This is a genomic window from Noviherbaspirillum agri (assembly GCF_054780595.1).
Genome location: NZ_BAAGWA010000007.1, coordinates 1 through 115,343, shown reverse-complemented (window position 1 = coordinate 115,343; position 115,343 = coordinate 1). Strand labels below are relative to the sequence as shown.

Annotated in this window: 101 protein-coding genes, 2 tRNA genes and 1 pseudogene (1 of these 104 running past the window's edge); 53 read left to right on the top strand and 51 right to left on the bottom strand. The window is 60.1% G+C overall.

Going from position 1 to position 115,343, the window contains the following annotated elements; translation table 11 throughout:
• Positions 1-523: the beginning of an adenylosuccinate lyase gene (purB, locus tag ACYVIA_RS14000; RefSeq protein WP_460841762.1), read on the bottom strand. The gene continues 845 nt to the left of window position 1, outside the view; only the first 523 of its 1,368 coding nucleotides appear in the window; its start codon is at positions 521-523; its stop codon lies beyond the left edge, outside the window.
• 195 nt (positions 524-718) lie between these two features.
• Between purB and ACYVIA_RS13995 the strand changes: the two genes are divergently transcribed.
• Positions 719-1,327: a glutathione S-transferase family protein gene (locus tag ACYVIA_RS13995; RefSeq protein WP_460841760.1), complete on the top strand. Its 609-nt coding sequence runs from the start codon at positions 719-721 to the stop codon at positions 1,325-1,327.
• 152 nt (positions 1,328-1,479) lie between these two features.
• Here ACYVIA_RS13995 and ACYVIA_RS13990 read toward each other — a convergent pair whose 3' ends face one another.
• From ACYVIA_RS13990 to ACYVIA_RS13970, 5 genes are all read right to left on the bottom strand, one after another.
• Positions 1,480-1,698 (bottom strand): (2Fe-2S)-binding protein, encoded by a 219-nt coding sequence (locus ACYVIA_RS13990; protein ID WP_460841758.1) that lies wholly within the window; start codon positions 1,696-1,698, stop codon positions 1,480-1,482.
• A gap of 35 nt (positions 1,699-1,733) precedes the next feature.
• Positions 1,734-2,048 carry a hypothetical protein gene (locus ACYVIA_RS13985; protein WP_460841756.1) on the bottom strand — a complete coding sequence of 105 codons (315 nt, stop codon included), beginning with the start codon at positions 2,046-2,048 and terminating at the stop codon, positions 1,734-1,736.
• A 103-nt stretch (positions 2,049-2,151) separates the two neighbouring features.
• Positions 2,152-2,349 (bottom strand): hemin uptake protein HemP, encoded by a 198-nt coding sequence (gene hemP / locus ACYVIA_RS13980; RefSeq protein WP_460841754.1) that lies wholly within the window; start codon positions 2,347-2,349, stop codon positions 2,152-2,154.
• 270 nt (positions 2,350-2,619) lie between these two features.
• On the bottom strand, positions 2,620-3,750 hold the full coding sequence (mnmA, locus tag ACYVIA_RS13975; protein WP_460841752.1) for a tRNA 2-thiouridine(34) synthase MnmA: 1,131 nt from the start codon (positions 3,748-3,750) through the stop codon (positions 2,620-2,622).
• Positions 3,743-4,228: an NUDIX hydrolase gene (locus ACYVIA_RS13970; RefSeq protein WP_460841751.1), complete on the bottom strand. Its 486-nt coding sequence runs from the start codon at positions 4,226-4,228 to the stop codon at positions 3,743-3,745. Before ACYVIA_RS13970 ends, mnmA begins: the two co-directional genes overlap by 8 nt.
• Positions 4,229-4,705: 477 nt before the next feature.
• On the opposite strand from ACYVIA_RS13970, the gene panD reads away from it, so the two are divergent.
• From panD to pntB, 3 genes are all read left to right on the top strand, one after another.
• Complete coding sequence (gene panD / locus ACYVIA_RS13965; protein ID WP_460841748.1) at positions 4,706-5,065, top strand: aspartate 1-decarboxylase; 360 nt, start codon at positions 4,706-4,708, stop codon at positions 5,063-5,065.
• A gap of 109 nt (positions 5,066-5,174) precedes the next feature.
• A complete protein-coding gene (locus ACYVIA_RS13960; protein ID WP_460841746.1) occupies positions 5,175-6,767 on the top strand; it encodes a Re/Si-specific NAD(P)(+) transhydrogenase subunit alpha in 1,593 nt (530 codons plus the stop codon).
• 14 nt (positions 6,768-6,781) lie between these two features.
• On the top strand, positions 6,782-8,206 hold the full coding sequence (gene pntB / locus ACYVIA_RS13955; protein ID WP_460841744.1) for a Re/Si-specific NAD(P)(+) transhydrogenase subunit beta: 1,425 nt from the start codon (positions 6,782-6,784) through the stop codon (positions 8,204-8,206).
• A 53-nt stretch (positions 8,207-8,259) separates the two neighbouring features.
• Here pntB and ACYVIA_RS13950 read toward each other — a convergent pair whose 3' ends face one another.
• The 4 genes from ACYVIA_RS13950 to ACYVIA_RS13935 are packed head-to-tail and all read right to left on the bottom strand — an operon-like array spanning position 8,260 to position 12,517.
• Positions 8,260-9,402: an FAD-dependent monooxygenase gene (locus tag ACYVIA_RS13950; RefSeq protein ID WP_460841742.1), complete on the bottom strand. Its 1,143-nt coding sequence runs from the start codon at positions 9,400-9,402 to the stop codon at positions 8,260-8,262.
• A 10-nt stretch (positions 9,403-9,412) separates the two neighbouring features.
• On the bottom strand, positions 9,413-10,744 hold the full coding sequence (gene pepP / locus ACYVIA_RS13945) for a Xaa-Pro aminopeptidase (protein WP_460841740.1): 1,332 nt from the start codon (positions 10,742-10,744) through the stop codon (positions 9,413-9,415).
• Positions 10,745-10,756: 12 nt separating this feature from the next.
• On the bottom strand, positions 10,757-11,455 hold the full coding sequence (gene murU, locus ACYVIA_RS13940) for an N-acetylmuramate alpha-1-phosphate uridylyltransferase MurU (RefSeq protein ID WP_460841738.1): 699 nt from the start codon (positions 11,453-11,455) through the stop codon (positions 10,757-10,759).
• Positions 11,456-11,491: 36 nt separating this feature from the next.
• A complete protein-coding gene (locus ACYVIA_RS13935; protein ID WP_460841736.1) occupies positions 11,492-12,517 on the bottom strand; it encodes an aminoglycoside phosphotransferase family protein in 1,026 nt (341 codons plus the stop codon).
• 89 nt (positions 12,518-12,606) lie between these two features.
• Between ACYVIA_RS13935 and ACYVIA_RS13930 the strand changes: the two genes are divergently transcribed.
• From ACYVIA_RS13930 to rsmA, 4 genes are read left to right on the top strand one after another with little or no spacing between them, the layout of a single operon-like run.
• On the top strand, positions 12,607-14,859 hold the full coding sequence (locus tag ACYVIA_RS13930) for an LPS-assembly protein LptD (RefSeq protein ID WP_460841735.1): 2,253 nt from the start codon (positions 12,607-12,609) through the stop codon (positions 14,857-14,859).
• A gap of 15 nt (positions 14,860-14,874) precedes the next feature.
• Positions 14,875-16,278 carry a peptidylprolyl isomerase gene (locus tag ACYVIA_RS13925; RefSeq protein ID WP_460841733.1) on the top strand — a complete coding sequence of 468 codons (1,404 nt, stop codon included), beginning with the start codon at positions 14,875-14,877 and terminating at the stop codon, positions 16,276-16,278.
• Positions 16,268-17,293: a 4-hydroxythreonine-4-phosphate dehydrogenase PdxA gene (gene pdxA, locus ACYVIA_RS13920; protein WP_460841731.1), complete on the top strand. Its 1,026-nt coding sequence runs from the start codon at positions 16,268-16,270 to the stop codon at positions 17,291-17,293. The genes ACYVIA_RS13925 and pdxA overlap by 11 nt, the downstream gene beginning before the upstream one ends.
• A gap of 4 nt (positions 17,294-17,297) precedes the next feature.
• Positions 17,298-18,065, top strand: a complete 768-nt coding sequence (rsmA, locus tag ACYVIA_RS13915; protein WP_460841729.1) for a 16S rRNA (adenine(1518)-N(6)/adenine(1519)-N(6))-dimethyltransferase RsmA — start codon at positions 17,298-17,300, stop codon at positions 18,063-18,065.
• Positions 18,066-18,074: 9 nt separating this feature from the next.
• Here rsmA and ACYVIA_RS13910 read toward each other — a convergent pair whose 3' ends face one another.
• The 17 genes from ACYVIA_RS13910 to mutL all read right to left on the bottom strand — a co-directional run bounded on the left by ACYVIA_RS13910 (position 18,075) and on the right by mutL (position 34,242).
• Positions 18,075-18,659 (bottom strand): chromate transporter, encoded by a 585-nt coding sequence (locus tag ACYVIA_RS13910; protein WP_460841726.1) that lies wholly within the window; start codon positions 18,657-18,659, stop codon positions 18,075-18,077.
• Complete coding sequence (locus ACYVIA_RS13905) at positions 18,656-19,231, bottom strand: chromate transporter (protein WP_460841724.1); 576 nt, start codon at positions 19,229-19,231, stop codon at positions 18,656-18,658. The genes ACYVIA_RS13910 and ACYVIA_RS13905 overlap by 4 nt, the downstream gene beginning before the upstream one ends.
• Positions 19,232-19,278: 47 nt before the next feature.
• Positions 19,279-19,668, bottom strand: a complete 390-nt coding sequence (gene gloA / locus ACYVIA_RS13900; RefSeq protein ID WP_460841722.1) for a lactoylglutathione lyase — start codon at positions 19,666-19,668, stop codon at positions 19,279-19,281.
• A gap of 19 nt (positions 19,669-19,687) precedes the next feature.
• A complete protein-coding gene (locus tag ACYVIA_RS13895) occupies positions 19,688-20,605 on the bottom strand; it encodes a M48 family metallopeptidase (RefSeq protein WP_460841720.1) in 918 nt (305 codons plus the stop codon).
• Complete coding sequence (locus ACYVIA_RS13890; RefSeq protein ID WP_460841718.1) at positions 20,577-21,362, bottom strand: lysophospholipid acyltransferase family protein; 786 nt, start codon at positions 21,360-21,362, stop codon at positions 20,577-20,579. Before ACYVIA_RS13890 ends, ACYVIA_RS13895 begins: the two co-directional genes overlap by 29 nt.
• 34 nt (positions 21,363-21,396) lie before the next feature.
• Positions 21,397-21,957 carry a D-glycero-beta-D-manno-heptose 1,7-bisphosphate 7-phosphatase gene (gene gmhB, locus ACYVIA_RS13885; RefSeq protein WP_460841716.1) on the bottom strand — a complete coding sequence of 187 codons (561 nt, stop codon included), beginning with the start codon at positions 21,955-21,957 and terminating at the stop codon, positions 21,397-21,399.
• A gap of 37 nt (positions 21,958-21,994) precedes the next feature.
• Complete coding sequence (gene glyS / locus ACYVIA_RS13880; protein ID WP_460841714.1) at positions 21,995-24,079, bottom strand: glycine--tRNA ligase subunit beta; 2,085 nt, start codon at positions 24,077-24,079, stop codon at positions 21,995-21,997.
• Between the two features lie 68 nt (positions 24,080-24,147).
• Complete coding sequence (gene glyQ, locus ACYVIA_RS13875) at positions 24,148-25,059, bottom strand: glycine--tRNA ligase subunit alpha (RefSeq protein ID WP_460841712.1); 912 nt, start codon at positions 25,057-25,059, stop codon at positions 24,148-24,150.
• Positions 25,060-25,128: 69 nt separating this feature from the next.
• Positions 25,129-26,667: an apolipoprotein N-acyltransferase gene (gene lnt / locus ACYVIA_RS13870; RefSeq protein WP_460841710.1), complete on the bottom strand. Its 1,539-nt coding sequence runs from the start codon at positions 26,665-26,667 to the stop codon at positions 25,129-25,131.
• 105 nt (positions 26,668-26,772) lie between these two features.
• Positions 26,773-27,657: an HlyC/CorC family transporter gene (locus ACYVIA_RS13865; RefSeq protein WP_460841708.1), complete on the bottom strand. Its 885-nt coding sequence runs from the start codon at positions 27,655-27,657 to the stop codon at positions 26,773-26,775.
• An 87-nt stretch (positions 27,658-27,744) separates the two neighbouring features.
• Positions 27,745-28,203, bottom strand: coding sequence for an rRNA maturation RNase YbeY (gene ybeY, locus ACYVIA_RS13860; protein WP_460841707.1), 459 nt, complete (start codon positions 28,201-28,203; stop codon positions 27,745-27,747).
• Positions 28,187-29,230, bottom strand: a complete 1,044-nt coding sequence (locus tag ACYVIA_RS13855) for a PhoH family protein (RefSeq protein WP_460841705.1) — start codon at positions 29,228-29,230, stop codon at positions 28,187-28,189. Before ACYVIA_RS13855 ends, ybeY begins: the two co-directional genes overlap by 17 nt.
• A gap of 27 nt (positions 29,231-29,257) precedes the next feature.
• A complete protein-coding gene (gene miaB, locus ACYVIA_RS13850; protein ID WP_460841703.1) occupies positions 29,258-30,598 on the bottom strand; it encodes a tRNA (N6-isopentenyl adenosine(37)-C2)-methylthiotransferase MiaB in 1,341 nt (446 codons plus the stop codon).
• Between the two features lie 10 nt (positions 30,599-30,608).
• Entirely contained in the window at positions 30,609-30,947 is a 339-nt protein-coding gene (locus ACYVIA_RS13845) for a hypothetical protein (RefSeq protein ID WP_460841700.1), read from the bottom strand.
• A 306-nt stretch (positions 30,948-31,253) separates the two neighbouring features.
• A tRNA-Met gene (locus ACYVIA_RS13840) sits at positions 31,254-31,330 on the bottom strand.
• A 98-nt stretch (positions 31,331-31,428) separates the two neighbouring features.
• The gene (gene miaA / locus ACYVIA_RS13835; protein WP_460841924.1) at positions 31,429-32,343 is read right to left on the bottom strand and encodes a tRNA (adenosine(37)-N6)-dimethylallyltransferase MiaA; all 915 of its coding nucleotides are present in this window, start codon (positions 32,341-32,343) and stop codon (positions 31,429-31,431) included.
• Positions 32,344-32,394: 51 nt separating this feature from the next.
• The gene (gene mutL, locus ACYVIA_RS13830; RefSeq protein ID WP_460841699.1) at positions 32,395-34,242 is read right to left on the bottom strand and encodes a DNA mismatch repair endonuclease MutL; all 1,848 of its coding nucleotides are present in this window, start codon (positions 34,240-34,242) and stop codon (positions 32,395-32,397) included.
• A 193-nt stretch (positions 34,243-34,435) separates the two neighbouring features.
• Here mutL and ACYVIA_RS13825 point away from each other — a divergent pair, with 193 nt between their 5' ends.
• On the top strand, positions 34,436-35,086 hold the full coding sequence (locus tag ACYVIA_RS13825; RefSeq protein ID WP_460841697.1) for a VTT domain-containing protein: 651 nt from the start codon (positions 34,436-34,438) through the stop codon (positions 35,084-35,086).
• Between the two features lie 60 nt (positions 35,087-35,146).
• Here the strand turns inward: ACYVIA_RS13825 and ACYVIA_RS13820 are convergent, their stop codons facing one another.
• The 4 genes from ACYVIA_RS13820 to tsaE form a co-directional block, all read right to left on the bottom strand.
• Positions 35,147-35,650: a chemotaxis protein CheW gene (locus ACYVIA_RS13820; RefSeq protein ID WP_460841922.1), complete on the bottom strand. Its 504-nt coding sequence runs from the start codon at positions 35,648-35,650 to the stop codon at positions 35,147-35,149.
• A gap of 315 nt (positions 35,651-35,965) precedes the next feature.
• Positions 35,966-37,714, bottom strand: a complete 1,749-nt coding sequence (locus ACYVIA_RS13815) for a methyl-accepting chemotaxis protein (protein ID WP_460841695.1) — start codon at positions 37,712-37,714, stop codon at positions 35,966-35,968.
• 247 nt (positions 37,715-37,961) lie between these two features.
• Positions 37,962-39,338 carry an N-acetylmuramoyl-L-alanine amidase gene (locus tag ACYVIA_RS13810; RefSeq protein ID WP_460841694.1) on the bottom strand — a complete coding sequence of 459 codons (1,377 nt, stop codon included), beginning with the start codon at positions 39,336-39,338 and terminating at the stop codon, positions 37,962-37,964.
• Positions 39,302-39,787: a tRNA (adenosine(37)-N6)-threonylcarbamoyltransferase complex ATPase subunit type 1 TsaE gene (gene tsaE, locus ACYVIA_RS13805; RefSeq protein WP_460841692.1), complete on the bottom strand. Its 486-nt coding sequence runs from the start codon at positions 39,785-39,787 to the stop codon at positions 39,302-39,304. Before tsaE ends, ACYVIA_RS13810 begins: the two co-directional genes overlap by 37 nt.
• 34 nt (positions 39,788-39,821) lie before the next feature.
• Between tsaE and queG the strand changes: the two genes are divergently transcribed.
• On the top strand, positions 39,822-40,958 hold the full coding sequence (gene queG / locus ACYVIA_RS13800) for a tRNA epoxyqueuosine(34) reductase QueG (RefSeq protein WP_460841691.1): 1,137 nt from the start codon (positions 39,822-39,824) through the stop codon (positions 40,956-40,958).
• Here queG and ACYVIA_RS13795 read toward each other — a convergent pair.
• The 3 genes from ACYVIA_RS13795 to ACYVIA_RS13785 all read right to left on the bottom strand — a co-directional run bounded on the left by ACYVIA_RS13795 (position 40,935) and on the right by ACYVIA_RS13785 (position 44,608).
• Positions 40,935-41,825 carry an AEC family transporter gene (locus ACYVIA_RS13795; RefSeq protein ID WP_460841689.1) on the bottom strand — a complete coding sequence of 297 codons (891 nt, stop codon included), beginning with the start codon at positions 41,823-41,825 and terminating at the stop codon, positions 40,935-40,937. The genes queG and ACYVIA_RS13795 overlap by 24 nt on opposite strands.
• Before the next feature lie 80 nt (positions 41,826-41,905).
• Complete coding sequence (locus ACYVIA_RS13790; protein WP_460841687.1) at positions 41,906-42,496, bottom strand: response regulator transcription factor; 591 nt, start codon at positions 42,494-42,496, stop codon at positions 41,906-41,908.
• 66 nt (positions 42,497-42,562) lie between these two features.
• Complete coding sequence (locus ACYVIA_RS13785; protein ID WP_460841686.1) at positions 42,563-44,608, bottom strand: PAS domain S-box protein; 2,046 nt, start codon at positions 44,606-44,608, stop codon at positions 42,563-42,565.
• 223 nt (positions 44,609-44,831) lie between these two features.
• Between ACYVIA_RS13785 and ACYVIA_RS13780 the strand changes: the two genes are divergently transcribed.
• From ACYVIA_RS13780 to ACYVIA_RS13730, 11 genes are all read left to right on the top strand, one after another.
• Complete coding sequence (locus tag ACYVIA_RS13780) at positions 44,832-45,833, top strand: TRAP transporter substrate-binding protein (RefSeq protein ID WP_460841684.1); 1,002 nt, start codon at positions 44,832-44,834, stop codon at positions 45,831-45,833.
• A 247-nt stretch (positions 45,834-46,080) separates the two neighbouring features.
• Positions 46,081-47,055, top strand: a complete 975-nt coding sequence (locus tag ACYVIA_RS13775; protein ID WP_460841683.1) for a tripartite tricarboxylate transporter substrate binding protein BugE — start codon at positions 46,081-46,083, stop codon at positions 47,053-47,055.
• Between the two features lie 369 nt (positions 47,056-47,424).
• Complete coding sequence (locus ACYVIA_RS13770) at positions 47,425-48,162, top strand: TerC family protein (protein ID WP_460841920.1); 738 nt, start codon at positions 47,425-47,427, stop codon at positions 48,160-48,162.
• A gap of 48 nt (positions 48,163-48,210) precedes the next feature.
• Positions 48,211-48,636 carry a universal stress protein gene (locus ACYVIA_RS13765; RefSeq protein WP_460841681.1) on the top strand — a complete coding sequence of 142 codons (426 nt, stop codon included), beginning with the start codon at positions 48,211-48,213 and terminating at the stop codon, positions 48,634-48,636.
• 311 nt (positions 48,637-48,947) lie between these two features.
• The gene (locus tag ACYVIA_RS13760) at positions 48,948-49,922 is read left to right on the top strand and encodes a tripartite tricarboxylate transporter substrate binding protein BugD (RefSeq protein WP_460841679.1); all 975 of its coding nucleotides are present in this window, start codon (positions 48,948-48,950) and stop codon (positions 49,920-49,922) included.
• 192 nt (positions 49,923-50,114) lie between these two features.
• Positions 50,115-50,576, top strand: a complete 462-nt coding sequence (locus ACYVIA_RS13755) for a tripartite tricarboxylate transporter TctB family protein (RefSeq protein WP_460841677.1) — start codon at positions 50,115-50,117, stop codon at positions 50,574-50,576.
• Between the two features lie 12 nt (positions 50,577-50,588).
• Positions 50,589-52,088, top strand: a complete 1,500-nt coding sequence (locus tag ACYVIA_RS13750; protein ID WP_460841675.1) for a tripartite tricarboxylate transporter permease — start codon at positions 50,589-50,591, stop codon at positions 52,086-52,088.
• 356 nt (positions 52,089-52,444) lie between these two features.
• Entirely contained in the window at positions 52,445-52,942 is a 498-nt protein-coding gene (locus tag ACYVIA_RS13745) for a methylated-DNA--[protein]-cysteine S-methyltransferase (RefSeq protein ID WP_460841673.1), read from the top strand.
• On the top strand, positions 52,942-53,871 hold the full coding sequence (gene xerD, locus ACYVIA_RS13740) for a site-specific tyrosine recombinase XerD (RefSeq protein ID WP_460841671.1): 930 nt from the start codon (positions 52,942-52,944) through the stop codon (positions 53,869-53,871). Before ACYVIA_RS13745 ends, xerD begins: the two co-directional genes overlap by 1 nt.
• A gap of 60 nt (positions 53,872-53,931) precedes the next feature.
• Positions 53,932-54,327, top strand: a complete 396-nt coding sequence (locus ACYVIA_RS13735; protein WP_460841669.1) for a YbaN family protein — start codon at positions 53,932-53,934, stop codon at positions 54,325-54,327.
• 65 nt (positions 54,328-54,392) lie between these two features.
• Positions 54,393-54,728, top strand: a complete 336-nt coding sequence (locus ACYVIA_RS13730; RefSeq protein ID WP_460841668.1) for a hypothetical protein — start codon at positions 54,393-54,395, stop codon at positions 54,726-54,728.
• A 418-nt stretch (positions 54,729-55,146) separates the two neighbouring features.
• Here ACYVIA_RS13730 and phaP read toward each other — a convergent pair whose 3' ends face one another.
• Entirely contained in the window at positions 55,147-55,710 is a 564-nt protein-coding gene (phaP, locus tag ACYVIA_RS13725; RefSeq protein ID WP_460841666.1) for a TIGR01841 family phasin, read from the bottom strand.
• Between the two features lie 503 nt (positions 55,711-56,213).
• Between phaP and ACYVIA_RS13720 the strand changes: the two genes are divergently transcribed.
• The 3 genes from ACYVIA_RS13720 (at position 56,214) to plsY (ending at position 64,035) form a co-directional block, all read left to right on the top strand.
• Complete coding sequence (locus ACYVIA_RS13720; protein WP_460841664.1) at positions 56,214-62,807, top strand: EAL domain-containing protein; 6,594 nt, start codon at positions 56,214-56,216, stop codon at positions 62,805-62,807.
• Positions 62,808-62,903: 96 nt separating this feature from the next.
• On the top strand, positions 62,904-63,395 hold the full coding sequence (gene ybaK / locus ACYVIA_RS13715; protein WP_460841662.1) for a Cys-tRNA(Pro) deacylase: 492 nt from the start codon (positions 62,904-62,906) through the stop codon (positions 63,393-63,395).
• Positions 63,396-63,429: 34 nt separating this feature from the next.
• Complete coding sequence (plsY, locus tag ACYVIA_RS13710; protein WP_460841661.1) at positions 63,430-64,035, top strand: glycerol-3-phosphate 1-O-acyltransferase PlsY; 606 nt, start codon at positions 63,430-63,432, stop codon at positions 64,033-64,035.
• A 229-nt stretch (positions 64,036-64,264) separates the two neighbouring features.
• Here plsY and ACYVIA_RS13705 read toward each other — a convergent pair.
• Positions 64,265-64,573, bottom strand: a pseudogene (locus ACYVIA_RS13705) (efflux RND transporter permease subunit); the annotation flags it as partial.
• A gap of 248 nt (positions 64,574-64,821) precedes the next feature.
• Positions 64,822-65,448, bottom strand: a complete 627-nt coding sequence (locus ACYVIA_RS13700) for a cation transporter (RefSeq protein WP_460841659.1) — start codon at positions 65,446-65,448, stop codon at positions 64,822-64,824.
• 579 nt (positions 65,449-66,027) lie between these two features.
• Between ACYVIA_RS13700 and ACYVIA_RS13695 the strand changes: the two genes are divergently transcribed.
• Positions 66,028-66,951, top strand: a complete 924-nt coding sequence (locus tag ACYVIA_RS13695) for a DUF389 domain-containing protein (RefSeq protein ID WP_460841657.1) — start codon at positions 66,028-66,030, stop codon at positions 66,949-66,951.
• A 206-nt stretch (positions 66,952-67,157) separates the two neighbouring features.
• Here ACYVIA_RS13695 and tsaD read toward each other — a convergent pair whose 3' ends face one another.
• The 3 genes from tsaD to ACYVIA_RS13680 all read right to left on the bottom strand — a co-directional run bounded on the left by tsaD (position 67,158) and on the right by ACYVIA_RS13680 (position 71,387).
• Entirely contained in the window at positions 67,158-68,186 is a 1,029-nt protein-coding gene (tsaD, locus tag ACYVIA_RS13690) for a tRNA (adenosine(37)-N6)-threonylcarbamoyltransferase complex transferase subunit TsaD (RefSeq protein ID WP_460841918.1), read from the bottom strand.
• A 185-nt stretch (positions 68,187-68,371) separates the two neighbouring features.
• Positions 68,372-70,075, bottom strand: coding sequence for a protein kinase domain-containing protein (locus tag ACYVIA_RS13685; RefSeq protein WP_460841655.1), 1,704 nt, complete (start codon positions 70,073-70,075; stop codon positions 68,372-68,374).
• A gap of 97 nt (positions 70,076-70,172) precedes the next feature.
• On the bottom strand, positions 70,173-71,387 hold the full coding sequence (locus ACYVIA_RS13680; RefSeq protein WP_460841653.1) for a nitrate/nitrite transporter: 1,215 nt from the start codon (positions 71,385-71,387) through the stop codon (positions 70,173-70,175).
• A gap of 383 nt (positions 71,388-71,770) precedes the next feature.
• On the opposite strand from ACYVIA_RS13680, the gene nirB reads away from it, so the two are divergent.
• From nirB to ACYVIA_RS13665, 3 genes are all read left to right on the top strand, one after another.
• Positions 71,771-74,209, top strand: coding sequence for a nitrite reductase large subunit NirB (gene nirB / locus ACYVIA_RS13675; protein WP_460841651.1), 2,439 nt, complete (start codon positions 71,771-71,773; stop codon positions 74,207-74,209).
• 306 nt (positions 74,210-74,515) lie between these two features.
• A complete protein-coding gene (gene nirD, locus ACYVIA_RS13670) occupies positions 74,516-74,875 on the top strand; it encodes a nitrite reductase small subunit NirD (RefSeq protein ID WP_460841649.1) in 360 nt (119 codons plus the stop codon).
• Entirely contained in the window at positions 74,872-77,652 is a 2,781-nt protein-coding gene (locus tag ACYVIA_RS13665; RefSeq protein WP_460841647.1) for a nitrate reductase, read from the top strand. Before nirD ends, ACYVIA_RS13665 begins: the two co-directional genes overlap by 4 nt.
• Positions 77,653-77,809: 157 nt before the next feature.
• Here the strand turns inward: ACYVIA_RS13665 and ACYVIA_RS13660 are convergent, their stop codons facing one another.
• Positions 77,810-79,000 (bottom strand): acetyl-CoA C-acyltransferase family protein, encoded by a 1,191-nt coding sequence (locus ACYVIA_RS13660; RefSeq protein ID WP_460841645.1) that lies wholly within the window; start codon positions 78,998-79,000, stop codon positions 77,810-77,812.
• Between the two features lie 383 nt (positions 79,001-79,383).
• On the opposite strand from ACYVIA_RS13660, the gene ACYVIA_RS13655 reads away from it, so the two are divergent.
• From ACYVIA_RS13655 to sorU, 3 genes are all read left to right on the top strand, one after another.
• Positions 79,384-80,199: a HoxN/HupN/NixA family nickel/cobalt transporter gene (locus ACYVIA_RS13655; RefSeq protein WP_460841643.1), complete on the top strand. Its 816-nt coding sequence runs from the start codon at positions 79,384-79,386 to the stop codon at positions 80,197-80,199.
• Between the two features lie 428 nt (positions 80,200-80,627).
• Positions 80,628-81,878, top strand: a complete 1,251-nt coding sequence (gene sorT / locus ACYVIA_RS13650; protein ID WP_460841641.1) for a SorT family sulfite dehydrogenase catalytic subunit — start codon at positions 80,628-80,630, stop codon at positions 81,876-81,878.
• 14 nt (positions 81,879-81,892) lie between these two features.
• Positions 81,893-82,213 carry a SorU family sulfite dehydrogenase c-type cytochrome subunit gene (gene sorU, locus ACYVIA_RS13645; protein ID WP_460841639.1) on the top strand — a complete coding sequence of 107 codons (321 nt, stop codon included), beginning with the start codon at positions 81,893-81,895 and terminating at the stop codon, positions 82,211-82,213.
• Positions 82,214-82,268: 55 nt separating this feature from the next.
• On the opposite strand, the gene ACYVIA_RS13640 is transcribed toward sorU, so the two are convergent.
• Positions 82,269-82,736: a hypothetical protein gene (locus ACYVIA_RS13640; RefSeq protein WP_460841636.1), complete on the bottom strand. Its 468-nt coding sequence runs from the start codon at positions 82,734-82,736 to the stop codon at positions 82,269-82,271.
• 85 nt (positions 82,737-82,821) lie between these two features.
• Between ACYVIA_RS13640 and ACYVIA_RS13635 the strand changes: the two genes are divergently transcribed.
• From ACYVIA_RS13635 to ACYVIA_RS13620, 4 genes are all read left to right on the top strand, one after another.
• Positions 82,822-83,175: a MerR family transcriptional regulator gene (locus tag ACYVIA_RS13635; RefSeq protein WP_460841635.1), complete on the top strand. Its 354-nt coding sequence runs from the start codon at positions 82,822-82,824 to the stop codon at positions 83,173-83,175.
• A gap of 305 nt (positions 83,176-83,480) precedes the next feature.
• Positions 83,481-84,017 carry an REP-associated tyrosine transposase gene (locus tag ACYVIA_RS13630; protein ID WP_460841633.1) on the top strand — a complete coding sequence of 179 codons (537 nt, stop codon included), beginning with the start codon at positions 83,481-83,483 and terminating at the stop codon, positions 84,015-84,017.
• Between the two features lie 131 nt (positions 84,018-84,148).
• Positions 84,149-84,763, top strand: a complete 615-nt coding sequence (locus tag ACYVIA_RS13625) for a 3'-5' exonuclease (protein WP_460841631.1) — start codon at positions 84,149-84,151, stop codon at positions 84,761-84,763.
• Between the two features lie 196 nt (positions 84,764-84,959).
• Positions 84,960-85,610, top strand: coding sequence for a hypothetical protein (locus ACYVIA_RS13620; protein WP_460841629.1), 651 nt, complete (start codon positions 84,960-84,962; stop codon positions 85,608-85,610).
• Between the two features lie 43 nt (positions 85,611-85,653).
• Here ACYVIA_RS13620 and hypA read toward each other — a convergent pair whose 3' ends face one another.
• The 8 genes from hypA to ACYVIA_RS13580 are packed head-to-tail and all read right to left on the bottom strand — an operon-like array spanning position 85,654 to position 92,926.
• The gene (gene hypA, locus ACYVIA_RS13615) at positions 85,654-85,995 is read right to left on the bottom strand and encodes a hydrogenase maturation nickel metallochaperone HypA (RefSeq protein ID WP_460841627.1); all 342 of its coding nucleotides are present in this window, start codon (positions 85,993-85,995) and stop codon (positions 85,654-85,656) included.
• Positions 85,988-87,118: a nickel-dependent hydrogenase large subunit gene (locus tag ACYVIA_RS13610; protein WP_460841626.1), complete on the bottom strand. Its 1,131-nt coding sequence runs from the start codon at positions 87,116-87,118 to the stop codon at positions 85,988-85,990. The genes hypA and ACYVIA_RS13610 overlap by 8 nt, the downstream gene beginning before the upstream one ends.
• 27 nt (positions 87,119-87,145) lie before the next feature.
• Positions 87,146-87,370 (bottom strand): HypC/HybG/HupF family hydrogenase formation chaperone, encoded by a 225-nt coding sequence (locus tag ACYVIA_RS13605; RefSeq protein WP_460841624.1) that lies wholly within the window; start codon positions 87,368-87,370, stop codon positions 87,146-87,148.
• A gap of 5 nt (positions 87,371-87,375) precedes the next feature.
• On the bottom strand, positions 87,376-87,867 hold the full coding sequence (locus ACYVIA_RS13600; protein WP_460841623.1) for a HyaD/HybD family hydrogenase maturation endopeptidase: 492 nt from the start codon (positions 87,865-87,867) through the stop codon (positions 87,376-87,378).
• Complete coding sequence (locus ACYVIA_RS13595) at positions 87,867-89,570, bottom strand: nickel-dependent hydrogenase large subunit (protein WP_460841621.1); 1,704 nt, start codon at positions 89,568-89,570, stop codon at positions 87,867-87,869. Before ACYVIA_RS13595 ends, ACYVIA_RS13600 begins: the two co-directional genes overlap by 1 nt.
• Positions 89,571-89,587: 17 nt before the next feature.
• The gene (gene hybB, locus ACYVIA_RS13590) at positions 89,588-90,736 is read right to left on the bottom strand and encodes a Ni/Fe-hydrogenase cytochrome b subunit (RefSeq protein WP_460841619.1); all 1,149 of its coding nucleotides are present in this window, start codon (positions 90,734-90,736) and stop codon (positions 89,588-89,590) included.
• Positions 90,729-91,739: a hydrogenase 2 operon protein HybA gene (gene hybA, locus ACYVIA_RS13585; RefSeq protein WP_460841617.1), complete on the bottom strand. Its 1,011-nt coding sequence runs from the start codon at positions 91,737-91,739 to the stop codon at positions 90,729-90,731. The genes hybB and hybA overlap by 8 nt, the downstream gene beginning before the upstream one ends.
• Positions 91,736-92,926: a hydrogenase small subunit gene (locus tag ACYVIA_RS13580; protein WP_460841614.1), complete on the bottom strand. Its 1,191-nt coding sequence runs from the start codon at positions 92,924-92,926 to the stop codon at positions 91,736-91,738. Before ACYVIA_RS13580 ends, hybA begins: the two co-directional genes overlap by 4 nt.
• Positions 92,927-93,325: 399 nt before the next feature.
• On the opposite strand from ACYVIA_RS13580, the gene hypB reads away from it, so the two are divergent.
• The 14 genes from hypB (at position 93,326) to dnaG (ending at position 109,377) form a co-directional block, all read left to right on the top strand.
• Positions 93,326-94,393 (top strand): hydrogenase nickel incorporation protein HypB, encoded by a 1,068-nt coding sequence (hypB, locus tag ACYVIA_RS13575; RefSeq protein WP_460841612.1) that lies wholly within the window; start codon positions 93,326-93,328, stop codon positions 94,391-94,393.
• Between the two features lie 67 nt (positions 94,394-94,460).
• On the top strand, positions 94,461-94,718 hold the full coding sequence (locus ACYVIA_RS13570; RefSeq protein WP_460841610.1) for a HypC/HybG/HupF family hydrogenase formation chaperone: 258 nt from the start codon (positions 94,461-94,463) through the stop codon (positions 94,716-94,718).
• Positions 94,719-94,748: 30 nt separating this feature from the next.
• Positions 94,749-95,888 carry a hydrogenase formation protein HypD gene (gene hypD / locus ACYVIA_RS13565; protein WP_460841607.1) on the top strand — a complete coding sequence of 380 codons (1,140 nt, stop codon included), beginning with the start codon at positions 94,749-94,751 and terminating at the stop codon, positions 95,886-95,888.
• Complete coding sequence (gene hypE / locus ACYVIA_RS13560) at positions 95,885-96,937, top strand: hydrogenase expression/formation protein HypE (protein WP_460841606.1); 1,053 nt, start codon at positions 95,885-95,887, stop codon at positions 96,935-96,937. The genes hypD and hypE overlap by 4 nt, the downstream gene beginning before the upstream one ends.
• Before the next feature lie 106 nt (positions 96,938-97,043).
• Positions 97,044-98,795, top strand: a complete 1,752-nt coding sequence (locus ACYVIA_RS13555) for an enoyl-CoA hydratase-related protein (RefSeq protein ID WP_460841604.1) — start codon at positions 97,044-97,046, stop codon at positions 98,793-98,795.
• 6 nt (positions 98,796-98,801) lie between these two features.
• Positions 98,802-100,274: a sigma-54-dependent transcriptional regulator gene (locus tag ACYVIA_RS13550; protein ID WP_460841602.1), complete on the top strand. Its 1,473-nt coding sequence runs from the start codon at positions 98,802-98,804 to the stop codon at positions 100,272-100,274.
• The gene (locus tag ACYVIA_RS13545; protein ID WP_460841601.1) at positions 100,271-101,278 is read left to right on the top strand and encodes an NADH-quinone oxidoreductase subunit B family protein; all 1,008 of its coding nucleotides are present in this window, start codon (positions 100,271-100,273) and stop codon (positions 101,276-101,278) included. Before ACYVIA_RS13550 ends, ACYVIA_RS13545 begins: the two co-directional genes overlap by 4 nt.
• A gap of 7 nt (positions 101,279-101,285) precedes the next feature.
• Entirely contained in the window at positions 101,286-102,743 is a 1,458-nt protein-coding gene (locus tag ACYVIA_RS13540; RefSeq protein ID WP_460841599.1) for a nickel-dependent hydrogenase large subunit, read from the top strand.
• Positions 102,744-102,772: 29 nt separating this feature from the next.
• A complete protein-coding gene (locus ACYVIA_RS13535) occupies positions 102,773-104,149 on the top strand; it encodes a sensor histidine kinase (protein ID WP_460841598.1) in 1,377 nt (458 codons plus the stop codon).
• Positions 104,150-104,201: 52 nt separating this feature from the next.
• Complete coding sequence (gene ybiB / locus ACYVIA_RS13530) at positions 104,202-105,182, top strand: DNA-binding protein YbiB (protein WP_460841596.1); 981 nt, start codon at positions 104,202-104,204, stop codon at positions 105,180-105,182.
• A gap of 116 nt (positions 105,183-105,298) precedes the next feature.
• Entirely contained in the window at positions 105,299-106,495 is a 1,197-nt protein-coding gene (locus tag ACYVIA_RS13525; RefSeq protein ID WP_460841594.1) for a BaiN/RdsA family NAD(P)/FAD-dependent oxidoreductase, read from the top strand.
• A gap of 104 nt (positions 106,496-106,599) precedes the next feature.
• Positions 106,600-106,812, top strand: a complete 213-nt coding sequence (rpsU, locus tag ACYVIA_RS13520) for a 30S ribosomal protein S21 (protein WP_005665410.1) — start codon at positions 106,600-106,602, stop codon at positions 106,810-106,812.
• Between the two features lie 165 nt (positions 106,813-106,977).
• Positions 106,978-107,427, top strand: coding sequence for a GatB/YqeY domain-containing protein (locus ACYVIA_RS13515; RefSeq protein WP_460841591.1), 450 nt, complete (start codon positions 106,978-106,980; stop codon positions 107,425-107,427).
• 156 nt (positions 107,428-107,583) lie between these two features.
• Positions 107,584-109,377 (top strand): DNA primase, encoded by a 1,794-nt coding sequence (gene dnaG, locus ACYVIA_RS13510; RefSeq protein ID WP_460841589.1) that lies wholly within the window; start codon positions 107,584-107,586, stop codon positions 109,375-109,377.
• A 184-nt stretch (positions 109,378-109,561) separates the two neighbouring features.
• On the opposite strand, the gene ACYVIA_RS13505 is transcribed toward dnaG, so the two are convergent.
• Positions 109,562-110,014 (bottom strand): hypothetical protein, encoded by a 453-nt coding sequence (locus ACYVIA_RS13505; RefSeq protein ID WP_460841587.1) that lies wholly within the window; start codon positions 110,012-110,014, stop codon positions 109,562-109,564.
• On the opposite strand from ACYVIA_RS13505, the gene rpoD reads away from it, so the two are divergent.
• The 4 genes from rpoD to ACYVIA_RS13485 all read left to right on the top strand — a co-directional run bounded on the left by rpoD (position 109,971) and on the right by ACYVIA_RS13485 (position 114,810).
• Positions 109,971-112,103 (top strand): RNA polymerase sigma factor RpoD, encoded by a 2,133-nt coding sequence (gene rpoD, locus ACYVIA_RS13500; protein ID WP_460841585.1) that lies wholly within the window; start codon positions 109,971-109,973, stop codon positions 112,101-112,103. The two genes, ACYVIA_RS13505 and rpoD, sit on opposite strands and share 44 nt — an antisense overlap.
• Before the next feature lie 64 nt (positions 112,104-112,167).
• Positions 112,168-112,246, top strand: a tRNA-Ile gene (locus tag ACYVIA_RS13495).
• Between the two features lie 101 nt (positions 112,247-112,347).
• Positions 112,348-113,313 (top strand): tyrosine-type recombinase/integrase, encoded by a 966-nt coding sequence (locus tag ACYVIA_RS13490; protein WP_460841583.1) that lies wholly within the window; start codon positions 112,348-112,350, stop codon positions 113,311-113,313.
• Positions 113,314-113,493: 180 nt separating this feature from the next.
• Positions 113,494-114,810: a hypothetical protein gene (locus ACYVIA_RS13485; protein WP_460841581.1), complete on the top strand. Its 1,317-nt coding sequence runs from the start codon at positions 113,494-113,496 to the stop codon at positions 114,808-114,810.
• The last annotated feature ends 533 nt before the right edge of the window (positions 114,811-115,343 follow it).

The following is a 115,343-nucleotide window of genomic DNA, read 5'->3' as shown; positions in this document are numbered from 1 at the left end:
TCGCCGGTTGACCATGCGTGCGCGACAGCATTGGCAGTGTGGCATTTTCATGCGCGATCTCGGTCAGCCGGCTGATCACGGTCTTCAGCGCCGGCAGCAGGACGCTGTCGCGCGCGGCCTTGAGCATCATCCCATGGGACGTGTTGTTGATGTCCTCCGAGGTACAGGCAAAGTGGATGAACTCGGAAGCGGCGACGAGCTCCGGGATATCCTTGACCTTTTCCTTCAGCCAGTATTCGACTGCTTTCACGTCATGATTCGTGACGGCTTCGATTTCCTTGATGCGCTGTGCGTCGGCTTCGCTGAATTCCGCCGCCAGCTTGTCCAGGAGCGCGTTGGCAGCAGCGGAGAATGGCTTGATCTCGGCGAAACCGGCATTCGAGAGTGCCTGCAACCAGGCGATTTCCACTTTCACGCGGTGATGCATGAAGCCGGCTTCAGAGAGGATGGGGCGCAGCTTGTCAGTCTTGGCAGCGTAGCGGCCATCCAACGGAGAGAGAGCGGAGAGGGCGGAAAGCGACATGGTGTTTAGAGCGATGAAGTGATTGAAAAATGCGAAGCGACCTGCAAAATCGCGTAATAACGTGGAATCCGGCATTTTACCATTGGCGATTTCGCCTAAATTCCGGACTGTTGAAGCCCCCTGCATCAGCGCTGTCATTCATTGGAAGGTGTGCCCCAATGTTATAATCGCGGCCAGTTCTTACCATACGCAACTATGAAACTCATCGGTTCCCTTACCAGTCCTTATGTCCGTAAAGTCCGCGTAGTCATGGCGGAAAAGAAGCTCGACTACGAGCTGGTTCTGGAAAACGTGTGGGCACCCGACACCACGATCCTGGAGTCCAATCCGCTGGGCAAGGTGCCCTGCCTGGTGATGGAAGATGGTGGCGCAATGTTTGATTCGCGCGTCATCGTCGAATACCTCGACACGCTGACTCCGGTCGGAAAACTGATCCCGCCGAACGGCCGCGAACGTGCAGAAGTCAAGTGCTGGGAAGCCTTGGCGGATGGTGTGCTGGATGCCGGAGTGCTGGTTCGCCTGGAGCGTACGCTGCGTCCCGAGTCACAGCAAAGCCCGGAATGGATCACGCGCCAGTTGGCGAAGGTCGATGCAGGCCTTAAGGCAATGGCAACCGGATTGAAAGATACCCCCTTCTGCACCGGCACGTATTACACGCTCGCAGACGTCTCAGTTGGCTGCGCACTCGGCTGGCTGTCGTTCCGCTTTCCCGAAATTGATTGGCGTGAACGGCATCCGAATCTTGCGAAGCTGTTCGATAAGCTGTCGGAACGGCAGTCGTTCAAGGACACCGTGCCGCAGTAAGCATCACGCCGAGCGGGACACTTAGCGGTGCTGGCGGCACCGGCAAAGGAAAAAGGCAGTCGAGTGATCGACTGCCTTTTTCCTTTGTGGGTCAGCAACGCTGCGGGAACTGTCCAGCGATCACTGCTTCCGGTCGAGGGCGAAGATGTGCGTCAAGCCGCAATGGCAGCCGCCGGGAACATCAAGGGTTGCGGTTCGCGCGAGCCTTCTTCGAGGCATTCGCGCAGAACGGTCTTCGCACAGGAATTGCACTTCCCGCAGCATGTGCCGACACTCAGTTTGTCGCGCAGCTCGGGCATTGAGCGTACACCCGATTCCACGGCTTGGCGTATTTTTCTCTCGGAGACGTTGTGGCAGACGCAGACGATCATCGATGGAACTCTTTTAGTAAACAAATACGATGTAATTAGCGCGCGCCGGTCACGAATCGGCGCAGGCGGCTTTGTTTGGTTGTGGACTTGATCGCGTGCTCGACAACACCGGCCCACTGCTCCGACAGATGTCGACACGTCGCCCGCAATACGGGCGCCAACTCCGGCTGCTCGGCCAATGCCTTGAGATGGCGCTCAATGACAGAAGCGAGTTTCGTGCAACCGGCCCCTTCCTGATTGTTGGCCGTGTAATGCGACATCAAGTGCAGCACTGCGGAAACCAGTAATTCAGGCTGGGCTGTGGTGTTCGTGGGTTCGAAAAATGCTGCGTTCATTGTCTCGGTTGCCATGTCGGACTCCTTTTGCGATTCCTATTCGCTGGCTGTCATCGATTCCGATGCTGGCTGGCACACGTAATTAAATAATGTGTATCTATAGCAGGACGTGGAAGGCTCAGGCGGTCAGGATCAGCTTGTTCAGCTGCGTCAGGCGCAGCCGGTAGATCCGGCCCTGATGGTCGATCTCGACTTCACGTTGCTGCTGGAACAACTCTTCACTCTTGATCCGGATCGCCTGCGCAGCAGGTGATTCAGGTCGCCGTGCGACTTGGTGCTCTGCCGCATCAGTCGCCGGAGGTAAGAGTTGCGCCATAATCTAGTCCTTTTATAAATACGAACAATTCTCATTTAGATTATTGTCGATCCCAGTGAGGATTGCAAGGCTTTTTAGGATGGAGCTGGCAAGGAAGAGATTTGTGGGAAATTTGTGAAGAGTAACCGCTGCTTTTTTGCGAAAGCAGATGCCTTTCTTCACGGAGGGTATGTCGCGGCAAGCACTTTTACTGCAATCGCTTGGTCGGACGGCGACCGCCTCACTGCGCGAAGCAGTGAGGCGGCAATCGAAGAGCGGGGAAGGGGAACGCTACGTAAAAGATTGCAAGGCTGCAGCGGCATCGATGATGCCACCACCCAGGCAGACGTCGCCGTCATAAAGAACAGCGGATTGGCCGGGCGTGACAGCCCATTGCGGCGTGTTGAAAGAAAGGGAAAATCGGTCCGCGGCCACACTCGAAAGCGTGCATGGCACATCCGCTTGCCGGTAGCGCGTTTTTGCTGTGAACTGGCCGGAAACCGGAGCCTCACCGGCAATCCAGCTCGACTGGCCGGCGTCAAGCGTTGCCGCAAGCAACCAGGGATGATCGTGCCCCTGAACTACATAGAGTGTGTTGTTCTCGACATCCTTTTTCGCCACGTACCAGGCATCACTGTTTCCCGCCGCATTCTGATAAGATCTGATGCTGCCCAGACCGATACCCTTGCGCTGGCCGAGAGTGTAGAAGCTCAACCCGACATGCTCACCCACAAGTTTTCCGTCTGGTGTCTTCATCGGACCTGGCTTGTAGGACAGATAACGGTTCAAAAATTCGCGGAACGGACGCTCACCGATGAAGCAGATTCCGGTCGAGTCCTTCTTTTTCGCGTTTGGCAGGCCGATCTTCTCGGCAATCTGCCTGACCTCCGTCTTCGGAATTTCGCCGAGCGGGAAGAGTGTCTTTGACAGCTGCGCCTGATTAAGCCGGTGCAGAAAGTAGCTTTGATCCTTGCTGGCATCGAGCGCCTTGAGCAATTCATACCGTCCTGCACTCGGCCCGCTGTCGACCCGGCGGACCCGCGCGTAATGGCCGGTCGCAATCAGGTCGGCACCAAGCTTCATTGCATGGTCGAGGAATGCCTTGAACTTGATCTCCGCATTGCACAGCACATCGGGATTGGGCGTGCGACCTGCCTGATATTCACGCAGGAATTCCGCGAAGACCCGGTCCTTGTACTCGGCAGCAAAATTCACCGCTTCGATATCGACGCCCACCACATCCGCGACGCTCGCAGCGTCAATCCAATCCTGGCGCGTCGAGCAGTATTCCGAATCGTCATCGTCTTCCCAGTTTTTCATGAACAGGCCGATGACCTCGTAACCTTGTTCCTTAAGCAGCCACGCGGAAACGGAGGAGTCGACGCCGCCCGACATGCCGATGACGACACGCTTTTTAGCCATTGAAAACCCCGATGGCGCTTGGGTGGGTATAAATCAGTGATAACGGAGCACCCTTGCCGGCCAGATAGTCGTCCACGCAGCGCAGGACAAGCGGACTGCGGTGCTTTTCCTCGCACTTCAGCATTTCCTCGCGTGTCATCCAGACGGTGCGCAGGATGCCGTGGTCGAGCGCGCGGTCGTGCGCGCGGCCGAGCTTACCCGCAAAGGCAAAACGCAGGTAAGTCACCTCGAGACCGGTGCGCGACGAAATGTAGCGCGACATATACATGCCGACGAGTGAAGTCGGCGAGAAATCATAAGCAGCCTCTTCCAGTGTTTCGCGGGCGACGGCTTCGATCAGGGATTCATTCGGGTCGAGATGGCCGGCCGGTTGATTGAACCGGATACCATCGCTGGTCTCTTCTTCGACCAATAGGAAACGGCCTTCCCGCTCGATGACGGCGGCGACAGTGACAGAAGGTTTCCAAACGTCAGACATAGTATTCCTCAGAGAGGGCGCCATTGTACCTCGCAGGCTTGGCTCACGCCGTTGTTGTGCGGATGGCGGCCCGGTAGATGCAGTAAAAGAATTGGAAGAGGAATAATGTGCCGTAGGGCAGCACTGACATTGATAACAAACAATTTTTATTGTTACGGCAATTAATCGAAGGACAAACGCAGCTATATTCCTTCTCGGTCACTTTTTCCTTTATTCTCCTTCTATCGGCGGACCAGCAAATAGGCCGATTTTAGAGGGCCGTATCGGCAAAACTTAAAAAAGAACGGTTGTGCTAATTTTTGATTTGCGTGTAAGATCGGCGTAAGAATTTCTTGCAAAAGAACTTCTTTCGCGCGGAAAGTCACCTGAAATTCGGTGTTCCTGCTGGGAAAGAGATGATCCGCCGATATGATCATCAATATTTCGTCGCAATGTCATTTGCAACGGAAACCACGTGTAGGGCAATTGGGAGAAAAAATGCAACGCATCATGCTTCGGTCGAAGATCCATCGAGTAACGGTTACACAGGCCGATTTGCATTACGAGGGTTCATGCGGGATCGATGAGAACTTGCTGGAAGCCGCAGACATCAAGGAGTTCGAGAAAATCGAACTCTACAACATCAACAACGGGGAGCGTTTTTCGACCTACGCCATCAAGGGCAAGCGCGGCAGCGGGGAGATTTCGCTCAACGGTGCCGCGGCACGGCGCGCGCATTTGGGGGACCTGCTCATTATCTGCACTTATGCGCCGATGAATGAAACCGAGGTGGAAACCTACGTTCCGAAGATTGTCTTTGTCGACGACAAGAACCAGATGACCGGTCTCAAGAAGTAATTGCAGCAAAGGGCGGGGCCACGCCTCGCCTTACTATAAAAGGTAGTCCCGAAACGGTCCTCAGTTCCATCCAATAAAACAACTTATATAACAACCAAGGGGAAAGCGTATGCCTCTATTAATTGGAGTACCGCGAGAAGTCTTTCCGGGTGAAAAACGCGTGGCGACAGTGCCAGACGTCGTCGAAAAGCTCATCAAGCTGGGTTTTTCGGTCCAGGTCGAAACCGGCGCAGGCGACGCGGCCAATTTCAGTGATGAGACCTATCGCGTGGCCGGTGCTGGCATCGTCGACAGTGCAGCCACGCTGTGGGCCACGTCCGACATCGTCTTCAAGGTGCGCCCGCCGAGCCCCGAAGAAGTCGGCATGATGCGCGAAGAGGGCACGCTGATTTCCTTCATCTGGCCAGCGCAGAACCCTGAATTGATGGAACAACTGGCAGCGAAGAAGGCGACTGTGCTCGCCATTGACGCGCTGCCGCGTACACTGAGCCGTGCCCAAAAGATGGACGCGTTGACCTCTCAGGCTGGCGTTGCCGGCTATCGCGCCGTCATCGAGGCTGCCAACGCATTCGGACGATTCTTCAACGGCCAAGTGACGGCCGCCGGCAAGATTCCGCCGGCCAAGGTCTTCGTCGCCGGTGCCGGCGTTGCCGGTCTTGCCGCAATTGGCACCGCCGCGGGTCTGGGTGCAATCGTGCGCGCCAATGACACCCGTGCCGAAGTGGCTGACCAGGTCGTGTCGCTGGGCGGGGAATTCGTCAAGGTCGATTACGAGGAAGAAGGCTCCGGCGGCGGTGGCTATGCCAAGGTGATGAGCGAAGGATTCCAGCAAGCCCAGCGCGAGATGTATGCCAAGCAGGCGAGGGAGGTCGACGTCATCATTACGACCGCTTTGATCCCAGGAAAACCGGCACCCAAGCTGATCACCGCCGATATGGTGAAGAGCATGAAGCCGGGCAGTGTCATTGTCGACATGGCTGCCGAACAGGGCGGCAACTGCGAACTGACCGAACCCGGCCAGGCGGTGGTGAAGCATGGCGTGACCATCGTTGGCTACACTGACCTCGTCAGCCGTCTGTCAAAGCAATCGTCCACGCTGTATTCGACCAACCTGTTGCGCTTGACCGAAGAGCTGTGCAAGACCAAGGACGGCATCATCAACGTCAATATGGACGATGATGCCATTCGCGGCCTGACCGTGATCAAGGACGGTGAGGTCACATGGCCACCACCTGCACCGAAGCAGCCCGCCGCGCCCGCCAAACCGGCTGCGGCCAAGCCGGCCGCAGCGCCTGCGTCAAAGGGACATGGCCACGGACCGAGCGGCGAAGCCATGTCCGGCACCAAGATGGCAATCCTGTTCGGCGTCGTCGCCGCACTGTTCTGGTTCATCGGCGCCTACGCTCCGGCAGCCTTCCTCGGCCACTTCACGGTGTTCGTGCTGGCCTGCTTCGTCGGGTACATGGTGGTATGGAACGTCACGCCGTCGCTGCATACGCCGCTCATGAGCGTGACGAACGCGATCTCGAGCATTATCGCCATTGGCGCACTGGTGCAGATTGCTCCGCCCCTGACTGAAGGCATTGAGCGTCCGGGCGACTGGATCCGCTGGCTGGCAGTGATCGGCATCGTGCTTACAACGATCAACATGTTCGGCGGCTTCGCCGTGACGCGCCGCATGCTGGCGATGTTCCGCAAATAAGGGAGGCGATAATAATGTCAGAAAGTCTCACAACGGTTGCCTACATCGGCGCAACCATCCTCTTCATCCTCAGTTTGGGTGGACTATCCCACCCTGAAACGGCTCGGCGAGGGAATCTGTACGGCATGATCGGTATGGCCATCGCCGTGCTCGCTACGATCTTCGGTCCGCATGTCACTTCGGTTGGTCTGCCCTGGATCATTGGCGCGATGGTCGTCGGTGGTGCAATCGGCCTGTACGCTGCACGCGTCGTGCAGATGACGCAGATGCCGGAGCTGGTCGCATTGATGCACAGCCTGGTCGGCCTGGCTGCAACGCTGGTCGGCTATGCGAGCTACATTGACCCGGCGGCATCGGCCAACTTCACCGGCGCTGAAAAGGTGATCCATGAGGTTGAAATCTACATCGGCATCCTGATCGGTGCGGTGACCTTCTCCGGTTCGATTATCGCTTTCGGCAAGCTGTCAGGACGCATCGGCGGCAAGCCGCTGCTGCTGCCGGCACGCCACTGGCTGAACCTGGCCGGGCTCCTGATCGTCATCTACTTCGGTGCGCAATTCCTCAAGGCCGAATCGATCAACGAAGGCATGACGCCGCTCATCGTGATGACCGTGATCGCACTGCTGTTCGGTATTCACATGGTGATGGCAATCGGCGGTGCCGACATGCCGGTGGTGGTGTCGATGCTGAACAGCTATTCCGGTTGGGCAGCGGCGGCAACGGGCTTCATGTTGTCGAACGACTTGCTGATCGTGACCGGTGCGCTGGTCGGCTCCAGCGGTGCAATTCTGTCTTACATCATGTGCCGCGCGATGAACCGCAATTTCATCAGCGTGATCGCCGGCGGCTTCGGCTCCGAGGGCGGGAAGCCTGCTCCTGCCGGTGGAGGTGCAGCGCAACCTGCAGGCGAAGTAGTGCCAGTGTCGGCTGTTGAAACGGGTGAACTGCTGCGTGAAGCAAAGAACGTGATCATCGTTCCTGGATATGGCATGGCAGTCGCGCAAGCTCAGCACACGGTGTACGAGATCACCAAGCACCTCCGTGAGAAAGGCGTGAATGTCCGGTTCGGCATCCATCCGGTTGCAGGTCGGATGCCTGGCCACATGAACGTACTGCTCGCCGAAGCGAAGGTCCCGTACGACATCGTGATGGAGATGGATGAAATCAACGAGGACTTCGCGGATACGGATGTTGCGATGGTGATCGGCGCTAACGACATCGTGAATCCGGCAGCGATGGAGGACCCGAGCAGCCCGATCGCCGGCATGCCGGTGCTTGAAGTCTGGAAGGCGAAGACATCGATCGTGATGAAGCGCAGCATGGCTTCCGGCTACGCCGGAGTGGACAATCCTCTGTTCTACAAGGAAAACAACCGCATGTTGTTCGGCGATGCAAAGAAGATGCTGGACGAGGTGCTGGTAGCCTTGAAGGCAGCCTGATTCCTCATCAACGAAGAAAAAGCCGCGCGTGCGCGGCTTTTTTATTGAGGGTTCTATTGACGCGAGCCGAACATCATTTGCTCTGCAAGCATCCTTCTCGCTGGCGGTAGCGTGTCGAGCAGCGCCAGCGAGAAGCCGAGAAGCGATTGTGATGGCGCACCGTCCGGTGCACTGGTAAAGATACGTGCCATGGTGTCCGTCAGCCGTATTGTAATGTTACGATCGTTTTCCCGTTCCTGCGCAAAGCGGCCGAGCATGTCAGGCGTCGCGGCTTTCGCCAGCAATCGTGAAAGTACCGCAACATCCCGCAGGCCGAGATTCAGCCCCTGCCCCGCGACCGGATGCAGGGTTTGTGCGGCATTGCCGACAGCGACGGTTCGCGCCGAGTAGGCAGCATGGGCGTTGAGGCCAAGAGGATAGGTGACCCGCGGCGTCGCGCTCACAAAATGCCCAAGGCGCGAGCCAAATGCACGTTCGAGCGCTCCAAGGAATTCCCTGTCCGGCAGGGATTGCAACCGGGAGGCGGTTGCGGGGCGCACGCACCAGACAAGGGCGTAACCGTCGTCTTGCGGGAGCAAGGCAAGAGGGCCTTCCTCCGTGAAGCGCTCGAACGCACGATGCGCTATGGGAGCACTTGCGACAACATGGGAGATGATTCCCGACTGTCCATAGTCGCGCCGAACGGACTTGGCCGCCTGATCCGAAAAGACGCCGCCTTCGGCCTGCACCATCAGATTCACGGTCCGGATATTGCCGTCAGCAAATCGCAGCTCGACATGGTCCTGGTACTCTGAGAAAGAAGTGACGTGCGCGGGACGCAACACTGTCACACCTGACTGCGCCACACGCGCCGACATTGCCGCCACCAGCGCGCCATAACGTGTGACGTATCCGAGCGCAGGTACACCGAACTCATTGCGGTCGATGAAGGTCCGTCCGAAATGCCCACGACGGGAGATATGGATCTGGTGGATGGCGTCCGTAGGGACTGGCCAGATGCCGATTTCTTCGAGAATCTGTTTGCTGCCGTAGGAGAGCGCCAGGGACCGTGGATCCTTGCATGCGGCGTCCAGTGGTTTGGCATCAATCAGTGCGATTCGACCGGCCGGCATGCCGCGTTTAACAAGCAGCAGCGCCAGTGCCAGCCCGACCGGGCCGGCGCCGCAGATCGCAATGTCAAATTCCGTCGTAACCATCGCCGGGTGGTCAGCCTTTCATGACCGCTTCGATATCGGCAACCGATTTTGGCGCATCAGCGGTAATGATGTCGCAACCGTCTTCGGTCACCACTGCGTCGTCTTCAATGCGGATGCCGATGTTCCAGAAATGCTCCGGTACACCGGGTTCCGGGCGGACGTAAATGCCGGGTTCGATGGTGAGCACCATACCGGGTTGCAGGATGCGCCAGTCGCGCTCGCTGCCTGCGGCAGATTGTTCGCGATAGTCGCCGACATCATGCACATCCATTCCGAGCCAGTGGCCTGTGCGGTGCATGTAAAACTGCCGATAGGCGCCTTTCTCGATGACGTCCTCAAGCGAGCCGACCTTGTTCTTATCCAGCAGACCGGTATCGAGCATCCCCTGCGCCAGAACACGCACCGCCGCATCATGGCCGTCAATAAAGCGCTTGCCGGGCCTGGTATCGGCGATCGCTGCTGCCTGGGAGGCGAGCACGATTTCATAAAGCTCTTTTTGCGGTCCGCTGAACTTGCCATTCGCAGGGAAGGTGCGCGTGATGTCCGAGGCATAGCTGTCGAGCTCAGCGCCGGCATCGATCAGGATCAGGTCGCCATCCCTGATTTCTGTATCGCTGGCCCGGTAATGCAAAACGCAGGCATTGGCGCCTGTCGCGACAATCGATCCATAGGCGGGGAATTGCGAACCGTGGCGCCGGAATTCATGCAGCAATTCTGCCTCGAGATGATACTCACGCAGGCCGGGACGCGCGGTTTGCATTGCGCGTCGATGGGCACCTGCGGAAATCACGGCTGCACGTTTCATGATCGCGATTTCTGCTGCGTCCTTCACGAGGCGCATTTCGTCCAGGATCACGTGTACATCATGTGCGACGGACGGTGCGGCAACGCCAGCGCGCGCCTGCAGGCGGACCGTGCGCAGCCAGGCGTGTACCTGGCTGTCCAGTCTGCTGTCGCTGCCAAGCGCATAGAACAAGGCTGGTGCATCTGCCATCAGTTTCGGCATTTCGCCATCGAGCGCGCTGATCGGGAACGCGGCATCAAAACCGAACGCTTCGCGTGCCGCTTCAGGGCCGTAGCGATAGCCGTCCCAGATCTCGCGCTCGACGTTTTTCTCGCGGCAGAACAGGATCGACTGCCTCTCCTTGCCGGCGACCAGGACGATGATTGCTTCCGGTTCGGTAAAACCGGACAGATAATGGAAATAGCTGTCGTGTCGATAGGGATAGTCGGCGTCGCGGTTACGCATGACTTCGGGCGCGGTTGGGATGATCGCCACGCCGCCGCCTTTTGCCTGCATCTCGTCCATCAACGCGGCACGTCGTGCTGCATATGATTTCATGTTGCGGATCCTTTATTCGCCGTTCAGTTGTGCCAGCCTTTGGGGCGTTCCGACGTCGGTCCAGTCGCCGCGATATATCTCACCGCCGACTTGTCCGCGTGCCGCATATTCCCGCAGGATGGGGGCAAGTTGCGCCGATTGGCCCGGCTTGACGGAGTCGAACATTCCGATGCGATAGACGCCGATGCCGGAGAAGGTATAGCGCGGTTCGCCTTCGTTAGCGACCGAGAAGCTGTTGAGTGCGAAATCGCCTTTGGGGTGGTGTGCCGGATTTTTGACCAGATACAGCCATGCCACATCGCGCTTGTCGACCGGATGGGGATTGCCCCACATGTCGTTATCCTGCAGTGCTTCCTTGACCTGCTCGAAATCAAAATGCGGGCAGTAGATATCTGCCGCAATTGCCACGAAGGGATCTTCACCCAGCAGATGCCTTGCCTTTGCGATGCCGCCGGCGGTTTCCAGCGCGGTGCCTTCTGCCGAATAGGCAATGTTGGCGCCGAACCTGGAACCGTCGCCCAGCGCTTCCTCGATCATGTGGCCGAGGTGGGCATGGTTGATCACGATATCTTTGATGCCGGCGCGCACGAGATTCAAGATGTGCCAGACGATGAGCGGCCGGCCGCGCACTTTCAGCAGTGGCTTGGGGCAGCTGTCAGTCAGGGGGCGCATTCGCTCGCCACGTCCCGCAGCGAAAATCATGGCTTTCATTGTGCTGATCTTCCAGTGTGCGGTTTTCTCGCCTCGTCAGAAAGTAAACCCGACCTGGGGCCCTTTTTCTTCCAGTTCGTCGAGCAGGCGAATCAGGGGGGAGAGCAGCTTGTAGCGGCCGGCCGCCTTGCGGGTATATTCCATCACCAGCGGCATGTCTTTCAGATAGGCGTCTTTGCCGTCGCGGTGGTACAGCCGGGCGAAAATGCCAAGCACTTTCAGGTGCCGCTGCAGGCCCATGAACTCGAAATCGCGATAGAAGGCGTCGATGTCCGGGTTCACCGGCAGGCCGGCACGCTTGGCGCGCTCCCAGTAGCGAATCGCCCAGTCGAGAACCATTTCTTCGTCCCACTGGATATACGCGTCGCGCAGCAGCGAGACGAGGTCATACGTGATCGGCCCGTAAACCGCATCCTGGAAATCGAGAATCCCTGGATTTCCGTTGGGCAGGACCATCAGATTGCGCGAATGGTAATCACGATGCACGTAGACTTGCGGTTGCGCCAGGTTATTTGCCAGGAGGACTTCGAAAACCTTGTTCAGTTCTTCTGTTTGCTTGTCTGACAATGTCAGTCCGAGATGTTTGCCGACATACCAATCCGGGAACAGCATCAGCTCGCGATGCAGCAGCGCGCGGTCATACTCCGGCAGTACATCCGGCTTGCTTTGTGCCTGAATCAGAACCAGCGCGTCAATCGCATCGAGGTAGAGCTTGTGCGCGCTGTCATTGTTCAGATGATGCAGATACGTGGTCGATCCCAGGTCAGTCAGCAGCAGGAAGCCGCGCTCGACGTCTTGCGCCAGGATCTTTGGTACCGAAACGCCCGTCTGCCCGAACACATCGGCGACATGAAGAAAAGGTCGGACGTCTTCATTCGGTGGCGGCGCGTCCATCGCAATGTAGGTGCCGCCATCGGGAGAGTCAACACGGAAATAGCGACGGAAGCTTGCATCCGATGATGCTGGCCGAATCGACTCCGGCAAAACGGGGTTGGCGGGCACATTGGCAAGCCATTCTTGCAACTGGATTAAACGAAGATCTTGGGATGCGGGTGACGACATGAAACTACCTGGACAATCCGGTTAACGGGAGATGAGTTCCCATATAATAAGGGATTCAACTCAAAAAAGCGCCAGCGACCCTTCTTTTCATGAGCCGCTTTTCCGGATTTCCCCCATCGCAACGTTTACTGCGCACCCTTACCGCTCTCCTGACGGCGGCGTCTTTGCCCACGATGGTTTCGGCGCAGGCAAACACAGAGGACAAGCGTGCCAAGGAGGATGAGAAGAGTGCTCCTGCGACAGCCAGTGCGGAGCAAATGACAGGCCGGCCCGACCGGGAGCTGAACCTTGAGCGCGATGTCGAGATCACGCGTGGTCCGATGACGATCAATGCCGACAAGGCAACCTATCGCATCGTGGACGACGAGGTGGAGGCTGTCGGCAATGTGCGAATCCGCCGCTCCGGCGATACCTATACCGGCGATGAGCTGAAACTCAAGGTTGAAGCGCAGGAGGGATATGTTTTGCATCCCACCTATCATCTGGAAACCAATAACGCGCAAGGAAGCGCAGACCGGATTGTCTTCGAAGGGGAAGACCGTGCCACCGTATACGAGGGGTCTTACAGCACCTGTGAAGGACCGGACCCGGACTGGTACCTGAAGTCGAGCAAGCTGAACCTGGATGCGGCCCGCGAGGAGGGCTTTGCCCAAAAGACGCTGGTGTATTTCAAGGACGTGCCGATTCTGGCGACGCCGGCGATGTCGTTCCCGTTGTCGGAGGCGCGCAAGAGCGGTTTTCTTCCACCGACCATCGGCACTACCAACAAGAACGGGCTTGAAGTTACTGTTCCTTATTACTGGAATATCGCGCCCAACCGGGATTTGACGCTTTTCCCCAAACTGTATGCCCGAAGGGGCGTGCAGCTCGGTGCTGAGGGGCGGTATCTGGGTGAAACTTATACCGGTCAGACCAGCGTCGAGGCACTGTTCGACGACCAGCAGACGCACACCGACCGGTATGCGATTTCCTCCATACATACGCAGACGCTCGCGCCGGGCTGGACCTATGCATGGAATCTGAATAGCGCATCGGATGATGATTACCCGAGCGACTTTGCGCGGACCATCACGACTGCGTCGCAAAGGTTGTTGTTGCGCGATATGTCGCTGTCATACGGCAGCAGTTTTTGGGGAGCGACTCTGCGCGCGTCCAATTACCAGGTGTTGCAGGATCCGAATCCGGCATACCAGATTGGCAGACCCCATGACCGCCTGCCACAGCTGGCTTTTTACGCAGCACGACAGGATGTTTATGGTTTCGACTGGAACGTCGATTCCGATCTCACGCGCTTTTGGCATCCGAATGCAGTACTTCCCCGTGGCGAGCGCTTTGTTGTCAATCCGAGGATCGCCTATCCGATCATTCGCCCCGGCTATTTCGTGACGCCCAAGATTGCGTTCCATGCCAGCACGTATAGCCTCGAGAACCGACCGACAGGTGAGTCCACGAGCTTGACGCGCACTGTTCCGACATTCTCGGTGGACAGCGGCATGGTCTTCGAGCGGGACGCGCAGTTCTTCGGCAATGCAATGACGCAGACCCTCGAGCCACGTCTCTTTTATGTGTACACGCCGTACCGCGATCAGTCGGAATTTCCCATCTTCGATACAGGCCTCGCGGACCTGAACTTCGCACAGCTCTTCAGCGAGAATCGCTTTGTCGGCCACGACCGTATCAGCGACGCAAACCAGGTCACTGCGGCATTGATTTCCCGTTATATCGAACCCAGTGGCGAGGAGCGCATGCGTTTTGCCATCGGGCAGCGCTTCGACTTTACCGGGTCAGGCAGGGAACGTGTGGCGGCAACCAATGAAAGCCGCTCTGACATATTGATGTCGGCCTATGGGCGAATCACGCGCGCATTCAGCGTGGACTCCAACTTGCAATACAGTCAGACATTGAACTCGATGCGTCGCTCCAATTTTGGCGTCCGCTGGCAACCTGCGCCTATGCGCGTACTGAACGTGCAATACAGGCGCGATACCAACGTGCTTCAGCTGGATCAGAGAACGGGCGTAATCCGGCCTGAAGACCTGAGGCAGTTTGACGTATCGGCGCAATGGCCCTTCGCACGGCGCTGGTATGGCGTCGGCCGCGTGAATTACTCGCTTCGTGACAGCAAGGTTGCGGAAGGTCTGCTCGGCGTCGAATACAAGGCGGACTGCTGGGTATTCCGCGTTGTCGGCCAACGTACGCCGACAGCTGCCGGCGAGGCAACAACATCGCTCTTCTTCCAGCTGGAGCTGAACGGGCTCACCCGTCTTGGTTCAAATCCGCTTGATGCGCTGCGTGCCAACATTCCCGGCTACCAGCTGATCAACCAACCCAGTAATCCTTAACGAAGCACGTTATCCATGACTATTTCCCAGACTACGCGTATCGCGAGGACTTCCGTTCGGAGCATCCGGCTTGCAGTGCTACTGGTATGCGCAGGTGTGAGTACAGTGCAGCAGGTCCATGCGCAAGGGACGAATGCCGCAGCTCCCGCCGCACAGCAGGCACCGCGTATCTATCTCGCCGACGCGATCATCGCGGTGGTGAACAATGAAGTAATTACTCGCCAGGAACTTGTGGATCGCCTGCGGATGGTGGAGCGGCGCATGCGGAACCAGGGGATTGCATTGCCGCCGCAGGCCGAGTTCCAGCGTCAGCTGCTCGAGCGCATGATCGTCGATCGCGCGCAAATGCAGCTGGCAAGAGAATATGGCATCCGCGTTGACGATACCATGCTAGACCGTGCGATCGCGCGCATCGCGGAACAGAACAAGATGTCGATGCAGCAGTTCCGTGCCGAACTGGAGCGGGAGGGAACGTCATTTGCGCAGTTTCGCGAGGAGATTCGCGAAGAGATCACCATGCAGCGTCTGCGCGAGCGGGAAGTCGACAACAAGATCCAGATCACCGAATCCGAAGTCGACAATTACCTCGCGGCCGAAAAGAACTCGGCACAGGCCCAGCAGGAATTCAATGTCTCGCACATCCTGGTGCGCATTCCTGAGAATGCCACGGCAGAACAGATTGCCGAGCGGCGCAAGCGTGCAGAGGCGGCGTATCAGGAATTGCAGGCTGGCGGGGACTTCGCCAAGCTGGCCGCGACCTATTCGGATGCAACCGATGCGCTTCGCGGCGGCGACCTCGGATGGCGTGGTCAGGATCGCCTGCCGCAGCTGTTTCTAGACACGATCGCCAACATGAAACAGGGCGACATCTCACCGATCGTCAAAAGCGCGAACGGCTTCCACATCCTGAAGCTGGCAGGCAAGCGCAGCGCCAGTGTGCTCAAGACCGGGGCGCCGACATCGGTGCAGCAGACACATGTGCGTCATATCCTGATCAAGACTAACCAGTTCGTGACACCGGCGGACGCGAAGCGCAAGCTGACCGAATTGAAGCAGCGCCTGGATAACAATGCGGCAAAGTTCGAGGAGCTGGCGAAGTTGTTCTCCAATGACATGTCCGCCTCAAAGGGTGGCGATCTTGGATGGATTTACCCAGGCGATACGGTGCCGGAATTCGAGCGTGCAATGGATGCCTTGCAGCCGGGGCAGGTCAGCGAACCTATCGAGTCGCCCTTCGGATTCCACCTGATTCAGGTGCTGGAACGCAAGCAGGATGATGTTTCACAGGAGCGCCAGCGAATGATTGCGCGCCAGGCGATTCGCGAACGCAAGCTGGAAGAGGCGACACAGGACTGGTTGCGCCAGCTGCGGGATCGTGCCTATGTCGAGTACCGTTTTGATATCGGCGATGCGCGCTAGACCTACCATTGCCATTACCTGTGGCGAGCCGGCCGGAATTGGCCCGGAGATTTCGATCGAGGCGGCATGGGAGTTGCGAAGCAGCGTCAACAGCGTGTTGATTGGCGACGCAGCATTGCTGTCAGTAACAGCATCAGAAATTGACCCTGCCATCCGGCTCGTCGCCATTTCCACTCTCGCGCTGCGCAACAGCGGCCTGCCGCAGCTTCCGATTGGTCAAGTCCCGGTTATCGATTGTCCGCTGGCCGAGCCTGCGATTCCCGGCAAGCTCGATACCCGTAACGGGCGTGCCGTGTTGCAGACGCTGGACGTTGCCATCCGCGGAGCGGTGGAAAAGAAGTTTGATGCCATCGTGACTGCGCCTCTGCAAAAGAGCACGATCAATGACGCCGGAGTGCACTTTACCGGGCACACCGAATACCTGGCCGAAAAGACCGGAACCGCACAGGTCGTGATGATGCTCGCCGGCGGCGATCCCTTGCTGCGTGTCGCGCTGGCGACTACCCATTTGCCCTTGAAGGATGTGCCGGCCGCGATTACCGTTGATGGGCTCATGCGCACGATCGAGATCGTGCATCAGGATCTGCGGCAGAAGTTCGGACTGTCCGAGCCGCGCATACTGGTCACCGGCCTGAATCCGCACGCAGGGGAGGGCGGATATCTCGGGCGTGAAGAGATCGACGTCATCACGCCTGTGCTGCAAGCAGCTCAGGCGAAAGGCATTGATGCCACGGGGCCCTATCCCGCCGACACACTGTTCCAGCCCAAGTACCTGAAGCATGCCGATTGCGTACTGGCGATGTACCACGACCAGGGGCTGCCGGTATTGAAGCATGCAAGCTTTGGACGTGGCGTCAATATTACGCTCGGCTTGCCGATCATCCGCACCTCCGTCGATCATGGCACTGCACTCGACCTTGCCGCTGCGGGTCTCGGACGTGCCGATCATGGCAGCATGATCGAGGCGATCCGCGTTGCAGCACAGATGGCTGCGGCGTCTTCACAAGCGAACTGACTCAATGAAACACATTCCCCGCAAACGCTTCGGCCAGAACTTCCTGACCGATCAGTCGGTGCTGTACGACATCATCCGCGCCATTGATCCGCAGCCGGATGATGTGATGGTCGAGATCGGCCCCGGCCTTGCCGCGATGACGCGCCTGTTGCTGGATTCGCTCAAGCAGCTCCACGTGGTGGAACTCGACCGGGACCTGGTTGCGCGGCTCAAGAAGAATTTCGACCCGGCTCGCCTGATCATTCATGAAGGTGACGCGCTGCAATTCGATTTCGCATCAATTCCGGTGCCGCCGGAACGCAAGCTGCGAGTCGTTGGCAACTTGCCGTATAACATTTCCAGTCCGCTGCTGTTTCATCTGGCACAGATCGCTCCGCAAGTGCATGACCAGCATTTCATGCTGCAAAAGGAAGTGGTCGAGCGCATGGTGGCGGAACCAGGCGGCAAAGCATACGGCCGTCTGTCTGTCATGCTGCAATGGCGCTATCACATGGATTTACTCTTCATCGTGCCGCCCACAGCATTCGACCCGCCGCCACAAGTCGATTCCGCCATTGTCCGCATGATCCCGATTGCGCAGCCGCTGCCATGCGATGCAGGAAAGCTGGAAAAGGTCGTGACAAAGGCCTTCTCGCAGCGACGCAAGGTAATCCGGAATTGCGTTGCCGGCATGTTCAGTGAGAGCGACCTGCTCGATGCCGGTATTGATCCGCAAGCGCGACCGGAAGCCGTGCCGGTGGAGCAGTTCGTTGCGCTCGCGAATCGGCTTTGATCCGGCCAACTAAACCAGTCCGAACCACCCCAGCAGCGCACCTGCACCGAGTAGCCACAGCAGATGCAGTCTGGTGCGCCAGACAATGATCGCGGAAACCAAAGTCAGCAGCCACAGGCGCCAGTCGCTGTGGAGGTCGTTGTTGGCACTGGTCAGGATCCAGCCGGTAGAGATCAGCAAACCGATCACGATCGGCGACATGCCCAGTTTGAATGCGCGCACCGCACGCAGGCTGCGATTGCGGTGCCCCCATTGTGCCGCGATGAACGTCAATGTCGTGCTGGGCAACAGGATGCCGAACATCGTAACCAGCACGCCGAACATTGCCATCGTGATGCTGCCGCTGTTAAGGCCAACTTGCCACCCCATCAATGCGACAAACAAGATGTTCGGACCGGGAGCCGCCTGCGCAATCGCAATCGATGCATTGAATTGTGGATCCGTCAGCCAGCGCTGCTCATCGACAAGATAGCGGTGCATCTCCGGTGCTGTCGAGATCGCGCCGCCAACGGAGAGCAGTGACAGCGAAAGATACTGCGTGAACAGATGCAGCCAGTCGCCCCACTCCATGTTGATGCCAAGTTCCGGATTCATGCTTTGAGCTTGCGATAGGCAAGTAAGCAAGCCACACCGCCGAGTACCGGAAGAACGTAGAGGAGCGGCAAGCGAAACAGCGCGATTGCTGCGAAACTGGCGATGCAGAATGCGATGCAGGCAGGCAAGCCAAGCGGGTTGGCCTTGAGCGTGCTCAGCGACCTCAGCCCCGCAGCGGTAATCAGGCCAGCCGCCACGGCGCCCATGCCCCGCAAGGCACCGGCGAGCCCGGGAAGATCGGCGTACTGCGCATACACCAAGGTCAACAGCAACACGATCACCAGCGGCAGGGTCAGCATGCCGGCCAGTGCAGCAAGTGCGCCGGGCAGGCCAAAATAACGACCGCCGATCATTAATGACAAATTGACGACATTCGGCCCCGGCATGATTTGCGCGACTGCCCATTCCTCCACAAACTCTTCGCGCGTCATCCAGCGCTTCTTCTCGACCAGCTCGTGCTGCACGATGGCCAGCACGCCACCGAAGCCTTGCAGGGCCAGCAACGTGAAGGACAGGAACAGGTCGGTGAGGGATTGCGGCCGCGGCCGGTTTTGCGGAACGGGGGAAGTCATGAAGCAGTCTGCATGGATAAATCAGGCCCTCAGGCGGGCAGCGTCGGTCAAGCGGATGCGCGCTCGATCAGCTCGATCTTGTAGCCGTCAGGATCCTGCACGAAGGCGATCACGGTGCTGCCACCTTTGACGGGGCCGGCTTCACGTGTAACAACGCCGCCCTCTGCCTTGACCTGTTCGCAGGTTTTGTACGCATCTTCCACCGCAATGGCGATATGGCCGTAGGCCGTGCCGAGTTCGTACTTGTCGACGCCGTAGTTGTAGGTCAGTTCAAGCTCCGCATGGTCCGGATTCGTACCGTAGCCGACAAACGCGAGTGTGTATTGTTGCTCGGGGCGGTCGGTGGTGCGGAGCAGTTTCATGCCGAGCACCTTGGTGTAAAAGTCGATGGAGCGTTGCAGGTCGCCGACCCGCAGCATGGTGTGAAGAATACGCATGATTGTTTCCTTTTCTGGTTCAGAAGAGTGGGAGCAATTCCGGTCCGTTCTCGCGCAGGACCTTTCTGGCCGCCTGGAATTCAGGGAACACCGATTGCACCGTTGCCCAGAAGCGCGGGCTGTGATTCATTTCACGCAGATGCGACAGCTCGTGCGCAACGACATAGTCGATCATCGGTAACGCAAAGTGGATCAGCCGCCAGTTCAGTCGGATCTTGCCTTCAACCGTGCAAGATCCCCATTGCGTGCTGGCTGAGGACAATGCGAAGGAGCGGTAGCTGACGCCAAGTTTTTCGGCATACACCGGCAGGCGTTCAGCGAAGATGCGTTTCGCTTCGAGCTGCAGCCATCCTTGCACCCGGTCCTTCAGTTGTTGTTCCGCTGCGTCGGGCGGGAGGCTGACCCTCAGTTCACGCAGATCGGCGTCATACATGATGCCGATCGACTGCGCAGCAAGAATGCGCAGCGTGATATCAGTGCCGAGATACGGGAGTGTCGCCCCGTCGCGCCATTGCATATGCGGCTGCAGGCGGCGCGCCGAACGCTCGCGGCGTTCGTTCAGCTTGGTCAGGATCCAGCGCTGCTTCTCCCGGATCGCATTTTCAATTTCGGCAATCGGAACCCATCTTGGTGCGGTAATGCGCAGGCCGTCTTCATCGATGAGGAATCCGATCGAGCGGCGCTTGGAGCGCAACAGGCGGTAATCCAGGATCAGGTCACGCAGATGGACGCGGCGGCGTCCGGGGTGTGCTTCACTGGGGTTGGGAGGGGACGGCTGCAAATACAGCGGTTCGCTGTGTCCTGCTGGATTTGTTCCCGGCACGTGACGCGGTGCCGGGAGGTCGCCTGCAGGCTGCGCAGAGGTTTCAGGCGCGAAGAAATCCAGCTGCAATGCAAGCTGTTGCGGATCAGGCGGAGTCTGGCGAAGCAGCTTCAATGGCGTCGGGGATGTGTTCTTTGGAGTAGATGCCGGGTGATGAAATCACGCGCATTTCCGATTCTATCCAATTTTCAACCTTCTGAAGCAGCTCGGCCGAAGTCAGGCCTTCCGGCGAGATCGGCTTGCCGATCGAGACCGTAATCAGCCCCGGTTTCTTGATGAAGGAATTCTTGGGCCAGCACTCACCAGCATTGACCGCCATGGGAACCACGAGGGTATTGGTTTCAATCGCGAGGCGTGTACCGCCGCCCTTGTACTTGCCTTTTTTCCCAACAAGCGAACGCGTCCCTTCCGGGAACATGATGATCCACTGGCCACCGGCGAGACGTCTTCTGCCTTGTTCAACCACATGCGCAAAGGCGTCCCTGCTCTTGCTGCGGTCGATCGGGATCATGCGCAGCAGGGCGAGGCCCCATCCGAAGAACGGGATATACAGAAGCTCTTTCTTGAACACATAGACCAGCGGGCGCGGCATCGCGTACAGGTAGAAGATGGTTTCCCACGCAGACTGATGCTTCGACAGCAGAATTACCGGCGCATCCGGCAGGTTTTCCCAACCCTTGATTTCGTAGCGTACGCCGCAGATAACCTTGCAGGCCCAGATGACGAACCGGTTCCAGCAGGAGGTGAAGCGATAGCGTTGATTGTAGGGCAGTGGCGCCACCAGGAAGCACAGCGGCACCCAAATCAGTGTTGCGATGATTGTCAGCGAGACAAACAGCAGTGAACGCAGGAACAAGGTGATGCTAGACATCGAATCTCCAGAAATAAATAAGGGGGGCGCGGATTCACGCTGCTGCGGGCACGTCTGCGTCCGCTTTCAAGAGATGGTCCACGACGGCGGCCAGGTCCTTGTGCACCGTCGTGCCGGGAGGAAGGCCGCCTTTGGTGCGGGTCTTTTCGCCTTTGCCGGTCAAGACCAGATAGGGAGTGCATCCCGTAACAAAGCCGGCCTGCAGGTCGCGCAGGGAGTCGCCGACGGTCGGCACACCTTTGAGGCTGATGTCGAAACGCTTTGCAATCTCCTGCAGCATGCCGGGTTTAGGTTTGCGGCAATCGCAATTGTCATCCGCCGCATGGGGACAGAAGAAGATGGCATCGATATCGGCGCCAACACGCTGCGCCGCCGTATGCATCTTCTGGTGGATGGCATTGAGCGTGACGATATTGAACAGGCCGCGTGCAATGCCTGACTGGTTGGTTGACACGATCACGCGGTAACCAGCCTGGTTGAGGCGGGCAATGGCCTCAAGCGAGCCAGGGATCGGCACCCATTCGTCCGGGGACTTGATGAATTGGTCGGAGTCGTGATTGATGACGCCGTCCCGGTCCAGGATGATCAGCTTCATGGTCGAATCCATCTTCAGGTTCATGCCAGTCCAAAACTTAAACAGCGAGCTTCGAAATATCGGCCACCCGGTTCATCATGCCGTGCAGGTCAGATAACAATGCAATGCGGTTATTGCGCAACTGTTCGTCCTCGGCCATCACCATCACGTCATTGAAGAAGGCGTCGACGTTGTCGCGCAGATGCGCCAGCGTTTTCAGGGTGCCGGTAAAGTCGCCTTTTGCGAAGGCGGCATCGACTTGCGGCTTCAGCTGGGTCATCGCGGAATACAGGCCTTCTTCAGCCGATTCTTTCAGCAGGCCTTGTTGCACTGCCACACCCGCGGCTTCGGCCTTCTTCAGGATATTGGTGATGCGCTTGTTGGCGGCAGCAAGCGATTCGGATTCGGGCAGCGCGGCGAATGCCTTGACTGCATCGAGCCGCTCGATGATGTTGTCCAGGCGGTCCGGATTCTGCGCGACGACGGCTTCGATCTCGTTCGGTGCAAAACCGCGCTCACGCAGCAGGCCGCGCAGGCGGTCCAGCATGAAGTTCGTGACTTCGGCGGTAGAGTCCTTGAAGTTCGCATTGCCGGAAAACAGTGTTGCTGCATCCTGCAGCAAGGCATTCAGCGACAGCGGCAGGCGCTTTTCCACCAGCATGCGCAGCACGCCGAGTGCATGGCGGCGCAGCGCAAAAGGATCCTTGTCTCCGGTCGGCTGCAAGCCGATGCCCCAGATGCCGACCAGTGTTTCGAGTTTGTCTGCCAGAGCAACGACAGTGCCGGTCTGCGTGGACGGCAACGCATCACCGGCGAAGCGCGGTTGGTAATGCTCGGATGCAGCCAATGCAACTTCTTCGTGCTCGCCGTCATGGCGCGCATAGTAAGTGCCCATGATGCCCTGCAACTCCGGGAACTCGCCGACCATGTCGGTCAGCAGGTCGGCTTTGGCCAGCAATGCGCCACGTTCGGCCAACTTCACGTCGGCATTCAGGCTCGCTGCAATCTTGCCAGCCAAGGCTTGGACGCGCTCGGTGCGCGCAGCCTGCGTGCCGAGCTTGTTGTGGTAGACGACGTTTGCCAATCCCGGCAGGCGGTCTGCAAGCTTCTTTTTCTTGTCCTGCTCGAAGAAGAATTTTGCGTCGGACAGGCGCGGGCGTACCACGCGCTCGTTGCCGCCGATGATGTGCTGCGGATCTGCAGTCTCCAGGTTCGACACGATCAAAAAGCGCGAACGCAGGCGGCCATGGGTATCGGTCAGGGCGAAGTACTTCTGGTTTGTCTGCATCGTCAGGATCAGGCATTCCTGCGGCACCGACAGGAAAGTCTCCTCGAACTTGCATTCGTAGACGACCGGCCATTCAACCAGCGCGGTGACTTCGTCGAGCAGGGATTCCGGCATCAGTACCTTGTCATGGCCGGCTTTTTCCAGCAACGAGGCACGGATGCGCTCCTTGCGTGCAATGACCGAAGGAATGACCTTGCCTTGCACTTCCAGCGTTGATGCATACGAATCGGCATTGGCAATAGCGATGTCCTGTTGCGACAGGAAGCGATGGCCGAGGGTCGCACGTCCAGCCGACAGGCCGAGGACTGCCACCGGCACCACGTCGCTGCCATGCAGTGCAATCAGCTTGTGCGCAGGTCGCACGAACTGCACAGTCGATCCATCCGGGCGCTGGTAGCTCATCACCTTCGGAATCGGTAGCTTCGGCAAGGTGTCTTCCAATGCAGCCTGCAAACCGCCGTGCAGCGCAGAGCCCGGTGCGGTGTAAGTGTAGAAGAAGCTCTCCGCCTTGCCGTCGGAGGCACGTTCGAGGTCCGTCAGTTTCAGGTGGGGGAAGCCGAGTGCGGCAAGCTTTTTCGCCAGCGGCGGCGTCGGATTGCCTTCCTTGTCGAGCGCGACGGAGACCGGCAGCACTTTTTCACGGATGGACTTGTCCGGCGATACGTCGCGCACCTTGGTGATCGAGACGGCCAGGCGGCGCGGCGTTGCATAAGCGGTTGCAACGGAATCGGCTTCGACGAAATCGCGCGATTTCAGGCCGTTGAAAATACCGGTAGCAAATGCTTCGCCCAGCTTGGCAAGCGCTTTCGGCGGCAGTTCTTCGGTGAGCAGTTCGACTAACAGTGTCTGGTTCATATTTTTGTCGTCGTTCCCTTGCAGGTGGGAATTCTGGGACTGTAGAGGTGTTAAACGTTGCCCGGTTATCAGGCGGCCTTGCGCGCATCCCCGCACATCGGGAAGCCCAGCTTCTCGCGCGAGTCGAAATACGCCTGCGCCACGGAGCGCGACAGGTTGCGGATGCGGCCGATGTAAGCAGCGCGCTCGGTCACGGAAATCGCGCCGCGTGCATCGAGCAGGTTGAAGGTGTGCGCTGCCTTCAGGATCATTTCGTAGGCGGGCAAGGCCAGCGGCACTTCCATCAGGCGCTTGGCTTCGGCTTCGTAGTTGCCAAATAGCGAGAACAGGAATTCGGTGTTCGAATGCTCGAAGTTGAAGGTCGATTGCTCGACTTCATTCTGGTGGAACACGTCGCCGTATGTCAGGCGTTTGGTCACACCATGCTCTTCCCATTCGGTCCAGACAAGGTCATACACATTCTCCACGCCTTGCAGGTACATTGCGAGGCGTTCGATGCCATACGTAATCTCACCGAGCACCGGCTTGCAGTCGAGGCCGCCGACTTGCTGGAAGTATGTAAACTGCGTGACTTCCATGCCGTTCAGCCACACTTCCCAGCCCAAGCCCCAAGCGCCCAGCGTCGGGTTTTCCCAGTCGTCCTCGACGAAGCGCACGTCGTTCTGCTTCAGGTTCAGCCCGAGTGCTTCCAGCGAGCCGAGATACAGGTCGAGGATGTTTTCCGGCGCAGGCTTCAGCACGACCTGGTACTGATAGTAATGCTGCATGCGGTTCGGGTTCTCGCCGTAGCGGCCGTCCTTCGGGCGGCGTGACGGCTGCACATACGCGGCACGCCACGGCTCGGGACCGATTGCGCGCAGGAAGGTGGCGGTGTGCGAGGTGCCGGCGCCGACTTCCATGTCGTAGGGTTGGAGCAGGGCGCAACCTTGCGCGTCCCAATACTCTTGCAGCTTCAGGATTACTTGTTGAAATGTCAGCATCGTGGCTTGCCTTCCCGCTGTGTGAGCAGGCGGAGGATGAATGATGGAAATTCGCTAAAGCCCTAGATTTTAGCGGTTTTTCATGGGCTTATGCGGATTGCGGCGGCTATAAAACCAAGCGGCGCCGAGCGTCAGAAAGGCCAGGCCAACCACCACTGCGTTGCCGTACTGGCCATAGGGTGTCAGCCCCGAGAAGCCTTGGACCGTGGTCGATATCTCGCCGAACTCGAAGGGACGCAGCTGTGCAAGGATTTCGCCCTTCGGCCCGACGACTGCAGTGGCGCCGGTATTCGTGGCGCGCAGCATCGGGCGACCGGTTTCAATGGCGCGCATCTGAGAGATTTGCAGGTGTTGCGGTACCGCCACCGAATCACCGAACCACGCGATATTGGACATGTTCAGCAGGATGGTTGCCTGCGGGCGGCCGGCAGCACGGCCGCCGGCGAGTTGCGCAGCGATTTCTTCCCCGAACAGATCCTCATAGCAGATGTTCGGCAGAACCCATTGATCGCGCACGGCAAACGGTTCTTGCAACAGATTGCCACGGGTGAAGTCGCCCAGCGGGATTTTCATCATGTCAACGAACCAGCGTGCGCCGAGGGGAATGAATTCGCCAAAAGGCACCAGGTGGTGCTTGTCGTAGCGGTAGGTTTTTGTTTCGGGGGATGGGGAGATGCCGATTGCGCTGTTCGCATACTGCCTCGGGCCGTCACTGATCGGGATGCCAAGCATCAGGTGGCTCTTTGACTTCTGCGCAAAGTTCGACAACAGGCCCATATAGTCCGGTGGAAGCTGGCTGGACAGGAGCGGTATGGCGGTTTCCGGCGTGGCGATCAGGTCCGCCGGTTTGGCCTTGATCATGTCGTGGTACAGGCCGAGCGTCGTCTGGATCTGCTCCGGCTCGAACTTCAGATCCTGCGGAACATTGCCCTGCAGGAGGCGTACCGAGATCGGCGCGCCGCTGGGCTGTGTCCAGTGAATCGTATTCAGCCCTGCTCCTGAGGCAAGCAGTACGACGGCGATACTCACGGGAATTTTTCGAGCCGGAAGCAGGGCGATGCAGCCCGCAATCAGCGCAGCCACCCACGCGACGCCATAAACGCCGATGACCGGTGCAAATCCGGCAAGCGGTCCCTCGGTATGGGCGTAGCCCGAGCTCACCCATGGGAAGCCGGTCAGGAACCATCCGCGCGACCATTCTGCGAGCGTCCACATTGCGGGGAGAATCAGCAATGCTGCCACGGTTGCCGAGGCGGACCAGCGTTGTCTGAGCCAGGTGCTTCCTCCCATTGCAAGCGCGGCGAACCCGCCCAATACGGATGCCAGAAGAGCGACAGCGACGATCGCCATCCAGCTTGGCAAGCCACCATAGCGGTGCATGCTGATGTACAGCCAGTGCACGCCTGCAGCAAGCCAGCCGAAACCATAGGCCCAGCCGACGAATGCGCTGTAACGGACCGAATCCTGACGCAATACGAGCCAGAAAAGCAGGGCCAGCAGTGCAATCTGCAGCGGCCATGCGCCGAAGGGGGCAAATGCCAGCACGTTTGCCGCACCGGCGGCAAGGGCGAACAGAATGGAGCGGGATAGGGAAAGGCGAATAGTCACGCAGTCGGTCTTTTTCTGGTTTTTGTTCTAGCCTGAATATTCCGGCTGCGCAGCGTGTCGGAAACGTTGCCGGCGGAGGAGGGCTGCCGGCCCGTATTCACCACATTACGATGCAACCTGGAGGCTTTGCTCGGAGAGCTTTTCTACCATCAGCACATGGACTTGCCGTGCGTCGGCGCGCAGCACTTCAAAGCGCATGTTGCCGATGTCGAACACGTCTCCCTTGTGCGGCACACGCCCGAGGTGATTGGCGACCAGGCCACCGATCGTATCGACATCGTCATCCGAAAAATCGGTGCCGAGGATCTCATTGAACTGTTCGATTTCAGTCAGTGCCTTGACGCGCCAGCGCAGCCTGTTTCCGCTGTCGCGGATCGGCAGGATATTATCCGCGTCGTCGTCGAGGTCGTACTCGTCTTCGATATCGCCGACGATCTGCTCGAGGACATCCTCGATCGTGACCAGTCCGGATACCCCGCCGTATTCATCGACAACGATCGCCATGTGGTTGCGGTTGGCGCGGAAGTCGCGCAGCAGCACGTTGAGATGCTTCGATTCCGGGATGAAGATCGCCGGGCGCAGCATGGCGTGTACGTCGAACGCCTCATCTGCGTAGTGACGCAGCAGGTCCTTTGCCAGCAGGATGCCGACGACCTTGTCGCGGTCGCCTTCCACCGCTGGGAAACGCGAGTGCGCTGTCTTCAGCACAAGCGGCATCCACTCCTCGATCGGCTTGGTCAGGTCGATCACATCCATTTGTGAGCGAGGGACCATGATGTCGCGGGCGGAGAGATCGGAGACCTGGAATACGCCTTCGATCATCGACAGCGCATCGGCGTCGATCAGGTTGCGCTCATGCGCTTCGTGCAGGATTTCCAGCAGTTCGGCGCGGTTTTCAGGTTCCGGGGAAATCAGTGCGGTCAGGCGTTCAAACAGGGACCGCTGGGGTTTGGTGTCAGAGTATTTGGCACCACTAGGGTGATCTTGCATATGGCGGGATGCCGTTGTTGGAGTCGGGTATAGCATACAACAAATGGGCGCCGAACCTCAAAGCTGGCGCCGCAAATTGCTCAAAATCTAACTTTCCGCGTAGGGATTCGGTTCGCCAAGGTCAGCCAGAATCTCGATCTCGAGCTGTTCCATTTCGGTGGCATCCTCATCGCTCTCGTGGTCATAGCCTTGCGCATGCAGCACGCCATGCACGATCAGGTGCGCGGCATGCGATTCAAGCGTCTTCTTCTGTTCCGCCGCTTCGCGCTGCAGGACATCGGTGCAGAGGATGATGTCCGCCTGTGTCACCGGGCTGTCCTCATCCTCGGTATAGGCGAAGGTCAGCACATTGGTCGCGTAGTCCTTGCCGCGATAGTCCCGGTTGAGCGTTTGGCCTTCTTCCGCGTTGACGAAGCGAATCGTCAGTTCGGCGGGGGCAAACAAGGCAGCCTGCACCCAGCGACGCAACTTGTCGCGGGTAATGGTTTCTTTCAGGCGAGGATCCGGATACTGAACAGCGAGGGATAACTTATTTTTTTGCGGCATTTCTGGCTGCGGTGCTGGAAGCGGAAGTGGCTGCATCATAGGCATCGACGATGCGGGCAACCAAGGGATGGCGCACCACGTCTGCGCTGGTGAAGTGGGTGAACGCGATACCGCGTACCTTCTTCAAGATGTGGATGGCGTCGACCAGGCCGCTCTTCTGGGTGCGTTGCAAATCGATCTGCGTCACGTCGCCGGTGACGACGGCCTTGCTGCCAAAACCGATGCGGGTAAGGAACATCTTCATCTGTTCCGGCGTGGTGTTCTGCGCTTCGTCAAGGATGATGAAGGCATGGTTCAGCGTGCGGCCGCGCATGTAGGCCAGCGGGGCGATTTCGATGACTTGCTTCTCGAACATCTTCTGCGTGCGGTCAAAGCCGAGCAGATCGTACAGCGCATCGTACAAGGGGCGAAGGTAAGGATCGACTTTCTGTGTCAGGTCGCCGGGCAGGAAGCCGAGGCGTTCACCCGCTTCGACAGCCGGCCGCGTCAGGACAATGCGTTTGACCGCATCGCGCTCCAGTGCGTCGACAGCGCAGGCAACGGCGAGATAGGTCTTGCCGGTACCGGCGGGGCCCACGCCAAACGTGACGTCGTGCTCGAGAATTGCCTTGAGATATTGATTCTGATGCGGCGTCCGTCCCCGCAAGTCGCTGCGGCGGGTCTTCAGCGCAGGTGCAGTATTGTCGTCCTCGGCATCTTCGTTGACCACTTCCGGCAGCGCTGCAGCATCTTTCTTTGTAGAACCTTTCTTCGGTTGCGCCCGCTTTTCAACGACCGCCAGTTGTACATCTTCTACCGCAATCGGCTTGTCCGCAATGTCATAAAACGTCTCCAGCAACTCCACCGCTTGCGGTGCATTGCTGCCGCTGACGACGAACTTCTCGCCGCGGCGAAAGATGGTCACGTCGAGCGCTGCGGATATTTGCCTGAGGTTTTCATCCATCGGACCGCAAAGGTGCGCAAGGCGCGTGTTGTCCACCGGGTCAGGGATGAAATGATGTGGTTGAGCGGGAATTTTTGTTTTCAAAATGAAGTGGGTTGTATCGCTTGAGATTCACTCTTTGATGACAAGTTCGCCACGCAGCGAATAGTGGTAGTCATCCACAATCTTCACGTCGATCATCTGCCCGATCAGGCGCGCCGCATGCGGGCCGCCGGGGAAATTGACGACACGATTGTTTTCTGTGCGGCCTTGCAGTTCCTGCGGGTCCTTTTTCGACGGGCCTTCCACCAGGATGCGTTGCGTGGAGCCGACCATCGCCTGGCTGATTTTTCGCGCATTCGCTTCGATCGCCGCCTGCAGATGTTGCAAGCGCTTGAGCTTCAGCTCCTGCGGAGTATCGTCTTCCAGATTGGCGGCCGGCGTGCCGGGGCGCGGGCTGAACACGAAGCTGAAACTGGCGTCAAAGCCGATGTCGTCAATCAGCTTCATCATTGCATTGAAATCCGCTTCGGTCTCGCCGGGGAAGCCGACGATGAAATCGCTCGCAATCGAGATGTCAGGACGCACTTCGCGCAGCCGCCGGATCACGGATTTGTATTCCAGCACGGTATAGCCGCGCTTCATTGTCATCAGGATACGGTCAGAGCCGTGCTGCACCGGCAAATGCAGGTGGTTGACCAGCTTCGGCACCTTGGCGTAGGCGTCGATGAGGCGCTGCGTGAATTCCTTCGGATGGCTGGTCGTGAAGCGGATACGCTCAATACCCGGGATGTCGGCGACGTATTCAATCAGAAGCGCGAAGTCGGCAATTTCGCCGTCAGCCATCGCACCGCGATAGGCATTGACGTTCTGGCCGAGCAGCGTCACTTCCTTCACGCCTTGCGCCGCGAGGCCGGCGACTTCGGTCAGTACGTCATCGAAGCGGCGCGACACTTCTTCGCCACGGGTATAAGGTACGACGCAGTAGCTGCAGTATTTGCTGCAACCCTCCATGATCGATACGAATGCCGTCGCGCCTTCGACGCGGGCCGGCGGCAGGTGATCGAATTTTTCGATTTCCGGGAAGCTGATGTCGACTTGCGCGCGGCCTGTTGTGCGGCGCTGGCTGATCAATTCCGGCAGGCGGTGCAGGGTTTGCGGACCGAACACGACGTCGACATACGGCGCGCGCTTGACGATCGCCTCGCCTTCCTGCGACGCGACGCAGCCGCCGACACCGATTACCAGGTCCGGTTTGGTGCGCTTGAGTTCACGCAGGCGGCCGAGATCGGAAAATACCTTCTCCTGGGCTTTTTCACGCACGGAACAGGTGTTGAGCAGAATGACGTCGGCATCTTCCGGCGTCTCCGCCTTGACAACGCCTTCGGCCGCATTGAGCACGTCTGCCATTTTGTCCGAGTCGTACTCGTTCATCTGGCAGCCGAAGGTCTTGATAAATACTTTTTTGGGCATCTACTTCTACTTACTGGGAAAGGCTGTTCGTTTGTTTCTTGAGGGGCTTGCTCGCCTCTTCGGCCGTCAGGATCCACACGCGATCGATTTTCCCCTGCGCATCCTCGGTGTAATTCACGACGAGGTTAGTGCCGCGTATCGCGGCCGGCATTTCAATCAGGTTCCTCTGGTTCCAGATGCGTGCGCCGGGAGAGAGATGGCGCACCTTGCCCTCGATCACGACTTCCGGATGTGCCGCTGGCGACATCTTGCCGCGCTTGGCACTGGGCGGGAATGGGCGTTCGAATGCCGATGCGGGCAGTGCAACTGCCGCAGACAAAAACGCCATCAGGAAGAATCGACGCCACATCTTGCACCTCATATCGTCGCAAAAGTGCCGCGATCTGCGGCCAGATAAAGGGAAATTATGGGCGTTCAGCGGCAGGATCAAGCCTACGACACGGCATCGATGCAGCTTTGCTGCGCCTTGCTTGCTTGGTCACGTCAAGTGACGGATGAGCCGGAAAATTATACCATCCGGCCCCAATGCGACATTTGAAGTTGCAAACCTGCAATAACCTCGCCAATAGTAATCGTACTGAAGTGGCATGGATGGATGAAATCCGGCCAACAAAAACAAAATGGGTTACGAGATTCCCCGTAACCCATCGATGTCTGGTGGTGATAGGTGGACTTGAACCACCGACCCCAGCATTATGAGTGCTGTGCTCTAACCAGCTGAGCTATATCACCAAAATAGCCCTCAATTATGGTGCGATTAGTTACGGCTGTCAAGAGATGTTGGGTCGAGAGTAATGCCCACAACTGTTTTAGGATGTCACGCGACCCGGTTATGTCGCCGCCCGATTGACCTGTTCGAGGACAAGTGCAGTGGCATTGCGGTCCAGGCAATCGATCACGATGCGCTCGGGCATGGAGCGCAGCCAGGTTAGTTGTCTTTTTGCTAGTTGTCTTGTCGCCGCGATGCCCTTCTCGCGCAAGGTCGCGAAGTCGTACGCGCCGTCCAGGAATTCCCACGCCTGCCGGTAGCCGACGCAGCGTATCGATGGCAGCCCGGGATGCAGGTCGCCGCGGGCGCGGAGCATCTCCACTTCTTGCAACAAGCCGCCGCCGGCCTGATCGAGCATGGCGTCAAAGCGAACGGCAATGCGCTCATGCAGCACGCCACGGTCGGAAGGCTCGAGCGAGAGCGGGAGCAGGTCGAACGGCAGTTCCGGTCTCGGCGCTTTTGCCAGCAGTTGCGACATCGGCTGGCCGGTCAGCGCATAAATCTCCAGTGCGCGTTGAATACGCTGGGAGTCATTGGGTTTCAGGCGTGCCGCGGTCGCAGGATCGATGTCAGCGAGTCTGGCGTGCATGGCAGGCATGCCGATTTCAGCCGCCTCCTTGTCCAGGCGGGCACGGACTTCTGCATCTGCCTGAGGCAAGTCGTCCAGCCCGTCGCGCAGCCCTTTGAAGTACAGCATGGTGCCGCCGACCAGCAGCGGCAGTTTGCCGCGTTGTGCGATCTCGGCGATCAGTCGCAGCGCGTCTTCGCGGAACTGCATCACGGAGTAGGCGTCGAGCGGATCGATGATGTCGATCAGGTGATGCGGCACGCTGGCACGTTCTTCTGCGGTCGGCTTGGCGGTACCGATATCCATGCCACGATACACGAGGGCTGAGTCGACCGAGATGATCTCCGACGGGATATGACGAGCCACTTCCAGTGCGGCGGCGGTTTTTCCTGAGGCGGTCGGTCCCATGATGGTGACCGCCAGCGGCAATTGAGGCTTTCGGGCGGAAACGATCACAGGTTACTGTCCGCGCAGGAAGAGTTTGTCGAGATCGGACAGGGCGAGCTGCACCCAGGTCGGTCGGCCGTGGTTGCACTGGTCGGCGCGTTCGGTCGCTTCCATCTGGCGCAGCAACGCGTTCATTTCCGGCAACGTCAGCGCGCGGTTCGCGCGCACGGCAGTGTGGCATGCCATGGTCGCGAGCATTTCATTGCGGCGCTCTACCAGGACACGCGAGCCGCCGAACTCGCGGACATCGCGCAGCACATCACGTGCGAGAGCCTGGACATCGGCATTCTTTAACAAGGCAGGAACGGCGCGCACGGCGAGCGTGGTCGGGGAAAGAGCGCTGATGTCAAAGCCCAGCGCCAGCAGTGCATCCCGGTTCTCGACGGCGGTACCAACCTCGACTGCGTCGGCGTAGAACGTGACCGGTATCAGCAAGGGCTGCACCTGCATTGCATTGTCGTCCAGCGCATTCTTCAGCTGTTCGTACAGGATGCGCTCATGCGCAGCATGCATATCGACCAGTACCAGCCCCTTCTTGTTTTGGGCGAGGATGTAGATGCCATGGAGTTGTCCGAGGGCGAAACCAAACGGGAATTCCTCCTCGGGGAGTACTGCGGCCGCGTTTGCGCTTGCACCGGATACTTCCGGTGGAATGCCGGACCAGGTGTTCGTTGCGGATGCGGACGCCACATCGGAAAACAATGCGCCGTACGCCGCCGTTGTCTGCTCGACTCCAAAGCCGCCGGCAAATTGTGACGCGAATGAGGTCTGCTGCTGTGGCTCGCGAATCCACGGCAGTGGACCGGACGATGCAGGCGTGACGGGAGATGCGGGTGCCGAAGCGTCGATCGACACGGCAGCGGTTTGTGCGAGCGCTCGGCTGACGGCATGAAAGACGAACTGGTGCACGGCACGGCTGTCACGAAAACGCACTTCGATCTTCGAGGGGTGCACATTCACGTCGACAAGCGCCGGGTCGAGATCGAGCGCCAGCACATACGAGGGGTAGCGGTCGCCATGCAGGACATCCTGGTAGGCGGAGCGCACCGCATGCGTGAGCAGCTTGTCGCGCACAAAGCGCCCGTTGACATAAAAGTACTGTGCATCGCCACGTGCCTTGGATGCCGTCGGCAAGCCGACAAAGCCATGCAGCCGCAACGGTCCTGCGGTTTCGTCCAGCGGCAGACGTGCGCCCGCGAACTCCGTGCCTAGGATGTGTGCGCTGCGCTTGTCGACTGCGCTGGCATTCCAGTGGTCGATCGTCTTGCCGTTATGTGACAGCGAAAAGGCGACGTCCGGGCGGGACAGCGCAACGCGGCGCACCACCTCGGCACAGTGGCCGAACTCGGTTTGCTCGGATTTCAGGAACTTGCGTCGGGCCGGCGTATTGAAGTACAGGTCGCGCACATCGACTGTCGTGCCGGGCGCGCCGGAAGATGGCACGACCGGGCGGCTCTGATCACCCGAAATCTCCCAGGCATGCGCAGCGTCATGCGTGCGGGAGGTCAGCGTGAGCTGGGCGACGGATGCGATGGAGGCCAGCGCCTCGCCGCGGAAGCCGAGGGTGCCGACGTTTTCCAGGTCGACCAGCGACGCAATCTTGGAAGTGGCATGGCGCGCCAGCGCGAGCGGCATTTGCTCGGGCGGGATGCCGCGGCCGTTATCGGTAATCGCGATGCGTTTTACCCCGCCTTCCTCGATGCGCACGGTGATGTGCGTTGAGCCGGCGTCGAGCGCGTTCTCGAGCAGCTCCTTGACGACGGCGGACGGCCGGTCGACAACCTCGCCGGCGGCAATCTGGGAAATGAGCTGGTCGGAAAGCGCCTGGATCGGGCGGGCGGGAAATTGCGGCATATTCATGCGCGGATTATACCGCCGCGGGCTTGTTCGACCTTGTGCGTCAAGAAGGCTGGACGCGGGCGTTTCTCTCGTGCGCAAGCCGAGGAAACCCTTAAACAAGGTTCTGTTTCAGAGGTGTTAACGAGATTGTTCCATCTCGCAATGCAGCGCAGAACGCAGTGTATGATGGCGCCCGAAACTTACTGGAGAACGAATGGACTTCACGGAATTCGTCGGCATGGTTTTGCATGTCGACAAATATCTCGGCCCCTTCATCGCGGAATACGGCACGCTGGTGTATGTGCTCCTGTTCGCAATCGTTTTCTGCGAGACTGGATTGGTGATCCTGCCATTCCTGCCGGGTGATTCGCTGCTGTTCATTGCTGGCGCCTACTGCGCCACGGGCGCGATGAACATCTGGCTGTTGATGGGATTGCTGCTGGTGGCGGCGATAAGTGGCAACACGGTCAACTATTGGATCGGCCGCATGATCGGCTATAAGGTCTTCACGCATGACTACAAGTGGCTCGACAAGAACGCGCTGCGCAAGACGCACGCGTTCTATGAACACCACGGCGGCAAGACCATCGTCCTTGCCCGTTTCGTTCCTGTGGTGCGTACCTTCGCACCATTCGTGGCAGGCGTGTCGGAGATGACGCTTGCCAAGTTCCAGTTCTATAACATGATCGGCGCGCTCGCCTGGGTAGTTGGGTTGGTGGTCGCCGGCTATTTCTTTGGCAATATCCCGCTCATCCGCAACCACTTGAACACGATCGTCCTCATCGGAGTCGGGGCGGCGGTAGTGCCCGTGGCGCTGGGTGCAATGTGGAAGCTTTCCAGCAGGGTCTTGAAGCGGAAAGCGTAGGGGAACAGGTGGGCCGGACCGATTCCGGTCCAGCCGTGCAGGAAGTGCCGAAGTCGCCGCTTATGCGGCGATTTTTGCAATGAGCCCCATGTCGGCGCCCGACATGAGCTTGTCGATGTCGACCAGGATCAGCATGCGCTGGTCGACCGTACCCAAACCGATCAGGTAATCCGTGTTCAGCGCAGTGCCCATTTCCGGCGCCGGCTTGATTTGCTCGGGCGACAGCGTAATGACATCCGATACGCTGTCGACCACCATGCCGATCACACGGCCGGCGACGTTGAGGATGATGACGACCGTGAACTGGTCGTAGGTCGGCGTGCCGAGATTGAGCTTGATGCGCATGTCGACGATCGGCACGATGATGCCGCGCAGGTTGACCACGCCCTTGATGAAGTCGGGCGCGTTGGCGATCTGTGTCGGCGTTTCGTATCCACGCAGCTCCTGCACCTTGAGGATATGGATCCCGTATTCTTCCTTGCCTAATGTGAAAGCGAGGAATTCGGTCGACGCGAGGTCGTGCTCGGCAGTGCCTGCAGATGGATTGACGGCGGTCGCTTGCATCATGGTGTGTCTCCTTTTGTCCGGACGCTGTCTTGCGGCGAGGTGCGCGCCTTACAGGGTTCGCACGGGATAGGTTATTTCTGCTGTGCAACAAAAGAGTAGCAGACTCTTCTTTGAAATGCGACAAGGCGCGTGGCAAACCCGCTCCAGCGCGTCTTTCTTCATTCCGGAAACTTGCGTGCGCGCGACAGGCTGTGAACAACGTGGCAAGCGAGCCGGACGCGGTATCGGGCAGCGCACGCCTGCGATCGGTACGCGGCGCACCGCAGGCCGCAATGTCGGCCTGCTCAGTAGGCGTTCAACAGCCTGCCACAACTAAAACTCTTCCCATTCCGCCTGGTCGGTCCCCGCCTTCATGGCCGGCGGCAGGGCGGCCTTTCCCATGCTTGTCCGACGCGCCGGCAAAGTCGGCGCAGTTGGTGTAGCTGGTGCAGCCGGTGTGGTGCGCGCAACAACAGGCTGAGACCGCGCAAGCGGCAGTCGAGAGGTGTTGGCACCGGGCAGCGGACTGCCCGATGCCAGTTTGAACACGTTGACCGCGCTCGACAGTTTGTGTGCCTGGTCCTGGAGTGAAGACGCGGCGGCTGCGGCCTGTTCCACGAGTGCGGCATTCTGCTGCGTCGCATTGTCCATCTGCACGATCGCCTGGTTGATCTGTTCAATGCCGGCTGTCTGTTCGTGGCTGGCGGCGGCGATTTCGCTGATGATGTCGGACACATGGCGGACGCTGGTCACGACTTCATCCATCGTGGCGCCCGCCTGGTCCACCAGTTTGGCGCCGACTTCCACCTTTTCCACGGAATCGTTGATCAAGCCTTTGATTTCCTTGGCGGCCGCAGCGGAGCGTTGCGCAAGACTGCGCACTTCCGTGGCCACCACAGCGAAGCCGCGCCCCTGTTCGCCGGCGCGTGCCGCTTCCACGGCGGCGTTCAGCGCAAGGATGTTGGTCTGGAACGCGATGCCATCGATAACGCCGATGATGTCGACGACCTTGCGTGAGGATTCATTGATCGAACCCATTGTCTCAACGACCTGCGACACGACGGAGCCGCCCCTGAGCGCGACTTCGGACGCCGTCGCAGCCAGCTTGTTGGCCTGCAGTGCGTTGTCGGCGTTGTGCTTGACTGTCGAGGTCAGTTCCTCCATCGAGGAGGCTGTCACCTGCAGCGTACTTGCCTGATCTTCGGTGCGTGAGGACAAGTCCATGTTGCCCGAAGCGATTTCATTGGAAGCTGTCGCCATGGTATCCGTGCCGGCACGGACTTCACTGACGATGCGTACGAGGCTCTCGTTCATGTCACGCAACGCCGATAGCAGCTGCCCGGTTTCATCGCGGGACTTGATCTCCACGGCCGTGCTCAGATCGCCTGCCGCCACACGGCGTGCTACGTCAACTGCGCCGAGCAAAGGCGTGGTAATGCTGCGAGTGACAAACCAGGCAATGAAGGCACCGCCCAGCAGCGCCGCTGCAGCCAGCGCCAGGGTCAGCATGAGTGCATTGGTGTAGGCGGCACCTGCTTCGGCAGCTGTCTGCTTGGCCAGTTTTTCCTGATGACGGATCATCTCGTCCATCGCCTCCAGCCAGGTGCGCTGGTGGGGGACGACGCTCGCAAGCAGCACCGGAATGACATCGCCCTGCCTGAGTGCCAGAGTGATGGCTTTGTTCACCCCGGTTGTGGTTGCCGTCTGGCCTGCAGCGATCCTGGCGAGCAGCTCCTTGCCCGTTGCATCCTTGATCATGCTGGTGAGCGTCGCATTGCTCTCCTTGTAAGCGGCGTTCGCTTCCTCTATTTGTTTGACTTCGGCATTGACTTCGTCCTCCTCCGTCATCACCGAGACATTGCGCACCCCGACCGCCACGCGCATGACGGCTTGGCGCATGTCATTGAGTTCCTTGATGACGACGTTGTTCTCATTGATGACCTTGTCCAGGCTCGCATGGATATTAGCCATTCGCGACAGGCTGACGGCCGCGAGCATGACGAGCAAGAGCAGCACGAGCCCGAAACCGAGGCCCAGGCGCGTGCCAATGCGCACATGGCGCAGGTTGGAAAGAAATTTCATGCTTATCCTTGTTGAGGGGCGCGTTCGGCAGCCCTTCAGCGTTGCGAATGTGCCAGCGGCACTAACCCGCGGGAAGAAAGAGCTCCGCCGTCAGGTTTGGAAGTGTCTGGCAATCAAAATGTTTCCTACAGGATACATTTTGCCGCATGCTCCTCTATGCTCACACTGGTATTTCTACGTAGTCATCTTGACAAGGAGCAGGCAATCAGTGGGGGAAGCGGCATGAGCAGGGCATGCAGCGTCTGCATCAGGTCATGCGGTTCTTGGCGAGGGGCGGGTTTTTCGCAAAGTACTTCCTGATGCCCTTCAGGACAGCTTCTGCCATGCGGTCCTGGTAATCATCGTCGGTCAGCTTGGCTTCTTCTTCAGGATTGGAAATGAACGCGGTTTCGATCAGGATGCTCGGGATGTCCGGTGCCTTGAGCACGGCAAAGCCGGCCTGCTCGACGGCGGCTTTGTGCAGCCGGTTGATGCCGCCGAGTTCGCGCAGCACGGCGCTGCCCACCTTCAGGCTGTCATTGATCTGCGCCGTGGTGGTCAGGTCCAGCAGCACACGGGCGAGCTGCCGGTCGTGCGTCTTGATGTTGACGCCGCCAATCAGGTCGGCGGCATTCTCCTTGTTGGCCAGCCAACGTGCCGCGGTGGAGGAGGCTCCTTTCTCGGACAGGACGAACACGGACGAGCCGCGTGCGGTAGCCTCGATCCAGGCATCGGCGTGAATCGAGATGAACAGGTCTGCCTGTACCTTGCGCGCTTTCTGTACCCTGACGTGCAGCGGCACGAAATAGTCGCCGTCGCGCGTGAGCATCACGCGCATGTTCGGCTGCTTCTCGATGCGTGCCTTCAGGCGCTTGGCAATCGCCAGCACCACATCCTTCTCGCGGCTGCCACGACGCCCGATGGCGCCGGGGTCTTCGCCGCCATGGCCGGGGTCGAGTGCGATGGTGATCATGCGTGTCAGGGCCGGACCCTTGCCATCCATCCTTGCGATCTGTTTGTCGGTCTCGTCTTCGTCGTCAGGAGCAGCGTCTGAATGGGCTGGGATCGGCGCCGCCCCAGCGTTGGCCAGCGGCGGCATGACGTCCCCCGGGGAATCGGTCGGCCACTCGCCGCTTTCGATCAGTGCAGCCAGCGGGTCACTCGGAAACTGGGGATACAGGTCGAAAATCAGGCGATGTCGATATTCGCCGACCGGCGCCAGCGTAAACACCTGCGGGTTGACTTCTTCCTTCAGGTCGAACACCAGGCGCACCACGTTCGGCCGGTTCTGGCCGACGCGCACCTGCTTGATGTACGGGTCATTCGGCGTGATCTTCGCCACCAGGTCCTTGAGGGTCGGGCTGAGTTCCAGGCCTTCGATATCGACGACCAGTCGCTCGGGATCCTTGACGATGAAGTGGCTGGTCTTGAGATCGCTGTCGTTCTCCAGCGTCACGCGGGTATAGTCGGCCGCCGGCCAGACGCGCACGGCGAGAATCTGGGCCGCGCGGGCCGGGACTGGTGCGAAGACGGAGAGAAGTAGGGTGCCGCCGGCTTTCAATATCGTGCGGCGTGATTTCGATCCGGATGTGGATCCCGCGATGGCGGTCACAAGTTCGGTGCGAATTTCAGACGATCGAGACATTGACTACCCTGGACGGACGATGCTTGTAATTCTATATCACGCCCATCGCCGGCAAGGCTTAGACGAACCTCAATGTCTGGCGCAGGCAACACCGGAACGGCCTTTTCCGGCCATTCGATGATGCAGATCGTGGCGCTGTTGAAGTATTCACGAAATCCGGCGTCGAGGAATTCTTCCGGACTGGCGAGGCGGTACAGGTCGAAGTGCATGATCTCGACCGGGTTGCCGGCGATGGTCACGGTGTACGGCTCGACCAGCGTATAGGTTGGACTTTTGACATGGCCTTCATGGCCGGCGGCATGCAGCAGGGAGCGGGTGAGCGTCGTCTTGCCGGCGCCGAGGTCGCCATGCAGGTAGATGGTCAGGCCGGGCGCGAGCGCGTGCGCCAGCGACGCGCCGAGCGCGGCGGTGCCGGCTTCATCATGGAGGTGTGTCTGAAAGTGCAGCATCTCTTAAAATGGCTTCTTTATTGGTGCATTGGCGATGACAGTTACCGCTGACAAATTATCCGCGCTGGCGCTGGCCATCAAGGCGTGGGGGCGCGAGCTCGGCTTTGATGAAATCGGCATCACCGGCATCGACCTGTCGCAAGAGGAAGCGGGGCTGCAGGCATGGCTCGACGCGGGCCACCACGGCGACATGGATTATATGGCAGCGCACGGCATGAAGCGCGCCCGCCCGGCGGAATTGGTGCCGGGTACGATCCGCGTCATCACCGCCCGCATGAACTATCTGCCGCGCCAGGCTGCACAGGATAGCGAGGGCGCGGGCGAGGACGACTGGCGGGTTCGTGAAGAGCATCGCGCTGCCGACCCGCAGGCGGCAGTCGTCTCCATCTATGCGCGCGGTCGCGACTATCACAAGGTATTGCGCGCACGGCTGCAGCAGCTGGCAGACCGCATTCGAGGCGAGATCGGCGAGTTCGGGCATCGCGTATTCACCGATTCCGCGCCGGTGATGGAAGTCGCGCTGAACGCAAAATCCGGCATCGGCTGGCGCGGCAAGCACACGCTGCTGCTGAGCCGCCATGCGGGGTCGATGTTCTTCCTCGGGGAGCTGTATACCGACCTGCCGCTGCCGGTGGATGAGCCAGCCTCATCCCATTGCGGGCAATGCAGTGCGTGCATCGATGTCTGTCCGACGCAGGCGATTCTGGCGCCGTACAAGCTGGATGCGCGGCGCTGCATTTCCTATCTGACCATCGAGCTCAAGGGCAGCATTCCTGTCGAACTACGGCCGCTGATCGGCAACCGCGTGTACGGATGTGACGATTGCCAGCTGGTCTGCCCCTGGAACAAGTTCGCGCAGCGCGCGGTGCTGCCGGACTTCGATGTGCGCAACGATCTGGACAGTGCAACGATGTTGGATCTGTTCGCATGGAGCGAGGAAGAGTTCAACCGTCGGCTCGAAGGCAGCCCCATCCGGCGCATCGGCCACGAGCGCTGGCTGCGCAACATCGCGGTAGGCTTGGGGAATGCTGCAGCGCAGATGCCGGGCGCGCTGCACATTGTCACTGCGTTGCAGGCGCGCGCCGACCATCCGTCAGAACTGGTGCGCGAACATGTCGCATGGGCGCTCGCCCGGCATGGAAGCAGTTCAGCGGGCGAGCGCCAGCCATAGCGGGATCGTGAATACCGACAGCACGGTGCCCGCAGAAATGATGAAAGCGACAAATGGCCCGTTGCCGCCCATGCGCGCCGCAAGCACATACGCGCTGGATGCTGTGGGCAGTGCACAGAAAGTCACGGCGATCTGCAATTGCAATTCCGGCAAGTCGACCCAGCGTCCCAGCCCATAACCGATCGCCGGCAGGGCAAGCAGCTTCACGGCGAGGAAGTACGACGCCATGCCTTTCGATTCATGCAAGCCTGATAGGCGCAGGCCCGCACCGACAGTAATCAGGCCGAGCGCAATCGATGCATTCGACATGCGCGACAGCGTCGCGCCGACAATGTCCGGCAAAGACAAGCCGAGCAGGTTGAAGGCCATGCCCGATGCCGTTGCTACTAGCAGCGGATTCTTCGCCAGCTCCAGCAGCAGGCCGCCGCTCTTGTGCACGAGTGCATGCACCGCGGCCATGTTGCAGAGGGGGACGGCAAAGCCCATGATCAGCGCCATGAGCGACGTGCCTTGTTCCCCGCCCAGGCGGGAGGCAATGGCCAGTGCGATGTAGGAATTGAAACGGAAGGCGGTTTGCACGCCGGACTCGAACACCATCGGCCCGGCGCGGAATAACGGCTTGGCGAGCCAGCCCAGTGCGATACCGCTCGCTACTCCTGCTAGTGCAACCTGCAGCATTTTCCCGGTGCTGCCGAAATCGAAGGGCGTGCGGGCGGTGGAATAGAACAGCAGGGCAGGGAAGAGGAAGTAGTAGATCAGCTTTTCCATCCCGCTCCAGAACTGGGCGCCCCAGTCGGTGAAGCGCATCAGCAGGAAGCCAAGCAGGATGAGCGCGAAATCGGGGAAAAGGATGGTGGCGATGGACATCGAAGGGTGATGGTGCGAGGTGTGCAAACAAGCAGACCGGAATGGTACCGGTGTTTATGCTTTCCTGCTGGCTGCGCCGGCTACTTGAGCAAACGCGCCAGCTCCACCGCCGTCTTCACATTCATCTTGTCGAAGATGTGCGCGCGGTGCACTTCCACCGTACGCATGCTGATACCGAGCTCGTCGGCGATCACCTTGTTCATCTTGCCAGCGAGGATCAGGTCGAGCACCTCGCGCTCGCGGATCGACAGACTCGCAAGGCGCGTGTGCACTTCATCATCGGCCCCGGCAGCCCGCGATGCGGCGAGCGCCTCTTCCACGCGATCCATCAGCTTGTTGTCGTTGAACGGTTTTTCGAAGAAATCGAAGGCGCCGCGCTTGAGGGTGTCGACAGCCATCGGCACGTCGCCGTGGCCCGTCAGGAAGATCACCGGAAGGCGCCGCGTCAGTCCGCGCGCCGTCAGCATGTCGAACAGCGCGGCGCCGCTGATGTCGGGCATGCGCACATCCAGCAGCAGGCAGTCGCCCGCCGGGTCGAAACTGTTCGTGTCGTCCAGGGCCGCCAGGAATGCTGCGCCGCTCTCATAGGCCGTGGCCGCGATCGAGCGCGACTGTGCGAGCCAGCTCAGCGAGTCGCGGATCACTTCTTCATCGTCGACAATGTGCAGCATTCTTTCCCCTCATGTCCCGGCGTTATTGTTCTTTTGGCCACTGTGTCGCCCGGACAAATAAAAGCGCTATTTTGCTTCGATTATGTCTGCTTCCGCTACTGTTTCGGAAAGCACTGGCAAAGAAAACCGGAAAATCGTCCCGCCTGGGGGATTTTTCGCATGGACCAGCGTGCCGCCGTGGAACTCGACCGTGGTGCGGCAGATCTTGAGGCCCATGCCCATGCCTTCTGCCTTGGTCGAGAAGAATGGCGAGAACAGGCGTTCGGCGACGTCGTCGGGAATGCCATGGCCTTGGTCGATCACAGACACCACCACGCTCTGTCCGGTTGATGAATCGTCGTCGAGTTCGGCGACGATGCGCAGGATGCGCCGCTCGGGCGAGACGTCCTGCATTGACTCAATTGCATTGCGGGTGAGGTTGAGCAGCACCTGCTCCAGCATCACGCGGTCGGCCAGCACGCTTGGCAGATTGGGCGCGACATGCAGTTGCGTGGCGACGAAGAACTGCCGCGCCTGCAGCTCGACCAGCGGTGTGACATTTTCGATCAATGCCGGGATCGAAACCTGTTCGCGGCTTGGTTCGCGCCGCTTTACGAAAGTGTGCACGCTGCGAATGATGTGCCCTGCGCGCTGCGCCTGTACAGTGGTTTTCTCGAGTGCGGGACGCAGCAGGGTCAGGTCAATGGTCTTTCCCTGAGTGGCACCGTTCTCGATCATGTTGAGTGCGCCGGTCGTGTAGCTGGAGATCGCCGCAAGCGGCTGGTTCAGCTCATGCGCGAGCGTCGAGGCGATTTCGCCCATCGTCGCAAGGCGGGCGCCGGCCTGCAGTTTTTCCTGCTGCTGCTGGTTCAGATCCTCGACCCTCTTGCGATCGGAGATGTCGAGGATGGATCCCATCCAGCCGGTTTGCCGTCCGCTGTCATCGACCAGCGGCGACTCGAAGATCAGCACCGGAAAACGTTCTCCATTGGCGCGCTGGAAGGTGGTCTCGTATTGCGGCGTCACCGTGCCGGCGAGCACCTGCGTGAAGCGCTGCTGGTATTCGTCCATTGCTTCCGGCGCCCAGTAAGGCATCGGCGGTGTCTTGCCGATCAGTTCTTCGGCGGGAATGCCAACCATTTCGCAAAAGGCCGGGTTCACATATGTAATACGTCCTTCCAGGTCGCGTGCGCGCAAGCCGGTCATCAGCGAGTTTTCCATCGCGGTGCGGAAGGACACCTGCTGGCGCAGTGCGCCTTCTGCCGCGAGTCGCCGGTTGATGTCGCGCCACAGCGCAACCAGGCTCACCAACAGGCCGATCGACAGCGCAATCACCGAACCGACCAGCAGGTTGGGCAGGAGCTTCGGCGCGCTCTTGACGCTATTGGTACGCAGGATGACGGTCGCGTAGGGGAGCTCCAGCGCGCGTCCATGGGTGTACACGTTGCGGCCGGGCCCGCCTGCCGCGCGTTTGGCGATCACGTTGTCGTCGTTGTCGGTCAGCGTGATTTCGTTATCCTGCGCGAACCACCATGGCACCATTTCATCGAGGATGCTGGCCACCGAATAGCTGGCGACGAGACTGCCCAGGTATTGCTCGCCCGAGAACAGGGGAACGTAGTACTCCATCAGCATCGGCCCGCTCAGGCCTGGCGGAGGAGCGGGCTGGCTGTATTGGGGCGTCTTGGTGGCGCGGGCGCGCTCGGCAGTCAGCCGCGATGGCACCGAGAAATCGGTGAGGAACAGGGAGGAGTCGTCCGTCGCGGTGACCGTCTTGCCCTCGGCATCGAGCCAGATGATGCGCTCAAGCTCGCGGTTGTTGCGGATCAGTACCGCCATGCGGTCCTGCAGGCGTTTGCCGGAAAGATAACCTGAACTGATTTCATTGCCGATCAGCCGGATGCTTTCTTCATTGCGCTCGAGCTGAAAGCGTATCGTCTGCTCGACCCAGAGCGTATCGGCAATCAGCTGTTCCTGGCGCTCGGTCGCTTCCATCTGCTGCGCCTGCCACGGCAACCACAGCAGCGTGGACACGAACAGCATCACGAGCAGCATCGGCACCAGCCAGTGCCAGGTACGCCTGCGGCCGGGAAGGGCGGGGCTGGATGCGGAGACGAGTGATCTGATTGACATGACGCAGGTGGTGTTCGGTGATGCGAGGCGCGCAGCATCGTCGCAGGCCGGGCAAGTGTATCTGACCGGCAGGCTCAATCCTACTCTGCCCGCTCATTTCGGGCATCATCTGATGCGAAAATCGGATTCCCGCAAAGCGATTGTGGTTAACCACACTTGTGAGGCTCGGGCGGTGCCATGACAATGGTTTAACAGAATATTGTTTTTTCAGCACGGACTCTCCATGAAATTTGCAGCATGGTTCTTTACGCTCGCCGTCGCGGTACTGAGCGCGAACGCGCATGCGGATGGGCCGATCGTGATCAAGTTCAGTCACGTCGTCGCAAGCGACACGCCCAAGGGCAAGGCTGCGGAGCGCTTCAAGCAGCTCGCGGAAAAAGCCACGGGCGGGCGCGTACGGGTCGACATCTATCCCAACAGCCAGCTGTACAAGGACAAGGAAGAACTGGAGGCGCTGCAGCTCGGCGCGGTGCAGATGCTGGCGCCGTCGCTGGCCAAGTTCGGTCCGCTCGGCATCCGCGAATTCGAAGTCTTTGACCTGCCGTATATCTTCCCGACCAAGGAAGCGCTCTACCGCGTGACGGAGGGGCCGATCGGGCAGGGGCTGCTGAAGAAGCTTGAATCGAAAGGCATCACCGGACTGGGATACTGGGACAACGGCTTCAAGGTCATGTCGTCCAACAAGCCGCTGCGCGCGCTGGCCGATTTCCGTGGGCAGAAGATGCGTATCCAGCCTTCCAAGGTGCTGGAAACGCAGATGCGCACGTTGGGCGCAAGTCCGCTGGTTTTGTCCTTCGGCGAGGTGTATCAGGCGCTCCAGAGCGGCATCGTGGACGGCACCGAGAATCCGCCTTCCAACTTCTATACGCAACGAATGCATGAGCTGCAGCGGCACGTGACGGTGTCGAACCACGGCTATCTCGGCTATGCGGTCATCGTGAACAAAAAGTTCTGGGATGGGCTTCCATCGGGCATCCGGGGCGATCTCGAAGATGCGATGAAAGAAGCGACGGCGTATGCTAACGCGATCGCGCAAAAGGAGAACGACGCTGCGCTGGAGGCCATCCGGCAATCCGGCAAGACGATCGTATACACCCTGTCCAACAAAGAGCGGGAAGAATGGCGCCGCGCACTCGCGCCGGTGCACCGGGAGATGGAAAGCCGTATCGGCAAGGGCCTGATCGCAGCGGTCAACCGGGAGGCCGCGCTGTACGCCAAGAAATAGGCACCATTCAATAGACACCTTCGATAGGCATCATTCACCGAATTCACCGTTCAGCGCGATCTACGCACTATTCGTGCACCTTCCTTGGCTTTGGTAAAAACGTAAAAAGATTGCCACGGCTATAATTTTCGAGTTGGCATGCAGATGCCGATAAGAAGTTGCTGCTCACTGTACTGTCGTGTCGCATGCCGCCACAAGCGGGCGACGCCGCAACTCAATTGCTGCAATCCACAATGGAGGAGACAAAATGAAGCTGAACAAATTACTGGTGGCCCTGTTATCGGGCATGGCATTTGCCGCAACTGCGCAGGCGCAGAATTATCCCAACAAGCCCATCCGCGTGATCGTGCCATTCGCCCCGGGCGGCACCACCGATATCGTGGCGCGCATCGTCGGCGACAAGCTGGGCAAGGAGCTGGGCCAGCCGGTCGTGATTGAAAACCGTGGCGGTGGCGGTGGCAGCATCGGTGCGTCAGCGATTGCCAAGGCGGAGCCGGACGGCTACACGATCGGCGTGTCGACCATCTCCACGCATGCAGTCAACCCAGCCTGCAACCCCAAGCTGGGCTACGATCCGGTCCAGGATTTCGCGCCGATCACCAACATGGCGCGCACGCCCAACGTGCTGACGGTCAACCCGAAGTTCCCGGCGCAGGACTTCAAGCAGTTCCTTGAGCATGTGAAGAACAATCCCGGCAAGCTGAACTACGCGACCTCCGGCACCTGCAGCATCCAGCACATGGTGGGCGAGCAGTTCAAGGCATCGACCGGCACCTTCATCCTGCACATTCCCTATCGCGGCGCAGGTCCGGCCCTCAACGATCTGCTCGGCGGCCAGGTGGACATGATGTTCGATAACCTGCCCTCGTCGATGTCGCACATTCAGGCGAACAAGCTGCGACCACTCGCGATTGCTTGGAACACGCGCCTTGATGCATTGCCCAACGTGCCGACGTTTGCCGAACTCGGCCTGAAGCAAGTGAATGATCCTGCCTGGTACGGCCTCGTGGCACCGGCGAAGACACCGGAAGACGTGATCAAGAAGCTGAATGCGGCGACGGCAAAAGTACTGCAAATGCCGGAAGTACGCGAACGCCTCAAGGCCAGCGGCGCAGAGCCGGTAGGAAACTCCCCGGCCGAGCATGCGGCGGAAATCAAGTCCGAGCTCGAGAAAATGCAGAACCTCACCAAAAAGCAGGGGATCAAGCTGGAAGGCGTCTGACGCGGGTACGCCCTTGCAACGGCCGTGCGCCGCGATTCTGCGGCGCGCAGCTGCTTTCAGGCCATCGTCCTCGGAAACCACAGGGCGATGGCCTTTGTCATTCATGGAGAGTGCAGTGCCGCTGCGTCGCGCATCAGGTAATTTCGAAGGAACGGTTCGGCTTTCCACAATTGCCGCGTTTGTGCAAAGCGGCAATAATTGCGCCCGCCGAACAGCTATCGATGCGCAGGAGATGGTTGCGCTGGCGGGCTTGCTGCATAATTCCGCGAGTCGGCCGGCGTGCCACAGACGCCTTACCTACTTTCCCTGCAACGGCGATGAGCCCTTTCGTTTCGTGCACACATCAACCTTCTTCAGCTCATTAGGATAATCATGGACTTCGGTAATCCCCAGTTCTGGGTGGCGGTCTTGCAGATCGTCGCAATCGATATCGTCTTGGGCGGCGACAATGCGGTGGTCATCGGACTTGCCTGCCGTCGCCTGCCTGAACATCAGCGCAAGCTCGGCATCCTGTGGGGCATGGCCGGTGCGATCGGCCTGCGGGTGGTGCTGATCCTGTTTGCGGTAACGCTGCTGGCCGTGCCTTACCTGAAGCTCGTCGGTGCGGCGCTCCTGCTGTGGATCGGCATCAAGCTCCTTCTGCCGGAAGGTGACGAGGGTGGCCACAACATCGAAGCCGGTGCCACGCTTGCCGCAGCCATCAAGACCATCATCGTCGCCGATGCGGTAATGAGCCTCGATAACGTGATTGCGATTGCGGGTGCAGCTGGTGACAGCAAGTTCCTGATTGTGTTCGGCCTGCTCCTGAGCATCCCGATCATCATGCTGGGCAGCCAGCTGGTCATCAAGCTGATGGATCGTTTCCCGATCGTGATTGTGCTCGGAGGTGCGCTGCTCGGCTGGATCGCCGGCGGCATGGCGGTCAGCGATGTGTCGGTGGAGGAATGGTTCAAGGCGACCCTGCCTGCCGCAAAATGGATCGGCCCTGTGGTCGGCGCGATTGTCGTCGTCACCGTCGGAAAAATGCTGGCCGCCCGTGCCGAGGCAAAGGAGGCGAAGCTGGAAGACCTGGCGGCGGAAAAGCAGTCGTCCGAACGCAGCAACTGATTCCGGATATCCGGCAAAATTGTTCAATATTTCTCTCGGAGAATAGCGATGCTGAAAGTATTGTTGGCCGTAGATGGTTCGGAATCCTCGATGCATGCCGTAGAGCATGTGATCAAGCGGGCCTCCGCTTCCAAGGGCGATCACCAGATTCACCTGCTGAACGTGCAGCATCCGTTGCACGGCACCGTCAGCAGCTTCGTCAATGCGGCGCAGATCAAGCAGTATCACCAGGAAGAGGGCGCCAAGGCCGTCGAAGGTGCGCGCGCCAAGCTGGATGCTGCCGGTATCAAGTACGAGTTCCACCTCTTCGTCGGCGAGCCGGCGGAGGTGATCACGCGTTATGCAAAGGAGCAGGGCTGCGAAGAGATCGTCATCGGCAGCCGGGGCCTGTCCGGGATTTCCAGCCTGCTGCTCGGCTCGGTCGCAACCAAGATCATTCACCTGGCCCACGTGCCTGTTCTTCTCGTGAAGTGAAGCAGTGATTTTTTTTTGCGGCGCACCATCCGCCGCATGAACAAGGGCCGGCTCGCATGCCGGCTCTTTTTTTGTAACTTTGTTATAAATCCGTCATCTAAGCCAGCAGTTTTTCCCCCTTGACGTGACTTTGATGCGGTGCGGATTGCGGCTTTCCACAATTGAGATAGGGGCTGTATGTCGCAATAATGCGCACGGAGACATACCTTATCCGGTATAAAGAACGCTGCAGATCGCCATCCATCTTTGCGGTCAAGGGGTCTGGTTCGGTCTCTGCACTTTCCATACCAATTACTAGAGGAGCATTGCTTATGAATATCAAGTCCCTGCGGTTTGTCGCCGGTCTCGCGCTTGTGGCCAGCACGTTCGCCCATGCACAAACGTACCCAACCAAGCCTGTGACGATGATTGTTCCGTTCGCGGCCGGCGGCCCGACCGACACCGTGGCGCGCCTGGTAGCGCAGTCCATGAGCAAGACCCTCAAGCAGCAAGTGATCGTCGAGAACGTCGGCGGCGCAGGCGGCACTATCGGTGTTGCGCGCGTGGCGAAGGCCGACCCGGACGGCTACACCGTGCTGCTGCACCACATCGGCCAGTCCACCGCTCCCTCGCTCTACCGCAAGCTGAGCTACAACGCGATCGACAGCTTCGAGACCATCGGCCTGATCACCGATGTACCGATGACCTTCATCGCACGCAAGGATTTCCCGGCGAAAGACTTCAAGGAACTGCTCGCCTACGTCAAGGCCAACAAGGACAAGGTCACCTACGCCAATGCAGGCGTGGGCTCCGCATCGCATCTGTGCGGCATGCTGTTCATGAGCGCCATTGACGCCGACCTGACCACGGTGCCGTACAAGGGTACCGGCCCGGCAATGAACGACCTCTTGGGCGGCCAGGTGGACTTCATGTGCGACCAGACCACCAACACCACCAGCCAGATCAAGAGCGGCAAGGTCAAGGCCTATGGCGTGACCACGAAGACCCGTGTGCCGTCGCTGCCGGACCTGCCGACGCTGCATGAAGCCGGCCTGCCGAACTTCGAAGTCGCGGTATGGCATGGCATGTATGCACCGAAGGGTACGCCGAAGCAAGCTGTCGACACGCTGTCCAGCGCACTGCGCGTGGCCCTGAAGGATGCAACCGTCAAGCAGCGCTTTGCTGACCTCGGCACCGAGCCGGTCGCGGAAAACCGGGCAACCCCGGAAGCGCACCGCGCCTTCCTGAAGGCCGAGATCGACAAGTGGTCGCCGATCATCAAGAAGGCTGGCGTGTACGCCGACTAAGAGCATGTAACGACCGCCGACCGGTCAATAACCGGTCTGCTGTATTGCTGCAAGAACAAAAAAAGGCGGGGGCTCCAACCCCGCCTTTCTTGTGGGATGGGCCGCTGCGCGCAACGTTACCTCGCTGCGGCAAACAATGGGATGCGACGCCCGCGTATCCCATGGAATATAAAAACATGAAGGAGATCCGCCTTGTCCTCTCGCATCCGTAACCCCCGTGATTTCTGGTCCGGGATTATCTTCCTCGTCTTCGGCGTGGCCGCTGTTGTCATCGGCCGCGACTATACGATGGGAACGGCAGGGCGGATGGGCCCGGCTTACTTCCCGACGGTGCTCGGCGCGCTGCTGGCGATCATTGGCGCCATTTCGGTCGTCCGTTCGCTGCTTCGCAGCGGCATGCCGCTGGAGAAGTTCGCTATCCGGGAACTGATCCTGATCCTTGTCGCAGTACTGCTGTTCGGCTTCCTCGTGCGTGGCGCCGGCCTGGTCGTGGCTGTCCCGGCTCTGATCGTGATCAGTGCCTTTGCCAGCGCGAAGTTCCGCTTGCTGCCGGCGGTGCTGTTGGCCGCTGGCCTGACGGCGTTCGCCATACTCGTCTTTGTGAAGGCACTCGGTCTGCCGATGCCGATGCTCGGCTCGTGGTTCGGCTACTAAGGAAAAGCAAACATGGAAATCCTCAGCAACCTGAGCCTCGGTCTTGATACCGCATTCACGCTCACGAATCTGCTCTACTGCCTGATGGGCGTGTTCTTCGGCACCGCCGTCGGCGTTCTGCCAGGACTCGGCCCGGTCGCGACCATCGCGATGCTGCTGCCGGCAACCTTCTCGCTGCCGCCGGTGTCGGCGCTGATCATGCTGGCCGGTATTTACTACGGCGCCCAGTACGGTGGTTCGACAACCGCGATCCTAGTCAACCTGCCCGGTGAATCCTCCTCGGTCGTGACCGCCATTGACGGCTACCAGATGGCGCGCAAGGGCCATGCTGGCAAGGCGCTGGCGACCGCTGCGATTGGCTCCTTCTTTGCCGGTACGGTGGCGACGATCCTGCTCGCACTGTTCGCACCGCCGCTGGCCGAGTTGGCGCTGAACTTCGGCCCAGCCGAGTACTTTTCGCTGATGGTGCTGGGTTTGGTGGCCTCCGTTGTGCTGGCGCACGGTTCGCTGCTGCGCGCGATCGGCATGATTATCCTCGGCCTGCTGCTCGGCCTGGTCGGCACCGACGTCAACTCCGGCACGCCGCGCTACACCTTCGACCTGCCGCAGCTGATGGACGGCATCAACTTCGTGATTGTCGCGATGGGCATGTTCGGTCTCGGGGAAATCATCCGCAACCTCGAGCATGAAGAAAACCGCACGCTGCTGGTGAAGAAGGTGGAAGGACTGATGCCGACCAAGAGCGACCTCAAGCGCATCATCGGTCCGGTGTTGCGTGGTACCGGCCTCGGTTCTGCGCTCGGCATCCTGCCGGGTGGCGGTGCCATGCTGGCGTCCTTCGCCGCCTATTCGATCGAGAAGAAGGTGTCGAAGAACTCCGCCGAGTTCGGCAAAGGCGCAATCGAGGGCGTGGCGGCACCGGAATCGGCAAACAACGCTGGCGCACAGACTTCCTTCATTCCGATGCTCACCCTCGGCATCCCGTCCAACCCGGTGATGGCGCTGATGATCGGCGCGATGATCATCCAGGGTATCCAGCCGGGCCCGGCCGTGATGACGGAACAGCCAGCCTTGTTCTGGGGCATCATCGTCTCGATGTGGATCGGCAACTTCTTCCTGCTGGTGCTGAACCTGCCGATGATCAGCCTGTGGGTGCGCATGATCATGGTGCCGTACCACTTCCTGTATCCGGCGATCCTGATGTTCTGCGCGATCGGCGTCTTTAGCCTCAACAACAGCAACTTCGACGTGTACCTGATGGCGATCTTCGGCCTGTTCGGCTACATCTGCGCGAAGCTGGAAATGGAACCGGCACCGATGCTGCTGGGCTTCATCATCGGCCCGATGATGGAAGAGTACCTGCGCCGCGCGCTGCTGCTGTCGCGCAGCGATCCGATGGTCTTCCTGGAGCGCCCGATCAGCGCGACCATGCTGATCCTCTCTGCGGTTGCGCTGGCCGTGGTGCTGAGCCCGTCGCTGCGCAAGAAACGCGAAGAGGCATTCGAAGAGTAAGCGGCACGCGCATGCCCGCTGATACCAAGCAGCGGGTCGTATCTCCCAGTCGGCGTGTCCCGGAAACGGGCACGCCGATTTTTTTTCGCCTCGCGTAGGTCGTTCGACGCAACCGACAGGAATAGCATCGACCACATCGCTGCCATCCTGCTTAGCGCGGCGCTTGATCATGCGTTCGCAACCACGGTCCTCGGGCACCTTTCCGGCCGTTATCCTCGACGCTGTTGCGGCGGCGGCATTCCTCTTGCTGCAAGAGGCTGTAGCAATGCGCGGAGCGCGCCAAGTCGGTGTAGCATGGCCGACATGCTTCCGCGGCCATCGCGGGGCGGACGTGAACCACCGTTATTGTATTCACCATGAATGCCACCCAAAGTAGCCAATTGTTCGCCGCCATCGTCGAAGCGCCGTTTGGCGCCATCGGCATCCGCACCGAGCCCGGCCTCGTGCGCGAGCTCGTCTATCTGCCACGCCATTTCACCGAAAAGGCCCCAGTCGACAAGCTTTCCGAGCAGGCCGCACAGCAAGTCGAGCGCTATCTGAACGACCCGGATTTCCGCTTCGACCTGCCGCTGGCCGAAGCGGGCACGGCGTTCCAGCGCAAGGTCTGGGACGTGATCTCGTCCATCCCGCGCGGGGACGTGCTGACCTACGGGCAGGTGGCGAAGCTGATCCAGTCCGCGCCGCGCGCAGTCGGACAGGCATGCGGTGCGAACTGGTTTCCCCTGGTGATCCCTTGCCATCGCGTGACGGCCTCCGGCGGACTCGGCGGCTTTTCCAACCATGACGACGAAACCGGATTCCATCTGGGTGTCAAGCGCTGGCTGCTGGCACACGAAGGCGTCGAGGGTTATTGATGATGGACGCCGTAGTTACGGAGAACTCGCAGCAGTCATCGGCCAGCGGCGCGGCGATCGACGAGTTTTGCGACACCTTGTGGCTGGAAGACGGACTCGCAAAGAATTCGCTCGATGCCTACCGGCGCGACATGAGCCTGTTCGCGACCTGGTTGCAGTCGCAGCGCGGCAAGACGCTGTACGCAGCGCACACCGACGACATCACTGCTTATTTCGCCGCGCGGCATGGCGACACCAAGGCGACCTCGGCCAACCGGCGGCTTGCGGTGCTCAAGCGTTTCTACCAGCTGGCATTGCGGCAGAACCGGATCAGCGCCGACCCGTGCCTGAAAATGAAGTCGGCCAAGCAGCCACCGCGCTTTCCGAAGACCTTGTCGGAAGGGCAGGTCGATGCATTGCTCGCCGCACCCGACGTCAACACACCGCTCGGCCTGCGCGACCGGACGATGCTGGAGCTGATGTATGCGAGCGGCCTGCGCGTGTCCGAACTGGTGCTGCTGAAGTCCGTGGAGCTCGGCATGAACGAAGGCGTGCTGCGCATTACCGGCAAGGGCAGCAAGACCAGGCTGGTGCCCTTCGGTGAAGAGGCGCGCGTATGGATCGAGCGCTACCTGAAGGAGGGCCGCGCGGCGATCCTGAATGGCCAGGTCGACGATGCGCTGTTCGTGACGGCGCGCGGCGGGCCAATGACGCGCCAGATGTTCTGGACGCTCATCAAGAAATATGCGCTGAAGGCGCAGATCAACGCGCCGCTGTCACCGCATACGCTGCGGCATGCCTTCGCGACGCACCTGCTCAATCATGGGGCAGACCTGCGTGTGGTGCAGCTGCTGCTCGGCCATGCGGACATTTCGACCACACAGATCTACACGCATGTCGCGCGGGAACGCCTGAAGAAGCTGCATGCCGAACATCATCCGCGCGGCTGATATTGTCAGCGCGGGACCGTGCGATAGGGAAAAAGAGGAAAACAGGATGAAAACAGGACGATGCCGGTGAAATTCCTGCTGAACATTATCGGAGGTGTGGCAGTCGTGCTGGCGATCCTCGGGATCTTCCTGCCCTTGCTGCCGACAACGCCCTTCCTGTTGCTGGCGTCGGCGTGTTTCGTGCGCGGCTCGGAGCGCCTGCACCGGTGGCTGCGGAACAATCCGCTGTTTGGCGAGTACCTGCGCAACATCGAGGACAAGAAGGGCATTCCCCTCAAGGGCAAGGTGATGACGCTGTTGCTGTTGTGGGGTTCGCTCGGCTACTCCATTCACACCGTCGGACCGCTGTTCCTCAAGCTCATGCTGGCAGCCATCGGCATCGGTGTGACGACATTCATCCTGCGCATGAAGACGTTGCGCAGCACGACGCAGGAGCGCGCTCGCCCTGAGCGTTGAACGGACAAGCTCCGACTCGATCTGACGTCAGCAGACTGCGCTGCATGGCTCTGAGGAGAGTAAATATGATTACCCGCATCTGGCGCGGCTGGACCACGCCGCAGAACGCGCCTTTGTATCAGGAACTGCTGCTGACCGAGATCTTTCCGGGAATAGCGCGGCGCGGTATGGACGGATACCGCGGCATTTCATTGCTGCGCCGCGACATCGGCGAGGAGGTCGAGTTCTCGACCGTGATGTGGTTCGACTCCATTACTGCGGTGAAGGCGTTCGCCGGGGAGCGGTACGAAGTTGCCGTCGTTCCGCCGAAGGCACGCGCCGTCCTGTCGCGATTTGAGGATGCCTCGTCGCATTACGACACAATCGTCGCGCCGCCATTCGCCTTGGCAAAAGGCACGTAACAAGTAGAAACAAAAAAAGCGTCTCGATTTCCCCACATTATGTGACGCCCCCTTTGTTGCAAAATGGAAAGCTGAGACACTGGTGATCCTGAATCGAAAGGGAATCGGCACACTGGTTGCCCGAAGCGAAAGCGTCGTACATCGGTGCTTGTGCCCCCTCAAGGGGTACTCGCCTTCCTGCCGGTACAGTTGCACCTTCATCATTTTTTGGGACAGGAACGATGGAAAGCTTGCGAACGATTTCTTATGTTCTCTTGGTGGCTGCCACCTTCAGTGCAACCTATTGGGTTGCACGTCTTTGACACCGCACGTCGTTGCGCCAGACCGGCGGACGACCAGATAGAAAAACGGGCCGCATAACGGCCCGTTTTTCATTGGAAAGAAACTTCCGTGCTTATTTCCGCGCTTATTTCCGTGATTACTTACGTGCGCGGCTGGCGGTCTTTTCGGCCGCTTGCGTGAATTGGCTGACGGCCGAGTTCATGTTCGCTTCCATCACTTCCACCGCTTGCTTGGTGGTCCGGCTGAACTGCTCGTAGCCGGCGTTGGCATTGCCGATTGCGGACTTCACGATCGCAATCACGTTTTCCGAGCCGGCAGGCGCATTCTTCGACACGTCATCGACCAGTGCCGAGACCTTGCGGCCGGTTTCTGCAAACTGCTCTTCGGCAGCGCGCGTCAATTCTGCCTGGGCGCTGGTGGCGATACCAGCCAGGTGTCGGCCATAAGCGATTGCCTTGGCTGCGGTCGGCTGTGCCTGCGCAGCGGTCAGCGTAAAGAACTCTTGCGGGTCCTTGGCGGCCAGCAGCTGCTTTGCGGCGATCGAGGTGTCTTCCAGCGATGCCTTCGCAACATTCAGGTTGAGATCGACGACCTTTTCCATGCTTTCGAAAGCCTTGCTGGTCAGGGTAGTGAAGATGGCGAGCTGGGATTCAATATTGGCCTTGGCAACATTGGAAAACTGTTCAGGAACGGTAAACATCGATTTTCTCCTCAAGAAAAATGGCAAAGCAGTCAACCACATCGAATTGTGCACTGCAACATAACGCATTCTACAAGCTAAGCAGGTGAAGTCAAGATATTTTTTGTGCGGCGCACAAAAAGCTTTGGAGAGCCATGAAAGGCTGCGGATGGCGAAAGACAGGCAACAGTTTGCAAATACGGAGCGTCGCCGCACTCCACGTTCTACCTGAACCATTGCAATTTCGACCACTATTGTTTTTATCACGGCTCTGTAGCGCGTTCCTTAGTGCGCGAGTGTGATCACAAAGTTCATTGAGGCGGCTCAATCTGCATGCCGGCCAGATGCAAGGGGTAGGCAACCGGGTTTTCATTTTTGCAAGAGCACGGATGAGGCTTGTAAGCAAGCTCATCCTGATCTAGGCTAGAAATGAAATTGCAATCGGACAATTCCCATCATTCGGTGCACAGCTGTGGGAGTACAGCTAACGAAGGGACAAGATTCATAAGAACAACGGGGACCAGATGTATACAGTGGCCGAGATCCTGCACGTGGGCGTGCGCGGAATGCTATGCCGGGCCGTTTCCCGCGCGGGCGGATCGCCTGTGCTGCTGCAAGTCGTGCCGGAGCGATATCGCCAGGAACATGTCGATCGGCTGCGCAACGACTTCCAGATGGGCGGAATGCTGGCGCTTTCAGCCGTTGTCCGCCCGGTAGCGCTCGACACATGCGATGGCCGGCCTGCGCTGGTGCTGACGGATTTCGGCGGCGAGCCGCTGGAACGGCACCTTGACGCGCCGATCGATACCGCAAGATTCCTTCCGATTGCCATCCGCATTGTGGCGGCGCTCGCTGACGTCCACCGCTGCAATGTTGTCCACGGTGCCCTGGACCCTGCCAGCATCCTTCTGCATCCCGCCAGCGGCGAAGCAAGGCTGATCGATTTCGGCGGTGCCGCGTCGCTGCCATGCCCGCCGCAGGCAAGTGCCGACATCGACGATGCGGGGCCGTACATCGCTCCGGAACAGACCGGGCGCATGAACCGCGCACCGGACCGGCGCAGCGACCTGTACTCGCTCGGCATTGTGTTTTACCGGATGCTGACCGGGCGGTTGCCATTTGAAGCTGCCGACGCGCTCGAATGGGTTTACTGCCATATCGCACGCATCCCGCCCGCGCCGTCCGTGGTGCGACCCGGTATTCCGCCGATGCTGTCGGCCATGGTAATGAAGCTGCTGGCCAAGGACCCGGAGGACCGCTACCAAAGCGCGGAAGGACTGCTGCGAGACCTGCAGCACTGCCAGGAGCAATGGCAGGCAAGCGGCTCCATTGCGCCGTTCGCGCTCGCCCGGGAGGACGTGCCGGACCACTTCCAGTTGCCGCAGAAACTGTATGGCCGCGACCGGGAGATCGCGCAGCTGCGCGACGCATTCGCGCGCGTACTGGGCACCGGCCGGCCGGAGCTTGTGCTGGTAGCGGGCTACTCCGGCATCGGCAAGTCGTCATTGGTCAATGTGCTGTACCAGCCCATCGTGCGGCAGCGCGGCTTCTTCGCCGCCGGCAAGTTCGACCAGGCCAAGCGTGACATTCCGTATGCGACCATCGTGCAGGCCTTCACGCAGCTGGTGCTGGAACTGCTGAGCGAAAGCGAGGAGCACATTGCCGCATGGCGCACGCGCCTCACTGAAGCACTTGGCGTCAACGCGCAACTCATCATCGACGTGATCCCGCCGGTAGGGCTGATCATCGGCCCGCAGCCGCCACTGCCCGAAGTGCCGCCGACCGATGCCCGCAACCGTTTCCGCATCGTGTTCCGCAAGTTCATCGGGGTCTTTGCGCAAAAGGCGCATCCGCTCGTGCTGTTCCTCGATGACATGCAATGGGCGGATGCGGCCAGCCTTGCACTGCTCAAGAGCCTGCTCACGCATGCCGAGACGCAGTACTTCCTGCCGGTCTGTGCCTATCGGGACAACGAGGTCGGCGCGATGCACCCGCTGCACGCCAGCCTGGACGCGATACGCGATGCCGGCACGCCGATCACCAATGTCATGCTCGCACCGCTTGCCGGCGACGCCATGGAGACGCTGCTCAGCGATGCGCTGCACCGCTCACAACAGGATGTCGCGCCGCTGGCGCAGCTGCTGCAGGATAAAACCGATGGCAATCCCTTCTTCGCCATCCAGTTCCTGTCCGCGCTGCATGAGCAGAAGCTGATCCGGTTCAACCCGGATATTCCCGGCTGGGACTGGGACATGGACCGCATTCGTGCGCACGGCTTTACCGACAATGTGGCCGAGTTCATGGTCGCCCGGTTGCGTCGGCTTTCGCCATCGGCGCAACAGGCCTTGCGCAAATTTGCCTGCCTCGGCACCAGCGCAAAGCTCGCCATGCTTGCCCTCGCACTGGGCACTACGGAAAAGGATGTACATGCTGCAATGGACGAGGCCGTGCAGGCCGGGCTCGTGTTCCGCTTCGGGAACCGGTACAAGTTCATGCACGACCGGGTCCAGGAAGCCGCCTATTCCCTGCTTGACCCGCAACAGCGCGCAGCAGTGCACTTGCAGATCGGCCGCCGCTTCGTGTCGCATATGCCGCCGGCGGAGCTGGATGAACAGGTATTCGATGTCGTCCACCAGCTCAACCAGGGCGCACCACTGATCGACAATGAGCGCGAGCGCGAACAATTGTGCCGGCTCAACCTGGCGGCAGGCAGAAAGGCCAAGGCGTCGATTGCCTTTGCCGCAGGGCGCGACTATTTCGCGCGTGCAGTCGCGCTGCTATCCCCGCAGGCATGGACGACGCATTACGAGGAAGCCTTCAGCAGCCATCTCGAGCTGGCCGAATGCGAATACCTGGTCGGCAATGCCGAACGGGCGGAAGCGCTCTTCAAGCTGATCCTGCAGCACGCCGGTTCCAGGCTGGATGCCGCCAAGGTGCATGGTTTGCGCATCAACTTCTGCCAGACCGCCGGCCGCTTTGAAGACGGCGTGATTGCCGGGCTGAATGCACTGGCCGAGTTTGGCATCGTGTTCCCGCAGACGGACGAGCAAATCGATGCACAGACGCAGGCCGAGCGGCAACGCTTCAATGCCGGCCTGGGGAAACGCCGCCCGGCCGACCTGTTTGACGCGCCGGTGGCAGTCGATCCGGAGCCGGTCGCGTGCATCGGTTTGCTGGCTGACCTGGTGCCGTGTGCTTTCGTGGCGCGCAACCGCCTGTATCCGCTGCTGATTCTCAAAGCCATGAACCTGTCGCTGGCGCATGGCAACACCGAGAAATCCTGTGTCGTCTATGGTGCCTATGCGGTGGTTCTCGGCTCGGTCCTCGGCGACATCTCCTCCGGCTACGAATTTTCCGAACTCGCGCTGAAGCTCAACGACCGGTTCAACGACGTCAGGCGCAAGGGATCGCTGCTGTTCATGCACGGCAATTACCTGAACTTCTGGCACAAGCCTTTCGCCGCCAACATCCCCGTGATGGAAGCGGCTTTCCGCGCCAGCGTGGAGGTCGGCGACCTCGTCTGGTCTGGCTATGCCTGCTACCGAACGCCGTGGCAATTGCTGGAAAAGGGCGACCCGCTGGACGAGGTCATGAAGGCGTCGCAGAAATATGCGGCATTTGCGCAGCAGAGCCACAACGACGGCGCATATCGCAGCGTGCGGCTGCAGCAGCAGTTCATCGCCTGCCTGCAGGGGGCGACACAAGGTCCGGGCAGTTTCAGCGACCGCGCGTTTGACGAAACGGAATGCGTGGAGATCTTCCGGCACGCGCATTTCCGCTCGGGCGTCGCGTTCTATCTCGTGATGAAGCAGCTGGCGGCCTTCATCTACCGCCGCTACGCCGATGCACTCGATTATGCGAAGCAGGCCGAAGGCATGCGCGACGTGATGAAGTCCATGCCGATCGAGGCGACGCACTGCTTCATTCACGCGCTGACGCTGACGGCGCTGCACGCGCAGGCCGACGCCGCACAACGCGAAGAGGATGCACAGACGCTGCAATCCCATCTCGGCAAGCTCAAGCTCTGGGCAAAGAATTGCCCGGAGAACTACATGAACCGCTATGCCCTGGTGTCCGCCGAGGTGGCGCGCATCGAAGGACGTGACCTCGACGCGATACAGCGCTACGAGCAGGCGATCCGGCTGGCCGGTGCGCATGGCTTCATGCAGAACGAGGCGCTGGCCTGCGAACTTGCCGCGGATTTTTACCGTACCCATGGTTCCGCGCGCAGCGCCGATGTCTATCTGCGGCAGGCACATGCCGGCTACCAGCGCTGGGGCGCGGGCGGCAAGCTGCGGCAACTGGAAGCGCTCTATCCGCAACTGAGCGGCGGCGAAGCGATGGCCGACAACGCCGCCCTCGACAGCGCGCTGCGGCTGGACGCGCTCGCCGTGATCAAGGCGTCACAAGCCTTGTCCGGAGAAATCGCCTTTGACCAGCTGCTTGCCAAGCTGTTGCAGGTCGTGATCGAACAGGCCGGTGCGCAGAAGGGCTATGTGATCCTGCAGAACCAGCATTGCCTGGCGATCGAAGCCGAAGCGCAGCTCGACGAGCGCGGCGGCATCGAGGTGCGGAGGCTGGCATCGCAATCGCTGCTGTCATCGCCGCTCCTGCCGGTGTCGGTGGTGAATTACGTCTGGCGCACACGGCAAAAGCTGCTGCTCGGGAATGCCGCCACCGACAGCCGGTTTGCTGCGGACCCGTACATTGCGCGCACGCAGCCGAAGTCCGTACTGTGCCAGCCGATCTTCCGGCAGGCCGAACTCGTCGGCCTGCTCTATCTCGAGAACAACCTGGTCACCGGCGCCTTCCCGCCGGATGCGCAGGGCGTACTGGAGCTGCTGACCTCGCAGGCGGCGATCTCCCTGGAAAACGCCAGGCTCTATTCCGAACTCAAGGAGGAGAACGCTGAGCGGCACCGCGTCCAGCGCGAGTTGTTGCAGAGCGAGGACCGGTTCCGCCGCCTGACCAATCTCTCCTCCGACTGGTACTGGGAGCAGGACGAGCACATGCGTTTCACGATGATTTCGGATGGCGTTGCACGCATTGGCGGCATGACGGCTTCCGAGGTCGTCGGCAAGAAGCGCACGGAGCTGCCGATCGAACTCCATCCGCTCGATCCGGCGGTGCTGGAGCAACACCTGAAACTGGTCAACGCCAGGCTGCCGTTCGAGGGCGTGGAATACATGGTGCGGACCCGGGGCGGGCGACGGCTCTGGTACAGCATCAATGGCGAGCCGATCTTTGACGAGCAGGGCACTTTCCGCGGCTATCGCGGCACGGGAAAGGAAATCACCGAACGCAAGCAGTCGGAGGCGCTGCATGTCGGCCAGGCGCATGTGCTGGAAATGATTGCAACCGGCGCATCGCTGTCCGCCGTCTTGTGCAGCCTGGTCGAGCTGGTCGAGACGCAGTCCGACGACATGCCCGGCATCATCCTGCTGCTCGACGAGAATGGCCGTGCCGCGCATGTCGGCGCCGCACCGAGCCTGCCGGCATCCTATCTCGCCAGCCTGGAAGGCATGATCATCGGGCCGCACACCGGCTCCTGCGGCATGGCGATGTATCAGGGCGAACGCATAATTGCAACGGACATCGAGCACGATCCGCTCTGGGAGCACTGCCGCGAGCCGGCGCTTGCGCATGGCCTGCGCGCCTGCTGGTCGACGCCCATCCTGTCGCAGAAGGGGGCGGTGCTCGGCACCTTCGGCATGTTCGCGCGCCGGGTGGGCGGGCCGACGCCCGGCGAAGTGCGCCTGGCCGACATGGCAACGCGGATTGCGGGCATCGCGATCGAGCGCAAGCAGGCGGAAGAGCGCATCAGCTACATGGCCAATCATGATTCGCTCACCAGCCTGCCCAACCGCCTGCTGCTGCAGGACCGCTTGAAGCAGGCCGTCGCGCAGGCGCAGCGCATGCAGAAGATGGTGGCGGTCATGTTCATCGACCTGGATTACTTCAAGCACATCAACGATTCGCTCGGCCATCAGGTCGGCGACCGGCTGCTTCAGCTGGTCGCGCATCGCCTTCAGATCTGCCTGCGCCGCGGTGATAGTTTGGGGCGGCAGGGCGGGGACGAATTCGTGCTGGTGTTGCCCGCGATGGACGACGACCGTGCGGCGGCGATGGTGGCGCAGAAAATCCTGGACGAGCTTGCCGCACCGTTCCAGGTTGACGAACACCAGTTGCATGCCAGCTGCAGCATCGGCATCAGCCTGTATCCGAACGATGGCGACGACGCCGATACACTGATGCGTGCGGCCGATACCGCGATGTATCACGCAAAGGAAAAGGGACGGGGCAATTACCAGTTCTTCACGCAAAGCCTGAACGCCACCGCCCAGCACCGGCTCCTGATTGCCAACTGCCTGCGCCAGGCGATTGCGCGCGGCGAGTTCAGCCTGCATTACCAGCCGCAGGTGGATATCGCCACCGGGCGGATCTGCTCCGCAGAGGCGTTGTTGCGCTGGCAGCAGACGGAGCGTGGCGCCATCGCGCCGATCGAGTTCATCCCGATCGCCGAAGAAACCGGCCTGATCCTGCCCATCGGCGAATGGGTGTTGCGCGAGGCCTGCGCACAGTTGCGGCGCTGGCGCGATGCCGGCCATCTGGAGCTTGGCATTGCGGTCAACCTGTCCGCGCGCCAGCTGATGCAACCCGGTTTTGCTGATCTGGTCGCCCGCATCCTTGCTGAAGCCGGCGTGCCGCCCGCGTCGATCGAGCTGGAGATTACCGAAAGCGTGCTGATGCAGCCAAGCGAGGAAAACCTCGCGCCGCTGCAGCAGCTGAGCGGCATGGGGCTGCAGCTGTCGGTGGACGACTTCGGCACCGGCTATTCCAGCCTGTCCTACCTGAAGCGCTTCCCGATCGATGCATTGAAGATCGACCGCTCCTTCGTGAGCGGCATCGGCCAGCAGCAGAACGATGTCGCCATCGTCAATGCGATCATTGCAATGGCGCACAGCCTGCACCTGAAAGTGATCGCAGAGGGCGTGGAAACGGCAGAGCAGGCGACCTTCCTCGGCATGCACCGAGGCGTCTACGCGCAGGGCTATTTCTACAGCAGGCCCGTGCCGGCGGACGATTTCGAGTCCTTGCTGCGCAAACAAGAAGGGTGACGTTCGTGTAACACCCTGTCGCCGCAATGCACCGGGAAGCATCGCAAAGCCGGTTTCTTGTTGCATAATGTGCGCCAACTTTTCGAGTGTGCACGCATGGCCAAGAAAGAACACGTTTCCGAGACGCCAGCGACGCAGTTCCTGCGCAAGCAGGGCGTCGCATTCACCGAACATCCCTATGAGTACGAGGAGCATGGCGGCACTGCGGTGTCGTCGCGCGAGCTGGGCGTGGATGAACACTGTGTTGTCAAGACGCTCATCATGCAGGACGAGGCTGCCAAGCCGCTGATCGTGCTGATGCACGGCGACCGCAAGGTCTCGACCAAGAACCTCGCGCGCCAGATCGGCTGCAAGTCGGTCGAGCCCTGCAAGCCGGAAGTGGCAAACCGCCATTCCGGCTACCTGGTCGGCGGCACGTCACCGTTCGGCACACGAAAAGCGATGCCGGTCTATGTGGAAGAAAGCATCCTTGCGCTCGACAAGATCTATATCAATGGCGGACGGCGCGGCTACCTGGTCGGCATCGATCCGCAAGTCCTGTTAAAAGTGTTGCCCGTCAAGGCAGTGCACTGCGCGCTCGAAGAATAAGCGCGCTCGAAGAAAAAGTATTGAAAGGGAGAGAATGAATACCGTGTTGTTTGCCATCGCTGCCTACCTGATCGGCTCCGTGTCGTTTGCCGTCGTGGTCAGCAAACTGTTCGGCCTGGCCGACCCGCGCACCTATGGTTCAAAAAACCCGGGCGCAACCAACGTGCTGCGCAGCGGCAACAAGGCGGCAGCGGCATTGACACTGCTCGGCGACGGCGCAAAAGGCTGGCTGGCGGTCTGGCTGGCGATGCGTTTCGGCGAGCAGTACGGCGTCGGCGATACCGGCATCGCGCTGGTCGCTATCGCCGTGTTTCTCGGCCACCTGTGGCCGGTCTTTCATCGCTTTGTCGGCGGCAAGGGTGTTGCAACGGCGCTCGGCGTGCTGCTCGCACTCAACGGCTGGCTCGGCCTGGCGACGCTGGTGACCTGGCTGGTGGTCGTGTATGCCTTCCGCTATTCGTCGCTGGGCGCGCTGATCGCCAGCGTGTTTGCACCGTTCTATTACGGACTGCTGTTCGGCACCGATGCGAAGCTGCTGGCAGTGGCGGCGATGAGCGGCCTGCTGATCTACCGGCACCGCCAGAATATTGCCAACCTGATGGCCGGCAAGGAAAGCCGCATCGGCAGCAAGAAGAAATAGGCATCCCCGAAAATATCGCGGCAGAAAACGCGAAGCGGTCGATTGACGTTTTCAAGCTGCAGCAGTTTGCATCATCGAAATGCTGGAATGGCCTGCGTTGCGGCTGCCTCCACGCCAGGCGGGCAGCTGCCTTGATTCCTATCCTTGACCACGGCAACAACGCCGCCGTACTGCGCCTTGGCGTCATGGGCATGTTCACCGCCTTTCTTGTCATCGTGATTGTGTACTTTGCGATTGTCCGCAATGCTGGCGACATGCGATACGGACAAGGCAACAGCCACAGCGCGACAATGCCACCGGTCAGCGCAAACGGAATGCCGCTAAAGATGAGCAGCAGGGCGACGGGTACCACGACCTGCAGGCGCTGCGCGGCTGACTGCAGCTGATCGAACGGGCTGCCCCAGGTGGTCCAGTAACCGGCCGGGATCTGCACCTGCTATCGGATTCGCGCGTCGGCCTCGGACACGAAGGAACCGATGTCGCGGCCACGGACGTTGATGCTGATGACGATGCGCCGCCCGTGTGTCCGACAGAGACGATATTGACAGCCGAACCCAGCGCGCCGAGCACAATCTGCACGGCCCATCCCCACCTGCGCCGGAGAGTGCCGCGCCAGCCCGACCTGGAGCATCCTCCAATGGGAGCGCACGTGCGGCAGGACGTAACGCTGGCCGAGCACATGCGCACGCTCCAGGTGGCGGAATGCCTCATTTAGCCGGCCAGCCCGGTAAAGGCCTCATGCCGCCGCCATTTCGCCTTCAAGCGCCATGTTCAGGCTTGCATTCATCAGTGCGCACCTGCTGCTTGCAGCTCACCGCGTGCCTGGGCAACGACGACCCGTGCCGCCGACAGGCCGAGCATACCCATCACGCCGGCGACGATGATGTCCGGCCAACCGGACCCGGTGCCGAACACGCCCAATGCAGCCAGCATGACCGCCACATTGCCGATCGCATCATTGCGGGTGCAAAGCCAAACCGACCGCATGTTCGCGTCACCGTTCCGGTAAGCGAAGAGCAATACGGCGACAGCGAGGTTGGCGAGCAGGGCCAGGAAGCCGATGGCGCCCATCGTGGCGGGCTCCGGCATGACACCGTGCGCCAGGTTCCATCCGGCCATGCCGAGCACGAACACGCCATAGCCGCCCATTGTCAGGCCCTTGATGAGCGCCGTTCGCGAGCGCCAGACCGGCGCCAAGGCCAGGACGAACAACGACAGGCCGTAGTTGGCGGCGTCACCGAAAAAGTCGACTGCATCCGCCAGCAAGGAGACGGAGCCTGCGTTCCAGCCACCGGCCAGTTCGACGAAGAACATGGCAGCATTGACGACCAATGCGATCCAGAGAATGCGGCGAAAGCGTGTATCGACGGGTGGTTTTTCGGAGGCACAACCTCCGGAGCAACAGGCAGACATGATCAACTCCTTTCAGGTATGGTGCGATTAAACACTCTGTAGCTGCTACAGAGTCAAGCGCTTTCTTGCCGGGGTGAACCAGCAGCATTGCCCCTCTGCTACTGAAGGAGTAAATACAGATTCGTGCGTCAATCGATGGATCGAAGTGAATACGCAAGGTCTGGAGATTCAACGTGGCGCGTAGCTGTTGTGCATCCACCAGAGAAAGCAGCCCAGGCAGCCCGAATGTCACGAGGAGTGGTCACGATCAGTAACCCGCCGCTGGTCGCAATCAACTGCTGCTGGCTTATGCTGCGCAGCAGCCAGCCAGTGGCCGAGGAGGATGTCGGCGCAACGCCCATGAATCATGCTCCTCCGGCGTGAAGTAGCAGTCGTAGAAGCTCATCATTGCCAGTGAGGAGAGCCAGTCATCAAGTGCCGGTTCTTCTTTCGCGCGGATTTCCACTTGAAGTGCCGTGAACCGATTGCGAAAAGTGGATCGTTGAGCGAAACCTGACTCGACCCGTGTCCAGGACCGAACAAAAACTCTATTGGGGCTGTTGGGTCTACTTTTTGTTGCTCTACATGGGGAGTTGCAAAATGGCACGCTCGATACAGGTCGCGGTATCTGCAGACATGGCTGACGCTGTGCTTCCGCTCCTTAGCGAAATTGATGGCGTGCTTGGAGTGGCGCGGCAACACAACACGTCCCTCAATCCGACAGGTGACATCATCACCGTTCAGACGACGAACAACGCGGCGCGGGTCGTCATTCAGAAACTGTCAGAACTCGGCGTGCAGAATCAGGGATCGATCCTGACGAGCGAATTGAAAGGCATTGTTTCTCCTGCACACCAAAAGAACATTGAAGACGAGTCAAATGAAACTGTGTGGGAAGAGATGGCGGTACTGCTGCGTCAGGACACCAACATCGATTCGAACTATCTTGCATTGATGTTCTTTGCCGGAGCCATCGCGGCAGTAGGTTTATGGGTCGACAAAATCCACATCGTGGTTGGAGCAATGGTCATCGCACCGGCCTTCGAGCCGCTACTGCGCATTCCTTTCGGCGTCATTTCGGGGCCGCGCCGCATTGCATCGGGTGGGGCCATCTCCGCCGTTGTCGGGTATTGCATGATTCTGGCAGGCGGAGCAATCGGCTTTCTCGTGCTGCAAGCCATAGACGTGGGCGCGATAGCAGGCAATGATCTGAGTGCTCGTTCCTGGATCAACTATTGGTCGTCTTTCTCCACGCCCGGAGTTGTGGCCTCGGTATTGGGCGCTGCTGCAGGAGCATTTGTTGTATCGGGCCTGCGTTCGGTTTTGACAACCGGCGTCATGATCACGCTATCGCTGGTGCCGAGCATCACAATTGTGGGCATGGCAATCGCCAATGGAAACACCGCACTCGCGGCAGACGCGTTTGCCCGCTGGGCTGTTGATGCAGCGGTGGTCATGTTGATGGGCGCCATTGTGATTGGGCTGAAACAAAAGCTCACCCATCGCCGGCGTTCCCTTGGGTAGCTGGCATTCATGGCCTGCACCCACAGAGACGTCGTCCCCAGGCAACGGCTGCTCTCAGCCCGAAAGCGGCTATGCCCTGGAACAAAGCTTTGATGGAGCGCGCCTCTGCAAATGATTTTGAAAAGGAACTACAGGCGGGACTACAGGCCGACTGCCATGTCTTCTTCACGTCGTGAACCGGCCGACGTGCTTGCAGATGCGCCTATTTACACGACGCGCAATTCATCCAGCGGCCAGCGCGGCCGCACGTTGAAGGAATAGTCACGTTTGGCGGCATCGGGATTGATCTGCAGCCGCATCGCGCCGGCAAACGCGATCATCGCCCCGTTGTCGGTGCAGAACTCCAGCTCCGGATAGAACACGCGGAAGCGCCGCTTGGCTGCCGCCGCATTGAGTGCTTCACGCAGCTGGCGGTTGGCGCCGACGCCACCGGCAATCACCAGGCGCTTCAGCCCGGTTTCCTTCAGGGCGGCGAGAGATTTTGCGACCAGCACATCGACGATCGCATCGACAAACGCACGCGCAACGTTGGCCTTGTCCTGCTCGCAAATGTTGGTGATATGGTTCCGCACCACCGTCAGCACGGCGGTCTTCAGGCCGGAGAAGGAGAAGTTCAGGTCCTTCGAATGCAGCATCGGGCGCGGGAGTTTGTACACGTCCGGGTCGCCGAACTCGGCGAGGCGAGAGATGGCCGGGCCGCCCGGATAGCCGAGCCCGAGCAGCTTGGCCGACTTGTCGAATGCTTCACCCGCGGCATCGTCCAGCGTTTCGCCTAGCAAGGTGTACTGGCCGACACCATCCACGCGCATCAGCTGCGTATGGCCGCCGGAGATCAGCAACGCAACGAAGGGGAATTCCGGCGGCGTGCCCGACAGCAGCGGCGACAGCAAGTGGCCTTCGAGGTGGTGCACACCGAGCACCGGCTTGTCCAGCGCAAGGCCAAGTCCGCATGCGACTGACGCGCCGACCAGCAACGCACCGGCCAGTCCGGGGCCTTGCGTGTACGCGATGGCATCGATCGCAGTGCGCGGCACGTCCGCATTCTTCAGCACCTGTTCCAGCAGCGGAATCGCGCGGCGAATGTGGTCGCGCGATGCGAGCTCCGGCACGACGCCGCCGTATTCCTCGTGCATCGCCACCTGGGAATGGAGCGCGTGCGCGAGCAGGCCGCGTTGTGTGTCGTACAACGCAATACCGGTTTCATCACAGGAGGATTCGACGCCGAGGACAAGCATAGGAGGGAAGGGGAGTTGGGCAAGCTTTTGCAAAGCCCTATTCTAAAGGAAAGCTCCGGTCAATCCTATGATTCCCGGGCGCCGATGAATGATTGCAAACGGTTCGGAAATGCCGTCCGACCGGTTGGCCGGGCTGGCGTTGCGCCGGCTCCGCAACAAGGGCTAACCAGTTTCTTGACGGAGCATTACCGCACCACGAGCAGATACAGCAACAACAGGTTCACTACGACGGAAATGATAGCGATCGCCCGCCATACGCCCGTCGGATCACGCTTTGCGAGTGGCGTGGAGCGGCGTGCGACAAGCGGTGCGCTTGCTCCACGTTCCAGCGCCAGCAGGAATTCCTCCGCCGTCTCGAAACGGTCCGCCGGATCGCGTGCGACGGCCTTCAGCAGTACATTCTCCAGCCAGAACGGGATGTCGGGCCGGTAACGGCTCGGCGGGACCGGCTCGCCAAACTTCGGCCGCTGGAAGGGTTCAATCTCGCCATACGGATAGCGGCGCGTCAGCGTGGTATACAGCGTGACACCCGCGGCATAGACGTCGGTTTGCCTTGAAGGCGGCGCATCATCGAACTGCTCCGGCGCGAGGAAGGATGGCGTGCCGGCACGCGGAGCGGCAACAATCCCATCCTGCTCCAGCCCGGACATCGCTACGCCAAGGTCGAGCAGGCGCAGTTCATCGTCGTCGCCGAGATGCACATTCGCAGGCTTGATGTCGCGATGAATGATGCTGCGCCGGTGCAGTGCGCCGATCGCGCGGACCAGCTTGCTGCCGAGCGCGACCACCTCGGGCGCGGTGAAGTGCGCGCCGGTATCGAGCCTTTGCTGCAGCGTGTGGCCGGCATGCCAGGTGGTCAGGTAGTAGAGGTAGTTCTTCTGTTCTGGCGTAATCACCTGCGGGAAGAAGCGCGCCACGACGCGTTTCGCCAGCCATTCCTCATGCGCGAAGGCGGAGCGTTCCTGCGCGTCGTCTCCGCGATCCGGATGCAGGGTTTTCAGCACCAGCTGGCGTTGCGACTTCGGATCGCTGACGCGGTACAGCAGAGTCGCCTGCGAAGCGTGGATCAGCGCATCGACGACGTAGCCGTCGATCGTCTGGCCCGGCTTGAGCCTTGGCGGCACGGGCAGCTGCAATGAGCCGGACAGCGCATCGCGCAGGTTCTCTTCCGGCAGCGCCTCCACCGTCAGCACCAGCGCGCTGCTGTTGTCGGATGAGCCGGCGGCGAGCGCCGCCTCGACCAGCGCTTCCGCTGTTGCGGTCGCCTCCGCCTGCCCGAGCGCGAGCTGCGACAGTTCCAGCGTAATGTCGAACTCGGTGATGCTCGCCCACACGCCGTCGGAAGCGAGCAGGAAGACGTCCCGCTCGTGCAGCTCTCCCATGCCGTGATCGACCGCAAGCCGCGAATCGAGTCCGACAGCACGCGTGAGCACGTGCTGCATTTCCGGCCGGTCCCAAACATGGTCAGTCGTGAGGCGCGTCAATACCCCGGCACGCAGCAGGTACAGCCGGGTGTCGCCCACATGCGAAAAATAGTAGAAGCCGCCGCGCAGTACCACGGCGGTCAGCGTGGTCGCCATGCCGGCGAGCTCGCTTCGCACCGATCCCTGTTGCTGCACCCAGCTGTTGATCGCCCTGAGCACGCGGTCGAGCGATTGCGTGACAGGCCAGGTGTCCGGCGTGGCGTAGTAGTCAGTGAGCAGCCCGCGCACCGTGTATTCCGACGCCTCCCGGCCGCCTTCATTGCCAGACACACCGTCGGCAATCGCCGCAATCAATCCCTTGCTGGACAGGTCCGGCTCATTGGGCGTGACCATGCCGACGAAATCTTCATTACGCTCGCGCGGGCCGGTACGGGTTGCGTGGCCGATGCTGACGGACAGGGACATGTTTCATTCCGCCATGGACGGCGGTGGAAAGCAAAATTGAACGAAAGCGCGGCGACCGCGAGATCGCCGCGCACTAGAAAGACGCCAGATGACGATATCAGATCTTTGCGGTCGTCATGGCAGCACTTCCCCAGGTCGTGCGCCACCGGCCTTTGACCACTGACAGGCCGACGAGCGCGGCAACCGCCAGCGCCGAGAACAGCGTCAGGCCAAGCTGGTAGCTGCCGGTTGCCTGCTTGGAATAACCCAGGCTCGACGCGAGATAAAAACCGCCGACACCGCCGGCCATGCCGACCAAGCCTGTCATCACGCCGATCTCCTTGCGGAAGCGCTGCGGCACCAGCTGGAAGACCGCACCGTTACCGGTGCCCAGTGCCAGCATCGCGGCAACGAATACTGTCAGCGCCAACGCCGCCGATTGCAGGCCGAAGCTGGCGATGAACAGGAAGGTGCCCGCCAGCAGATACATCAAGGACAGGGTGCGGATGCCGCCGATGCGGTCCGCGATCACGCCGCCGAGCGGGCGCACCAGCGAGCCGGCAAACACGCAGGCTGCAGTGAAATAGCCTGCGGTGACAGGCGACAGCCCGTACTGGCTGTTGAAGTAGATCGCCAGCGACGAGGCCAGTCCGGAGAAACCGCCGAAGGTCACGCTATAGAAGAACATGAACCACCACGCGTCCTTGTCTTTCAATACATGCAGGTATTCGATCATCGCCTTTGGCGGTGGCGCACTCGGCGAATCTTTTGCAAAGACCATGTACACGATGAATGCGACGGCGAGCGGTATCAGGCACCAGCCGAATACGTTCTGCCAGCCGAACGCGACGGCGAGCGACGGCGCAAACAGTGCTGCGAACGCCGTGCCGGAGTTGCCGGCGCCCGCAATGCCCAGCGCCGTGCCCTGGTGCTCCGGCGGATACCAGCGCGATGCGAGCGGCAGCGCCACCGCGAATGCGGCACCGGCCACGCCGAGCAGCACACCAAGCACAAGCATGTCCTCATAGGAATCCAGCTTCCCGAGCCAGGCCCATCCCAATGCGGCGATCACGATCACCTGGCCGATGGCGCCGGCCTTCTTCGGCTTCAGGTGATCGACCAGTACGCCCATCACGATGCGCAGCAGTGCACCGGCGAGTAATGGCGTTGCCACCATCAGCCCCTTCTGTGCGGGCGTAAGGGCGAGATCCGTGGAGATCTGGATCGCAAGCGGCCCGAGCAGCACCCAGACCATGAAGCTCAGGTCGAAGTAAAAGAATGAAGCAAGCAATGTCGGCGTGTGGCCCGCCTTCCAGAATGACGATGATTTCATGATTCTCCTTTGCACGAGAGTGGTGTCCCGGCTGCGCATTGCAAGCGCCATGCCATTCGCCCCCACGCCGCATATTTGCGGTCCATGCACCATGGATATGTGGGGCGTGCACGTTAGATGCACGCTGTTTGTACCTGCATGCACATTAACGAGGCGAGCATTCGGAAACTGTACGTTGCTGGTGCGCCCGTATAAGTGCGGGACTGCTTCGATGTTGTGCGGGGCATGCATTGCGCTGTGCGTTCGCACCTCTACGGTGCGACAACGTCTTCATCGCGGTGCGTTCTTGCGGAACGTATCGCTGGCACCTGTCTTGCTAATACGTTTTCGGAAACGTTTATCAAGCGGCTTCAATGGCGAGGCCCGGCAAAGAAGGAGCTTTAATGAAGAAGCTGAAGTTGGTCATGGTCGGTAACGGCATGGCGGGTGTGCGCACCCTGGAGGAGTTGCTCAAGATTGCACCGGATATCTATGACATCACGGTGTTCGGCGCAGAGCCGTACGCAAACTACAACCGCATCCTGTTGTCGCCGGTGCTGGCCGGCGAGCAAACTATCAAGGACATCATGCTCAATGATGTCGACTGGTATGCGCAAAACAACATCACCCTTCATCTCGGCAAGAAGATCGTCAGGATCGACCGCATCAAGCGCCAGGTGATTGCCGAGGACGGCACGGTTGCAGAGTACGACCGCCTGCTGCTGGCGACCGGCTCCAATCCTTTCATGCTGCCGGTGCCCGGCAAGGACCTGAAGGGCGTGATCTCCTACCGCGACATCCAGGACACCAATGCGATGATCGAGGCGGCCGGCAAGCACAAGCATGCCATCGTCATCGGCGGTGGCCTGCTCGGACTGGAAGCGGCCAACGGCCTCAAGCTGCGCGGCATGGACGTGACTGTCGTGCACCTGCCGACCTGGCTGATGGAGCGCCAGCTCGATCCGACTGCGGGCAAGATGCTGCAGAAGTCGCTGGAAGACCGCGGCCTGAAATTCCTGCTCGACAAGAACACCAAGGAAATCGTCGGTGACGAGGAAGGACATGTGAAGGCAATCCGATTCACGGATGGTCTCGAAGTACCCGCAGAGCTCGTCGTGATGGCCGTCGGCATCCGTCCCAACACCACACTCGCCGAATCGGCTGGCCTGTATTGCAACCGTGGCATCGTGGTCAACGACACGATGCAGACCTACGACCCGCGCATCTATGCCGTCGGCGAATGCGTGAACCATCGCGGTACCGCCTATGGACTTGTCGCTCCCTTGTTTGAAATGGCGCGCGTCTGTGCGAACCATCTCGCCAACTTCGGCATCGGCCGCTACCAGGGATCGGTCACGTCGACCAAGCTGAAGGTTACCGGCATCGACCTGTTTTCCGCCGGCGAATTCATGGGCGGCGAGGGCACGGAGGAAATCGTGCTGTCTGACCCGATCGGCGGCGTGTACAAGAAACTGGTAATCAAGGGCGACAAGCTGGTCGGCGCCTGCCTGTACGGCGATACGGTGGACGGCAGCTGGTATTTCAACCTGCTGCGCGAGGCGCGCGACATCGGCGATATCCGCGACACGCTGATGTTTGGCGAGTCGAACACTGGGCGGCCGGGTGATGCGGGCCATGCGGGTGTCAACAAGGCGGCTTCGATGGCGGACAACGCCGAGGTCTGCGGCTGCAATGGCGTGTGCAAGGGCACTATCGTCAAGGCGATCAAGGAGAAGGGCCTGTTCACGCTGGAGGATGTGCGCAAGCACACCAAGGCATCGGCATCCTGTGGCTCCTGCACAGGGCTGGTGGAGCAGATCATTTCCGCCACCGTCGGCGGCGACTATTCATCGTCTGCAAAGGTCAAGCCAATGTGCGGCTGCACCGACCGCACGCACCAGGAAGTGCGTGACGCGATCAAGGTCAACAAGCTGCTGACGATCGCCGACACGATGCAGTTCATGGAATGGCGCACGCCCAACGGCTGCTCATCCTGCCGGCCGGCGATCAACTATTACCTGCTTTCCACCTGGCCGCATGAAGCGAAGGACGATCCGCAATCGCGTTTCATCAACGAGCGAGCACATGCCAACATCCAGAAGGACGGCACCTACTCGGTGATACCGCGCATGTGGGGCGGCGAGACCAACGCGTCCGAGCTGCGCCGCATTGCCGACGTCGTCGACAAGTACAAGATCCCGACGGTGAAGGTGACCGGCGGCCAGCGCATCGACCTGCTCGGCGTGAAAAAGGAAGACCTGCCCGGTGTGTGGGCTGATCTCGACATGCCCTGCGGCCATGCGTATGCGAAGGCGTTGCGTACGGTGAAGACCTGCGTCGGTTCCGAATGGTGCCGTTTCGGCACGCAGGATTCGACCCGCATGGGGCAGGAGCTGGAGCGCGGCCTGTGGCGCATGTACGCGCCGCACAAGGTGAAGATTGCCGTGTCCGGCTGCCCGCGCAACTGCGCCGAATCCGGCATCAAGGATGTCGGCGTGATTGGTGTGGATTCCGGTTGGGAAATCTATGTCGGCGGCAACGGTGGCATCAAGACCGAAGTCGCGCATTTCTTCACCAAGGTGAAAACGCATGAAGAAGTGCTCGAGTACTCGGGCGCATTCCTGCAGCTGTACAGGGAAGAAGGCTGGTACCTGGAGCGCACGGTGCACTACATTGCGCGCGTCGGCCTCGACTATGTGAAGAAGAAAGTGCTGGACGACGCAGAAAACCGCAAGGCGCTGTATGAGCGCCTGCTGTTTGCGCTCGATGGCGAGCCGGACCCGTGGCACGAGAAGGAAAAGGCCTTGGTCGATACGCGCCAGTTCGAGCCGATTACGGCGTAATAGGTGCAGGCAGGTAGGGTGCGCTTCGCGCACCGCCACTGCCAGCACAAGAACCGGTGCGCAGAGCGCACCCTACATGCGGCTGCTTGATTGGGCTCCTTCCCCCTTGCAGGGGGAAGGTTGGGATGGGGGTAGTGTGGTTGCGATATCGTCAGCGATGATTCGACCTCACTACCCCCACCCTAGCCCTCCCCCTGCATGGGGGAGGGAACTCTACTGTGCCACTTTGATGCAAGCCAGCCATAGGACAGTTAGGTGTATCCAACGTATTTGCTACATCGGCCAAACACAAGATAGGGAAATGCAATGTCTCGACAATGGAAAGAAATCTGCAAGGTCCACGATATCCCGGCACTCGGCGCACGCGTCGTTAAGCGCGCTGCCAATGCCTGCGGCGACGTCGCCGTATTCCGCAACAGCGAGGACAAGGTGTTCGCGCTGCTCGATCGCTGCCCGCACAAGGGCGGCCCGCTGTCACAGGGGATTGTCTTCGGCGAGCGCGTTGCCTGCCCGTTGCATAACTGGAACATCGAGCTTGATTCCGGATGTGCAACCGCACCGGACGAGGGCTGCACGCAGAAGTTCAGCGTGAAGGTGGAAGACGGCCTGGTGTTCCTCGATGTGGAGGAGCTGAACACGCTCGCAATCGAGGCCAAGGCTGCATGACTGTTTTGCGCGAATCCAGGGCGACCTGCTGCTACTGCGGGGTCGGTTGCGGCGTCATCGTGCAGAGCGACGGTGAAAAGATCATCGGCGTGCGCGGTGATCCCGACCATCCTGCCAACTTCGGCCGCCTCTGCACCAAGGGCAGCACGCTGCACCTGACCGCCAACCCGGTACTGCAACAGCAGGCACGCGCGCTTTATCCGGAATTGCGGACGACGCGTGGCGCTGAACGCGAACGTGCGACATGGGATGCCACGCTGGATTTTATGGTCGACAAGTTCGCCGCCACGATCCGCGAGCACGGGCCCGACAGCGTGGCCTTCTACATCTCCGGCCAGTTACTGACCGAGGACTATTACGTTTTCAACAAGCTGGCCAAGGGACTGGTCGGCACCAACAACATCGACACCAATTCGCGCCTCTGCATGTCGAGTGCCGTTGCCGGTTACAAGCAGACGCTGGGTGCGGACGCGCCGCCGGCCTGTTACGAGGATATCGAGCACGCCGAGGTGATCTTCATCGTCGGCTCCAACACCGCCTATGCGCATCCCATCCTCTATCGCCGTATAGAAGAGGCGCGCCGCAAGAACCCGGACCTCAAGCTCATCGTCGCCGACCCGCGCCGTACCGATACCGCACGCGACGCCGATTTGTTCCTGCCCATCCTGCCCGGCACCGATGTTGCGCTCTTCAACGGCATGCTGCACATCTGCCTTTGGGAAGACCTGGTCGACACGGCGTTCATCGACGCGCACACCGAAGGCTTCGCCGACCTCAAGCGCACCGTACGCGACTACACGCCGAAGTACGTTGCCGACACCTGCGGCATCAGCGAGGAAGACCTCGTCAGGGCGGCACGCTGGTTCGGCGAATCGAATGCATCGCTGTCGCTGTATTGCCAGGGACTCAACCAGTCCGCTTCCGGCACTGCGAAGAATGCCGCGCTGATCAATCTGCACCTCGCGACGCACCAGATCGGCAAGCCGGGCGCAGGCCCGTTCTCGCTGACCGGACAGCCCAACGCGATGGGCGGACGCGAAGTCGGCGGTCTTGCCAACCTGCTGTCCGCACACCGCGACATGGCCAATCCGGAGCACCGCGCCGAAGTGGCGCGGCTATGGGGCGTGGAGGATGTGCCGGCGCAGCCCGGCAAGACAGCGGTGGAGATGTTCGATGCGATCCGCGCCGGCGACATCAAGATCGTCTGGATCGCCTGCACCAACCCCGCACAATCGCTGCCCGAGCAACGCATGGTGCGCGAGGCGCTGAAAAACGCCGAGCTGGTCATCGTGCAGGAAGCGTACAAGACCACCGCCACCGTGCCGTATGCGGACGTGCTGCTGCCGGCCACCAGCTGGGGCGAGAAAGAAGGCACGGTGACCAACTCCGAGCGCCGCATCACGCGCTTCAAGCCGGTGCTGCCGAAGCCGGGTGAAGCGCGGCACGACTGGGAGATCGTCATCGAATTTGCGCGGCGGCTGGAAGCGCGCATGGGGCGTGGACGGACCATCTTCCCCTACACCACCACTGAGGAAATCTGGAACGAGCATCGTGAGTCGACCCGTGGCCGCGACCTCGATATCACCGGGCTGTCCTACCGCATCCTGGAAGACCAGGGGCCCCAGCAATGGCCCTTCCCGGAGGGTGCAGGCAGCGGCAAGAAGCGTTTGTATGACGACGGCATTTTCCCCACCGCGAACGGCCGCGCGAAGTTCGTCAACACCGTGTACAAGTCGGTGGCGGAGCCGGTCGATGCACGCTTTCCGTTCCGCCTGACCACGGGCCGCTTGCGTGACCAATGGCACGGCATGAGCCGCACCGGCACCGTGGCGCAGCTGTTCGCCCATGCATCGGAACCCGCCGTCGTGCTGGCGCAGATCGATATGGACCGCCGCATGATCCGCAATGGCGACCTGGTACACGTTACCAGCCGGCGCGGCTCGCAGATCCTGCCTGCACTGGCCAGCGACGACATGCGCTCCGGCCAGGCCTTCATCGGCATGCACTGGGGCGAGGAATACGTGTCAGGTCGCGGCCATCACGGCGAGGGCACCTATGGCGTGAACGCGCTGACCTTGCCGGCCTTCTGTCCCAGCTCCAAGCAACCGGAGCTCAAGCATGCGGCGGTCAAGATCCTGAAGACGGAGCTGCCGTCGCGCTTCGTGGCATTCGGCTGGATGCAGCAGGATCAGGCGCTGGAATTGCAATCGTCGCTGCGCCCGTTCATGCGGCAGTTTGCCTACGCGTCTTGCACGCTGTTCGGCCGCGACAAGGTTGGTGTGCTGTTCCGCGCGGCCGACGACTATCCGGCTTCGGCTGAACTGGTCAGGGAGATCGAAACCCGTTTCGGCATTGCCGGTGCGGACGTACTGCGCTACGACGACGCACGGCGCGGCAATGCCCGCCATATTCTCGTCCGTGACGGCAAGCTTGCTGCCGTGTCGCTGTCCGGCGACATTTCTACGGAGCATTGGCTCAAGGATTATCTCGAAGGCGGGCAGCCGGTCGCCGCATTGGGGCGCTTGCTGCTGACGCCATCGGCAAAGGCACCGCAGGGATTCAGAACGCGGGGGAGGATCGTCTGCAACTGCCTCAACGTTGCTGAGACGGAAATCAATGAAGTGCTGGCCAGATATGGCAGTGGCAACGTAGCAAGGCCGGATGTATTGCTCAGCGCGCTGCAGCAGGAACTGAAATGCGGCACCAATTGTGGTTCCTGCGTGCCGGAGCTGAAGAAGATCGTTATGGCGAATGAACCTGCGTCGCGCGCCGCATAACATGGTCAAGACACGGAGCGTGCCGTTCACGCACAGCGAAATATAAACGGCCCCTCAAAAAGTTGAAGACCAACTCTTGAGGGGCCGTTCAGCCGGTGGCTCTGTGCTTCTCATCCCGGCGCAGGGCTGCGCCGGTTCTTTCGCTACATCAGTCCGATTACACGCGCTCGATCACCGCCGCAATACCTTGGCCGCCGCCGATGCACATCGTGATCAGGCCGTAGCGCTTGCCGGTGCGGATCAGCTCGTACAGGCACTTGATCGTGATGATCGCGCCGCTGGCACCCAGCGGGTGGCCGAGGGCAATCGCGCCGCCGTTCGGATTGGTGCGCGCCGGGTCGAGGTCGAGGCCGCGGCACACGCCGAGCGACTGCGCGGCGAAGGCTTCGTTCGATTCGATCACGTCCATGTCATTCAGGCTCAGGCCTGCACGCTTGAGTGCAAGCTGCACCGCCGGAATCGGGCCCGTGCCCATGATGGACGGCTCGACACCGGCCACCGCATACGACACCAGGCGCGCCATTGGCTGCAGGCCAGCGCGGGCAGCGGCACCGGCTTCCATCAGCACGCAGGCGGCGGCGCCGTCGTTCAGGCCGGAGGCATTACCGGCCGTGACCGTGCCGCCTTCCTTCTTGAACGCGGGCTTGAGCTTGGCCAGCGACTCGATCGTGGTCTCAGCCTTCGGATGCTCGTCGGTGTCGAACACGACGGTGCCCTTGCGGCCCTGGATCTCGATCGGCACGATCTGCGACTTGAAGTAGCCTGCCTGGATCGCCGCAATCGCCTTCTTCTGGCTGTTGACCGCGAACTCGTCCTGCTCCTGGCGCGAGATACCGTACTTCTCGGCCACGTTCTCGGCGGTGATGCCCATGTGGCCCGCGCCGAACGGATCGGACAGCGCGCCGACCATCATGTCGATCATCTTGAAGTCGCCCATGCGCTGGCCCCAGCGCGCAGCCTGCGCGGTGTACGGTGCGCGGCTCATGGTCTCCACGCCGCCACCGACAGCAATGTCCGCATCGCCGAGCTGGATCGCGTTGGCTGCCGTGACGATGGCCTGCAGGCCGGAGCCGCACAGGCGGTTCAGCGTCAGGGCCGCGGATTCCTTCGCCATGCCGGCGTTGATCCCGACCACGCGCGATACATACATGTCGCGCGGCTCGGTATGGATCACGTTGCCCAACACGATCTGGCCGACTTGTGCCGGATCCACCTTCGCACGCGCGAAGGCTTCCTTCACCGCGATCGCGCCGAGGTCACACGCCGTGAAATCCTTCAGGCTGCCGCCGAAGGTGCCGATGGCGGTACGGGCTGCACCGACGATAACGACGTCTCTTGTAGTTGCCATGTCTCTTTCCTCTGGAAGGTAATAATGATTCGGAACGCGATCATACGCGACGAACTGAGTATTTTCTGTCAACTCTCGGACATTCGCACTACCGTAGAAGTACGGGAGGACGCGTGGCAACCTTGCGGCGACGTGCAGCGCAAGGCGTTCAACCTGCTGGCAAGTTGCTTTCCGCCATGAGCAAGCGGTGCAAACCTGCTGTCCGCCGCCAAAGCCGGGTATCAACCACGCCGGCCACTGGCAGACTCTATCAACACTGAACTGGCGCGGATTCCGCTCCAACGTCCTTCATTTTGCAAACATCGACAGAAGCTTCCCTTACACTTTCACTGGCGCAATTCTTGCAACACACTGGCCCACATTTCGAATAAACGGAGACTCCCATGCCGGAAGCATCCTTGGCGTTTAGCAGCCTGATTCTTTTTGCCCTGTTGTTCGGCCTCAAGCACGGCTTCGATGCGGACCATCTCGCCAGTATTGATGGACTGGCAAGACTGCAGGCGCAGCGCGGGCGTCCGCGCCTGGCGCGCGCTGCAGGCCTCCTGTTCTCGCTCGGGCACGGCATGATGCTGCTCGCCGCCGCATGGGTGATCGAACTCCTCGGCGTCGCCAACATCCCCGCATGGATGGAGCCGCTCGGCGTCACGATCTCCATCGGCTTCCTGCTCTGCATCGGCCTCGTCAACCTGCACAATGCGCTGCGCCCAATCAACAAGCCTGCCGCCATGTCACCGCTGGCGCGCGCCATCATGCGCATGCCGCTGCCGCATGGCTTCGCCGGCAGCTTGATCGTCGGCGCATTGTTTGCACTGTCGTTCGACGCCATGTCGCTCGCCGCCTGGTTCGGCCTCGCCGGCAGTCGTCACGGCGGCCTGCCGTCTATGGTCATCCTCGCGTCCTGCTTCGCAGGCGGCATGATCCTGACCGACACCATCAACGGCATCGTCGTCGCCGGCCTGATCCGCCGCAGCGAACAGTTCGTACAGCGGGCAGGGCGGCTGTTCTCCCTGCTGGTTGCCAGCAGCGCGCTGCTCGTCGCCGGCTTCGGCATGTCGAAGCTCGCTTCTTCCTCCGTGGATGCCTGGGCGGACGGCAAGGAACTGCTCTTCGGCCTTCTTGTCCTCGGGATTATTCTTCTCGGATATGGGATTGCGCGGCGTGTGAGTCGGGCGGCGGTGGCGACGGTGGCGATGCGCTGACCCAGAGGTTAACGCTTTCTGCGGCGCCGCATCGCTGGGCGCGCAGAGAGGATGTCGTGCGCGACTCCCCATGGGGCGGATTGGGCTTCCCCGCTGGCTCCGGTTTGCAAACAGGCTACGGTCAAGCGTACAGGATGCAAGCATAGGTGGCGCGATGCGTACTGATGACGGTCGATGAAGTGGTGCGCAACACTCCCCCTCGTCTGCCAGCCCCCTCTCATTACCGCCTTTCAACATCTTCCTTGGCAATCGCTGTGATCGCATGGGGCGATTCGCTTTTCACTTAGCGCGCAGCGGCATGCTAGCGACACGCATTCTGCGCTTCATCAAACTTTCCACCGTCGCATGACTTCGCGTTTGTACTATTGTTTAACGGGTAACGGTCAAGTTTTTCTCCATTAATGATTCGCCTTGTCATGGAGGCAGCCATGGTGTCATCACCCCGTATTCCCGAGCGTAACGTGGCCGACCCCAACCGTCGCCGCCTTCTGGGCGGTGCGATCGGCACCCTGGCCGTCGGCATTGGCGGACTTCACCAAAGCGTTCTCGCTCAAGCGGTCGCCGCCACTGGCACTCCAGCTCCCGCCAACAAGCCCTTGCCGCAGTACACGGCATGGAAAGAGGCGGATGCGATGATCGTTCACTCCTCCAATACCGTCGAGACACGCCGTAGCGCCTTTGGCAGCGGCGTCGTCACCCCAACGGATCGCCTGTTCGTTCGCAACAACGTGGCGCCGCCGGATGCCTCCATCGTGGCGGATCCCGACGCCTGGGCGGTGACGATCGAAGGAGTGAAGAATCCTCGCACCTTGACCGTCGCAGAACTCAAAGGCATGGGCCTGGAAACCACGGCCGCAGTGCTGCAATGCTCTGGCAACGGCCGCGGATTCTTTCCTTCCAAACCGAGCGGCACGCCCTGGACCGTGGGTGCAGCAGGTTGCGTGATATGGAGCGGCGTACCGGTGCGGATGGTGGCCGAAGCGCTCGGAGGCCCGGTGGATGGCGTGGTCTACATGACGGGCACCGGCGGCGAAACGATACCGCCGGGTGTCGATCCGAAAAGCATATTGGTTGAGCGCTCCGTTCCCCTCAAGGCGATGGAGCATGCGCTGCTGGCATGGGAACTGAATGGTGAGCCGGTACCGCTTGCGCACGGCGGCCCATTGCGGCTGATCGTGCCGGGCTACTCTGGCGTGAACAACATCAAATACATCAAACGCCTCGCCTTTACTCCCAAGGAAAGCGATGCACGCATCATGGCGTCGCGTTATCGCATGACCCCGCCGGGAGAAAAGGGCAATCCGAACCAGGCGTCGATCTGGGAAATGGGCGTCAAGTCCTGGATCACCTCACCCGGGGCCGATGGCGGGCAAGTCAAGGCGGGCCGGCATGTAATTGAAGGCGTGGCGCTTGGCGGCACCAATGCAATCAAGTCAGTGGAAGTCTCCGTTGACGGCGGCAGAACCTGGCAAGAAGCCCGCCTCGTCGGACCAGACCTTGGCAGGTTCGCATGGCGCCAGTTTGCGCTGCCGGTGAATCTCAAGCCCGGCTCGTATGTCCTCGCCAGCCGCGCGACCGACGTCAACGGCAAGGTGCAGGATGAACTGCGGACAGACAATGCCGCTGGTTATCACAACACCAGCTGGCGCGACCATGCGCTGCCGGTGATGGTGGCATAGGTACGGCAGCCCACATGAACCGTTTGCACCGTTTGCTGGCCGCGCTGATCGGTCCACTCTTCGCATGCATCACTGTTGAGGTTGCTGCTGCCGATATGGCCAAGGGCCGGCAGATGTTCCAGCAAGGCACTACACCTCCATGCATCGTGTGCCATACCTTGCAGGATGCAGGCGCGTCCGGCAAGGTTGGCCCCAATCTGGACGAACTGAAACCGGATGCCGAGCGAGTAGAAAAAGCGGTCCGCAATGGACTGGGAGTGATGCCGGCATTCACCGACTTGAGCGATGAGCAGGTGCGGCTGATAGCGGAGTATGTGGCGGCTGCAACGAAGTAGGTTGTCTTCCTATCGACCCGACAGCTCATATCCTGCGTGATCTGCTGCCGTGTCCTCATTCGTACAGCCCGGTAGGGTGCGCATTGCGCACCACCTCGCGGAACCCCGCCGCACCCCTGACCGAACTCACCTTTGTCACCGGCAGAATCTGCGCGACGCCGAAGGCGACCTCAACCACGAAGAAGGCCCATATGATCGGATGGGCATGATTGAGAAGCGCATAAAGCTGCCAGATGGCGAACAGAAAGCGGCCGGCCGCATCATAACGTCCATACTGAACCTGTGTGTCACGCAGGCGCAGGATCGCCCAGACCGTGACGATCGAACCGAGCAGGTTCGCCATCAGCATGTGTGCAGGTTCGAACTTCGGGAAGCTTCCCGGAATACCCAGCAAGCCTGAGAGCGCCTCCAGACTGGCGAGGATGGCGGTGAAGGTCCACGGTGTGGCAAAGCCGATAGTCACCACCAGGTCATACCAGGCGCTGGCGCGCACGATGCGCAAATAGTTCGTCGTTGTAATCATCCCGACCTCCGTCATGAGCGATGGCCGGATCATAAACCTTGGAGTATGCTCCAAGGTCAAGTGCTATCCGCGACAGGAGCAAAGAATGAGGATCGGTCACCTCGCCCAAGCTGCCGGCGTAAGCTGCGATACGCTGCGGTTCTATGAAAGACAAGGTCTCATCCGTTCGACGAGGGCGGAAAACGGCTACCGCCTGTATGCGCCGGAGACCGCCCAGCTCGTCACTTACATCCGCACAGCGCAAAAGCTCGGCTTTAGCTTGGCCGAGATCGGCAACAGCATGCCGGGGATCTGGAGCGCCCCCGATCCTGATGCGGCAGTTGCCCTACTCCTGGCGGAGAAGGTAAAGGTCATTGATGAGCGGATCGCAGAACTACAGGGTCTCAGGACGGAGCTGCTGGAGCGAGTGCGGCAGCAATGCCCGCTTTCACGCGAATAGGACTGTTTGCAAGAAGGGTAGCGCGGCGAGTGTGGGTTTCGTTTCGCGCACCGATTACAGGGTCGTAGGGCGGAAAAGCGAAGCGCCTTCCGCCGCATGTGGTACGTTGCTCGAGGAGGTGGACGGTAAAAAAGTAGGCTTGGGCTGCCGCGTGGTTGCGGCAGTAATTTAGAGTGAACGGAGTGTGCCAGAGCGCCGCATGCGGCGGAAGACGCTTCGCTTTTCCGCCCTACCGGGCTAATCCACCTCCAACTCCCGTCCGGTAGGTTGGGCTGCAATGCCCAACATCCAGTGAAATAACTGCCATGCAATATCGAAGATCAAATACGCCCGGCGCCACGTATTTTTTCACGGTCAATCTCGCTGATCGTACAAGCGGGCTGCTCACCGAGCATATTGAATCCCTGCGAGACGCTGTCCGAAAAACCCGGCAATCCCATCCGTTTGACATTATCGCGATGGTGGTCTTGCCCGATCATTTGCATGCGATATGGCGATTGCCGGAAGGAGATGCAGATTTTCAGTTGCGGTGGTCCTTGATCAAGGTCGCGTTTTCACGGGCCATTCCAAAGAACGAAGTGATACGTCGTAGCAGGGAAATCAAGCGGGAGAGAGGGGTATGGCAACGGCGATATTGGGAGCATCAAATCAGGGATGACGATGACCTCGAAATGCACGTGGCCTATATTCACTTCAACCCGGTCAAGCATGGTTATGTCAGGCGAGCGGCTGATTGGCCGCATTCCTCAATCCATCGTGAAATCGCCAAGGGAACCTTGAATGCGGATTGGGGTAATTCGAACCAGGATGAAAATGGTCGCTGGGGTGAGTCAGTTGACTGATCTTCGCGTGATGTGGTGTGATGTTGGGCTTCCTTCGTCAGCCCAACCTACCGCGCTATACAGTGGGGACCAAGTGATGGGAATAAATCTGTGATTTACAAAATTAGCGCCAGATTTTTATAGGACCGATCATGGAATTTCTACCGCTATTAGTATTCATTGCTGTCGTCGCTTACTTCATGACGAAGCATCGCAACAAGAGCTCAGTATCGATTACCCACCTTCCCGAGCGTTTTATTGTCTTAGACCTAGAAACAACGGGCCTTGATTCAGGCAAACACGAGATCATTGAAATCGCAGCAATCCGTGTTAACCGAGACTCTACGCAGCACGAGACGTTTCAAGCGTTGGTCAAACCCACTAAAAAAATTCCAAAGAGGATTGTTGATCTCACCGGCATCACAGAGGAAATGCTTGAACAGGATGGCCGAGCACTTCAGGAGGTGATGAAAGCCTTTTCTGCATTCGTAGGAGACCTTCGGCTGGTCTCATTTAACGCTGAGTTCGATATGGGTTTCTTGAATGCCGCGACCGCCCAATGTGGCATGGCGCCCTTCGGTAACTCAGTAACTTGCGCATTGAAGATGGCACGTCGGGCGTGGCCAGGTCGAAAAAGCTATCGTCTAACTGATATCGCAAGAGACGGAAATCTTGATCTTAAAAATTCACACCGCGCACTTGCGGATTGTGAACGGGCACTCATGGTTTATGGTGCAGCGGCCTCCAAGCTTGAATCCATTGCATAACGCGTAAAAAACCAACTTGCTATATCGATCAACCCGGATCCGCATAGAATTGCCTCTTCGTGGCAAGGCAAGCAGATCGCGCCGTAAAGTCGAGCATTTAGAGGGCTGATGCTGGACTTCCTTCTTCAGCCTGATCTGCGCAATGATTAATCTGTGAAACGGTGTATAAAGTGCGCCGTACACTTAAGAGGTTTTGATGATTGAGATTGCCACCATTGCCCAAGCCATATCAATTGCGACGGCCTGCTGGGCGATTATTTCTGGCATCGGCGCTTGGAAGCGAGAGTTCATCGGCAAAAGACAGATTGAACTCGCTGAACAGGTGCTCGCAAAATTTTTTGAAGTAAAAGATGCAATTGCATTTATTCGCAATCCCTTTTCGAGTTCCGACGAGGGAATGTCCCGCGAAAAACGGGCCGGCGAATCTGCCGAGGAATCGGAGCTCCTCGATCGCGGCTACATAGTGGTAGAGCGATACACCAAGAAAGAAAGCATCTTTGCCGATTTCAACACATTCAAATACAAATTCATGGCCTCTTTCGGGCCGCAAACCGAGCAAATATTTGTCGACAAGAACAAAGCACTAAACTCCATTTTCATTTCGGCGCGCATGTTAGCCACACACTACTGGCAGCGGCAAGGACGTATGTCGATCGAGAACGATGAATTTCAAAAGCATCTAGATGAAATGCACCGCCACGAAGGAATCTTCTGGGACATTGGAAGCGACGATGATGAGATAAGGTTACAACTTAAGGCCATCCAAAAAAGGCTGGAAGCTGCGACAGCATCATGTTTTCAAGAGCCGATGAGCACCTTCAGTCTTCTTACTCGAAAATGGTTTTGAGAACTATTAGACGCATAGGGTTCGCAAAGCGCACCTTATGCGTCTAATCCACCTCCAACTCCCGCACCTTCAGCTCCAGTCCTCCCGTCGGCTGCACCTGATACCCCCCACATTCCGGGCACGCATCGTAGCGCTGGCTGATCGGCACGGTCTTGTTGCATGACATGCAGAGACCCTGTCCCTCGGTTTCGATGATTTCCAGTTGCGTGCCTTCGGCGATGGAGCCCTTGACGACGGCGTCGAAGCAGAAGCGCATGGCTTCGACTTCCACGCCGGCCAGCGCGCCGATTTCCAGCCACACGGTTTTTACCTTGGTGAAGCCGTGCGCTTTTGCGCCGTCTTCGATTACCTGGAGCACGCCTTCGGCGAGCGACATTTCATGCATGGTGAACCTCGATTTCGTAGGCAACGCAGGGGTCGAGCGAGTGGACCAGCAGCTCTGCCTGCTTGCGCGCATCTTCCTGCGATGGGGCGGCCATGGCGGATAGGCCCATGGCGCATGCGCCGTCGGGATGGAAGTTCCATTCGGTGGGCGCCACCAGCGAATAATCCGCAATCGTTCCCTGCTTGTCCAGCACCACGCGATGCAGCAGCAGGCCGCGGGCGTTCTGCACCCATGCGGCGCCGGTGTTGTCGCCGAGCGGGGCGCCATGCACGAAGCTGTCTTCCGGCACGTCGGGTGCGCGCAGGCGGGAGAACAGTTCGCTGATTTCCGCGAGGCGCGCGATCAGGCGCGTTGCGATGGAGGGGCCTCTTGCTTGCAGTAACTGTGCGATGGCGGTTGCATCCTGCATGCGCGCGAGCGAGCCGCTTTCGGCAGGCTGGTTGCGCCATGTCGGACATAGCGCGAAGGTCGGGTTCTCGTCGAGGCGAGGAAAGACGTCGGCGAGGATCTCGTCGGGTGCAACATTGGGTAGCAGGGTAGTGGTGCTGCGCAACGCGCGGCCATCCATCTCCCAGCATTGATCAAGCAGACGCGCGGTCGGCGTTGTCGCTGCTTGCAGCGATGCAATCAACGATGCAGCGCTTTCCGTGGCGCTGAAAGACGACCCAGTTGTGCCGAGCAATGCCGCATTTGTGTCCGCTTCGAGAGCGGCGATGGCTTTCTGCCAGTCGCTCTCCTGCTGCAACGCCATGCATTCCGCCAGTCGTTTGCGCAACACTGCCAGCACCTGTGGTTGCGGCTCTGCGCCCATGATGCGGGGGAGGTCGATCAGCAGGCGCCAGAGAATCTCCTGCAGCGCTTCGGCGAGCACGCTACGTTCGCGCACAAGGGGAATGACGGGTGACGTTGCTGATGTTGCAGCGTGCAGTGCGGTTGCCGCCGCCGCGCCCTGCGCCTGAGCGCAGAGGCTGAACAGCATCGGGATCATGCGCAGCGCGTCTTGCGGCTGCTTGCCCCGCAATAGCGTGTTCAGTGCAACGAGGGGGCGCGGTTCGATGTGTGCGCCGTGGACATGCCTGCCATCCCATGCCAGCCGGATCCGGATTTTTCCTTCGATGGCCATGGGAGGTTCAGTGTGGGGCAGGCGCGATCAGGCGTCGGCCTGCTCGACGATCCTGGACAGCACTTCGAGCGTTTCCAGTGCCATCGCTTCTTCGACGCGCTCATATGCGAAGCCGCCGGCCTGGATCAGCAGGTAGTCGCCTAACTGCACCGGCTCATGCAGCAGCATCAGGCTGACATGGCGCTGCTGGCCGAAGGCGTCGACAGTGGCCATCTCGCCGTCGATGGCGATGACCTTCGACGGAATTGCCATGCACATCAGCAGGTTTCCTCGTTGACTGCTTCGACAGCAACGCCGAGCAGGCGCAGTTCTTCGACAACCTGCCCGACGACACGCGGCAATATCACCTCTACCTGCGGCGACAGCGACATGCTGGTGCCAAGCGACACCGGCTCCACGCCAATGACCACTACGCTCTCCGGCGCTTCGCCCATGAAGGCGAGGGTGGCCAGCACATCGGACAGCCCGATCTGGTGCGGCGACAGCTTGGTCTTGAAGAAGACCGGAACAGCGTCGCCGGCAATGCGCACCATGGTCGCGGGCGGCTGCCCGCTGCGCACGGCATCGACGATGACAAGATGGTCCGCAGTGGACAGGTCTTCCAGCATTTCCATGCCGGTCGTGCCGCCGTCGATGATCTCGACCTCGGGCGGCAGCCGGTAGTCCTGTGCGAGCTGTTCGACGGCACGCACGCCAACACCTTCATCCGATAGGAGCGTGTTGCCGACGCCGAGGACGATGGTTTTCATTACAGCACCTGGACTTTGACAACCTCATTGTGTTCCGTATCCAGCACATGCACCGCACAGGCCAGACAAGGATCGAAGGAATGCACCGTGCGCAGCACTTCCAGCGGACGTTCCGGATCGGCGACCGGCGTGTTCAGCAAGGCCGCTTCGTACGCGCCCGGCTGGTCGGCTTCGTTGCGCGGTGCGGCGTTCCAGGTGGTAGGGACCACGCACTGGTAGTTGTCGATCTTGCCGTCTTTCAGCACGACCCAGTGCGACAACGCGCCACGCGGGGCTTCGTGGAAGCCGACACCGGCCACTTCGCCCTTCGGAAAGGTGGGCTTGTTGAAGGTGGCACGGTCGCCTTTGGCGAGGTTGGCCATCAGCAGATCCCACTGCTGCGCGAGCATATCGGCCTGCACTGCGCACGATACGGCACGCGCGGCATGGCGGCCAATGGTGGAGTGCAGTGCGGATACCGGTACCTTGGTCTTGGCGATGGCGCTGACGGTATCGAGCGTCTGGTTCACGTACTTGATGGTCGGCTCGTGCTTGGCGGCGACCATGGCCATCACGCGTGCCAGCGGGCCGACTTCGGCCGGCTTGCCGTAGAAGGTCGGCGACTTGATCCAGGAATACTTGCCGTCGTCCTGGAAGTCGGTGTACTGCGGCTGGGTCTCGCCGCGGAACGGATGCAACGGGCCCTTGCCGCCCTTGTACCAGGCGTGCTTGACGCTTTCTTCGACGCCCTTGCGGAAGTACTCGTCCTGAAAGCTGCTGATCGGCTTGAAGGTAGACAGGTCGGTGCCCTTGATGTAGCCGCCCGGCAGCGCGAACTCGGTGCCTTTGGTATCCAGCGGCAGATCCGGCACGCACAGGTAATCCAGGTTGCTCGCGCCGATGCCGGTCCAGTCGGCATAGAAGGCGCCGATGGCAGCCACGTCGACCAGATAGACGTTCTTGACGAAGTCGTTCAGCTCGTCGATCCAGACCTTGATCGCCTGCAGGCGTTCCAGTGATAGCGCCGACTGGGAGTCGAAGTCGATCGGGTTGGACACGCCGCCGACGGCGACGTTCTGGATGTGCGGCGACTTCGAGCCGAGCACGGCGACGATCTTGCTGGCCTTGCGCTGGATTTCCAGTGCCTGCAGGTAGTGCGAGGTCGCCAGCAGGTTGACTTCCGGCGTCAGCTTCATCGCCGGATGGCCCCAGTAGCCGTTGGTGAAGATGCCGAGCTGGCCGGTGCCGACGAAGCCGGACAGGCGCTCCTTGACCTTCGCGAACTCATGCTTGCTGTTGCCGCTCCAGTTCGACAGGCTTTCCGCCAGCTGTGCGGTCTTGACCGGATCGGCTTTCAGTGCCGACGTCACGTCTACCCAATCCAGTGCGGACAGATGGTAGAAGTGCACGATGTGATCGTGGATCGCATGCGCGGTGATGATCAGGTTGCGGATGTACTGCGCGTTGAGCGGGATTTCCATCTTCAGCGCGTTTTCCACTGCACGCACCGAGGTGATCGCATGCACGGTGGTGCACACGCCGCAGATGCGTTGCGTAATCGACCAGGCGTCGCGCGGATCGCGCCCGAGCAGGATCTCTTCGACGCCGCGCCACATCTGGCCGGACGCCCAAGCCTTCTTGACCTTGCCGCCGTCGATTTCGCAGTCGATCCGCAGATGGCCTTCAATCCGTGTGACCGGATCGATCGTGATTCTTTTCCCCATGGTTCTCTCCTGATTCCTTAATGGTGTTCCTTCGGCAGGATCGGCAGGTAACGCACCAGCACGATGTAGCCAAGGATTTCGAATGCGATGATGCCGACGGTCAGCATGATTTCCGGTACCGACGGGAAGTAGCTCCATCCTGCGCCGGTCGAGTAACCGACGAGGTAGGCGTTGATGCGCAGCAGGAAGGCGCCGGCCATCAGGCAGCAGGCAGCGATGAATAGCTTCGCCGGTTCCTTGCGCGCGCTGTCCTTCCACAGCAGCACGAGCGGCGCAACGTAGAACGCCATCTCGATCCAGAACATGAATGCCTTCAGATTCGGCTCGAATGCCATGCCGAAGGTGCCGCGCACGGCGAGATCGGCAAGGCGGACGGCAACAAAGGCCGCCAGCGTCCACAGCATCATCTTCGACAGCGGCGTCAGCAGGTGCAGCTCCAGCGGCTGCTTGAAGCCGGATGCGGACAAGGTGCATTCGAAGATCACGACCGCAAAGCCGGTGGTCACCGCCGTCATCAGGAACAGCAGCGGCATCATGTTGGTCTGCCACAGCGGATGCACGTGATTGCCGAACACCAGCAGCAGTGCGCCGAGTGATGACTGGTGCATGGTCGGCAGCACGAGACCGAGCGCGATGAAGAAGAACAGCAGCTTGTCGAGCTTCTTCTGCGCGATCTTCATGCCAAACTTTTCGAACAACACCGGCGCAAACTCGATCAGCATCACCACCATGTAGGCCGACACGCACAGCGCCACCTCCAGCATCACGGAGTTGAACTGCATGTAACCCGGCCAGAACACATGCCAGAAGTTCCAGTAGCGGCCGAGGTCGATGGCCGCCGACAGGCCGGCGAGCGAATAGCCGAACAGGGATGCCAGCAGGGCGGGGCGCACCAGCGGATGGTATTCGCCGCGGTTCATGATGTAGACGAGGAAGGCCATGACGTAGCCGCCGCACGCGAGTGCGGAGCCGATCATCACGTCATACACGACCCAGATGCCCCAGGTCTGGCCGTCGCTGATGTTGCTGACCGCGCCCATGCCGTAGATGAAGCGCAGGCCGAGCACGACCGCTGCGATGGCAACCAGCACGCCGAGCGTGATGGTCGTCGGCGTCACCAGCGGCCCGCCGAGCGGCGCTGCCGGGGCGTGATGTGCATCAGACATCGCTACCTCCTTTTTTCTGGTCGTCGGGCTTGCTGTCGTTTCCATGCTCGCCGTCGTTCTTCATGTTGCGGCGGGCGATGAAGCCCAGCACGCCGAGGAAGGTGATCGGCAGCGCCATGCCCTTGTACACGGTGTGCATGACGGTTTCCGAGTTGGCTGCGAACGAGCGCTCCGGCAGTGTCGGCATGCCGAGCTTTTCGAACGGGACGCCGGACAGGCGGATCACTTGCGTGCCGCCGATCTCCTTGTCGCCGTACAGGTGCTGCACATAGGCCGGCACCTTCGCCACATGCGGCGACTGGTCGCCGGTGCTGAGGTTGCCGCGCGGGAAAGAGGTTTCCTCGCCGGGCTTCAGTTCCAGCCGGCGCTTGGCTTCCACTTTCAGGTCCTTGACCTTGCCGAAGAGGGTGGCGCCGGTCGGGCAGACTTCCGCGCAGGCGGCGTATTTACCTTCCGGCATGCGGTGCACGCACAACTGGCACTTGGAGATCTTCGGGATGGCCTTGTCATATTCGAAGCGCGGCACGTTGAACGGGCAGGCGGCGACGCAGTAGCGGCAGCCGACGCACTTGTCCTTGTCATAGGTGACGATGCCGGTGACTGGATCCTTGGTCATCGCCTTGACCGGGCAAACCGAGACGCAGGATGGATCGGCGCAGTGCACGCAGGACGACTTGTTGAAGGCGAAGCCATCAGTCTCGCTGTCCTTCTTTTCCGCGGTGCCGTTCTTGTACAGCTTGATGACATTGAGCGTCTTGCCGGACAGGTCGAGCGGCGTATCCCAGAGCGGTTCCGAGCCCGAGAATTCCGGCGGCATGTCGTTGGCTTCCTTGCATGCCGCAACGCAGGCCTTGCAGCCGATGCACAGCGTGCTGTCGAACAAAAGGCCGATCGCTTCCGGCGGCATCGGCTTGTTGTCGCGCGCTTCCACGGTGGTGGAAGTCGCAAGCAACGCACCGCCGCCCAGCGCGCCTTTCAGGAAATCGCGCCGGTCCATGCTCATGATGGGGCCTTTTCGTTATCGCCGGACTTGTTCTCGGTTGCGGCGTTGGCCTTACCCGTCTTGCTCGGGCAGGCGGTCTGGCACTTGCCGAGATTCTTTGCCATCGCGCCGGCAGCACCAACCGCTGCGCCGCCCGCGGCAGCAACGACGGCGACGGCAGCGAGCGACGCGCCTTTGCCTCTTTCTTCGACGACGTGCGGATAGCCGGTCGGCGGGTTGGTCTTCAGTTCCGCCAGCGCATGGATCGGCTTGGTGAAGCCGATGCCTTCTTCGGTGCAGCCGATGCAGGGATGGCCGGTCGCGACCGGCCAGCTGGCGCAGCCGACGTCGCCGAACAGGATGGTTGGGCAGTTGGAAAAGGTTTCCGGTCCCTTGCAGCCGAGCTTGTACAGGCAGTAGCCCTTGCGATGGCCTTCGTCGCCGAACTCCATCGCGAAGCGGCCGGCGTCGAAGTGCGCGCGGCGTTCGCAGTTGTCGTGCACCAGGCGCGAGTAGGCGAATTTCGGACGGCCCTTGTGGTCCAGCTCCGGCAGCTTGCCGAAGGTCAGGAAGTGCACGACGGTCGACAGGAAGTTGTACGGGTTCGGCGGGCAGCCGGGGATGGTGGCAACCGTCTTGCCCAGCACGTCGGCAACGCTGGAGGCGCCAGTCGGGTTCGGCCCGGTGGAGGGCATGCCGCCCCACGAGGCGCAGCTGCCGATGGCGATCACTGCCGCCGCATCGGCTGCGCACTCCTTCAACATGTCCAGCGCCGTCTGGCCGCCGATCTTGCAGTAGATGCCGCCGTCCTTGGTCGGGATCGCGCCTTCGACCACCAGCAGGTACTTGCCCTTGTTTTCTTTCATCGCGGCGCGGCGTGCGGCTTCGACCTGGTGGCCGGCGGCGGCGAACAGCGTCTCGTGGTAATCCAGCGAGATCACGTCGAGGATCAGTTTTTCGAGTGTCGGATGCTCGGCGCGCAGCATCGACTCGGTGCAGCCTGTGCATTCCTGGAAGTGCAGCCAGATGACCGATGGCCGCTTGTTGCTGGCAACTGCCTTTGCGATCGCGGCGTCTGCGCCGGCCGGCAGGCCCATGGTCGCGGCCATGGCCGCGCAAAACTGGAGAAAGCTGCGCCGCGATAGGCCAAGGCGCTTCTCTACCTCGGCAATGCTCTCGTCATTGCCGGTGCGTGTGATCATGTCCATCCCGCTCCCCTCTTTCCGCGATGTGCAGTGCATCGACCGGAATTGTTAAAACATCATGCGAGATCCATTGCGGATTCGCGCTTCCCTTTCCGCTACGCGACCTGTCACGAATATTGCAAGCAGGAAGCGCCGACGGAGCGGGTCTGCTTGCGCAACTTCTGTGCCACGATGCGAAATGGGAAGTCACTATCGTGAAAAGCAAGGCGGGCTCTTGCTCCCGCCCCGCGGTGCGGATTTTTCCGGTATGCGGATACCGATTGTGCGATGCGGGAGGCTGCAATCGGAAGTTGCAGTTTGAAAAGCAAGTGCAAAGTGCGTGACCAGTGTTGGACACGCTGATGGAAGCCCTCTAAACTCGTTGAGGATCAGTCTGGCCACAAGCCGGCAAGGAGATAAGTGATGTGCGTAGTATGTGGATGCAGTGGCAATGCCGATAAGAAAATGGCAAGCAAGTTGCCAGAAGGTGAACTTACTTACCGGCCGGCCGGTGCGCAGGCAGGGGCGCAATCAGGCGTGAAGGCGGGCAGCCTGCACAGCCATGCGCATCACCATCATCATGGGCATGCACACAGCCATGACCACGGCCATCATCACCATGATCACGATCATGGCCACCAGCATGACCACGCCCACGCCCACGCCCACGATCACGATCACGATCATGACCATGTGAGCGTCGACCCGGCTACCGGCGACATGCACTACGGCCACGGCCCTGCCTGCGTCTCGGTCCCCGGCATGAGCCAGTCGCGCACGATCCGCCTCGAGCAGGATGTGCTGGGCAAGAACAACCAGTTCGCCGCGCAAAACCGCGAGCATTTCCTCCACCACCGCATCCTCGCGCTGAACCTCGTGTCCAGCCCCGGCTCCGGCAAGACCACGCTCCTGTGCGAAACCATCGAGGCGCTGAAGCGCCGCGGCAACGCGCTGCCGGTGGCGGTGATCGAAGGCGACCAGCAGACCAGTAACGACGCCGACCGCATCCGCGCCACTGGCGCGCCGGCAATCCAGGTCAACACCGGCAAGGGCTGCCACCTCGATGCGCAAATGGTCGGCAGCGCGTTCGCGCGTTTGCCTTTGCATAACCACGATCAGGAAAACGCGAATGGCGGCATTCTCTTTATCGAGAACGTCGGCAACCTCGTGTGCCCGGCGATGTGGGACCTGGGCGAAGCGGCGAAGGTCGCGATCCTGTCCGTCACCGAAGGCGAGGACAAGCCGCTCAAGTACCCGGACATGTTCGCCGCGGCGAAGCTGATGATCCTCAACAAGACTGACCTGCTGCCCTACCTGCGCTTCGACGTCGACAAGTGCATCGAGTACGCGCGCCGCGTCAATCCGGAGATCGAAGTGCTGCAACTGTCGGCCACCGGTGGGCAGGGCATGGATGCCTGGCTCGACTGGATTCTGTCCGGCCATGCGGCGCTGGGTGTGGAAGCAGGCATCGAAGAGGGCAAGGCGGCCTGAGGCAATTTGTATACATCGCACTGCATCCGCGCCGTGCGGCACCATCCGTAGTGAATAAGGAAAGTTTATGTGTCTAGCAATTCCCGTCCGCGTGGTCGAGGTGCGCCCCGGCCAGATGGCGGTCGTCGACCTGTCAGGCGTGCGCAAGGAGGTGTCCACCGCACTCGTCGACGACGTGCAGGTGGATGAATACGTGATCGTCCATGTCGGCTATGCGATCGGCAAGGTGGACGCGGAAGAGGCGCAGCGGACGCTCGAGCTGTTCAACGAGCTGGAGAAGTCGCAGCTCGCCGAGCAGGCAATGGCTGCGGCCGAAGGCAAGTGATCGGATCAGGCAGGGGCAGGGGACAGGACAATGAAATACATCGATGAATACCGCGACGGCGAGGTGGCGCAGAAAATTGCCGCGCGCATCCGCGCCGAAGCGAACCCGGGGCGGCAGTACAGCTTCATGGAATTTTGCGGTGGTCATACGCATGCGATCTCGCGCTACGGCGTGCAGGAGCTGCTGCCGCCGAACGTGCGCATGATCCACGGCCCCGGCTGCCCGGTCTGCGTGCTGCCGATCGGCCGCATCGACCATGCGATCTCGCTGGCGCTGGAGCGCAACGTGATCGTCTGCACCTACGGCGACACGATGCGCGTTCCAGCCTCCGACGGGCTGTCGCTGATCAAGGCCAAGGCGCGCGGCGCGGACATCCGCATGGTGTACTCCGCCGCCGATGCGTTGAAGACTGCGATCGATAATCCCGGCCGCGAAGTCGTGTTCTTCGCCATCGGCTTCGAAACCACGACGCCGCCCACCGCGCTGGTGATCCGCGACGCGGCGGCGCGCAACGTCGACAACTTCAGCGTGCTGTGCTGCCATGTGCTGACGCCGTCGGCCATCACGCACATCCTCGAATCACCGGAAGTGCGCGACTACGGCACGGTGCCGATCGACGGCTTTATCGGCCCGGCACATGTGAGCATCGTGATCGGCTCCGGCCCGTATGAACACTTCGCGGAGGAATACCGCAAGCCGGTGGTGATCGCCGGCTTCGAGCCGCTGGACGTAATCCAGGCGATCCTGATGCTGGTGCGGCAGGTCAACGAAGGCCGCGCTGAAGTGGAGAATGAATTCGTCCGCGCCGTCACACCGGACGGCAACCTGACGGCGCAGGCCATCGTCTCCGACGTCTTCGAACTGCGCACCACCTTCGAATGGCGCGGACTCGGCGAAGTGCCGTACAGCGCGCTGCGCATCCGGCCCGGCTATGCGAAGTACGACGCCGAAAAGAAATACAAGCTCGCGTACAAGCCGGTCGCTGACAACAAGGCCTGCGAATGCGGCGCGATCCTGCGCGGCGTGAAACGGCCGACCGACTGCAAGCTGTTCGGCACCGTCTGCACGCCGGAGAACCCGATGGGCTCCTGCATGGTGTCGAGCGAAGGCGCGTGCGCGGCGCATTATTCGTATGGAAGGTTCAAGGATATTCCGGTGGTGGCGGCATGAGCGCAACAGTAAAGAAAAATTATGTGCGGCCCATCGATTTCAAGAACGGCCGCATTGACATGGGACACGGCGCAGGGGGCAGGGCTTCGGCCCAACTGATCGAGGAACTGTTCCTCGCCGCCTTCGACAATGAATGGCTGCGCCAGGGCAATGACGGCGCAACGCTCGCGATGCCGGCCGGCCGCATGGTGATGGCGACCGATGCGCATGTGGTGTCGCCGCTGTTCTTCCCGGGCGGCGATATCGGCTGCCTGTCGGTGCACGGCACGGTCAACGACGTCGCCATGTCCGGCGCGAAACCCTTGTACCTGTCGGCCAGCTTCATCCTGGAAGAAGGCTTTCCGCTGGCCGACCTGAAGCGCATCGTCGAATCGATGGCGCATGCGGCGCGTGAGGCTGGCGTTGCGGTCGTCACCGGTGATACCAAGGTGGTCGAGCGCGGCAAGGGCGATGGCGTCTTCATCAGCACCACCGGCGTCGGCGTCGTGGCGGAGGGGATCGACATTGACGGTTCATATGCACGGCCGGGCAATGCCATCCTCGTCTCCGGCCATATCGGCAACCACGGCATGGCAATCATGTCCAAGCGCGAATCGCTCGCGTTTGAAACCGAAATTCTGTCCGACACCGCCGCATTGAACGGTCTCGTCGCCCACATGCTGGCAGCGATGCCGCGCGTGCGCGTGCTGCGCGATCCGACGCGCGGCGGGATTGCCACTACGCTCAATGAAATTGCGCGGCAATCCGGCGTTGGCATGCTGCTCGACGAGGCGGCTATCCCGGTGCTGCCGCAGGTGGATGCCGCCTGCGAATTCCTCGGGCTCGATCCGCTGTATGTCGCGAACGAAGGCAAGCTGATTGCGATCTGTGCCGAAGACGATGCCGGCACACTGCTTGAAGCAATGCGCGCGCACCCGCTCGGCGCGCATGCGGCACGCATCGGCACGGTAGTCGAGGATCCACATGGTTTCGTGCAGATGAAGACGCGCTTCGGCGGACGCCGCGTCGTCGACTGGCTGTCTGGCGAGCAGCTGCCCCGCATTTGCTGACATTGAAATGGATAAAGAACGTAGGGTGCGCTTTGCGCACCATTGCAGCCGTCAATGCAACGATGCGCAGAGCGCACCCTACGGAAGCTGATCTCTGCATCGAACCATGCGCATCCTCTTCATCACCCACAGCTTCAACAGCCTGACGCAACGCCTGTTCGTGGAACTGCGCGCGCGCGGGCACCAGGTGTCGATTGAGCTCGATATCGCCGACTCGGTCAGCGAGGAGGCGGTGGAACTCTTCAAGCCCGGACTGATCGTCGCGCCTTTCCTAAAACGTGCCGTTCCCGCATCGATCTGGCAGAAGCATGTGTGCCTGATCGTGCATCCCGGCATCGTCGGCGACCGCGGGCCGTCCGCACTCGACTGGGCCATCCTCAATGGCGAAAAGGAATGGGGCGTGACGGTGCTGCAGGCAAATGCGGAGATGGACGCGGGCGACATCTGGGCGACTGCGACTTTCCCAATGCGCACGGCAAAGAAGAGCAGCCTGTACCGCAACGAGGTGACCAAAGCTGCAGTGGCCGCTGTACTGGAAGCCATCGGCAAGTTCGAGCGTGGCGAACGGCCGTTGCCGCTTGCAGAAGCGAAGGACGCACGTGGCGTGCTGCGTTCGCTCGCGAAGCAGGAGCAGCGCCGCATCGACTGGCAACACGACGACACCGCGACCGTGCTGGCAAAGATCCACAGTGGCGACGGCTTTCCGGGCGTGCTGGATGCACTGTTTGGCATGCCTTGCTACCTCTATGATGCACACCCGGCGACGGCTTTCGCACTGGCCGTGGCACCGGGCAATGCCGGCGATATCGTGGCGCGGCGTGACGATGCGGTCTTGCGCCGCACGCAGGACGGCGGGCTGTGGCTCGCGTATGCGCGGCTCGCACCTTCTGCGGAGGATGTCGACAAGCCGCTCAAGCTGCCTGTCGCAGAGTGCTTTCCGGATCAGGTCGCCGCATTGCCGGAGCTGCCCGCGCCCTTCCAGCGCCCAGACGACGAATGGGGGGAGATCCGCTATAGAGAAGGCGGGGAAGAGGGAAGCATCGGCTACCTGTCCTTCGACTTCTACAACGGCGCGATGTCAACCCGCCAATGCGAACGCCTGCGCGACGCGGTGAGGTTTGCAAAGCAGCGCCCCACGCGCGTGCTGGTGCTGCTGGGCGGCGCGGACTTTTTCAGCAACGGCATCCACCTCAATTGCATCGAAGCCGCCGCGCACCGGCCAAACGAAAGCGCCGCTGACGAATCCTGGCGCAACATCAACGCAATGGACGACTTGGCGCTGGAGATCATCACCGCCACCGATCACCTGACGATTTCCGCGATGCGCGGCAATGCCGGCGCGGGTGGGGCTTTCCTCGCATTGGCCGCCGACCACGTGTGGGCGCATGAGGGCGTGCTGCTCAATCCCCATTACAAGAACATGGGCAATCTGTACGGTTCGGAATATTGGACCTACCTGCTGCCGCGTCGCGTAGGGCCGGAGCATGCACGTTCGGTGATGCAGAACCGGCTGCCCGTCTCGGCGAAGGCAGCGGCGGAGATCGGCCTGATCAACGACGCCTTTGCCAGCGATGCGGACAGCTTCCTGCGTGAAGTGGAACGCCGCGCCGCAGCATTGGCGATGTCAAAAGATTACGAGACGCAGTTGGCGGAGAAGCGCACACGACGGCAACAGGACGAGGCGAAGAAGCCGCTGCACGCTTACCGTGATGAAGAGCTTGCAAGAATGCGACGTAATTTTTACGGATTCGACCCCAGCTACCATGTTGCACGCTATCATTTCGTGCACAAGCTCCCCCACGCATGGACGCCGCGCCACCTAGCGACGCACCGCGACTCCCCAACGGTTATCACCTGACGAATCATGAATGCTGCCCACCTGCCCAGCATGCCGACGGTCCTTGTGATCGACGACGAAACCCGTTCGCAGGATGCCATCCGCCGCACGCTGGAAGACGACTTCCATGTGATCACCGCCGGTTCGGCCGAAGAGGGAAGGCAATTGCTTGACCGGCATCGTGTCTCGGTGCTGTTGTGCGACCACCGCATGCCCGGCATGACCGGCGTACAGTTCCTGAAAGAAGTGCGCGAACTGTGGCCGGATGTGGTGCGCATCATCATCTCCGGCTATACGGATTCCGAAGACATCATCGACGGCATCAACGAAGCCGGCATCTACCAATACCTGCTCAAGCCCTGGCTGCCCGACCACCTGCTGCAGACCGTGCGCAATGCGGCCGAGGCGCAGGCATTGCAGTCGGACATGCACCGACTGAACCTCGAGCTGCGCAACAGCACGCCGACCTTGCGCGCGCGCACGGAGGAAAAGCAGGCGCGCGTGCGCGACGCCTTCGACTTCAGCCGCATCGTGCGCGCACCGGGCAGCCCGATGGATTCGGTCTGCGAAGTGGCGGCGCGTATCGCCCGCTATGACTTGTCGGTACTGGTACTGGGCGAATCCGGCAGCGGCAAGGAGCTGCTCGCGCGCGCCATGCATTACGCCAGTCCGCGTGCGTCGCGTGCCTTCGTGATGGAAAACTGTGCGGCAGTGTCGGAGACCTTGCTGGAATCCGAGCTGTTCGGCCACAAGCGCGGCTCGTTTACCGGCGCCTATGAGGACCACATCGGCCTGTTCCAGCGCGCCGACGGCGGCACTGTCTTCCTTGACGAGATCGGCGACACCTCGCCCGGCTTCCAGGTGAAGCTGTTGCGCGTGCTGCAGGAAGGCGAAGTGCGTCCGGTCGGCGCAACCCGTGCGATCCCAATCAATGTGCGGGTAATTGCGGCCACTCATCGCAATCTCGAAGAAGACGTGCGTGCGGGCCGCTTCCGTCAGGACCTGTATTACCGACTGGCCGGCATGACGATTTCGATGCCGCCCTTGCGCGAGCGGACCGGCGACATTCCGCCGATTGCGGAAGCGTTGCTGCGGCAGGCTGCCGCCGAACTCGGCAAGCCGGTGACGAAGTTCACTGCGGACGCCATTGCCAGCCTGATGGCTTATCCATGGCACGGCAATATTCGCGAACTGCGCAATGAAATCTATCGCGCCGTTGCGCTCACCGATGACAGCGAGGTGAGTGCCCGCGCATTCTCGAGCAAAGTGCTGCAGGGGCAACCGGGTACTGCAGCGCTGAACGGTGGTCGCAACGCCGGACAGGCCGGCATGCCGCAATCCGGCACGCTGCAGGAGCGGCTCGATGCAATCGAAGCCGTCATCCTGAAGGAAACGCTACTGCGCTATCGCTGGAACAAGACACACGCATCGAAGGAACTCGGCCTGTCGCGCGTGGGATTGCGCAGCAAGCTGGTGCGCTTCGGCCTGGAGGAAAAGTGACGGCAGGTTTCAATGTTCTCTGGCTGCAGTCCGGCGGCTGCGGCGGCTGCACGATGTCGTTGCTGTGCGCGGACTCGACGGACTTCTTCGGCACGCTGCGCGACGCCGGCATCAACATGTTGTGGCATCCGTCGCTGTCGCTGGAGAGCGGCGCCGATGCGATCGACATCCTGCGCGCCTGCAGTGAAGGCAAAATCCCGCTGCATGCGCTGTGCGTCGAAGGCGCGCTGCTGCGCGGCCCGCACGGCAGCGGGCGCTTCCATATGTTTGCCGGCACCGGCCGGCCGATGATCGACTGGGTGCGCGAGCTTGCAGCCGTTGCCGATTACACGCTCGCCATCGGCAGCTGTGCCGCATATGGCGGCATCACCGCTGCCGGCGGCAACCCGACCGATGCCTGCGGCCTGCAATACGAAGGCGACCATGTCGGCGGCCTGCTCGGCGCCAGCTACACCGCGCGTGCCGGTTTGCCGGTCATCAATGTCGCCGGTTGCCCCACGCATCCGCAATGGGTCATCGAAACGCTGATGGCGCTTGGCACCGGCCAGTTCGATGCAAGCCAGATCGATGAGCTGGGGCGCCCGCGCTTCTATGCCGATAAGCTGGTGCATCACGGTTGCACGCGCAACGAGTTCTACGAGTTCAAGGCGAGCGCAGCAAAGCCGTCCGACCTCGGCTGCCTGATGGAAAACATGGGCTGCAAGGGTACGCAGGCGCATGCCGACTGCAGCGCCCGGCTGTGGAATGGCGAGGGCTCCTGCCTGCGCGGCGGTTATGCCTGCATCAGCTGCACCGAGCCGGGATTCGAAGAGCCGGGCCATCCCTTCCATGTGACGCCGAAGATCGCGGGCATTCCGATCGGCCTGCCGTCGGACATGCCCAAGGCCTGGTTCGTCGCCTTGTCGTCCTTGTCGAAATCCGCCACGCCGAAGCGCGTACGCGACAACGCGCGGGTCGACCATCCGGTCGTCACGCCAGCCATCCGCAAGACGCGGCTGAAATGAGGATCGGATGTCACGACTGATCATCGGCCCTTTCAACCGCGTCGAGGGCGACCTCGAGGTGCAGCTTGATGTTGCCGACGGTGTCGTGCGTTCTGCGCAGGTCAACGCGCCGATGTACCGCGGCTTCGAGCAGATCCTGCAGCAAAAGCATCCGTTCGACGCGATGGTCTACGTTCCGCGCATCTGCGGCATCTGTTCCGTATCGCAATCAGTCGCCGCTGCACGCGCACTTGCCGATGCAATGAATGTGACGCCACCGCCCAACGGCCAGATCGTCACGAACCTGATGCTCGCAACGGAAAACCTTGCCGACCACCTGACGCACTTCTACCTGTTCTTCATGCCCGACTTCGCGCGTCCTGCCTACGCAGGCAGGGCTTGGCATGCGCAGGTGCAGCAGCGATTCGCAGCGCAGCAGGGAGAACATGCGCGCCAGGCGCTGGCGGCGCGGCAGCGCTGGTTCACCTTGCTCGGCACGCTGGGCGGGAAATGGCCGCATACGCAGTCCATCCATCCTGGTGGTTCGGCGCGCGCCGTCGATGCGTCGGAACGGTTGCGCCTGCTGATGCGTGTGCGCGAGTTCCGCTCCTTCCTGGAACGCACCGTGTTTTCTGCCCCGCTGGAACAGATCGCCGCGCTCGACAGCGAGGAAGCATTGTGGACATGGCATCAAAGCGCCGCGCCGGACGAGGGCGATTTCCGCCTGTTCCTGACGATTGCGCGCGACATCGCGCTGGACCGGCTGGGGGCAGGACCCGGCCTTTACCTGTCCTACGGCTCCTACCCGCATGACGGCGACATGCAGTTTGCGCGCGGTACGTGGGATGCGGCATCGGGCACAGCCGCCGCAATCGATCTGCAGGCAATCGCAGAAGACGCGACAAGCGCATGGCTGTCCGACCAGGGCGGGCCGCGCCATCCGCAGCAAGGGCTGACGCTGCCGGCACCGGAAAAGCCCGGCGCCTATACCTGGAACAAGGCGCCGCGACTCGCCGGGCGCGTTCTGGAAACCGGCGCACTCGCGCGCCAGCTCGTCAACGGCCATCCGCTGATCCGCGACGCGGCTGCGCGCTGCGGCGGAAATGTTTACACCCGCGTGCTGGCACGCCTGCTGGAATTCGCGCTGGTGGTGCCGGCAATGGAGAAATGGCTAGGCGCACTGCAAATGGGCGAGCCGTTTTTCAATGACGCACCGTTGCCCGACCATGCGGACGGCACGGGTCTCGCGGAAGCGGCGCGCGGCAGCCTTGGTCACTGGCTTTCCATCCGCGACGGCAAGCTGATGAACTACCAGATCGTCGCGCCGACATCATGGAATTTCTCGCCGCGTGACGCCAATGGTGTGCCGGGCGCGCTGGAAGCGGCGCTGGTTGGTGCGCCGGTGGTCGGCGGCGAAGCCACGCCGGTCGCGGTCCAGCACATCGTGCGCTCCTTCGATCCCTGCATGGTTTGCACCGTGCACTGAACGGACGACGCTTCCACGGAACCATCGACATGCCAAAGCGAGAGTCAAATCCAAAGTCACCCAGCCTGCCTTCCCTTGGCGCGCTGCCGCACCAGCCGCCGATCGAAGGCATGGATGAGGCGATGTGGGTCGACGTGATCCAGAAGATGGACGAGGTGTACTCGCAGCTCGTGCGCGATGAAATTGCGCTGGAAGAAAAGAACGAGGAACTCGAGCGCTCGCAGCGGTTCATCTTCAGCCTGCTGTCGGCCATGTCCGATGTGCTGATCGCCTGCAACCACCGCGGCGAGATCGAAGAAACCAACGCCGCGCTGCGCGAGCTGGTCGGCATGAGTGAAGCTGCACTGCGCGGCATGCCGATCTATGCGCTGCTTGCCGACGAGAAGAGTGCTTCCTGCGTGCGCAATGTAGTTGAACAGGCCGAGCCGCAGCGCATCAGCGATGTGGCCGAGTTGAACCTGAGGAATGCCGCGCTTGAGCCCGTTCCGGTCGACTTCAATTGCACGCCGCGAATCGACAGCAGCGGCAAGCGCGCGGGCTACGTCTTTGTCGGCCGGCCGGTCGCGGAACTCAAGCGCGCCTACCACGAATTGCGCGAGACGCACGAAGCCTTGAAGCGCACGCAGCGCCAGCTACTGCATTCGGAAAAAATGGCGTCCCTCGGCCGCTTGGTCGCCGGCGTCGCTCACGAGCTGAATAATCCGATCAGCTTCGTGCTCGGCAATGTGCATGCGCTCAAGCGCTACAGCGAGCGTCTTGCCGCCTACATCAATGCCTTCCATGGCGGCGCACCGCACGAGGAGCTGGACGCGATGCGGCAAACGCTGCGCATCGACCGCATTCTTGGCGACCTACCGTCGCTGATCGACGGCACCATCGAGGGTGCGCAGCGCACTACCGACATCGTCAACGGCCTCAAGCGCTTCTCGGTCGTGGACCGCGAAGAGAAAACGACGCTGGACCTCGGCAGCGTGGTCCAGCGCGCGATTCACTGGGTGAAGAAAGGCACCGCGCCTGAGTTCACCGTCCACTGGCAGGCGCATGCGCCGCTGGATGTGACCGGCAATGCCGGACAGTTGATGCAGGTGCTGATGAACCTGATCCAGAACGCCTATGACGCAGCAACAGCGGCGAACGTAGCGCTGCCCCAGCTCTGGATTTCGGCGCACACCGATGGGCGCACCGTGTCGCTTGTCCTGCGTGACAACGGCCCAGGGATTTCACTGGAGCACATGTCCCAGATTTTCGACCCTTTCTTTACGACCAAGCCGGTCGGCAAGGGCACCGGCCTCGGGCTTTCCATCAGCTACGGCATCATCGAGCAGCACGGCGGCAGGATGTATGCGCGCAATGCGGCAGAAGGCGGTGCGGAGTTCGTCATCGAGTTGCCCGTCGCAGTTCGGTAAAGCTTGCCAAGGGCGCTTTCGCCGGAGCGCCACTTCGTAGTAACCTCTCGCGATGGAAAATACACTCAACTCCCCGGCAAAAGCCACACTCTTCAATGCCGCTCCTTTTATCAAGGAAATCGGCCGCGGCAAGAAAGGTTCGCGCAACCTGTCGCGCGAGAATGCCAAACTCCTCTATGCCGCCATGCTGGACGGATGTGTTTCTGATCTGGAACTCGGCGCATTGACACTGGCACTGCGCATCAAGGGCGAGACGGTCGATGAAATCGCCGGCTTCCTCGATGCGGCGGAAGAGTCCTTTGACAAACTGCAGGCCCCCGCCGGCGAATTCGCGCCGGTCGTCATTCCGAGCTATAACGGTTCGCGCCAGATGGCCAACCTGACGCCGCTATTGGCGCTGCTGCTTGCACAGCGCGGCGTGCCCGTGCTGATCCACGGCGTCGTCAATGACCTCGGCCGCGTGACGACCGCAGAAATCCTGCGTGAGCTCGGCTTGCCAGTTGCGACGACGACGGAAATGGCACAGCAAGGCTTCGCGCGGCGCGAACCGGTCTTCATGCCGATCGAGGCACTTGCGCCCCGCGTGGCAAAGTTGCTCGCACTGCGCCGCATCCTCGGCGTGCGCAATTCCACCCACACGCTGGTGAAGATCATGCAACCGTTTGCCGGACCGGCATTGCGACTGACTTCCTACACGCATCCGGAATACTTGGAAATGCTGTCGTCCTATTTCTCGACAGCCGCACCCGTCGCACGCGGCGATGCCTTCCTGATGCGCGGCACGGAAGGCGAAACGGTCGCCAATGCGAAGCGCGCGCAACAGATCGAATGGTTCCACGCTCACGAACGCACGATCCTCGTGCAGAAACAGCCCGCGGTGGACGAGTTACCGCCTCTGCCCGAACAAAGCGACGCGGCGACGACCGCCGCGTGGATCAAGGCCGCATTGCGTGGCGAACAGCCGGTTCCGGTGCCGATTGCGGAGCAGGTCGAGCATTGCGTTGAGGTCGCAAGGCAGTTACGGTTGCGATAGTTGGATAATTGATTCGCTGCCAATAAGGGATGTGACCAGCCTTCTGTCGCATCCTTTATTCGTGTAATGCCTGCCGGAACCCGTACAATCACGGCTTGTTTTTGACCGGGCAAGCCATGGCTAACCAGTTTGATGTTGCAGTAATCGGTGCAGGCGCCGCCGGCATGATGTGCGCGGCCGTGGCCGGCCAGCGCGGAAAGAAAGTCGTGCTGGTCGACCACGCCAGCCATCTCGCGGAAAAAATCCGCATCTCCGGCGGTGGGCGCTGCAATTTCACCAACCTGCACGCCGGCCCGCAAAACTACCTCTCGGAAAACCCGCATTTCTGCCGCAGCGCCTTGTCGCGCTACACGCCGCAGGATTTCATCGCGCTGGTCAAGCGCTACCGCATCGCCTATCACGAGAAGCACAAAGGACAACTGTTCTGCGACGAGTCCGCCGAACAGATCATCGACATGCTGAAGGCAGAGTGCAACGTCGGCAATGTCGCCTGGCGTATGCCGTGCAAGATCGAAGCAATCGGCAAGGATGGCGAACTGTTTCGAATCGACACCGACGGCGGTGCCATTCGCGCCACCAATGTCGTCATCGCAACCGGCGGCCTGTCCATCCCGAAGATCGGCGCAACCGATTTTGCCTACCGCATCGCCAAGCAATTCGGCCTGAAGCTGATCGAGCCGCGACCGGCACTGGTTCCGCTCACTTTCGACCATGCGGCATGGGAACCGTTTATCCCATTGGCCGGCATTGCGCTGGAAGTCGATATCGAAACCGGCGAAAAGAAGTCGCGCATGCGCTTCCGCGAAGATTTGCTGTTTACGCATCGCGGCCTGTCCGGCCCGGCAGTGCTCCAGATCTCCAGCTACTGGCAGCCCGGCACCGCACTCACGCTGAACCTGCTGCCAGAAATGGACGTCGCGCAGACCCTTATCGAAGGCAAGACGTCCATCAAGAAGAATCTAGGCAACCTGCTGTCGCAATGGATGCCTGCACGCCTCGCGGAAGGATTGTTGCAGGCAAACGGCTTCCGCGCCGATGCGCGACTGGCAGACATGCCCGACAAACAACTGCGTAAGGTCGGTGAAGCGATCAACCGCTGGACCATTGTGCCAAACGGCTCCGAAGGCTATCGCAAGGCTGAAGTTACGCGCGGCGGTGTCGATACGCGCGAGCTGTCGCAGCAAAGCATGATGGCAAACAAGGTGCCGGGGCTGCACTTCATCGGCGAGGCAGTCGATGTGACCGGCTGGCTCGGTGGATACAACTTCCAGTGGGCGTGGGCGTCCGGAACGGCGGCAGGAATGGCAGTTTAATCAATCTCATTGCATATCCGAAACAAAACCCTTGACAGGGTTTGCAATGCATTTTGAACCTGCTATACTCGCGGTCTTTCCCTAAAAACTTGGCTTGAGTTTACATGACCACAATTCGCCTTAAAGAAAACGAGCCGTTTGAAGTTGCCATGCGCCGCTTCAAGCGCACCATTGAAAAAACCGGTTTGCTGACCGAGTTGCGTGCGCGCGAGTTTTACGAAAAGCCGACTGCTGAGCGCAAGCGCAAGCTGGCCGCTGCTGTGAAGCGCCACTACAAGCGCATCCGCAGCCAGCAACTGCCGAAGAAGCTGTACTGATTTCCGCTGCCGCACGCTGTGTGCGGCCGTGTCGTGCAAACCCGCTCCGGACTGCCGCAGCGGGTTTTGGCATTTCGGGTTGTTGGTTGGGTTTTCGTCTGGTTCGGCGTGTTTGTCGTTGACCCTCCACTGTCCCGCCCGCAGCTGAATTGAACTGGAGAAAAAATGAGCCTCAAAGAGCAAATCACCGAAGACATGAAGGCTGCGATGCGCGCCAAGGACACGGGACGCCTCGGCACCATTCGTCTGCTGACCGCTGCGATGAAGCAGAAGGAAGTCGATGAGCGTATCGAGCTCAATGACACGCACATCCTTGCCATCATCGAAAAGATGATCAAGCAGCGCAAGGACTCGATTACACAGTTCGAGGCTGGCGGACGTCAGGACCTGGCTGAAATCGAAAAGGCCGAAGTGGCCGTCCTGTCGACCTACATGCCCGCCGCGCTGTCGAACGAGGAAATCCAGGCGGCTGTCGCTGCAGCCGTCGCGGAGACCGGCGCCGCCGGTCCGCAGGACATGGGCAAGGTGATGGCGGTACTGAAGCCGAAACTGGCTGGTCGTGCCGACATGACGGCGGTTTCCGGTCTGGTGAAGGCGGCGCTGGCCAAGGCGTAAATTGCCTGAATGCGGTGGTTTAAATACCGTCGGTGTGCCCCCATTTTCATCCTGTGGCAGCAAGGCTCGCACAGTAACACCCATTGCCCCGGCCCGATAACGAGCCGGTCATGTTTCTAAAACAGTTCCAGGAACATTCCGACCGCGTCCTCCGCCGTGATTCCACAATCTTTCATTCAGGATTTGCTCAACCGCGTCGATATCGTCGATATCGTCGGCCGTTATGTGCAGCTGAAGAAAGGTGGCGCGAACTACATGGGCCTGTGCCCGTTCCATAACGAGAAATCCCCCAGCTTTACCGTCAGCCCGACCAAGCAGTTCTATCATTGCTTTGGCTGCGGCGCGCACGGCACAGCCATCGGCTTCCTGATCGAATATTCCGGTCTCGGCTTTGTCGAGGCGGTAAAGGATCTCGCGCAGGGCGTTGGCATGACCGTGCCGGATCAGGATCGACTGCCACCCGCCCAGCGCGCCGAAGTGACTGCCAAGAGCCTCGCCTTGTCCGAGGTGATGTCGAAGGCGAATGATTTTTATCGCCACCAGCTGCGTGGCGCGCCGCAAGCGATCAATTACCTGAAGAACCGCGGCCTGACTGGCGAAATTGCTGCGAAGTTCAGCCTCGGCTATGCGCCCGGCGGCTGGGACAATCTCCGCACCGTGTTCCCGAATTACGCCGCCCCCGAGCTGGTCGAGGCTGGGCTCGTGATCGACCGCAGCGAAGAGGAGGGTGGTGGCGGCAAGCGCTATGACCGCTTCCGCGACCGCATCATGTTCCCCATCCGGAATATCAAGGGGCAGGTAATCGGTTTTGGTGGCCGGGTCCTCGATGGTGGTGAGCCAAAGTACTTGAACTCTCCTGAAACACCCCTATTTCAGAAGGGAAATGAGCTATACGGTTTGTTTGAGGCGCGTCAGGCGATCCGCGAAGCCGGTTACGCGCTTGTGACGGAAGGTTACATGGATGTGGTCGCGTTGGCGCAGCTTGGTTTTCCACAGGCGGTGGCAACGCTCGGCACAGCCTGTACCCCGACCCATGTGCAAAAGCTGCTGCGCCAGACGGATCAGGTGATTTTCAGCTTCGACGGCGATGCGGCTGGACGTCGCGCCGCGCGCCGCGCGCTCGACGCCTGTTTGCCGCACGCGACGGACAACAAGACGCTGAAGTTTCTGTTCCTGCCACCCGAGCATGATCCTGATAGTTATGTTCGGGAAATGGGGGCGGAAGCCTTCGAGCAGCAGGTGGCGGATGCAATGCCGCTTTCGCAATTCCTGCTGAAGGAAGTGTCGCAGGATCACGACTTGGGGACATCCGAAGGGCGGGCTAGGACGCAGTTCGACGCGAAGCCGCTGTTGCAGGCAATGCCGCCGTCCGCATTGCGCTTGCAGATCGTGCGCGGTCTGGCGCAAATGACGCAGACCACGCCAGCCGAGATAGAGGCCTTGTTCGAGCTGGCGCAACCGGTTGCACGCGTCAAGGTGGCGCCGCCGAAGACCAAGCGCACGCCACCGATGGGACTGGAACTGCAAATGATCAGGCTGCTGATCGCGCAGCCGGCTCTGGCCGAAACCGTGGATCAGGCGTCAATTGAGGCGGTCGCGCAGCTGGCACCGGACAATGCAGCACTCCTGAAGCAGCTGCTGGAGGCCTGTCTGGCACTTGGCCAGCACGCCAATTTTGCGGCACTGGCGGAGCAGTTGAAGGCCTCCAGCTCGGATTTTGACACCCTGATCGCCGAAATTGCGGCCGATACCGAGCAGGATCCGGACGCGGCGCGTCTGGAGCTTGCCGGAGCGGTCCGGCAGACTAAAATGCAAGTATTGAAAGCCGAGCTTGAGCGTTTGGCAGCAGGCGGCCTGAAAACAGAGGAAGCGCGCCTGAGGTACCGGGAACTGACCCAACAGCAAGAGCAACTCCGGCGCCAAAGTGGGGTCGAAACCACAGCACGATAACGCAGGGCTTGACTTTGAGCTGGAGAAATGTTGCCCTGTGTGGTATCATTAAAAGCTTTTGATTCAAGGCCTTAGCGAAATTGTCTGCCGCGAAACCTTTCGGGGGAGCAGCAAAAAGACTAAGGGATGTCGCGCGGGCGAATGCCGAGCCGGAATGAAAATTCGGCTCCAACCAAGCGCAATTTCACTCGGCGCACGAGAGCAATCCAGTTGGTATTGATTCCATGGCAAACGCAATGAAAAAACCCGCGAAGACGACAACTACCACAAAAAAAGCGAAATCGGCTGCAACTAAAGCTGCCTCGAGCAAGTCGATGGCAAAGCCTGCCGTGAAGAAGACCGCTGCCGCTGCGCCCCCAAGCAAGGCGAAAACACCGAGCAAGGCCGCGACGAAAACCGTTGCCAAACCGGCGCCCAAGACTGCTGCCGTAAAAGCAACGACGTCAAAGGCGAAACCGTCATCCCGAGCTGCTGCAAAGCCCGCTCCCGAGAAACTGAAAGCACCCGTGACCACCAAGAAATCCGAACCGAAGACTGCAGAAAAAGCGGCGAAAACCGCCGCCAAGGCTGCACCGAAGTCCGAAAGCAAAGTAATGGCAGTCAGCCAGACGACCGATGCCGCCGCACTGGCAGCCATCGACACGTCCAGCTACGTGTTACCTACTGTGAAAGTTCCTGGCCGTCGCGGACGCAAGCCGAAGGATTTCCAGCCGGAGAATGACGAAGTCGCAGCACTGAACGCGGTTGAGCGCGCAGAACTGAAAGCCGCCGACAAGGCAAAGGCAAAAGATCGCAAGGCCAAGGAAAAGGCCCTGCTGAAAGATGCCTTCTCGGACAGCGAAGCGAGCGAAGAAGAGCTCGAGCAGCGTCGCCAGAAGCTGAAGTCCCTGATCAAGCTCGGCAAGGACCGCGGCTTCCTCACGTTCTCCGAAATTAACGACCACCTGCCGGAAAACATCGTCGATCCTGAAGCGATCGAAGGCATCATCGGCACTTTCAACGACATGGGCATCGCCGTCTACGAACAGGCGCCGGATGCCGAGACCTTGCTGCTGTCCGACAACGTAGCCAATGTCGCCACCGACGAAGACGCCGAAGCAGCTGCCGAAGCGGCGCTGTCGACCGTCGATTCCGATTTCGGCCGTACCACCGACCCGGTCCGCATGTACATGCGCGAAATGGGATCGGTCGAACTGCTGACCCGTGAAGGCGAAATCGAAATCGCCAAGCGCATCGAAGAAGGCCTGAAGGACATGATCCAGGCGATCTCCGCGTGCCCGACCACAATCGCCGAGATCCTCGCCGCGGCAGATCGTATCGCCAAGGAGGAAATGAAGGTCGACGAGATCGTCGACGGTCTTGTCGATCCGAACGCGACGGAAGAAGTCGCCGCAACCCCGGCTGCTGCCTCGGATGATGACGAAGACGAGGATGCCGACGAAGAAGAGGAAGAAGAGGAAGAAGAATCGAATGCCGGTGGTGGTGCTGCCGGTTTTTCCGCCGAACAGCTTGAGCAGTTGAAGCGCGATTCGCTGTCGAAGTTCGAGGAAATCGCCGGACAGTTCGACAAGATGCGCAAGGCCTATGAGAAGGAAGGCTACAACTCCAAGCCGTACGTGAAGGCGCAGGAAACGATCTCCAACGAATTGCTGAGCATCCGCTTCACCGCGAAGTTCGTCGAAAAGCTGTGCGACACGCTGCGCGGCCAAGTCGATGAAGTGCGTCACATCGAGAAGCAGATTCTTGACGTGACCGTGAATCGCTGCGGCATGCCGCGCGCGCATTTCATCAGGGTCTTCCCGGGCAACGAAACCAACCTCGACTGGATTGATGGCGAAGTCACCGGCAATCATTCATACAGCGCCGTCCTCGGCCGTAATGTTCCGACCATCAAGGAACTTCAGCAGAAGCTGATCGATTTGCAAGCACGCGTCGTGCTGCCGCTGCCTGACTTGCGCAACATCAACAAGAAGATGGCTGCGGGCGAGATGAAGGCACGCAAGGCCAAGCGCGAAATGACCGAGGCCAACCTGCGTCTTGTGATCTCGATCGCGAAGAAGTACACCAACCGTGGCCTGCAGTTCCTCGACCTGATCCAGGAAGGCAATATCGGCCTGATGAAGGCAGTGGATAAGTTCGAATACCGTCGCGGCTACAAGTTCTCGACTTATGCGACATGGTGGATCCGTCAGGCCATCACTCGCTCGATCGCTGACCAAGCCCGTACGATCCGTATTCCGGTCCACATGATCGAAACGATCAACAAGATGAACCGCATCTCGCGTCAGATTCTGCAGGAAACCGGTGCTGAGCCGGATCCGGCAACGCTGGCGATCAAGATGGAAATGCCGGAAGACAAGATCCGCAAGATCATGAAGATCGCGAAAGAGCCGATCTCCATGGAAACGCCGATCGGTGACGACGACGATTCGCATCTTGGCGACTTCATCGAAGACAACAACACGCTGGCCCCGGCCGACGCGGCATTGCATGCTTCGATGCGCGGTGTGGTGAAAGACGTGCTGGATTCCCTGACGCCGCGCGAAGCCAAGGTGCTGCGCATGCGTTTTGGCATCGAGATGTCGACCGATCACACGCTGGAAGAAGTGGGCAAGCAGTTTGACGTCACGCGTGAGCGCATTCGCCAAATAGAGGCGAAGGCATTGCGCAAGCTGCGCCATCCGTCGCGCTCCGACAAGCTGAAGAGCTTCCTCGAAGGCAGTTAATCGTTTAACATTGCCAAACTTCATGGGTGGGTAACACCGCCCACGTTTTTTGGCAGCGACTATCGGGCCTCTAGCTCATGCTTGGTTAGAGCAGCGGACTCATAATCCGTTGGTGCCGTGTTCGACTCACGGGAGGCCCACCAAAATTTATGTAGTACTATCAAAGGGTTAGATGAGAAATCGTCTAGCCCTTTTTCTCTGCCCTTTCTCTCCTGCTCAACGTATGCTCAAGGAGAGAGACCTCATGGCTTCAATCAGCAAGCGAGGTAACAAGTGGCACGTCCGTATCTGTCGTAAAAATTCCCCTACCATCTGCAAGACCTTTTCCCTGTTCAAGGATGCCCAGACATGGGCTAAGAACATTGAACTTCAGCTTGAACGCGGCGAGGCACTAGGACGGGACACTGTCCTTCTCAGTACCCTTATTGAGCGCTATCAGTCTTCCGTTGCACTAACCAAGAAGGGTTATAAGCAGGAGGCTCCTCGATTACGAGCGTGGCTTCAGCATCCCTTTGCCAAGAGGGAAGCAGCGTCCATCAAACCCGCCGACATCGCCTCATACCGCGATCAAAGATTGAAGGAAGGGAAAGCAGCCGCTACCGTCCGGATAGAGCTATCACTCATTTCTTCCGTATATAAATATGCCAAGCATGAATGGGGATTCACCAAGCTATCCAATCCAGTAACGGAGATTAAGAGGCCGCCACCATCCAAGGGACGGGACAGACGTCTCGAAGACGGAGAGCTGGATGCGATTCTTTGCGTGACAGAGGGGACTTACATGGCTCCCGTCATCCTTCTGGCAATTGAGACTGCGATGAGGGCAGGGGAACTTGCATCCCTTCAATGGGAGCATATCAATCTGGTCAAACGGACTGCGGTGCTACCAGACACCAAGAACGGGGATAAAAGAGTCGTCCCTTTGTCCACCAAAGCGATAGAAATACTGAGGAAAATGGAGAGAAATGGTGATAACGTCTTTCATTTTCAGGATTCTTATGTAATCTCTGACGCGTTCAGAAGGATCACAAAAAGGGCAGGAATAATGGGATTACGGTTCCACGACCTGAGGCATGAGGCGGTCTCAAGGCTCTTTGAGAAGCGTTTGAACGTCATGGAAGTGGCATCCATATCCGGCCATCGAAGCCTGCAAATGCTCCAACGATATACCCACCTTCGTGCCGAAGAGCTGGCCTTGAAGTTGGATTAGCTAAATTTATTTTAAAAGCCGAGTCGAGTTTTCTCCATTTTCTCGATATATGGCCTTAGAAGCGCTCAATACAAAGCGCATTTCTAAGTTGAGCACCTCTTGCACATGGCGAGGGGTGCTTTTTTTACGCCCTTTGGTGGTTTCAGGGGGACAGAAAGGAAAAAGGAGAACTGAATAAGGATGCTTAATGCGTCATTGAACCGCGTCACAGAAATCGAGCTTCTGGACGCAATGTGTGGGACAGGGAAAAGTTATAGCCTATTCAAATTTGTAACGCAAAACCCTCACGAACGCTTTATCTACGTTACCCCAATGTTGACCGAGGTGGAATCCCGAGCCGCAATAGAACTGGCGAAACTTGGTGATACAGAGACTGTTTTTCATTCGCCGACGGGAGATGGATACAAGACGAAAGGAGATCACTTAGTCGATCTACTCCAAGCGGGAAAGAACGTTATCTGCACCCATACGCTCTTTCAGCAGCTATCACTGGAGGGAATACATGCGGTATGGAGCCGGGAATACATCGTAATCGTTGATGAAGAGCTGGGGATGATTGAACCGCTCAACGACTCTGTTTTGCCGACACAAGATCGAAAGCAGTTGCTCAAAGATCAAGTGATCACCACCGAGGCGGATGGTAGGGTCATATGGCTTCGCGATGAGTGGGGCAATGGTGCCTTCACTGAGGCTCGAAAGTTAGCCAATAACGGAGGCCTTTACAGCAACCGGAACGGAGCATTCTTCAACGTTCAACTCCCTGTTGAGCTAATCCGAGCGGCCAAGCGCGTTATCGTCGCTACCTACCTTTTTGAAGGAAGCGTTTTTCAGGCTTTCTTGGCCATCAAGGGTATCGGGTACAAGCCGTTCTCTTTCGAAGGGATGGAACTGCGGGATGAACGCGAACTCAAGGCACGTTTGCGGGACCGGATAGAGTTTTACGGATCACCTGCAACCATGGAGAAGCTTTATCGGCAAGTAGGCATCCCCGTGGACGATTTACGTACGCAGGCATCCAACTCAACCTTCAGTACCAGTTGGTACAAGAATGCGACCTTCGCCGATAAGAACCGAGTAGGAAACCACATACGCAACACTGCCAGGAGCATGGGTGTAAAGGTGGACGACCTGATCTACACGCTCCCTAGTACGGTGGTAGGCAAAGAAGGAGAAAAGTGGAACACGCGTAGAAAAGGCGTACTAAAAATCAAGGGCTTTGGGGCTCAGTCCTGCTTCCTGCATAAAGGAGCTAGGGCGACGAATGATTACGCCCACAAGACAGCAGCAATCCACGCCTACAACCGCTATTCTCACCCCGCAGTAAAGTCATACCTAGAGGAGCAGGGAGCAAAAGTTGACGAGGATTCGTTCGCTTTGGCGGAGCTAATCCAATGGTTCTTCCGAACCGCTATACGAGAACCAAACGGCCCTAAGGTCAAGCTCCATATCGTCAGTCCACGTATGGATAAGCTATTCAAGAACTGGCTATATAGCTGAATAAATACCTACGAGGAGAGGAGCTGCTACCCCAATATGCAGCTCTCCTCCCGTAGGAAAACTGCTTGGTCTAATACCCGGACCAAATATGACCGCGAACCCAGCATTCATGCGGGTTTGCGGGCATCTCCCTTAGAAAGAGAAGAATACTCTTAGAAGTAAATCCCACCTACGCTTTCTGCAAGAAAGGGTAGGACACCCTTCATTCTTATAGATCAATGAACTTCTCTTCCGCAGAATCTCAGAAAAATAGTTATCGAGACTGGAAGAGCAGTTGTTATTCGTGATAGTAGCTCCTTTCAGGAATTGTCTTCTAAACGTAGGGAAGACCTCAGAGCCCTTATGGGTCTCTTCGTTGTCTCCCGGATTCGTTATCACGATTGATTTCTATGAATGAGAGTTTGAACGTAAGCGCCCGGCCATCCCGTCTTGAGGCTGGAGGAGCGTGAAGTTACGCGGCGGGACGCCAGCGATGCGGCAGGAGTTCGTCGATACGGCGGGCCGGCAAGGACGGCAAACGTTCCAGCACATCC

Bases quoted from the DNA above. Each gene is read 5' to 3' on its own strand.
- ACYVIA_RS13865 (WP_460841708.1), bottom strand. From the start codon at position 27,657: ATGCAAGATCACCCTAGTGGTGCCAAATACTCTGACACCAAACCCCAG.
- ACYVIA_RS13990 (WP_460841758.1), bottom strand. From the start codon at position 1,698: ATGATCGTCTGCGTCTGCCACAACGTCTCCGAGAGAAAAATACGCCAA.
- ACYVIA_RS13765 (WP_460841681.1), top strand. From the start codon at position 48,211: ATGCTGAAAGTATTGTTGGCCGTAGATGGTTCGGAATCCTCGATGCAT.
- ACYVIA_RS13595 (WP_460841621.1), bottom strand. From the start codon at position 89,570: ATGGGGAAAAGAATCACGATCGATCCGGTCACACGGATTGAAGGCCAT.
- nirB (WP_460841651.1), top strand. From the start codon at position 71,771: ATGAAGAAGCTGAAGTTGGTCATGGTCGGTAACGGCATGGCGGGTGTG.
- ACYVIA_RS13540 (WP_460841599.1), top strand. From the start codon at position 101,286: ATGTCACGACTGATCATCGGCCCTTTCAACCGCGTCGAGGGCGACCTC.
- ybiB (WP_460841596.1), top strand. From the start codon at position 104,202: ATGGAAAATACACTCAACTCCCCGGCAAAAGCCACACTCTTCAATGCC.
- ACYVIA_RS13570 (WP_460841610.1), top strand. From the start codon at position 94,461: ATGTGTCTAGCAATTCCCGTCCGCGTGGTCGAGGTGCGCCCCGGCCAG.
- pntB (WP_460841744.1), top strand. From the start codon at position 6,782: ATGTCAGAAAGTCTCACAACGGTTGCCTACATCGGCGCAACCATCCTC.
- plsY (WP_460841661.1), top strand. From the start codon at position 63,430: ATGAATACCGTGTTGTTTGCCATCGCTGCCTACCTGATCGGCTCCGTG.
- rpsU (WP_005665410.1), top strand. From the start codon at position 106,600: ATGACCACAATTCGCCTTAAAGAAAACGAGCCGTTTGAAGTTGCCATG.
- ACYVIA_RS13485 (WP_460841581.1), top strand. From the start codon at position 113,494: ATGCTTAATGCGTCATTGAACCGCGTCACAGAAATCGAGCTTCTGGAC.
- gloA (WP_460841722.1), bottom strand. From the start codon at position 19,668: ATGCGTATTCTTCACACCATGCTGCGGGTCGGCGACCTGCAACGCTCC.
- ACYVIA_RS13490 (WP_460841583.1), top strand. From the start codon at position 112,348: ATGGCTTCAATCAGCAAGCGAGGTAACAAGTGGCACGTCCGTATCTGT.
- glyQ (WP_460841712.1), bottom strand. From the start codon at position 25,059: ATGCTGACATTTCAACAAGTAATCCTGAAGCTGCAAGAGTATTGGGAC.
- miaB (WP_460841703.1), bottom strand. From the start codon at position 30,598: ATGCCCAAAAAAGTATTTATCAAGACCTTCGGCTGCCAGATGAACGAG.
- ACYVIA_RS13995 (WP_460841760.1), top strand. From the start codon at position 719: ATGAAACTCATCGGTTCCCTTACCAGTCCTTATGTCCGTAAAGTCCGC.
- ACYVIA_RS13600 (WP_460841623.1), bottom strand. From the start codon at position 87,867: ATGAAAACCATCGTCCTCGGCGTCGGCAACACGCTCCTATCGGATGAA.
- ACYVIA_RS13745 (WP_460841673.1), top strand. From the start codon at position 52,445: ATGAATGCCACCCAAAGTAGCCAATTGTTCGCCGCCATCGTCGAAGCG.
- ACYVIA_RS13505 (WP_460841587.1), bottom strand. From the start codon at position 110,014: ATGGCTGCCAGTGCGGCGGCATCGGTCGTCTGGCTGACTGCCATTACT.
- ACYVIA_RS13620 (WP_460841629.1), top strand. From the start codon at position 84,960: ATGATTGAGATTGCCACCATTGCCCAAGCCATATCAATTGCGACGGCC.
- hypB (WP_460841612.1), top strand. From the start codon at position 93,326: ATGTGCGTAGTATGTGGATGCAGTGGCAATGCCGATAAGAAAATGGCA.
- ACYVIA_RS13630 (WP_460841633.1), top strand. From the start codon at position 83,481: ATGCAATATCGAAGATCAAATACGCCCGGCGCCACGTATTTTTTCACG.
- ybeY (WP_460841707.1), bottom strand. From the start codon at position 28,203: ATGCCGCAAAAAAATAAGTTATCCCTCGCTGTTCAGTATCCGGATCCT.
- rpoD (WP_460841585.1), top strand. From the start codon at position 109,971: ATGGCAGTCAGCCAGACGACCGATGCCGCCGCACTGGCAGCCATCGAC.
- ACYVIA_RS13985 (WP_460841756.1), bottom strand. From the start codon at position 2,048: ATGGCAACCGAGACAATGAACGCAGCATTTTTCGAACCCACGAACACC.
- ACYVIA_RS13635 (WP_460841635.1), top strand. From the start codon at position 82,822: ATGAGGATCGGTCACCTCGCCCAAGCTGCCGGCGTAAGCTGCGATACG.
- ACYVIA_RS13665 (WP_460841647.1), top strand. From the start codon at position 74,872: ATGACTGTTTTGCGCGAATCCAGGGCGACCTGCTGCTACTGCGGGGTC.
- ACYVIA_RS13815 (WP_460841695.1), bottom strand. From the start codon at position 37,714: ATGAAATTTCTTTCCAACCTGCGCCATGTGCGCATTGGCACGCGCCTG.
- ACYVIA_RS13785 (WP_460841686.1), bottom strand. From the start codon at position 44,608: ATGTCAATCAGATCACTCGTCTCCGCATCCAGCCCCGCCCTTCCCGGC.
- hemP (WP_460841754.1), bottom strand. From the start codon at position 2,349: ATGGCGCAACTCTTACCTCCGGCGACTGATGCGGCAGAGCACCAAGTC.
- ACYVIA_RS13660 (WP_460841645.1), bottom strand. From the start codon at position 79,000: ATGGCAACTACAAGAGACGTCGTTATCGTCGGTGCAGCCCGTACCGCC.
- hybB (WP_460841619.1), bottom strand. From the start codon at position 90,736: ATGTCTGATGCACATCACGCCCCGGCAGCGCCGCTCGGCGGGCCGCTG.
- hypA (WP_460841627.1), bottom strand. From the start codon at position 85,995: ATGCATGAAATGTCGCTCGCCGAAGGCGTGCTCCAGGTAATCGAAGAC.
- panD (WP_460841748.1), top strand. From the start codon at position 4,706: ATGCAACGCATCATGCTTCGGTCGAAGATCCATCGAGTAACGGTTACA.
- ACYVIA_RS13730 (WP_460841668.1), top strand. From the start codon at position 54,393: ATGATTACCCGCATCTGGCGCGGCTGGACCACGCCGCAGAACGCGCCT.
- ACYVIA_RS13790 (WP_460841687.1), bottom strand. From the start codon at position 42,496: ATGCTGCACATTGTCGACGATGAAGAAGTGATCCGCGACTCGCTGAGC.
- sorU (WP_460841639.1), top strand. From the start codon at position 81,893: ATGAACCGTTTGCACCGTTTGCTGGCCGCGCTGATCGGTCCACTCTTC.
- tsaE (WP_460841692.1), bottom strand. From the start codon at position 39,787: ATGCTGCACTTTCAGACACACCTCCATGATGAAGCCGGCACCGCCGCG.
- ACYVIA_RS13820 (WP_460841922.1), bottom strand. From the start codon at position 35,650: ATGCAAGCGACCGCCGTCAATCCATCTGCAGGCACTGCCGAGCACGAC.
- ACYVIA_RS13605 (WP_460841624.1), bottom strand. From the start codon at position 87,370: ATGGCAATTCCGTCGAAGGTCATCGCCATCGACGGCGAGATGGCCACT.
- ACYVIA_RS13535 (WP_460841598.1), top strand. From the start codon at position 102,773: ATGCCAAAGCGAGAGTCAAATCCAAAGTCACCCAGCCTGCCTTCCCTT.
- ACYVIA_RS13935 (WP_460841736.1), bottom strand. From the start codon at position 12,517: ATGTCGTCACCCGCATCCCAAGATCTTCGTTTAATCCAGTTGCAAGAA.
- ACYVIA_RS13795 (WP_460841689.1), bottom strand. From the start codon at position 41,825: ATGTCCATCGCCACCATCCTTTTCCCCGATTTCGCGCTCATCCTGCTT.
- mnmA (WP_460841752.1), bottom strand. From the start codon at position 3,750: ATGGCTAAAAAGCGTGTCGTCATCGGCATGTCGGGCGGCGTCGACTCC.
- ACYVIA_RS13610 (WP_460841626.1), bottom strand. From the start codon at position 87,118: ATGGCCATCGAAGGAAAAATCCGGATCCGGCTGGCATGGGATGGCAGG.
- ACYVIA_RS13845 (WP_460841700.1), bottom strand. From the start codon at position 30,947: ATGTGGCGTCGATTCTTCCTGATGGCGTTTTTGTCTGCGGCAGTTGCA.
- glyS (WP_460841714.1), bottom strand. From the start codon at position 24,079: ATGAACCAGACACTGTTAGTCGAACTGCTCACCGAAGAACTGCCGCCG.
- ACYVIA_RS13890 (WP_460841718.1), bottom strand. From the start codon at position 21,362: ATGTCTAGCATCACCTTGTTCCTGCGTTCACTGCTGTTTGTCTCGCTG.
- xerD (WP_460841671.1), top strand. From the start codon at position 52,942: ATGATGGACGCCGTAGTTACGGAGAACTCGCAGCAGTCATCGGCCAGC.
- ACYVIA_RS13720 (WP_460841664.1), top strand. From the start codon at position 56,214: ATGTATACAGTGGCCGAGATCCTGCACGTGGGCGTGCGCGGAATGCTA.
- pdxA (WP_460841731.1), top strand. From the start codon at position 16,268: ATGCGCGCTAGACCTACCATTGCCATTACCTGTGGCGAGCCGGCCGGA.
- ACYVIA_RS13970 (WP_460841751.1), bottom strand. From the start codon at position 4,228: ATGTCTGACGTTTGGAAACCTTCTGTCACTGTCGCCGCCGTCATCGAG.
- hybA (WP_460841617.1), bottom strand. From the start codon at position 91,739: ATGAGCATGGACCGGCGCGATTTCCTGAAAGGCGCGCTGGGCGGCGGT.
- ACYVIA_RS13905 (WP_460841724.1), bottom strand. From the start codon at position 19,231: ATGACTTCCCCCGTTCCGCAAAACCGGCCGCGGCCGCAATCCCTCACC.
- ACYVIA_RS13930 (WP_460841735.1), top strand. From the start codon at position 12,607: ATGAGCCGCTTTTCCGGATTTCCCCCATCGCAACGTTTACTGCGCACC.
- ACYVIA_RS13925 (WP_460841733.1), top strand. From the start codon at position 14,875: ATGACTATTTCCCAGACTACGCGTATCGCGAGGACTTCCGTTCGGAGC.
- miaA (WP_460841924.1), bottom strand. From the start codon at position 32,343: ATGGGACCGACCGCCTCAGGAAAAACCGCCGCCGCACTGGAAGTGGCT.
- murU (WP_460841738.1), bottom strand. From the start codon at position 11,455: ATGAAAGCCATGATTTTCGCTGCGGGACGTGGCGAGCGAATGCGCCCC.
- ACYVIA_RS13580 (WP_460841614.1), bottom strand. From the start codon at position 92,926: ATGGACATGATCACACGCACCGGCAATGACGAGAGCATTGCCGAGGTA.
- sorT (WP_460841641.1), top strand. From the start codon at position 80,628: ATGGTGTCATCACCCCGTATTCCCGAGCGTAACGTGGCCGACCCCAAC.
- ACYVIA_RS13775 (WP_460841683.1), top strand. From the start codon at position 46,081: ATGAAGCTGAACAAATTACTGGTGGCCCTGTTATCGGGCATGGCATTT.
- gmhB (WP_460841716.1), bottom strand. From the start codon at position 21,957: ATGAAGCTGATCATCCTGGACCGGGACGGCGTCATCAATCACGACTCC.
- ACYVIA_RS13750 (WP_460841675.1), top strand. From the start codon at position 50,589: ATGGAAATCCTCAGCAACCTGAGCCTCGGTCTTGATACCGCATTCACG.
- queG (WP_460841691.1), top strand. From the start codon at position 39,822: ATGACAGTTACCGCTGACAAATTATCCGCGCTGGCGCTGGCCATCAAG.
- ACYVIA_RS13950 (WP_460841742.1), bottom strand. From the start codon at position 9,402: ATGGTTACGACGGAATTTGACATTGCGATCTGCGGCGCCGGCCCGGTC.
- ybaK (WP_460841662.1), top strand. From the start codon at position 62,904: ATGGCCAAGAAAGAACACGTTTCCGAGACGCCAGCGACGCAGTTCCTG.
- ACYVIA_RS13735 (WP_460841669.1), top strand. From the start codon at position 53,932: ATGCCGGTGAAATTCCTGCTGAACATTATCGGAGGTGTGGCAGTCGTG.
- ACYVIA_RS13625 (WP_460841631.1), top strand. From the start codon at position 84,149: ATGGAATTTCTACCGCTATTAGTATTCATTGCTGTCGTCGCTTACTTC.
- ACYVIA_RS13680 (WP_460841653.1), bottom strand. From the start codon at position 71,387: ATGAAATCATCGTCATTCTGGAAGGCGGGCCACACGCCGACATTGCTT.
- ACYVIA_RS13825 (WP_460841697.1), top strand. From the start codon at position 34,436: ATGGACTTCACGGAATTCGTCGGCATGGTTTTGCATGTCGACAAATAT.
- hypE (WP_460841606.1), top strand. From the start codon at position 95,885: ATGAGCGCAACAGTAAAGAAAAATTATGTGCGGCCCATCGATTTCAAG.
- hypD (WP_460841607.1), top strand. From the start codon at position 94,749: ATGAAATACATCGATGAATACCGCGACGGCGAGGTGGCGCAGAAAATT.
- nirD (WP_460841649.1), top strand. From the start codon at position 74,516: ATGTCTCGACAATGGAAAGAAATCTGCAAGGTCCACGATATCCCGGCA.
- ACYVIA_RS13910 (WP_460841726.1), bottom strand. From the start codon at position 18,659: ATGAATCCGGAACTTGGCATCAACATGGAGTGGGGCGACTGGCTGCAT.
- ACYVIA_RS13960 (WP_460841746.1), top strand. From the start codon at position 5,175: ATGCCTCTATTAATTGGAGTACCGCGAGAAGTCTTTCCGGGTGAAAAA.
- ACYVIA_RS13810 (WP_460841694.1), bottom strand. From the start codon at position 39,338: ATGTCTCGATCGTCTGAAATTCGCACCGAACTTGTGACCGCCATCGCG.
- rsmA (WP_460841729.1), top strand. From the start codon at position 17,298: ATGAAACACATTCCCCGCAAACGCTTCGGCCAGAACTTCCTGACCGAT.
- ACYVIA_RS13695 (WP_460841657.1), top strand. From the start codon at position 66,028: ATGGCACGCTCGATACAGGTCGCGGTATCTGCAGACATGGCTGACGCT.
- mutL (WP_460841699.1), bottom strand. From the start codon at position 34,242: ATGAATATGCCGCAATTTCCCGCCCGCCCGATCCAGGCGCTTTCCGAC.
- ACYVIA_RS13685 (WP_460841655.1), bottom strand. From the start codon at position 70,075: ATGTCCCTGTCCGTCAGCATCGGCCACGCAACCCGTACCGGCCCGCGC.
- ACYVIA_RS13550 (WP_460841602.1), top strand. From the start codon at position 98,802: ATGAATGCTGCCCACCTGCCCAGCATGCCGACGGTCCTTGTGATCGAC.
- ACYVIA_RS13555 (WP_460841604.1), top strand. From the start codon at position 97,044: ATGCGCATCCTCTTCATCACCCACAGCTTCAACAGCCTGACGCAACGC.
- ACYVIA_RS13515 (WP_460841591.1), top strand. From the start codon at position 106,978: ATGAGCCTCAAAGAGCAAATCACCGAAGACATGAAGGCTGCGATGCGC.
- phaP (WP_460841666.1), bottom strand. From the start codon at position 55,710: ATGTTTACCGTTCCTGAACAGTTTTCCAATGTTGCCAAGGCCAATATT.
- ACYVIA_RS13525 (WP_460841594.1), top strand. From the start codon at position 105,299: ATGGCTAACCAGTTTGATGTTGCAGTAATCGGTGCAGGCGCCGCCGGC.
- ACYVIA_RS13760 (WP_460841679.1), top strand. From the start codon at position 48,948: ATGAATATCAAGTCCCTGCGGTTTGTCGCCGGTCTCGCGCTTGTGGCC.
- pepP (WP_460841740.1), bottom strand. From the start codon at position 10,744: ATGAAATCATATGCAGCACGACGTGCCGCGTTGATGGACGAGATGCAG.
- tsaD (WP_460841918.1), bottom strand. From the start codon at position 68,186: ATGCTTGTCCTCGGCGTCGAATCCTCCTGTGATGAAACCGGTATTGCG.
- ACYVIA_RS13640 (WP_460841636.1), bottom strand. From the start codon at position 82,736: ATGATTACAACGACGAACTATTTGCGCATCGTGCGCGCCAGCGCCTGG.
- ACYVIA_RS13780 (WP_460841684.1), top strand. From the start codon at position 44,832: ATGAAATTTGCAGCATGGTTCTTTACGCTCGCCGTCGCGGTACTGAGC.
- ACYVIA_RS13655 (WP_460841643.1), top strand. From the start codon at position 79,384: ATGCCGGAAGCATCCTTGGCGTTTAGCAGCCTGATTCTTTTTGCCCTG.
- ACYVIA_RS13700 (WP_460841659.1), bottom strand. From the start codon at position 65,448: ATGTCTGCCTGTTGCTCCGGAGGTTGTGCCTCCGAAAAACCACCCGTC.